Origin of the sequence: Agrobacterium salinitolerans, from assembly GCF_027498475.1 — a bacterium.
Taxonomy (GTDB): Bacteria; Pseudomonadota; Alphaproteobacteria; order Rhizobiales; family Rhizobiaceae; genus Agrobacterium; species Agrobacterium salinitolerans.
Genome location: NZ_JAPZLN010000002.1, coordinates 570386 through 684882, shown reverse-complemented (window position 1 = coordinate 684882; position 114497 = coordinate 570386). Strand labels below are relative to the sequence as shown.

Annotated in this window: 107 protein-coding genes and 4 pseudogenes (2 of these 111 running past the window's edge); 62 read left to right on the top strand and 49 right to left on the bottom strand. The window is 58.8% G+C overall.

Going from position 1 to position 114497, the window contains the following annotated elements:
* The 6 genes from O9X91_RS11890 to O9X91_RS11865 all read left to right on the top strand — a co-directional run.
* Positions 1–1285: the 3' portion of a class I SAM-dependent methyltransferase gene (locus tag O9X91_RS11890; RefSeq protein ID WP_137411247.1), read on the top strand. It extends 8 nt beyond the left edge of the window; only the last 1285 of its 1293 coding nucleotides appear in the window; its start codon lies beyond the left edge, outside the window; it ends in the stop codon at positions 1283–1285.
* Entirely contained in the window at positions 1282–2094 is an 813-nt protein-coding gene (locus O9X91_RS11885) for a glucose-1-phosphate cytidylyltransferase (RefSeq protein ID WP_019566371.1), read from the top strand. Before O9X91_RS11890 ends, O9X91_RS11885 begins: the two co-directional genes overlap by 4 nt.
* The gene (locus O9X91_RS11880) at positions 2091–2744 is read left to right on the top strand and encodes a PIG-L deacetylase family protein (RefSeq protein ID WP_026330955.1); all 654 of its coding nucleotides are present in this window, start codon (positions 2091–2093) and stop codon (positions 2742–2744) included. The genes O9X91_RS11885 and O9X91_RS11880 overlap by 4 nt, the downstream gene beginning before the upstream one ends.
* An 87-nt stretch (positions 2745–2831) precedes the next feature.
* Entirely contained in the window at positions 2832–3536 is a 705-nt protein-coding gene (locus O9X91_RS11875) for a response regulator transcription factor (protein ID WP_137411249.1), read from the top strand.
* 54 nt (positions 3537–3590) lie between these two features.
* Complete coding sequence (locus O9X91_RS11870; RefSeq protein WP_142914174.1) at positions 3591–5753, top strand: GumC family protein; 2163 nt, start codon at positions 3591–3593, stop codon at positions 5751–5753.
* A gap of 3 nt (positions 5754–5756) precedes the next feature.
* Positions 5757–7016: a polysaccharide biosynthesis/export family protein gene (locus O9X91_RS11865; protein WP_142914173.1), complete on the top strand. Its 1260-nt coding sequence runs from the start codon at positions 5757–5759 to the stop codon at positions 7014–7016.
* 152 nt (positions 7017–7168) lie between these two features.
* Here the strand turns inward: O9X91_RS11865 and O9X91_RS11860 are convergent, their stop codons facing one another.
* Positions 7169–8161: a GDP-L-fucose synthase family protein gene (locus O9X91_RS11860; RefSeq protein WP_162520619.1), complete on the bottom strand. Its 993-nt coding sequence runs from the start codon at positions 8159–8161 to the stop codon at positions 7169–7171.
* Positions 8145–9215, bottom strand: a complete 1071-nt coding sequence (gene gmd, locus O9X91_RS11855; RefSeq protein ID WP_269825012.1) for a GDP-mannose 4,6-dehydratase — start codon at positions 9213–9215, stop codon at positions 8145–8147. Before gmd ends, O9X91_RS11860 begins: the two co-directional genes overlap by 17 nt.
* Before the next feature lie 160 nt (positions 9216–9375).
* On the opposite strand from gmd, the gene O9X91_RS11850 reads away from it, so the two are divergent.
* The 4 genes and pseudogenes from O9X91_RS11850 to O9X91_RS11835 all read left to right on the top strand — a co-directional run bounded on the left by O9X91_RS11850 (position 9376) and on the right by O9X91_RS11835 (position 14753).
* Positions 9376–10611 (top strand): class I SAM-dependent methyltransferase, encoded by a 1236-nt coding sequence (locus O9X91_RS11850; protein WP_269834175.1) that lies wholly within the window; start codon positions 9376–9378, stop codon positions 10609–10611.
* A 202-nt stretch (positions 10612–10813) separates the two neighbouring features.
* Positions 10814–11360, top strand: a pseudogene (locus tag O9X91_RS11845) (cupin).
* 276 nt (positions 11361–11636) lie between these two features.
* Entirely contained in the window at positions 11637–12620 is a 984-nt protein-coding gene (locus O9X91_RS11840) for a TAXI family TRAP transporter solute-binding subunit (protein WP_137411073.1), read from the top strand.
* An 84-nt stretch (positions 12621–12704) separates the two neighbouring features.
* The gene (locus tag O9X91_RS11835) at positions 12705–14753 is read left to right on the top strand and encodes a TRAP transporter permease (RefSeq protein WP_142914171.1); all 2049 of its coding nucleotides are present in this window, start codon (positions 12705–12707) and stop codon (positions 14751–14753) included.
* 381 nt (positions 14754–15134) lie between these two features.
* Here O9X91_RS11835 and O9X91_RS23885 read toward each other — a convergent pair whose 3' ends face one another.
* Positions 15135–15296, bottom strand: a complete 162-nt coding sequence (locus O9X91_RS23885) for a hypothetical protein (RefSeq protein ID WP_193559333.1) — start codon at positions 15294–15296, stop codon at positions 15135–15137.
* 193 nt (positions 15297–15489) lie between these two features.
* Between O9X91_RS23885 and O9X91_RS11825 the strand changes: the two genes are divergently transcribed.
* The 3 genes and pseudogenes from O9X91_RS11825 to O9X91_RS11815 form a co-directional block, all read left to right on the top strand.
* Positions 15490–15624 carry a hypothetical protein gene (locus tag O9X91_RS11825; RefSeq protein ID WP_269833171.1) on the top strand — a complete coding sequence of 45 codons (135 nt, stop codon included), beginning with the start codon at positions 15490–15492 and terminating at the stop codon, positions 15622–15624.
* A gap of 368 nt (positions 15625–15992) precedes the next feature.
* Positions 15993–16541 (top strand): P-loop nucleotide/nucleoside kinase family protein, encoded by a 549-nt coding sequence (locus O9X91_RS11820; protein ID WP_142914170.1) that lies wholly within the window; start codon positions 15993–15995, stop codon positions 16539–16541.
* A 35-nt stretch (positions 16542–16576) separates the two neighbouring features.
* Positions 16577–16708 (top strand): annotated as a pseudogene (locus O9X91_RS11815) (phosphoglycerate mutase family protein); the annotation flags it as partial.
* On the opposite strand, the gene O9X91_RS11810 reads toward O9X91_RS11815, so the two are convergent.
* Genes O9X91_RS11810 through O9X91_RS11800 form a run of 3 tightly spaced genes read right to left on the bottom strand, consistent with a single transcriptional unit; the run spans position 16665 to position 17978 of the window.
* Positions 16665–16844 carry a Rossmann-fold NAD(P)-binding domain-containing protein gene (locus O9X91_RS11810; RefSeq protein WP_244614305.1) on the bottom strand — a complete coding sequence of 60 codons (180 nt, stop codon included), beginning with the start codon at positions 16842–16844 and terminating at the stop codon, positions 16665–16667. The pseudogene O9X91_RS11815 and the gene O9X91_RS11810 sit on opposite strands and share 44 nt — an antisense overlap.
* Positions 16845–16863: 19 nt before the next feature.
* Positions 16864–17394 (bottom strand): lipocalin family protein, encoded by a 531-nt coding sequence (locus tag O9X91_RS11805; RefSeq protein WP_269834174.1) that lies wholly within the window; start codon positions 17392–17394, stop codon positions 16864–16866.
* Between the two features lie 26 nt (positions 17395–17420).
* Positions 17421–17978 (bottom strand): hypothetical protein, encoded by a 558-nt coding sequence (locus O9X91_RS11800; RefSeq protein ID WP_142914168.1) that lies wholly within the window; start codon positions 17976–17978, stop codon positions 17421–17423.
* A 247-nt stretch (positions 17979–18225) separates the two neighbouring features.
* On the opposite strand from O9X91_RS11800, the gene O9X91_RS11795 reads away from it, so the two are divergent.
* The 4 genes from O9X91_RS11795 to O9X91_RS11780 all read left to right on the top strand — a co-directional run bounded on the left by O9X91_RS11795 (position 18226) and on the right by O9X91_RS11780 (position 20868).
* On the top strand, positions 18226–19698 hold the full coding sequence (locus tag O9X91_RS11795; RefSeq protein WP_142914167.1) for a PAS domain S-box protein: 1473 nt from the start codon (positions 18226–18228) through the stop codon (positions 19696–19698).
* Between the two features lie 132 nt (positions 19699–19830).
* Positions 19831–20010 carry a CsbD family protein gene (locus O9X91_RS11790; RefSeq protein ID WP_077984902.1) on the top strand — a complete coding sequence of 60 codons (180 nt, stop codon included), beginning with the start codon at positions 19831–19833 and terminating at the stop codon, positions 20008–20010.
* Positions 20011–20017: 7 nt separating this feature from the next.
* Positions 20018–20365 (top strand): BON domain-containing protein, encoded by a 348-nt coding sequence (locus tag O9X91_RS11785; protein ID WP_077984901.1) that lies wholly within the window; start codon positions 20018–20020, stop codon positions 20363–20365.
* Positions 20362–20868 (top strand): DUF992 domain-containing protein, encoded by a 507-nt coding sequence (locus O9X91_RS11780; protein ID WP_077984900.1) that lies wholly within the window; start codon positions 20362–20364, stop codon positions 20866–20868. Before O9X91_RS11785 ends, O9X91_RS11780 begins: the two co-directional genes overlap by 4 nt.
* A gap of 302 nt (positions 20869–21170) precedes the next feature.
* Here the strand turns inward: O9X91_RS11780 and O9X91_RS11775 are convergent.
* The 3 genes and pseudogenes from O9X91_RS11775 to gnd all read right to left on the bottom strand — a co-directional run.
* Positions 21171–21383 (bottom strand): annotated as a pseudogene (locus O9X91_RS11775) (FAD-dependent oxidoreductase); the annotation flags it as partial.
* A gap of 12 nt (positions 21384–21395) precedes the next feature.
* Positions 21396–21788 (bottom strand): annotated as a pseudogene (locus O9X91_RS11770) (ABC transporter permease); the annotation flags it as partial.
* A gap of 51 nt (positions 21789–21839) precedes the next feature.
* The gene (gene gnd / locus O9X91_RS11765; RefSeq protein ID WP_269825414.1) at positions 21840–22844 is read right to left on the bottom strand and encodes a phosphogluconate dehydrogenase (NAD(+)-dependent, decarboxylating); all 1005 of its coding nucleotides are present in this window, start codon (positions 22842–22844) and stop codon (positions 21840–21842) included.
* A gap of 418 nt (positions 22845–23262) precedes the next feature.
* Between gnd and O9X91_RS11760 the strand changes: the two genes are divergently transcribed.
* Both O9X91_RS11760 and O9X91_RS11755 read left to right on the top strand, forming a co-directional pair.
* Positions 23263–25032 (top strand): diguanylate cyclase, encoded by a 1770-nt coding sequence (locus tag O9X91_RS11760; RefSeq protein ID WP_142914165.1) that lies wholly within the window; start codon positions 23263–23265, stop codon positions 25030–25032.
* A gap of 537 nt (positions 25033–25569) precedes the next feature.
* Positions 25570–26778 (top strand): MFS transporter, encoded by a 1209-nt coding sequence (locus tag O9X91_RS11755; RefSeq protein ID WP_269824036.1) that lies wholly within the window; start codon positions 25570–25572, stop codon positions 26776–26778.
* A 99-nt stretch (positions 26779–26877) separates the two neighbouring features.
* Here O9X91_RS11755 and O9X91_RS11750 read toward each other — a convergent pair whose 3' ends face one another.
* Positions 26878–27966 (bottom strand): hypothetical protein, encoded by a 1089-nt coding sequence (locus O9X91_RS11750; RefSeq protein ID WP_269834309.1) that lies wholly within the window; start codon positions 27964–27966, stop codon positions 26878–26880.
* Positions 27967–28316: 350 nt separating this feature from the next.
* Here O9X91_RS11750 and O9X91_RS11745 point away from each other — a divergent pair, with 350 nt between their 5' ends.
* The 10 genes from O9X91_RS11745 (at position 28317) to O9X91_RS11700 (ending at position 39337) form a co-directional block, all read left to right on the top strand.
* Complete coding sequence (locus O9X91_RS11745; RefSeq protein WP_142913902.1) at positions 28317–28754, top strand: hypothetical protein; 438 nt, start codon at positions 28317–28319, stop codon at positions 28752–28754.
* 129 nt (positions 28755–28883) lie between these two features.
* Positions 28884–29393 carry a cytochrome P460 family protein gene (locus O9X91_RS11740; protein ID WP_142913903.1) on the top strand — a complete coding sequence of 170 codons (510 nt, stop codon included), beginning with the start codon at positions 28884–28886 and terminating at the stop codon, positions 29391–29393.
* Between the two features lie 178 nt (positions 29394–29571).
* Positions 29572–31317 carry a cytochrome c biogenesis protein DipZ gene (locus tag O9X91_RS11735; RefSeq protein WP_162854304.1) on the top strand — a complete coding sequence of 582 codons (1746 nt, stop codon included), beginning with the start codon at positions 29572–29574 and terminating at the stop codon, positions 31315–31317.
* A gap of 45 nt (positions 31318–31362) precedes the next feature.
* A complete protein-coding gene (locus O9X91_RS11730; RefSeq protein ID WP_142913905.1) occupies positions 31363–32121 on the top strand; it encodes an alpha/beta fold hydrolase in 759 nt (252 codons plus the stop codon).
* Between the two features lie 202 nt (positions 32122–32323).
* Positions 32324–33370 carry an alpha/beta fold hydrolase gene (locus O9X91_RS11725; RefSeq protein ID WP_142913906.1) on the top strand — a complete coding sequence of 349 codons (1047 nt, stop codon included), beginning with the start codon at positions 32324–32326 and terminating at the stop codon, positions 33368–33370.
* Positions 33371–33465: 95 nt separating this feature from the next.
* Positions 33466–34206 (top strand): response regulator, encoded by a 741-nt coding sequence (locus O9X91_RS11720; RefSeq protein WP_026372362.1) that lies wholly within the window; start codon positions 33466–33468, stop codon positions 34204–34206.
* The gene (locus O9X91_RS11715) at positions 34203–35519 is read left to right on the top strand and encodes an ATP-binding protein (RefSeq protein WP_142913907.1); all 1317 of its coding nucleotides are present in this window, start codon (positions 34203–34205) and stop codon (positions 35517–35519) included. Before O9X91_RS11720 ends, O9X91_RS11715 begins: the two co-directional genes overlap by 4 nt.
* A 152-nt stretch (positions 35520–35671) precedes the next feature.
* Positions 35672–36088 (top strand): organic hydroperoxide resistance protein, encoded by a 417-nt coding sequence (locus O9X91_RS11710; RefSeq protein WP_142913908.1) that lies wholly within the window; start codon positions 35672–35674, stop codon positions 36086–36088.
* A gap of 310 nt (positions 36089–36398) precedes the next feature.
* A complete protein-coding gene (locus O9X91_RS11705; RefSeq protein WP_269833945.1) occupies positions 36399–37817 on the top strand; it encodes an aldehyde dehydrogenase family protein in 1419 nt (472 codons plus the stop codon).
* 197 nt (positions 37818–38014) lie between these two features.
* Positions 38015–39337 (top strand): epoxide hydrolase family protein, encoded by a 1323-nt coding sequence (locus tag O9X91_RS11700; RefSeq protein ID WP_173990459.1) that lies wholly within the window; start codon positions 38015–38017, stop codon positions 39335–39337.
* A 152-nt stretch (positions 39338–39489) separates the two neighbouring features.
* Here the strand turns inward: O9X91_RS11700 and O9X91_RS11695 are convergent, their stop codons facing one another.
* The 4 genes from O9X91_RS11695 to O9X91_RS11680 form a co-directional block, all read right to left on the bottom strand.
* Entirely contained in the window at positions 39490–39693 is a 204-nt protein-coding gene (locus O9X91_RS11695) for a hypothetical protein (protein WP_142913911.1), read from the bottom strand.
* Positions 39694–39843: 150 nt separating this feature from the next.
* A complete protein-coding gene (locus O9X91_RS11690; RefSeq protein WP_173990461.1) occupies positions 39844–40014 on the bottom strand; it encodes a hypothetical protein in 171 nt (56 codons plus the stop codon).
* A 67-nt stretch (positions 40015–40081) separates the two neighbouring features.
* Positions 40082–41062, bottom strand: a complete 981-nt coding sequence (locus tag O9X91_RS11685) for an alpha/beta fold hydrolase (protein ID WP_173990463.1) — start codon at positions 41060–41062, stop codon at positions 40082–40084.
* Between the two features lie 19 nt (positions 41063–41081).
* Positions 41082–41600 (bottom strand): Dps family protein, encoded by a 519-nt coding sequence (locus tag O9X91_RS11680; protein ID WP_173990465.1) that lies wholly within the window; start codon positions 41598–41600, stop codon positions 41082–41084.
* 415 nt (positions 41601–42015) lie between these two features.
* On the opposite strand from O9X91_RS11680, the gene O9X91_RS11675 reads away from it, so the two are divergent.
* From O9X91_RS11675 to O9X91_RS11645, 7 genes are all read left to right on the top strand, one after another.
* Positions 42016–44508: an FdhF/YdeP family oxidoreductase gene (locus O9X91_RS11675; protein WP_269833944.1), complete on the top strand. Its 2493-nt coding sequence runs from the start codon at positions 42016–42018 to the stop codon at positions 44506–44508.
* 54 nt (positions 44509–44562) lie between these two features.
* A complete protein-coding gene (locus O9X91_RS11670) occupies positions 44563–46143 on the top strand; it encodes a PAS domain-containing sensor histidine kinase (protein WP_142913915.1) in 1581 nt (526 codons plus the stop codon).
* A complete protein-coding gene (locus O9X91_RS11665) occupies positions 46136–46792 on the top strand; it encodes a response regulator transcription factor (RefSeq protein WP_142913916.1) in 657 nt (218 codons plus the stop codon). The genes O9X91_RS11670 and O9X91_RS11665 overlap by 8 nt, the downstream gene beginning before the upstream one ends.
* Positions 46793–46858: 66 nt before the next feature.
* Positions 46859–47233 carry a response regulator transcription factor gene (locus O9X91_RS11660; RefSeq protein ID WP_142913917.1) on the top strand — a complete coding sequence of 125 codons (375 nt, stop codon included), beginning with the start codon at positions 46859–46861 and terminating at the stop codon, positions 47231–47233.
* Between the two features lie 308 nt (positions 47234–47541).
* Positions 47542–48009, top strand: coding sequence for a hypothetical protein (locus O9X91_RS11655; RefSeq protein ID WP_142913918.1), 468 nt, complete (start codon positions 47542–47544; stop codon positions 48007–48009).
* Position 48010: 1 nt separating this feature from the next.
* Positions 48011–49258 carry an oxalate decarboxylase family bicupin gene (locus O9X91_RS11650; RefSeq protein WP_142913919.1) on the top strand — a complete coding sequence of 416 codons (1248 nt, stop codon included), beginning with the start codon at positions 48011–48013 and terminating at the stop codon, positions 49256–49258.
* Positions 49259–49362: 104 nt separating this feature from the next.
* Positions 49363–50475 (top strand): FAD binding domain-containing protein, encoded by a 1113-nt coding sequence (locus O9X91_RS11645; RefSeq protein WP_142913920.1) that lies wholly within the window; start codon positions 49363–49365, stop codon positions 50473–50475.
* 63 nt (positions 50476–50538) lie between these two features.
* Here the strand turns inward: O9X91_RS11645 and O9X91_RS11640 are convergent, their stop codons facing one another.
* A complete protein-coding gene (locus tag O9X91_RS11640) occupies positions 50539–51636 on the bottom strand; it encodes a citrate synthase/methylcitrate synthase (RefSeq protein WP_269833943.1) in 1098 nt (365 codons plus the stop codon).
* A 116-nt stretch (positions 51637–51752) separates the two neighbouring features.
* Between O9X91_RS11640 and O9X91_RS11635 the strand changes: the two genes are divergently transcribed.
* Positions 51753–52913, top strand: a complete 1161-nt coding sequence (locus O9X91_RS11635) for a citrate synthase (protein WP_269834308.1) — start codon at positions 51753–51755, stop codon at positions 52911–52913.
* A gap of 221 nt (positions 52914–53134) precedes the next feature.
* Here the strand turns inward: O9X91_RS11635 and O9X91_RS11630 are convergent, their stop codons facing one another.
* On the bottom strand, positions 53135–53953 hold the full coding sequence (locus tag O9X91_RS11630; protein WP_137412101.1) for a helix-turn-helix transcriptional regulator: 819 nt from the start codon (positions 53951–53953) through the stop codon (positions 53135–53137).
* A gap of 106 nt (positions 53954–54059) precedes the next feature.
* On the opposite strand from O9X91_RS11630, the gene O9X91_RS11625 reads away from it, so the two are divergent.
* The gene (locus O9X91_RS11625; RefSeq protein ID WP_269833941.1) at positions 54060–54953 is read left to right on the top strand and encodes an SDR family oxidoreductase; all 894 of its coding nucleotides are present in this window, start codon (positions 54060–54062) and stop codon (positions 54951–54953) included.
* Between the two features lie 130 nt (positions 54954–55083).
* Here O9X91_RS11625 and O9X91_RS11620 read toward each other — a convergent pair whose 3' ends face one another.
* Complete coding sequence (locus O9X91_RS11620) at positions 55084–56406, bottom strand: solute carrier family 23 protein (RefSeq protein ID WP_077984157.1); 1323 nt, start codon at positions 56404–56406, stop codon at positions 55084–55086.
* Positions 56407–56653: 247 nt separating this feature from the next.
* Positions 56654–57811 carry a class C beta-lactamase gene (gene ampC / locus O9X91_RS11615; RefSeq protein ID WP_269833940.1) on the bottom strand — a complete coding sequence of 386 codons (1158 nt, stop codon included), beginning with the start codon at positions 57809–57811 and terminating at the stop codon, positions 56654–56656.
* 133 nt (positions 57812–57944) lie between these two features.
* Here ampC and O9X91_RS11610 point away from each other — a divergent pair, with 133 nt between their 5' ends.
* The gene (locus tag O9X91_RS11610; RefSeq protein ID WP_142913926.1) at positions 57945–58826 is read left to right on the top strand and encodes a LysR family transcriptional regulator; all 882 of its coding nucleotides are present in this window, start codon (positions 57945–57947) and stop codon (positions 58824–58826) included.
* A 3-nt stretch (positions 58827–58829) separates the two neighbouring features.
* Here O9X91_RS11610 and chrA read toward each other — a convergent pair whose 3' ends face one another.
* The 6 genes from chrA to O9X91_RS11580 all read right to left on the bottom strand — a co-directional run bounded on the left by chrA (position 58830) and on the right by O9X91_RS11580 (position 65235).
* On the bottom strand, positions 58830–60059 hold the full coding sequence (gene chrA / locus O9X91_RS11605; protein ID WP_142913927.1) for a chromate efflux transporter: 1230 nt from the start codon (positions 60057–60059) through the stop codon (positions 58830–58832).
* 165 nt (positions 60060–60224) lie between these two features.
* A complete protein-coding gene (locus O9X91_RS11600; protein WP_142913928.1) occupies positions 60225–60710 on the bottom strand; it encodes a hypothetical protein in 486 nt (161 codons plus the stop codon).
* A gap of 130 nt (positions 60711–60840) precedes the next feature.
* On the bottom strand, positions 60841–61383 hold the full coding sequence (locus O9X91_RS11595; protein ID WP_142913929.1) for a hypothetical protein: 543 nt from the start codon (positions 61381–61383) through the stop codon (positions 60841–60843).
* A gap of 219 nt (positions 61384–61602) precedes the next feature.
* Positions 61603–63471 carry a tyrosyl-tRNA deacylase gene (locus O9X91_RS11590; protein WP_142913930.1) on the bottom strand — a complete coding sequence of 623 codons (1869 nt, stop codon included), beginning with the start codon at positions 63469–63471 and terminating at the stop codon, positions 61603–61605.
* A 51-nt stretch (positions 63472–63522) separates the two neighbouring features.
* A complete protein-coding gene (locus O9X91_RS11585; RefSeq protein ID WP_142913931.1) occupies positions 63523–64425 on the bottom strand; it encodes a hypothetical protein in 903 nt (300 codons plus the stop codon).
* Between the two features lie 594 nt (positions 64426–65019).
* Positions 65020–65235 (bottom strand): hypothetical protein, encoded by a 216-nt coding sequence (locus O9X91_RS11580; RefSeq protein ID WP_142913932.1) that lies wholly within the window; start codon positions 65233–65235, stop codon positions 65020–65022.
* A gap of 30 nt (positions 65236–65265) precedes the next feature.
* Here O9X91_RS11580 and O9X91_RS11575 point away from each other — a divergent pair, with 30 nt between their 5' ends.
* Complete coding sequence (locus O9X91_RS11575; RefSeq protein ID WP_142913933.1) at positions 65266–65892, top strand: hypothetical protein; 627 nt, start codon at positions 65266–65268, stop codon at positions 65890–65892.
* Here the strand turns inward: O9X91_RS11575 and O9X91_RS11570 are convergent.
* From O9X91_RS11570 to O9X91_RS11535, 8 genes are all read right to left on the bottom strand, one after another.
* On the bottom strand, positions 65784–66587 hold the full coding sequence (locus O9X91_RS11570) for an aspartate/glutamate racemase family protein (protein WP_142913934.1): 804 nt from the start codon (positions 66585–66587) through the stop codon (positions 65784–65786). The genes O9X91_RS11575 and O9X91_RS11570 overlap by 109 nt on opposite strands.
* An 11-nt stretch (positions 66588–66598) precedes the next feature.
* Complete coding sequence (locus tag O9X91_RS11565) at positions 66599–67417, bottom strand: ABC transporter permease (protein ID WP_142913935.1); 819 nt, start codon at positions 67415–67417, stop codon at positions 66599–66601.
* 4 nt (positions 67418–67421) lie between these two features.
* Positions 67422–68333 carry an ABC transporter permease gene (locus O9X91_RS11560; protein ID WP_077984166.1) on the bottom strand — a complete coding sequence of 304 codons (912 nt, stop codon included), beginning with the start codon at positions 68331–68333 and terminating at the stop codon, positions 67422–67424.
* Between the two features lie 236 nt (positions 68334–68569).
* Complete coding sequence (locus tag O9X91_RS11555; RefSeq protein WP_080796270.1) at positions 68570–69859, bottom strand: ABC transporter substrate-binding protein; 1290 nt, start codon at positions 69857–69859, stop codon at positions 68570–68572.
* Between the two features lie 30 nt (positions 69860–69889).
* Positions 69890–70975 (bottom strand): ABC transporter ATP-binding protein, encoded by a 1086-nt coding sequence (locus O9X91_RS11550; RefSeq protein ID WP_142913936.1) that lies wholly within the window; start codon positions 70973–70975, stop codon positions 69890–69892.
* Between the two features lie 182 nt (positions 70976–71157).
* Complete coding sequence (locus O9X91_RS11545) at positions 71158–72138, bottom strand: 3'-5' exonuclease (protein ID WP_142913937.1); 981 nt, start codon at positions 72136–72138, stop codon at positions 71158–71160.
* Positions 72139–72464: 326 nt separating this feature from the next.
* Positions 72465–73358 (bottom strand): lytic transglycosylase domain-containing protein, encoded by an 894-nt coding sequence (locus O9X91_RS11540; protein ID WP_269826817.1) that lies wholly within the window; start codon positions 73356–73358, stop codon positions 72465–72467.
* Positions 73359–73679: 321 nt separating this feature from the next.
* The gene (locus O9X91_RS11535) at positions 73680–75464 is read right to left on the bottom strand and encodes a methyl-accepting chemotaxis protein (protein ID WP_269833939.1); all 1785 of its coding nucleotides are present in this window, start codon (positions 75462–75464) and stop codon (positions 73680–73682) included.
* 275 nt (positions 75465–75739) lie between these two features.
* On the opposite strand from O9X91_RS11535, the gene O9X91_RS11530 reads away from it, so the two are divergent.
* From O9X91_RS11530 to O9X91_RS11510, 5 genes are all read left to right on the top strand, one after another.
* Positions 75740–76213 (top strand): VOC family protein, encoded by a 474-nt coding sequence (locus tag O9X91_RS11530; protein WP_142913940.1) that lies wholly within the window; start codon positions 75740–75742, stop codon positions 76211–76213.
* A 259-nt stretch (positions 76214–76472) separates the two neighbouring features.
* The gene (locus O9X91_RS11525) at positions 76473–77816 is read left to right on the top strand and encodes an extracellular solute-binding protein (RefSeq protein ID WP_269833938.1); all 1344 of its coding nucleotides are present in this window, start codon (positions 76473–76475) and stop codon (positions 77814–77816) included.
* Between the two features lie 81 nt (positions 77817–77897).
* Complete coding sequence (locus O9X91_RS11520) at positions 77898–78788, top strand: carbohydrate ABC transporter permease (protein ID WP_077984174.1); 891 nt, start codon at positions 77898–77900, stop codon at positions 78786–78788.
* A 7-nt stretch (positions 78789–78795) separates the two neighbouring features.
* Positions 78796–79680 (top strand): ABC transporter permease subunit, encoded by an 885-nt coding sequence (locus tag O9X91_RS11515; protein WP_077984175.1) that lies wholly within the window; start codon positions 78796–78798, stop codon positions 79678–79680.
* A gap of 31 nt (positions 79681–79711) precedes the next feature.
* The gene (locus O9X91_RS11510; protein WP_137412082.1) at positions 79712–80833 is read left to right on the top strand and encodes a sn-glycerol-3-phosphate import ATP-binding protein UgpC; all 1122 of its coding nucleotides are present in this window, start codon (positions 79712–79714) and stop codon (positions 80831–80833) included.
* Positions 80834–80947: 114 nt separating this feature from the next.
* Here the strand turns inward: O9X91_RS11510 and O9X91_RS11505 are convergent, their stop codons facing one another.
* The 7 genes from O9X91_RS11505 to O9X91_RS11475 form a co-directional block, all read right to left on the bottom strand.
* Positions 80948–81775, bottom strand: a complete 828-nt coding sequence (locus tag O9X91_RS11505) for a carbohydrate ABC transporter permease (protein WP_063949887.1) — start codon at positions 81773–81775, stop codon at positions 80948–80950.
* A complete protein-coding gene (locus O9X91_RS11500; RefSeq protein ID WP_162520600.1) occupies positions 81772–82656 on the bottom strand; it encodes a carbohydrate ABC transporter permease in 885 nt (294 codons plus the stop codon). The genes O9X91_RS11505 and O9X91_RS11500 overlap by 4 nt, the downstream gene beginning before the upstream one ends.
* Before the next feature lie 67 nt (positions 82657–82723).
* Positions 82724–83998, bottom strand: a complete 1275-nt coding sequence (locus O9X91_RS11495; protein WP_269834307.1) for an extracellular solute-binding protein — start codon at positions 83996–83998, stop codon at positions 82724–82726.
* 75 nt (positions 83999–84073) lie between these two features.
* A complete protein-coding gene (locus O9X91_RS11490; protein ID WP_269833937.1) occupies positions 84074–85147 on the bottom strand; it encodes an ABC transporter ATP-binding protein in 1074 nt (357 codons plus the stop codon).
* A gap of 7 nt (positions 85148–85154) precedes the next feature.
* Complete coding sequence (gene arfA / locus O9X91_RS11485) at positions 85155–86666, bottom strand: arabinosylfuranosidase ArfA (RefSeq protein ID WP_080796248.1); 1512 nt, start codon at positions 86664–86666, stop codon at positions 85155–85157.
* Between the two features lie 121 nt (positions 86667–86787).
* Positions 86788–87717 carry an ArsR/SmtB family transcription factor gene (locus O9X91_RS11480; RefSeq protein WP_142913943.1) on the bottom strand — a complete coding sequence of 310 codons (930 nt, stop codon included), beginning with the start codon at positions 87715–87717 and terminating at the stop codon, positions 86788–86790.
* Between the two features lie 182 nt (positions 87718–87899).
* Positions 87900–89192, bottom strand: a complete 1293-nt coding sequence (locus tag O9X91_RS11475; protein ID WP_142913944.1) for an ABC transporter substrate-binding protein — start codon at positions 89190–89192, stop codon at positions 87900–87902.
* 112 nt (positions 89193–89304) lie between these two features.
* Here O9X91_RS11475 and O9X91_RS11470 point away from each other — a divergent pair, with 112 nt between their 5' ends.
* Genes O9X91_RS11470 through O9X91_RS11455 form a run of 4 tightly spaced genes read left to right on the top strand, consistent with a single transcriptional unit; the run spans position 89305 to position 94025 of the window.
* Positions 89305–90369, top strand: coding sequence for a LacI family DNA-binding transcriptional regulator (locus tag O9X91_RS11470; protein WP_142913945.1), 1065 nt, complete (start codon positions 89305–89307; stop codon positions 90367–90369).
* A complete protein-coding gene (locus tag O9X91_RS11465; protein WP_269833936.1) occupies positions 90362–92239 on the top strand; it encodes a DUF2264 domain-containing protein in 1878 nt (625 codons plus the stop codon). Before O9X91_RS11470 ends, O9X91_RS11465 begins: the two co-directional genes overlap by 8 nt.
* Positions 92236–93252: a hydroxyacid dehydrogenase gene (locus tag O9X91_RS11460; protein WP_269833935.1), complete on the top strand. Its 1017-nt coding sequence runs from the start codon at positions 92236–92238 to the stop codon at positions 93250–93252. Before O9X91_RS11465 ends, O9X91_RS11460 begins: the two co-directional genes overlap by 4 nt.
* Positions 93249–94025: a sugar phosphate isomerase/epimerase family protein gene (locus tag O9X91_RS11455; RefSeq protein WP_269833934.1), complete on the top strand. Its 777-nt coding sequence runs from the start codon at positions 93249–93251 to the stop codon at positions 94023–94025. The genes O9X91_RS11460 and O9X91_RS11455 overlap by 4 nt, the downstream gene beginning before the upstream one ends.
* 309 nt (positions 94026–94334) lie before the next feature.
* Here O9X91_RS11455 and O9X91_RS11450 read toward each other — a convergent pair whose 3' ends face one another.
* From O9X91_RS11450 to O9X91_RS11430, 5 genes are all read right to left on the bottom strand, one after another.
* Positions 94335–94706: a hypothetical protein gene (locus O9X91_RS11450; RefSeq protein WP_269833933.1), complete on the bottom strand. Its 372-nt coding sequence runs from the start codon at positions 94704–94706 to the stop codon at positions 94335–94337.
* 253 nt (positions 94707–94959) lie between these two features.
* Positions 94960–96036 (bottom strand): ABC transporter ATP-binding protein, encoded by a 1077-nt coding sequence (locus O9X91_RS11445; protein WP_077984188.1) that lies wholly within the window; start codon positions 96034–96036, stop codon positions 94960–94962.
* 77 nt (positions 96037–96113) lie between these two features.
* Positions 96114–96989, bottom strand: coding sequence for a carbohydrate ABC transporter permease (locus O9X91_RS11440; RefSeq protein WP_269833932.1), 876 nt, complete (start codon positions 96987–96989; stop codon positions 96114–96116).
* Entirely contained in the window at positions 96982–97935 is a 954-nt protein-coding gene (locus O9X91_RS11435) for a carbohydrate ABC transporter permease (protein WP_162520601.1), read from the bottom strand. Before O9X91_RS11435 ends, O9X91_RS11440 begins: the two co-directional genes overlap by 8 nt.
* Positions 97936–97941: 6 nt before the next feature.
* Entirely contained in the window at positions 97942–99231 is a 1290-nt protein-coding gene (locus O9X91_RS11430; RefSeq protein ID WP_269833931.1) for an ABC transporter substrate-binding protein, read from the bottom strand.
* A 117-nt stretch (positions 99232–99348) separates the two neighbouring features.
* Between O9X91_RS11430 and O9X91_RS11425 the strand changes: the two genes are divergently transcribed.
* From O9X91_RS11425 to O9X91_RS11370, 12 genes are all read left to right on the top strand, one after another.
* Positions 99349–100059: a TetR/AcrR family transcriptional regulator gene (locus O9X91_RS11425; protein WP_137412069.1), complete on the top strand. Its 711-nt coding sequence runs from the start codon at positions 99349–99351 to the stop codon at positions 100057–100059.
* Positions 100060–100305: 246 nt separating this feature from the next.
* Positions 100306–101448 carry a Gfo/Idh/MocA family protein gene (locus O9X91_RS11420; protein ID WP_065116516.1) on the top strand — a complete coding sequence of 381 codons (1143 nt, stop codon included), beginning with the start codon at positions 100306–100308 and terminating at the stop codon, positions 101446–101448.
* A gap of 10 nt (positions 101449–101458) precedes the next feature.
* Complete coding sequence (locus tag O9X91_RS11415; RefSeq protein ID WP_142913952.1) at positions 101459–102622, top strand: dihydrodipicolinate synthase family protein; 1164 nt, start codon at positions 101459–101461, stop codon at positions 102620–102622.
* 24 nt (positions 102623–102646) lie between these two features.
* Positions 102647–103468: a sugar phosphate isomerase/epimerase family protein gene (locus O9X91_RS11410; RefSeq protein WP_077984192.1), complete on the top strand. Its 822-nt coding sequence runs from the start codon at positions 102647–102649 to the stop codon at positions 103466–103468.
* A 19-nt stretch (positions 103469–103487) separates the two neighbouring features.
* On the top strand, positions 103488–104723 hold the full coding sequence (locus tag O9X91_RS11405) for a Gfo/Idh/MocA family protein (RefSeq protein WP_077984193.1): 1236 nt from the start codon (positions 103488–103490) through the stop codon (positions 104721–104723).
* A gap of 336 nt (positions 104724–105059) precedes the next feature.
* The gene (locus O9X91_RS11400) at positions 105060–105230 is read left to right on the top strand and encodes a hypothetical protein (protein WP_162854306.1); all 171 of its coding nucleotides are present in this window, start codon (positions 105060–105062) and stop codon (positions 105228–105230) included.
* A gap of 281 nt (positions 105231–105511) precedes the next feature.
* Complete coding sequence (locus O9X91_RS11395; protein WP_003508146.1) at positions 105512–105721, top strand: cold-shock protein; 210 nt, start codon at positions 105512–105514, stop codon at positions 105719–105721.
* A 109-nt stretch (positions 105722–105830) separates the two neighbouring features.
* Positions 105831–106121, top strand: coding sequence for a cold-shock protein (locus O9X91_RS11390; RefSeq protein WP_077984194.1), 291 nt, complete (start codon positions 105831–105833; stop codon positions 106119–106121).
* A 27-nt stretch (positions 106122–106148) separates the two neighbouring features.
* Complete coding sequence (gene rpsU / locus O9X91_RS11385; RefSeq protein ID WP_077984195.1) at positions 106149–106385, top strand: 30S ribosomal protein S21; 237 nt, start codon at positions 106149–106151, stop codon at positions 106383–106385.
* A 38-nt stretch (positions 106386–106423) separates the two neighbouring features.
* The gene (locus tag O9X91_RS11380; protein ID WP_077984196.1) at positions 106424–106639 is read left to right on the top strand and encodes a hypothetical protein; all 216 of its coding nucleotides are present in this window, start codon (positions 106424–106426) and stop codon (positions 106637–106639) included.
* Positions 106640–106735: 96 nt separating this feature from the next.
* Complete coding sequence (locus O9X91_RS11375) at positions 106736–106873, top strand: hypothetical protein (RefSeq protein ID WP_162854307.1); 138 nt, start codon at positions 106736–106738, stop codon at positions 106871–106873.
* Positions 106874–107419: 546 nt separating this feature from the next.
* On the top strand, positions 107420–107707 hold the full coding sequence (locus O9X91_RS11370; RefSeq protein WP_142913953.1) for a hypothetical protein: 288 nt from the start codon (positions 107420–107422) through the stop codon (positions 107705–107707).
* Between the two features lie 367 nt (positions 107708–108074).
* Here O9X91_RS11370 and O9X91_RS11365 read toward each other — a convergent pair whose 3' ends face one another.
* Positions 108075–109172, bottom strand: a complete 1098-nt coding sequence (locus O9X91_RS11365; protein ID WP_142913954.1) for an acyltransferase family protein — start codon at positions 109170–109172, stop codon at positions 108075–108077.
* A gap of 304 nt (positions 109173–109476) precedes the next feature.
* On the opposite strand from O9X91_RS11365, the gene O9X91_RS11360 reads away from it, so the two are divergent.
* On the top strand, positions 109477–109713 hold the full coding sequence (locus tag O9X91_RS11360) for an acyl carrier protein (protein WP_026372446.1): 237 nt from the start codon (positions 109477–109479) through the stop codon (positions 109711–109713).
* A gap of 13 nt (positions 109714–109726) precedes the next feature.
* On the opposite strand, the gene O9X91_RS11355 is transcribed toward O9X91_RS11360, so the two are convergent.
* The 4 genes from O9X91_RS11355 to O9X91_RS11340 form a co-directional block, all read right to left on the bottom strand.
* Positions 109727–110863, bottom strand: a complete 1137-nt coding sequence (locus O9X91_RS11355) for a glycoside hydrolase family 88/105 protein (protein ID WP_142913955.1) — start codon at positions 110861–110863, stop codon at positions 109727–109729.
* Between the two features lie 8 nt (positions 110864–110871).
* Positions 110872–112425: a polygalacturonase PglA gene (gene pglA / locus O9X91_RS11350; protein ID WP_269834306.1), complete on the bottom strand. Its 1554-nt coding sequence runs from the start codon at positions 112423–112425 to the stop codon at positions 110872–110874.
* 111 nt (positions 112426–112536) lie between these two features.
* Positions 112537–113805: an ABC transporter substrate-binding protein gene (locus O9X91_RS11345; protein ID WP_142913957.1), complete on the bottom strand. Its 1269-nt coding sequence runs from the start codon at positions 113803–113805 to the stop codon at positions 112537–112539.
* 43 nt (positions 113806–113848) lie between these two features.
* On the bottom strand, positions 113849–114497 hold the 3' portion of the coding sequence (locus O9X91_RS11340; RefSeq protein WP_142913958.1) for an ABC transporter ATP-binding protein. Its footprint extends 452 nt past the window's final position; the window shows 649 of its 1101 coding nt (coding positions 453–1101); the start codon falls outside the window, past its right edge; the stop codon is at positions 113849–113851.

Genomic DNA, 114497 nt, shown 5'->3' with positions numbered 1-114497 from the left:
TGAGGCGGTTTTTTCTGCACGATTAAACAAGACGCATAACATCAGGCTTTGCCGTCTTTGCAGCTCGCCATTAGTGCATACCTTTGTCGATCTTGGAATGTCTCCTCCCTGCGAAAGCTTCGTCGCAGCCGATGCAGCCAACGACCTGGAGCCATTTTATCCGCTTCACGCATTCGTTTGCGACGAATGCTTGCTCGTTCAGCTTCAGGAATATGTCGCACCCGAGAATATTTTCACGGAGTACGCGTATTTCTCCTCGTTCTCGGACAGTTGGGTCGCCCACGCAAAGCGGTATTGCGACATGGTCATCGAGCGCTTCGCGCTCGATGACTCCAGTTTCGTTGTCGAGCTTGCCAGCAACGACGGTTACCTGTTGCAGCATTTCATGACCAGCAACATCCCGATGCTCGGAATTGAACCGGCGATCAACGTCGCAAAGGTGGCAATCGGGAAAGGTATTCCGACACTGACGGAATTTTTCAACGAGGCTCTGGCGACCGATATGGCGACCAGGGGACAAAAAGCCGATCTCATCATCGGTAACAATGTCCTTGCCCAGGTGCCTGATATCAACGATTTCGTTGCCGGCATGAAAGTCCTGCTCAAGCCTGAAGGCGTAATCACCCTCGAATTCCCGCATATCGAAAAACTTATCGCGGAAAACCAGTTCGACACCATCTATCACGAGCACTTTTCCTACTTCTCACTGCTGACAATAGAAAAAATGGCCCGCCGTCACGGGCTCAGGGTATTCGATGTCGAAGAGATCCCCACACATGGCGGTTCGCTGCGAGTCTTTTTCTCGCACGAGGACAGCAAGTTTCCGCGTGAAGCCCGCGTGGATAGCCTTTTGGAACGAGAGCTGAATGCCGGGCTCGACAGAATAGAGACCTATACGGCCTTCGCCGAAGCCGTGCGCCAGACCAAGCGGAACCTCCTGTCTTTCCTCATCCGCCTCAAGGAGCTGCGCAAATCCATCTGCGCCTATGGCGCACCGGGAAAGGGCAACACGCTGCTGAACTATTGTGGCATCGGCACCGATTTCATCGATTTTGCAGTCGATCGCAATCCTTACAAACATGGCCGTCTCACGCCGGGAATGCATATCCCAATCCGGCCCGTCAGCGAAATCGAGCGCATGAAGCCGGATTACGTCCTCATTCTTCCCTGGAACCTGAAGAATGAGATCGTTGCGCAAATGAACGATATCAAAAACTGGGGCGGGAAATTCATCGTTCCAATTCCCGACATATCCATCATTGATCCGAAGGAGTTGGCACAATGAAGGTCGTCTTGTTCTGCGGCGGCAGGGGAACCCGCATAAGGGAATATTCCGAAAGCGTCCCGAAACCGCTGATCCCGCTCGGGTCTCAACCGATCATGCGGCATGTCATGCAATATTACGCCCGTTTCGGGCATGAGGACTTCATCCTCTGCCTCGGCTATAAGGCGCACGTCATAAAAGAATTCTTCCTGAACAGTCGGCCGGAAAGCTATGCCGATTGCGTCATATCAAGCCCCGGACGCGTGGAGTTGCTCGAAGAACTGCCGAGGGACTGGCGGGTATCCCTGATCGATACGGGGATATGGCGCAATATAGGCGAGCGCCTCTGGGCCGTACGTCATCATCTCAAGGGCGAGAAGATGTTCCTTGCCAATTATAGCGACGGCCTGACCGACGTCGATCTCGACGACATGATCGCCCAGTTCGAAAAGAGCGACAAGCTCGCCTGCTTTCTGGCTGTCAGACCGCCCCTCACCTACCACCTTGCGGAAATAGACGAGAGCGGAAGGGTCCGGGAATTTCGGTCGTCGGAGACATCCGACATGTGGATCAATGGCGGCTACTTCCTGATGCGGCCGGAAATTTTCGACTACATGCGCGAGGGTGAGGAACTCGTGCTGGAACCGTTCTCCAGGTTGATTTCTGAAGACAAATTGATGGCCTACAAACACGAGGGTTTCTGGAGGTCAATGGATACGCTGCGCGACTGGCAGACGTTGGAGGCGATGGTCGAGCGTGGCGACATGCCATGGATTGGCGACGATGCGTCAATGGCACGCAAATCGTCAAACACGAAGCTGCTGCCATGAAAAACATGTCCCTCGCCTCCGCCGGTGATCGGCTGTCGATCCTTTGTCTGGGAGCTCACTCCGACGACATTGAGATCGGCGTCGGAGGCACGGTCCTCAGCCTGCTTTCAAAGGGCGTATTGCTTGATGTCTATTGGTGCGTCCTCAGTGCCGGCAACGAGCGGGCCCTGGAGGCACGCAGTTCCGCCGAAGCTTTTCTGGCAAAAGCAGCATCCTACTCGATTGAGCTGGCATCGTTTCAGGACAGCTACTTTCCCTCGCAGAGCCGCGAGATCAAGTCATGGCTGCTGACATTGCGCGACAAAGTCAGCCCCGACGTCATATTCACGCATAGCCGCGAGGATGCGCATCAGGATCACCGCGAAATCAACAGGCTCACATCCAACATCTTCAGAAATCACCTGATCATGGAATACGAAATCCCGAAATGGGACGGCGATTTCGGTAGAAGAAACGCCTACGTGCCGTTGAGCGAAGACGCGATGAACATGAAGGTCGAGCTTCTTCTGCAACACTTTGGAACACAGAGATCGAAGGACTGGTTCGATGCGGATACCTTTCGTGGCCTTGCGCGGCTGCGGGGAATGGAATGCCGTGCGCCTACACGTTTTGCGGAAGCCTTTACCGTCAGAAAGCTGACGTTCGCCTGAAACAGGCGAACGCCTTTTTGACGGTACGAAATCGGCGTTGTTCGGAAATTAAAAGAAACGAAAAACAATACAGGGGGCATTTTCGTCATGATCCATAACCACATCTCCGATAACCCGCCGGAAGGCGCGCCGCAGGCGACAGCCGATGCCGCCGGCTATATCGGCATCATAGATCGTCGCATGCTCGAGCGGGAATGCCTCGCCCATAGTCTCAACTATCAATATGCGGACAGGCGCATCCTGACTTTCTCCAACCTCGGCGAATGGCAGCAGGCACGTGCGGAAATCGGCATGCCTGCGGCGGTTCTGGTCAGCGTCTTACCCGGTCAATCGGCGGAAACAAACCGCGAGCTTGCAGAGATTGTCGCTGCGGTCTCCCCGGCCGCCGTCGTCGTGCTTTCCGACGATCAGGATATCAATACCATCCTCGATACGATTGCTCTTGGCGTGCGCGGCTATATATCGAGTTCCGTCAGCGTCGACGTTTGCGGCCAAGCGATCAGTCTTGCAATCGCGGGCGGCCGTTTCATACCGGCAAGCAGCGTCATGAACATGAAAAGTCTGTTTGGCCTTACGGCGCACGCATCCGTTCCACCGACGAAATTTACAAGCCGTCAGTCGGCTATTGCGGAAGCCTTGCGGTGTGGCAAGGCGAACAAGGATATCGCTCTGGAGTTGAACCTGTGTGAAAGCACAATCAAGGTGCATATCCGCAATATCATGAAGAAGCTTGGAGCAACAAACCGCACGGAAGTTGCCTGCAAGATTGGTGACATGGCGTACGACCGCTAAGCACACGCCATCCACCGACCGTTACCGAACGCCCCGCTTACAGCAGGAACCGTCATGATCCAGTCGTCATCATCTCCGGTTGAGCAGGAAGGTATTTCACGCTTCATAACCATCCTGCGGGAGCGGCGCAGAGCCGTCTTCATCTGCTTTCTCGCCAGTTTCGCAATCGCGGCAATTGGCTATGTGCGAACCCCCATCCGTTACAAGGCCGAGGCGACCCTCGCGCTTAATGTCCGAAAGCTTCAGGCGCTCCCCACCGAATCCGTGGTCTCTCCGCTGCCTCAGGAAAGCCCGGTGCTTCGAACCGAACTTGATATCATCGGCTCGAGGTCGATGGCCGAACGGGTTCTCGTCATCCTGCAAAAAGATCGACTGCTCGAAGGGCGGCAAACCAAATCCGACCGGGCTGACGCCAACGCGATCGTGCTTGGCAACGACGCCGAGACATCGAAAATGATCGATGACCTCATGACCAACGTTCGTGTGATGAACGATGGCCGGTCGTATACGATTTACATCTCCTATTATGCCGGTGATCCGGCGCTTGCCGCGAAAGTCGCCAATGCTTTCGGGGAAGCCTATATCGACTATCAGATCGACCTCCAGACAACAGCAACCCGGCGTGTGAGCACATGGCTCGGGGAGCGGCTGGTCAGTCTGCGGACTGCACTTGAGGAGTCCGAACGCCAGGCGTCTCAATTTCGCGAGAAATCCGGATTGATAGATACGGGTGGTCTTCCGCTGCAGTCGCAGCGTCTTTCAAGTCTGAATGTCGAGCTGACGACGCTACAGGCCAAGCTGGCGGGGTCAAGGGCGCGCTTGGCCACAGCGCTCGAACTTCAGAAAAGCGGCGATGGGCTCGGGATCACCGAAGTTCTGTCCTCACCATCGATCCAGCTTTTAAGGGCCGAGCAGGCAAGGGTCATCAGAGCCATTGCCCAGATCGATGAAAGCGGCGCCGTCATGAGCGCGGAGCGGCCGCAATTATCCTCCCAGCTCAGTTCACTCAACAAGCAGATCGATTCAGAGATCGCGCAGATCATCGCTGCCTTGCGCAATGAGATCGAGGTCAACGAAAAACAGCGGCAGGAAGTCGAGTCCAGCCTCAATGACGTGCAACGCGCCATTTCAACGACTGACATGGCAATGGTTCAATCCGGGCAACTTGACCGGGAAGCGGCGGCAAACCGCTCGATCTACGAGACGTACCTCGCACGCTACAAGCAGACCATCGAACAGGACGGTATCGCAACCGCCGAGGCGCGGATCATATCGAGCGCCATGCCGTCGCGTAAACCGACCAGTCCTGACGAGCGTCTGTGGGGCCTGGTTGCGCTTCTTCTCGGTTGCAGCACCGGTTTGGCGGCAGCTTTTATCCTGAATTACACCGACCGGTCCGTTGGCTCCATCACGTCTCTTCAGCAGAAAACCGGCCTCAACGTTATTGGGCGCATTCCGCGCATTTCCTTCAGAGAGTTCCAGAACACGCCCGGGAAATTCAGCAGCGGCGCTGCGGATTTCTACAGCGCGTTTGCCGACCTTCAGACCCACATACAATTGACCGAGAGCAAGGCAAACGTGATCGCCTTCACCTCTTCGGCCGATGGGGAAGGCAAGACGTTCGTAATTGCCAACCTTGCCAGATCTCTTGCGATGAGTGGCGTGAGACTGCTGCTGATCGACGCCAATCTGCGCAACCCGGCTCTCGGGGCGGAATTCGATGTCGGATTGACGTCGCATGTCGCCCAGGCGGTCAACCGTGAGGTGTCCCTGGACGACGTCATCCAACGCGATCAGGCCTCCGGGGTCGATATCATCGTCGCCGAGAAAAGCGACCTGCCGCCAAATCTTGTTCTTGGCAGCAAGCGCTTCGCCGGCCTGATTGCAGAGGCAAGACAGCGATATGAACTGGTATTGATCGAGGCCCCATCCGTTGCCCATGACCTCGACCTGTTGCGGATCGCCAGTCTGTCGGACGCCGTATCCTTCGTGGTCCGACAGGACGTCGCCGATGGCACGGGCATGAAAAACGCCGTCATCAAGCTGCGGGTCGCGGGTCGGTCGATCACGGGCATCATCCTCAACGGAATACGGCGCCCGAGAAAGCGTCAGCCCCCGGTCTGGCCGAGGATTTTCCGGGACTGGAACCCTCATTTCAAGCTGCGGAAACGGGCAACCAGTCTACGCCCCCCGGCTGTCGTCCATAACGAGAGGTGAAACATGCGCTTCGTGACAGGGTCCAGGGGTTTTTCCCTGATGATTGCCAGCACCACTTTCCTGTCTCTGACCGTTTGCCAGTTGCCGGCCGCGGCAGATGGCACCGAGTACAAGGTCGCTACCGGCGACGTCCTGACGATCTCCGTCTATGGCGACCCGGGCCTGACCGGCCTCTTCCCTGTCAGTGCAGATGGAACGATCGGTTATCCGCTTCTTGGCAACGTCAACGTGATCGACCAGACGGTGAACGAAATCGGTGCGCGGATCAGCCGCGATCTGGCAAGGCATGTGGCAAACCGCTCCGTTGCCGTCGCGGTCAAGGAATATGCTCCGATCTTCGTTGTCGGCGACGTCCAGAAGCCGGGAAAATATGAATATCGTCCCGGCATGATCGTGCTTGAACTCTTCGCACTCGGTGGGGGATTGCGCGAGTCGAATACACAGAGGGATACCTCGGGCATACAGTTGATCGCTGCCCAGCAGGAATATGAAGACATGTCGATGCAGCTCCTGTCGCAGGACATCCGGCGCGTCCGGCTGGAAGCGGAACTGAACGACACAGAATTCGAATATAAGGGGGACGAAATCGGACTTGTGCGGGATCGCGCCGCGCTGGAGAAGATCGTCGCATCTGAAACAAGTCTGTTTCGCCTTCGCCTGTCGGCGCAGCAGGACGAAAAAACCAATCTCGAAGTCCAAAGACAGAACTTCATCCAGGAAATAGACACGCTTCAGAAAAGCAACGTCATGCGCAGCCAGCAACTTGAGTTGCTCGACATGGACGTCAACGCCTCGAAGGAACTTGTCACGCGCGGTGCGGCTTCGGAATCTGCCCTGAGAGAGCGCAAGCGCGAACTGCTGTCCATGAACCAGCAGGTGCTGGAATCGACATCGTTTCTGGCGCGCGCGCAACAAAACAAAAGCGAGGTGGAGCGACGTATTCTGGAACTGAAGAGCAAAAGGCACAATGACGCCGCAACCGAATTGCGGGAGACCTCCCTGGACATCATGCGCCTGAAGAAAAAACTGGCCTTCAGCCTTCAATCCATGGCCGAGATTGGCTCGACGGCGCGGCGGGTTTCCAGCCTCGAGGACATGATCCAGACCAAATTCTTCATCGTGCGTCAGGTTGCAGGCACATACAGCGAAATCGCTGCCGACGAGCATACGCAGGTCCGCGCGGGAGACGTCGTCCGCGTCCGCCTGTCGGTATCCGGCAGAGATCCGGTTTCGGCAGCGGTCGTCACAGGAAGTGTCAACTAGAAGCGAGCGTATCTGTTGGGTTCCCGCACCGACTGTCAGATTGAACCGATCCGATACACGCAGATTTTAAGACCGCCCCTTGATACCTTAGAGCGTCTTCGGTCACTCGCAGGGCTCAACCGGACCCGGGTTCTTCTGCCCTTGAAGCCTTATCAAATGGCTTGTCGTAACAAATCCGATTGCAACGACTTCGGTTGTCGCCACCACTCATATAAATCCTGAATTCCGTATCTGAGTTCGACTGTCGAGGTCCAGCCAAGCGCGTTGAGCCGCGAGCAGTCAAGCAGCTTTCTGGGGGCGCCATCCGGTTTGCTGGTATCAAAAACGATCTGCCCCTCGTAGCCGACGATACCTGCAATCAGATGGGCGAGATTGCGGATGGATATCTCCCGTCCCGAGCCGATATTGATCAGTGGAAAATGCGCCGATGATTTCATGAGGAAACAACAGGCATCCGCCAGATCGTCCACATGGAGAAACTCACGCAGAGGACTGCCCGTGCCCCATAGCATAATCTTGTTCTGACCGCTGATTTTCGCTTCATGCATTCTCCTGATCATCGCAGGAATAACGTGCGAGCTTTGCGGATCGAAATTGTCGTTCAGTCCGTAAAGATTGGTCGGCATGACAGAGACGCAATTCAGGCCGTACTGACTGGAATAGAATTGGGAAAGCTTGAGCGCCGCGATCTTCGCAATCGCGTAGGCCTCGTTGGTCGGCTCCAGCGGACCTGTCAGAAGCGCATTTTCCGTGATCGGTTGTGCCGCGAATTTCGGATAGATGCAGCTAGACCCCATCCAGAGAAGCTTTTCGACACCGATATCGGCAGCCGATTTCATGATGTTCATCGCAATGAGCGTGTTGGTGTAAAGAAAGTCCGCCGGATAGGCCGCATTTGCTGCGATGCCTCCAACCTTGGCGGCAGCAACAAAAATGACCTCCGGTCTTGCCGCCGCCATCCACTGTTCGGTCTCGTATTGTCGGGTCAGATCAAGCTCGCTGCGAGAAACTTTCAGGATTTCGCAATTCTCGCGCTGGAGACGTCGAACGAGTGCCGAGCCGACCATTCCGGTATGGCCGGCAACCCAGACGCGCTTGCCATTCAAGCGGAACGGGATTTCTTTCGATTTATGCGACGAATTCATTTCTTCCCTCTTCCAACATCACGAGGCGAAGATCCGCTTCGACCATTTCCTGAACGAGGTCGCCAAAGGAAGTCGAGTGGCTCCAGTTGAGCTTCCTGCGCGCCTTGCTGGGGTCGCCAAGAAGAAAATCCACTTCCGCCGGACGAAAATATCTGGGATCGATTTCGATGATCGTATTGCCGGTTTTGGCGTCGTATCCCACCTCGTCACGGCCATCGCCATGCCACTCGATGGTCCTGCCGACCACGCCAAAAGCAAGCTCGACGAATTCCCGCACCGTATGTGCCTCGCCGGTTGCGAGCACGTAGTCCTCGGGTATTTCCTGCTGCACGATGCGCCACATGCCTTCAACATAATCGCGCGCATGCCCCCAGTCCCTCTTTGCGTCGAGATTGCCAAGACGCAGTTTGCTCATGAGACCGCGCTCGATGGCCGCAACGCCACGCGTGATCTTCCGGGTGACGAATGTCTCGCCGCGAATGGGGCTCTCATGGTTGAAGAGAATACCGTTGGATGCGTGAAAGCCGTAACTTTCCCGGTAATTGACCGTCATCCAGTATGCGTAGAGTTTTGCCGCAGCATAGGGGCTTCTCGGATAGAACGGCGTACCCTCGTGCTGAGCGACCGTGCCCATCCCCCCGAACAGTTCCGATGTAGACGCCTGGTAAAACCGGCAGCGGTCGCCAAGGTTCAAGATGCGCATGGCTTCCAGCAGCCTCAGCGTGCCAAGCGCATCCGCATTTGCCGTATATTCCGGCGTCTCGAAGCTGACCTGGACATGGCTCTGGGCGCCGAGATTGTAGATCTCGTCAGGCTGCACCTCCTGAATGACCCGGCACAGGTTCGTGGCGTCCGTGAGGTCACCGAAGTGAAGACGAAAGCGAAGGTTTTCCTCGAAGGGGTCTTGATAAAGATGATCGATCCGGCCGGTATTGAATGAGGAAGACCGCCTTTTCAGGCCATGCACGATATACCCCTTGGCAAGCAGCAATTCGCTGAGATAAGCGCCGTCCTGCCCGGTTACGCCGATAATCAAGGCTCTCTTGTCTACCATCCACCACATCTCCCAGCGGTTCCGGCCCCGGATGGCGCCTCCTTGAAAGGTATAACGAGGCCCTGCGCATCGGCAGCATACCAAAAGGGAGAGGACAGCTGGTCAGGACTGGCTGATTCACCGTCCACCACGTCGATTACTGCCTTTAAGAGGAAGCAGGGTGGGGTATCCCCGCTACCGACTTAAGCCTTTTGGTCGGGTTGCAGGTCGCGCAGGCCGTGCCAGACTTCAAAAATGCAACGCCGGGTCGCGCACGATCTTTCCAATTGCAGGCAGCGCGAGACGACATCATCTAGAGTTCATGGAGGCGGATTGGATGGGTACGTTCGCGACGACTTACGAGAAAACGCAGAACTTCAACTGGCTGACGCGCTTTCTGCATGCAGGCCGCTATCGAAAGCTGCTTGAGGTCCTCGAAACAGTGCAGAAGGACGTCGGCAATCGGAAGGTCAGAATACTGGATATTGGCTGCGGCCCCGGAACCGCGGTCGGACATATCCTGGAAAAATTCGACGTTGATTACGTCGGTATAGACTACGATCCAATCTTCATCGAGGCCGCGCGCAATCGCTACAGCAATCACGAAAACTGCCGTTTCATCGTCGGCGACGCCACCGACGAGAGTCTTTACGAAACGATCCAGGCCGATATCGTCATTGCGTTGGAAACGCTCGAACATATCCACCTCAACCGCACGGTCCGTGTCATCGAGCATGTGTGCACGATCGTCCGTCCCCGGATTTTCCTGGTGACAGTGCCGGTCGAAGTTGGGCCAGCGGTATGGATCAAGAACTGGGGTTCCGCCCTGATGGGCTACAACCGGCAATCCGGCAACCTGAAAGAGACTTTTTGGGCAGGCTTATACCGGCTGGACCGGGTGCCCGCGCACCACACGTCACATCAGGGCTTCGACTGGCGGTGTCTGGCGCAGCTTATTCGCGTCAACGCTCCCTTGCGCGAAATCCGCAGCCTGCCTTTCTCTTTCGTTCCGCGCCTGCTCAGCCCGAACGTGGCGCTGATCGCCGAGCCGGTAAAATCGACGATCGATCTGGCCAACGATGACCCCGAGGCATGGAAGATCAATCACTCTCAAACCGCCTTTCAGCGTGTGCATATTGTCGATGAGACCGATGCCGCCCGCCACGCCAAATCCTCGGAAACATGGTCGATGCGTCTTAAAGGATTTTTGGGAATGACACTCGCCATCATGCCATTTGCCTGGCATCGCTGGTCTTACATTTCCATTTCGCCCGGTGAACAGCAGTCATCCCATTTCCTACTGACGATCGACAAACACCTGCTGCCACCTCATCAATCCATTGCAGGCGACACGATCGTCCTTGCGGCGCAGGCAATTGTTCAACGCGCATCCGACGCCAGCTATCTGCTGACCTAGGGTGGGGATTTCCAAGCCGAAGCGAGGGCATGGATAGGTCATCCAACCTACAGCGTCACGAGGCGATATTGTTTGAAGCGGCAAAAAAACGGCCCCTACGGCCCGCTTTTCGATATTGGGAAAGCTGCACGCGTCTCTTAGATGCGTAATGGGCCGGCGTCTAGGCATGGGCGTCGCCGGCTCGTGCCGATGTCGCGATAAAATGTCCCTCGGCGCCAGGCAAGCGACACAACGAGACAGGCATGGGAACCGAAATATCCTCCCAGAGGCCGGTGATCAGATACCCAATAACCAGACATTTGCCGTGATCATCTATCGACAGGTCGATCCGCAACCGGACACCGGGTCGTTTGAAGCCATGTTTTCTCGGAAGGGCTGGACAGGAATCTGGCGAAACGGCGTGTTCGACTATCACCACTACCACAGCGGCGCGCGTGAGGTTCTCGGCATCGGGCGTGGTCTAGCAACATTGCAGATCGGCGGCCCCACGGTCAGCGGGCACCGGCCACAAAAGGCTCAAATCGTCCGCGGATTCTCAGGTCGTGAGCGCATATCCTGCCGGGCAGCAGGCTGACATGCAGAGCACAACGCCAACGCCAGAAATGTGCGCAAGAATAAGGTCGTTACCCAAGCCGAACACCGATCCAGTAACCGGTGCGTCAGGCGGTCTGGCCAAAATTTTGGTAGCCTCTTGTCTGGCGTTGAACGAACCCCGACGGGCAAAGTGCCCGATCGAGGCAGATTCGTAGAATGCAAGACACCTAGAGCGCGTCCACTTTACTCGTGGTCATATCCGCACGATTTGAAGTAGTTGGTGTATTCTTGCGGCTCGACCAAAGTGACGATCTGGCCACCCGAAAAGCTTTTGATCCCAAGGACACTCAATCTGACGTCACAGAGCCTCACCTCTTAACGACTGCGGTAAATCCCCTGCAGGCAACAGGCAACTGCTGCGGGTCATACTCACGGTTGACAATGGACAGGCACTTTCTCATGCTGGTTAAAACAGGAGAAAGGGAACATCCATGAGCATCCGCAAACGTTTTCTGTCGATAGGCGCGGTCGTCGGCGCAATTGCTCTCGGCGTCAGCTTGGCAGGGGCCCAGGCGCCAGTATTTTTCAGGATTGGTACCGGCGGCACAGCTGGGACGTATTATCCGATTGGCGGGCTGATCGCCAATGCCATTTCGGGCGCCGGCGACAAAGGTGTCACTGGACTGGTGTCCACTGCAGTCGCCTCGAATGGATCGGTTGCCAATATCAACGCCATCCAGGGCGGCTCTATGGAGTCCGGCTTCACCCAGTCGGATGTCGCCTTTTGGGCTCATAGCGGCACAGGTCTCTACGAAGGCAAAGGCAAGGTCGAGGATCTTCGACTGATTGCCACCCTCTATCCAGAAACAATTCATCTGGTCGCCCGGAAAGATGCCGGGATCAAATCGGTGGCGGACCTTAAGGGCAAGCGGGTTTCTGTTGATGAGCCCGGTTCCGGCACCATCGTCGACGCCCGGATTGTTCTGGGGGCCTACGGTTTGAAGGAAAGCGACATCAAAGCCGAATACCTCAAGCCTGGCCCCGCTGGCGACCGCTTGCGGGACGGTGGACTGGACGCCTATTTCTTTGTCGGTGGCTATCCGACCGGTGCAATCTCGGAACTCGCGACGTCAAGCGGCATCTCACTGGTCCCGATCAGCGGTCCGGAAGTCGACAAGCTGATAAGTGATTACACGTTCTTTTCGAAGGATACGGTTCCGGCCAACACCTACAAAGATGTTGCGGAGACACCGACGATTTCCGTGGCAGCTCAATGGGTAACGAGTGCCAAGCAGCCGGACGATCTGGTCTACAAGATCACTAAGGTCATGTGGAACGACGCCACCCGCGCAGCCCTCGATGCAGGGCATGCCAAGGGCAAGATGATTACACTCAAGAACGCGACAACCAGTCTTGGTATCCCGCTCCATCCCGGTGCGGAGAAATTCTATAAGGAAGCCGGCGTCCTCAAATAAACGTTGGAAACCCGATTTGCGATGCGGGGACAGGCTGAGGCCGGTCTCCGTATTGGCCATCTATACAAATGCAAGGATTTCCGCATGGGCGACGATACGGCCGGCAAGGCCTCTCCGATGGAGCTGGATGAAGCACGGGCGCGCGAGCTTGAGGAGCAGTTCGATGCGGAAATCCGATTCCGGCGGTTGGCGCCACTCGCTGCCCGCTTGGTCGGAGCGCTGCTGATCGCATTGTCGATCTTTCATTATTACACTGCGGGTTTTGGCCTTTTGTCGGAGGTTATGCATCGCGGCATCCACCTGTCCTTTGTCCTCGGTCTGATTTTTCTCGTTTTCCCCGTATCACGACGTGGTTACGGCGAAGTGGCGGCCTCCACTGTGCTGCGGCCTCTGGGCATATCGCTTTTCGACTGGGCGCTGGCAATCGGTGCCGTAGTCGCCGTGATGCACGTGCCGTTCATCCCGCTTGACGACCTTGCCTTCCGTGTTGGAAATCCCACGAACACAGACGTCGTCCTGGGCGGCCTGCTGGTACTGGTTCTTCTTGAGGCGACCCGCCGTTCGGTCGGCTGGCCCCTGCCGATCATCGCCGTCCTGTTCATGGCCTACTCCCTGTACGGGCCATCGATGCCTGGCATCCTGGTACATCCCGGCGCGACCTTCTCGCAGCTGATCAATCACCTCTATCTCACCAGCCAAGGCATATATGGCATCGCACTCGGTGTCGTCGCCACCTATGTTTTCCATTTTGTACTGTTCGGGGTTTTTGCCACACGCATCGGGCTCGGTCAGTTGTTCCTGGATTGTGCCGCGTGGGTCGCGGGGCGGTATGCTGGTGGTCCGGCCAAAATATCGATTTTCGGATCGGCGTTGTTCGGCATGATCTCCGGCTCGTCCGTTGCCAATACGGTCACAGTTGGCTCGCTCACAATACCAGCGATGATCCGGCTCGGCTACAAGCGCACCTTCGCCGCGGCAGTCGAATCCGCATCGTCCACCGGTGGCCAGATCACGCCGCCGATCATGGGTGCGGCAGCGTTCCTGATGATCGAGTTCCTCAATCTCCCCTACACTACGATCATCCTGGCAGCGCTCGTTCCGGCATTCATGCACTTCTTCGGAGTTTTGGTTCAGGTTCACTTCGAAGCAAAACGCGAAGGTCTTCGTGGCATGACCGACGACGAAATGCCGGATCTCAAGGAGGCCTTCAAGCGCGACTGGCCGACCGTTATCCCCCTCGTCGTGCTGATCGGTATCCTGCTCTCGGGTTTCACACCATACCTCGCGGCATTCTGGGGAATAACGCTCTGCATCGCGGTCGGCCTCATCAATCCGCGCCGACGCATGTCGTTGACGGAGGTCTTCGAGGGACTGAGGGATGGCGCCAAGTACGCGCTTGCCGTTGGCGCAGCGGCAGCCACCGTTGGCATCATCGTCGGGGTCGTCACGTTGACCGGCGTCGGCTTTAAGATTTCCTACATCGTCACCACGACTGCAGCAGAAATAGCCGGCTGGATCGGTACGATGGTTCCGGCTGCCTGGTTCGGACCGCAGACACTGACGCTGTTGTTCACGCTGATTATGACTGGCGTCGTCTGCATCCTGATGGGCTGCGGTATTCCGACGACCGCCAACTACATTATTATGGCGACCATCGCCGCCCCGACGCTCGGTATGCTTGGCGTGGAACCTATCGTCGCGCATTTCTTTGTCTTCTATTACGGTGTGCTTGCCGACATCACGCCTCCAGTCGCGCTCGCCGCCTATGCGGCGGCAGGCATGGCAGGAGCCGACCCATTCAAGACCGGAAATACAGCGTTCCGCCTTGGCTTGGGAAAAGTCCTCGTCCCGTTTGTTTTCGTGTTCTCGCCGTCGCTGCTGCTGGTGACAACCAACTTCTCTTGGGGTGATTTTACAGTTGCCTTCGTTGGCTGCGTGCTGGGCATTACATTTCTCGGGTCCGCCCTCTCCGGTTTCCTGCTTGTCAGAACCTTTTGGTGGGAGAGAACAATGCTGATCTTGGCGGCGATCCTGTTAGTCGTTCCCGAACTCGTGTCGTCGCTCATAGGACTGCTTTTGGTCGCTCCTGTATTAGGGCGGCAATTCACCGCCGCCAGACAGATGAAGGTGTGAGAATTGACCGTCATCGCTTCTCTGCGATCCCCCGATCGAAGAATTTGCCTGTGACGATCCCAACAATACCCTGCCGCCACCACGTTCTTTGGCGTCAAACTTTGAATGAGAATGGAAATCCCAATCAGGAACGTCATTATCGAGACGAGGACTTTTGGGTTCGAGCGAATAACGTTCCCGGTAGTTGTGCCTGAGAGGCTGACTCGAAAAAGAACTCAATAAACGTAGGGTGCCAGCCAACGGCTGGCTATCTTCAATACATGGATGGCGGCCACAAAATCGGCACGGAATACAAGCCGCTCCCACCATGCCCAATCTTGCATCGTGCTGGAGGAGCAAGCAAAGCTGCGGCACGCCTCTCTCAAAGGCCAGCGCCGTCGTCTACTGGTCGACAGCGACGAGGAACTGGAGGTTCTGGCCGAAATTGAGGGGTTGACCAGCGCCCGGTTGCTCGCCGAGCGCGGCCGCAATCCGCATCTCGATCCGCGAGAGCTTGCCTGGCGGCGGCGCAACCGTGATCTCAGGATCTACGGCGACACGCATGTCAATGCGGCCTTCACCTATACGCGGACAGGAGGCAATCGCTTCAACTCCGAAGATCGCGGAGCCTGGTATCGCGACCGGATGTCACGCTGGCAAATGCATCTGGCGCCCGACAGTCAGTTGGACCATGAACCACACTCTCACCGATCCCTGCTCCTGACCCGACTTTTAGCAACCTCGCGAGTTCCCGCTCGTGACCAAAACGGCGGAGATCAGCATCACGGCCCTTAGGCATCACGCATGGAAGGTGCCCCGCATGTCGATCCGCGACCTGCATATCGTCCTCGACAGCAAAACCGACATCAGCATCGTCACGCCAACTCGCTAATCCTCGGCCCATCTTCAGACGGCCAAATGGCAAATCATACCGACAACATTCAGCCTGCAACCATTAGGATTCCATTAACCATACCGGACCACCCTTCCCTTACAGCAACGATGAAGGTTGGCTATGGCTTACGACTGGGACCGCAATGAACGCGACGGCCGGTTCGATGAACTGGCGGCAGGATTGATATTCTTCACAATTGTCACCCTGCTTCTGGCATCAGCATATTTCGTGATAGGCTTTGCCAGATAGGGGCGCTTCATTTGCCTCCCTGCGAGCCAAGATAGGAAACACCGGGGTGGCAACGTCGAGAGACGAATGATTTCATCATCAGTCGCTTTATGCCTACCAGAGGTCAGTGAAGGAACATGACGGGCGATCTTGGCGGCAATATCCTGATTCTCTCCGGCCACCCCGGATCCGGCAAGTCCACAATCGCCGAAACGCTTGCGAACCTTCCCGGCGTTCCAAAGGTGCATTTTCACAGCGATGATCTGTGGGGATATATCAAGCACGGCCGCATCGATCCATGGCTACCGCAATCGCATCAACAAAACCGCATGATCATGCAGATCGCCGCCGATGTTGCCGGTCATTACGCCAAAGAGGGCTACTTCGTCATCCTAGACGGCGTCGTGCGACCGGACTGGCTGCCGGCCTTTTCGGCGCTTTCTCGGACACTACATTACATTGTGCTGCGCACGACAGCTGCTGAGGCGATCGAACGCTGTCTGGCCCGGGGTGGCGACAGCCTCAGCGATCCGCTGGTCGTCGCTGATCTTCACTCGCAGTTTACCGATCTTGGCGCCTTTGAGCACCATGTCCTACCAGTGTCAGGCAAGGACAAGGATCAGACTTTGCAGTCGGTCATCAATGCGCTGCAATCGGGACGTTTCGGTATTGATGCTTCCGAGTGAAGCAAACGATAACGAACGTGCAGGATGAAACAAGCGTGGCTCGGCCGACCATTTACCTCCTTCGTCACGGCGAAACCGTCTGGAACTCTCTTGGCCGGTTTCAGTGGCAACTGGATTCACCGCTTACGCAACGTGGCATTGAACAGGCGGATCATGTAGCTCACTTGCGTCGCGGCTGCGAGACAGAGGCAGGGCGAGCGCACACCGCGGATCGGCCTTGAGGCGCGCAAGCAGTGCCGCGCCAATACCGCCGGACGCACCGATGACGATGGCTCTATAGCCGCTTTCAAACGAGGCTATCATGAACGCGCTCCGTCAGCGTTTATCTCTGGGCGGGAAATTCGAGCTTTTTGACATCGTAACCCAGCTCGCGCACTTTCATCATCATCCTCTCGAGCTTCGCCTTGGAGGGAACGTTGCGGGCGTAAACCCAGACATCGTCTGTGGATGGATTGGCGCTGATGAACCAGGACTTGTCAGGTGATTTATAGAGCACCCAGTAATTGAACGTAATCAGGAGTGGGTAACGGACCCTCATCTTCGCCTTGGTAGACGCGAAGTCCAAGATCTTTCCAACACCGTTGATGGTTTTCAACTTGCCCTGCGGCGTGCCTTCGCGGCAGCCATCTTCGACCAGCACTTCATCGGCTGACTTCCCCTGCCGGTAGGTGGAATAGCCGGCGACGCATCCGTCAGTCAGAAGCATCGGCATGCGACCGATTTCCAGCCATGTGCCCCGATAGTGACCGGCATCAACGGCAACAGGCTTGGGGGCAGCAGTAGCGAGCGAGCCCGAGAATAGAAGTAGCGAGACTGTCAGCGCACCCACGACGCGCTTGCGATTTTTCTGCATAAACTCCTCCTGTCGATCAATCGGGTTCAGGTTTCAGTTCGCCGTGACATGCCGGCATATCGAAGCGCGATAAAGGCCATGAGACCGGCAGCGGAGAACGCATTCAGATTGAGAAGCGTTGCAAGATCATCTGCCGACCAGGATTGCAGCCCCGCGCCCAGAAATGTGCGCGAGCAGAAGAAGGCGATGAAGACAAGAATTGCCATCGCATATTGCCAGAGTTTCTCATTCGCACGGAACGAGATGGCCGCCAGCATAATGCATGCCGCAAAGAAAAATTCCGTGCCGGATGCGTGGCCGAATATCGCTGTTTCAAACAGGGTATCAAGCGTTCCCACAAGAGGAAGCGCCAGGCGCGCAGCCAGATGGGATTTCTTTGCCAGAAACGGGATAGCAAGGAAAAACGGCAGCGATAGCAGCGTAACGAGCGATGCCTCAGCAGCGCCGGCATCGACCAGATACCAGACATAAAGCGGATAAAACGGCTTGTTGAGAATGATGACCCAGGCAACGCTCAGGGTTGCCTTCGTCAGGTCATCGGTTACGGCCAGGCCCGTCCGCCTATCGTCTCTTCCAAGCTCCATCAGGCCGTCTTCTCCGTTAGCGCCTAGTTGGCCGCTGGCATAGATACGAAGAAGAGGCCCGTTTGGTTTCAGTGGCGGGACAAAAGTGCGATGGCGATTCCGGAAATCGACACGCAAAACGGATGTAGCGCTCGTCTATCCCTCATTTTTCGTTTTCTGGCCAAGTGGCGTCCTGCAACACTTAACGTCGCTTGGCGTTAGAGACGACACAAACTACCAGAAGCCACAGGGCTAGAAGGATGACACCGTGAACCTGCCGAAGATCAACCGCCTCGTGTTACAGAACCTGATCGCAGGCCTCAGCGATGGGCTGATATTGCTGGAAACCGAAGGAACGATCGCATGGGCCAACAAGGCAGCACTGGAGATGCACCGCATAGAGACCGTGTCGGAGCTTGGCGCCGACGCCGAAAGCTACAGGCGCAATTTCACGCTTCGCTATCGCAACAATCATCTTCTCGACGAAGGTCAGTATCCGCTTGAGCGGCTACTTGCCGGAGAGACATTCGAAGATGTGACAGTGGAGATATCGCCAAGTGACAATGCGGCTGAATGCTGGGTCCATACCTTGCGTGGCCTTATTCTTGAAGATGACGGCGCAAAACCCGATGTGCTGGTGCTGATCATTCGCGACGAGACACCGCGCTTCGAGGCCGAAGCGCGATTCGAGAGCGCCTTTAACGCCAATCCGGCGCCGGGTCTGATCTGCCGGCTGGAAGACGAGCGTTTCATTCGCGTCAATCAGGGTTTTCTGGAAATGACCGGCTTCAACCGCGAGGAGATCATCGGTATCAGCGTCAAGGAACTCGGGTTGTTTTCCGAGTGCGAAACCGGTGAGGATGCGCTGAAGCGTCTGCATGAAGGCCGGGTCATTCGCCATCGCGAGGCGCTCATTCCCATTCCGGGCGGTGACAGGCTGGTGATCGTGGCAGGGGAAACAATCGCGGTTGCCGAAGAGCCCTGCATGCTGTTCACCTTCGCGGATCTCGACGGGCGCCGGAAGGCACAGAACGCGCTTCGCCAAAGCGAAGAAAGATTCTTCAAGTCCTTCCGTCTGTCGCCCGCGCCGGCGGCAATTTCCAGGCTGAGCGACTTCGTGCTGACGGAGGTCAATGATGCCTTTCTGACGCTTTGCGGTCACATGGAAGCCGAGGTGATCGGCAAAACCGCAAGCGAGTTGCGATTGTGGGACGATGTCGCAGCACGACGCGAAATCGAGAAACGGCTGAAGGACAATATCCCTATCCGGAATGAAAATTTGCGCATGAACCTCGCTGATGGCGGCGTAGCTGAGTGCATCGTTTCGGCAGAACGCGCAGAGATCAATGACCAGCTTTGCGTCATCTGGGCGATACAGGACGTTACGGAACGGCGAAGATCCGAAAACGAGCTGATCGAAGCCATCGAAAGTGTCATGGCCGACACCTCCTGGTTCAGCCGTACCGTTGTTGAGCGGCTCGCGGGGCTGCGGCAAAATTCGCGCGGCGCCACATCGACCGCATCGCTGAAGGATCTCACGGATCGGGAGGAGCAGATACTATCGCTAATCTGTGACGGTTGCAGCGACAAGGAAATGAGCGATCGGCTGAACCTCTCCAAACACACGATCCGCAACCATATCGCGTCTCTTTACGGCAAGATCGGTGTCAACCGCCGAACCGCGGCGGTAATCTGGGCGCGGGAGCGTGGATTTGTCGGCAGTAAAAAAAATAGCGGCTGAACCCGCAAATTAGGTCAGTTTGTACCAGTCGAACTAGTAGCTATTGCTCTGCCAGCGGCGATTTTGCCGGCCTATCTTTCCATCATGCCGTTACCAACAGCGGCACCCTCAAAACGATGGAAGGAACTCGTCATGGACAACAACCGTATCGAAGGTATCGCCCGTCAGGCAAAGGGCAGCATCAAGGAAGCGGCTGGAAAGATCACCGGCAACGACAAGCTGCAGGCGGAAGGCAAAGCCGAAAAACTGGCGGGCCAGGCGCAGGAGAAGCTCGGCCAGACCAAGGACGCCGTCAAAAAGGCATTCAAGTGAACCGCTGATGTTCAAGGTAGGAGGTTTCACCATGATGCTTGCTTGTGAACTGACCCCGGCCACAAACTGCCTCCCCCAGGACGTCAGCCTGTGTGCCGCCTTGCAAGCCGTGCTCGCCTATGCCGATGGACAGGAAGACAGCTCGATCTCCGTCACATCCGTCGAGGGCAGGATCGTGCTCTCGGGCGAAGTGGAAACACTCTCTGCCTTCGAACGGGCGGTCATCATCGCAGAATGTTTCGCATCGCGGCCGATAATCGCCGATCTGGCGATCCGGCAGCGCCCCCATACCTATCTGGATGCCTCTGCCCCACGCATCCAACTTGTAAAGAATAACAGGAGTGACAAACAATGAAGAAACTCGTTCTTGCAACTGCAATCGCAACTCTGGCCATCGCCCCACTCGCTTCCGCCGAAACGAAGCACAGCGGCAAGCGTGCAACAGAAACCGCGCAGAAGGAACGCGTCGGCACCCTGTCCTGTGAAATCGCCGGTGGCGTCGGCCTCGTCGTCGGCTCCAGCAAGGCGGTGAGCTGCGAGTTCCGTCAGCGCTCCGGCAAGACGGAACGCTACACCGGCACAATCGGCAAGCTTGGCCTCGACATCGGCGTGACCGGCAAGACCTATATGAGCTGGATCGTGCTCAATACGGCGGCAAGCCGCGTTGGCGACGGCGCGCTGAGCGGTGATTATGTTGGCGCATCTGCCGGCGCCTCGGTCGGTGTGGGCGTGGGCGCCAACGCGCTGATCGGCGGTAACGCAAAGAACTTCGCGCTGCAGCCGATCAGTGCCGAAGTTGGTACCGGCGTGAACTTGGCTGCTGGCGTGTCCCACCTCCAGCTGAAGCGAGCGGGTTAATCCGTTCGTCTCCGCGGTCGCACGGGGTCGTCAACGGCAAGCGCGTCGCGTTCATCGCGGCGCGCTTTTTTAGAAGCGTGTGGCAGCCTGGAAAAATGCTTTTTGCCTCGGCCGTTCAAACCCTCCGTCGGGCTTTGAGGAATAACCCTCCGAGCGCGTGCCGCCTGCGAATAGATCGCCTCGCCCTCAACCACCATAAAAGTTTCCTCAAGTTCGCGGCCGGGGTAGTTGTAGGTGCCGGGCTCCGTCTTCCAGACGGCGACGATCGTACCGTTTTCGATGTCGTCCTGCCATATCGGACGGCGGCCGGAACCTCCAAAACCAATTTCCTGCCGCTCCAGAAGAATGACGTCAACGCCTGCCCTGGCCAGTTCGAGCGCGCTGGTCAGCCCGATATAACAGGCACCGACAATGCAAATATCTGCCTGGATAAGACCGGAGAGTGGTTCCGAAACCGGTGCGGAAGCGCCCGTCGTACACCAGAGCGTGGCGCCAAAGGGCGAGAAAGAAGACATCAGCCCGCACTCTCAATTCAAATCGCTGAGGGCATCGAGCGCGTCGCGAAGTCCGTCGCCAATGAAGTTGTAACTCGTGACGTCGAGCGTGATGGCGACACCAGGTACGATGGCGAGCCAGAGCGCCCTGTCGAGATATTGCTCGGCACCGTTCAACATGTTGCCCCAGCTTGGCAGCGGCAGCTGAATGCCGTAACCCAGAAAACTGATGTAGGCCTCAAGAAGAATGGCGCGCGCCACCGTCAACGTCGCCGCGACGATGGTGGGCCTGGCAGCATTTGGCAGTAATTCCCGAAACAAGATCCAACCATTGAGCAGACCAAGCATGTGGGCTGCCATCACGACGTCTCGCTCACGCACGGAACGGACCTCTGCCTCGACCAAGCTTGCAATCTCCATCCAGGACTTATGCCTGAAGCCGGCCCGTCCGATCGTAACTGTCCGCTGCCTGCGCGCTTATTTTGCCTTTTCCAGATGACCACCAAAGGCATTGCGCATTGCCGAGAGCACTTTGCCGGCAAATTCGGCCTCACCACGTGACGAGAAGCGCTCGAACAGCGCCGATGCCAGCACGGGAGCCGGTACGCCCGTTTCGACAGCCGCCTGCAGCGTCCAGCGCCCCTCGCCGGAGTCCGAAACCCGGCCACCATACTGGTCTAGATCAGGGTCCTGCTTCAGGGCCTCGGCCGTCAGATCGAGCAGCCATGAGCCGATGACAGACCCGTGCCGCCAGACCTCCGTCACGGCAGGAAGATCGATATCGAACTGGTAATATTCCGGATGGGCGAGAGGGGCCGTTTCCGCATCCGCCGCGCGGTTCTGCATACCGGCATTGGCAGCCTTCAATATGTTCAGACCTTCGGCGTAGGCCGCCATGACACCGTACTCGATGCCATTATGAACCATCTTGACAAAATGTCCCGCCCCTGACGGTCCGCAATGCAGATATCCCATCGGCGCCGTGCCGGTAACGGGATCGGCTACAATGCCCTGGCCAGCTCCGGGGGCGAGCGACGCAAAAATCGGATCGAGCCGTTGCACGGCAGCCACCGGGCCGCCAATCATCAACGAAAAGCCGCGCTCCAGCCCCCAGACGCCGCCGGACGTGCCAGTATCGATGAAATCGACACCATGGGTGGCAAACTCCGCCGCCAGATCAATAGCATCACGATAAAACGAATTGCCGCCATCGATGATTGTATCGCCCGCAGAAAGTTTCACTGCAAAGTCACGGGCGATTTTCGGCGTAATCGCAGCGGGAAGCATCAGCCAGACTGCACGCGGCGGTGAAAGCTTCGCAACGAGATCGTCCGGCGAGGTGGCACCGGTCGCACCTTGCCTCACCAGCGCAGCGACATTTTCGGGATTGACATCGAAAACCACGCAATCATGACCATGTTTCAAAAGGCGGCGCACCATATTTGCGCCCATCCGTCCAAGCCCAACCATTCCGATCTGCATGCTGAAACTCCTTCTTTCCTATGCGCTATGGGCGCTTCATTCACCGAGACGAACGGTAAAAGCCCCGTTTTACCAAACTCCCGCGTTCACCCAAAAGCAGGTGAAGACGATCTGGCTGCACGCTATGTCCTGCATGGGCCAGTCAAAAGTACGAGCGCAGAATGCAGTACCACGACGCATCATCATGCGGCGCATGTCCACATCGGATGCGGCCTTACCGGTAAGCTAGGTACTGGCGAAATGGCGCACAACTAAAGATTTGGTAATTTAATCCACACAGCACGTTGGACATTTTGGACTGCGGGACTAAGACGTAGCCATAGGGGATCAGACAGACCTGGCGAAATGATTGGTCAAACCCACAAATTGGACCCGCCGCACCCGGTCGTGATACCGTGCGGCAAGATTTGGCATCACCATGCGACTTGGCACCATCACAAACCTGGCTTATGCCGTAACGCTGATACTGACGACAGTATCAGCCACCACATTCATTTTGTCGGCAAGAAGCGCCTCCCAAGAGCGCGCGGCAATCGAGTCTCATCTCGAATTAAACGATCTTGCCGAGGAACTGGTGATCATCGCGGACGAGCGCGCCGAGGAGGCGCGTCTTTACGTTATGCGAGGCGACGAGCAACATCTGGCAAAGTTCTATGTCGACGAAGATCAGGAAAATCACCTCGAAGAAGCCTTGGATAAACTGTCTGCGCGCGGTGCCTTGCCGCAGGAAGAAGGATTGTTTCAGGATATACGCAAGAGCGCTGACACTCTGGACGCGATGGAACGAGAGGCCATCGCTTCTTATCGCGCCGGGCGCCAGAACGAAGCGCAACAGGTCCTGTTCGGTGACGAGTATTATCAACTGCATACAAGTCTGCTGAATACCGTTGCAAATGTGAGAGAGACGGTTGCGGCACGCACGCAGGCAACAGTTGGCCAGGCCAAAAGCCGAAGTGATTTCTACGGGTCTATCGCCAAGGTGATGCTTGCCCTGACCGCACTGATGTTTTTGGCCGTATTGTACTTTGTCCTCAGCAGACGGGTTGCCGCGCCCCTTATCAGAATGAGCAATATCGTCATGCGCCTTGCCCGGCAGGACTACAGTATAGAGGTACCAGACGAAGGGCGACGTGACGAAATCGGAGAAATGAACCAAGCCATTCGCATCTTCCGCAGCAACGGGCTGGAACGGGAACGGCTTGATGCAGAGCACCGCAGGAACCAACGCATCAAGGACCTAATCCTGCAAATGATGCATCGAATTCAGGCGTGCCAGAATCAGGATGAATTGTCCGACGTCGTTGCGAAATTCATGCCGCAGATTTTTCCCGCTATCGCGGGCCGGCTGCTTGTGCTCAAGGAAAACAGTACACTTCTCCAATCGACCGGAAAATGGTCCGACCCTTCGTTTTCCGCGTCTGATTTTTTGATCGATGATTGCTGGGCTCTGCGTCGCGGACGTCCCCACACCAACAATCCCGACGGGGACGACGTCGTCTGCCATCACCTCCAGGGAATTTTCGGAACCGGTCTCTGTATACCGCTGACCGCCTTGGGGGACACCGTCGGCCTGTTGTACCTCGAAATTCCCGCAAGAAATGAAGCGCTGGAGACAGAGCGACTTTATCTGGAACTCCTCGCCGAGAATATTGGTCTTGCCGTCGCAAACCTCCAACTGCGGCAGCGGCTGGTTGGCATGGCCAGACACGATGCCTTGACCGGTCTCCTGAACCGTCGGTCTCTTGATGAGGCGCTGAACAAGCATATTGAGAAGCCAGACGATTCACTGGCCTGTCTCATGCTGGATATCGACCATTTCAAGCGCTTCAACGACCGCTTTGGCCACGATGCCGGTGACGCGGTGATGCAATATGTTGCCCAGGTCCTTTCCGAAGCCGTCGGCGAACTGGGTGAACTATTCCGTTTCGGCGGCGAGGAATTTACTGTGTTGATGCCGGCTGCGGGTATTGAAGATGCCATCAAGGTTGCGGAGAGACTCCGGCATGCGGTTGAACGCGCGCCGTTCAACTATCGTGGTCGCCTGCTTGACCCGGTTACCGTATCTGTCGGTATTGCAACCGCACCGGCGGGAGGGACAGTGAGTAGCGTGCTGGAACGAGCAGACGCCGCACTCTTGAACGCCAAACAGAACGGTCGCAACAAATGGGTATCGTCCGACGCGATGTGAGCGAGGGGCTTGGCACCCCCAGTCCGTCAATAAACCGCCTCACGCCATGGGCATCGACGGCTCCTGCCAGCACCCGTTAGAAATCAAAATTGCACGCCTGTCCGACCGACGGCAGGCCATGATCTGGAAGGCTAAATGCCAAGGACAGCGAAAACGTGTCGTTCGCTCGTCTGGGCCGTGCCGTATGATGGCTTAACCACCATAACAGGCTCCGTGAACCGAAAGAATCGAGATCAACGGCAATTACCATGAGGCCCGTATCCACACGCGCGCCGAACGCCTCCATAATCCCGGAAACATTATCTGGAATGTCGCTCTATCAATTTACCGGCGTGATGCACGGCATTCGCCTCAACCACATGGCCCGCATTCGCTTGAGAGTCAGACTATGAACCGAAGACAAGCGGCCACGCACATTCACATCCGAACATTGTGCAACGCACAAAGTTCGGAGGAATAGGCATGAAATTCGGATTTTTAGATACATATCATCCGAAAAAATTCGTCTAAAACTCTCTCAACTCAAGGAGAGAGACCATGACGGACACGACATCAGATTTTGATGGGTCAACAATTGCCCTGGAGGCCACAAAAGAACCCGCATGGACAGCTGCGACCTGGTTCGCGGTTCTTTCGATGGCGGCCACCAGTTTTGCGCTGGTTTCGGCCGAGTTCCTGCCAGCGGGATTGTTGACGCCCATGGCGCGCGATCTCGGCATTACCGAAGGTACAGCCGGACAGGTTGTGACGGCGACAGCTTCCGTGGGCGCCGTGACGGCTTTGCTGAGCAATGTTCTCATCGGCAAACTGAACCGCAAGACCGTGCTTGTCGGTCTTAGTGCGCTGGCGATCGGCTCCAACATTCTCGCATCGGTTGCTGCCGATTTCTGGCTATTGCTGCTGGGCCGGGCCGGGCTGGGGATTGCGCTCAGCGGTTTCTGGGCGCTTTCGGTTGCGGTCGTGGCACGGCTCGTCGGCGCAAATTCGACCGGGCGCGGCATGGCTATCGTCACCCTCGGCGTTTCGCTCGCCACCATTGCGGCTCCCTCCATGGGCGCCTTGATCAGCGACTGGGTGGGATGGCGCGTAGCCATGTCGATGACGGCGGGGCTTGCCATCATTGCCATGCTGCTGCAGATATTCAGCCTGCCATCGCTGCCGGCAAGTACGAGCAACAGTCTTTCCGATGTTTTCCGGCTGACGCGGCGGCGCAGCGTTCAACTGGGGATGCTGGCAATCCTGTTGCTGATGACAGGGCATTTTGCCGGCTCGGTCTATGTGCGTCCCTTCCTCGAACAGGTGACGCTGCTTGACACCACGCCGATTGCCCTCGCCCTGCTCGGCTTTGGCGTTGCTTCCGTGATCGGCAATGTGCTGGGGGGCCGGATGGCTGACACCAGCATCCGCCTCGCACTCATCGTTACCGCCGCCCTGATGGCATTTGCGACGATTGCCCTCGTTGTCTGGGGTGTTCACAGCGGCGCCGCATTCGCGCTCGTCGCGCTTTGGGGCCTTGCCTTCGGCATGGCGCCCGTGGTGCTGCCGACCAATCTTTCCCGCGGTGCACCCGATGCGCTGGAAGCAGCAGGCAGCCTGATGGTCGTTTCCTTTCAGGTGGCCATCAGTATCGGTGCGGTCTTCGGCGGCTATATCGTCGATTCCTACGGCGCCACTGCGCCGCTGGCGCTGACCGCGATACTGGCCGCATCCACGGTCGCTCTGGCCTTGCTGCAACGTCGTGATTGATCCTGTCCGTGACGCCAGATGCCTAAAACGTAAGTCCTGCCCGGAATGTGGTCCGGGCAGGATTTTTTTGAACAGCCGATTTTCTTGCCGTCGCTCTGGTTACTTGCGGTAGGCTAGCCCACCCCAGATGCGGCCTTCGTCTCTGTGGCGACCGCCGTGTACTGCGCCGATATAGGCAGCCGCAGCGGAAACGAGCGCGGAAGCGGCCAGCAGGAATGCTGTCAGAATACCAGCGACGCGTGCTTTTTCTGCGGCATCCGCAGCCTTGGTCTTGGCATCGTCCAATGCCTTCTGCGCCTCAGCCTTCACGGTCTCGAGCTGCTTCTGCGCTTCATCGACCTTCTTCTGCGCTTCCGCCCTGACGGCCTGCACACGTTCAACCGTCTGGTTCACGCGCGTTTGCGCATCGGTCTGGCTGATGCTTGTGCGGGCAGCGACCTGATTGGCGAGCCATGTTTTGTCGGCATCAGATATCTCGCCTGTTGCCATCAGATTGCCGAGAATGCCGCTAATCTGGCGCTGATAGTCACTGGCGCTCTGTTCACCCGTCACAGGGGTGGCGGGCGTATCGGTCCTCAGTAGCGTATCCGTGAAATAGTCGATCGGGTTAGTTCTCAGGCCCTGCGGAAGCATCTGCTCAATGCTGGGTGCTGCAGCCTGACCGGCTCCTTGCGCCAGACCACCGGCCGCACTGCCAGCGCCGGAAATGATGCCGCCCACCATTTGGCCAGCCCCCTGAACGGCGCCGCCGACTGCGGAACCCGTGGCCTCGACGGCGGTCTGCGCCACGCTGCCAACAGCTTTGGCGCCACCGGACAGTACGCCGAGCGCGAGAAATGCCGAGACGACCGTTCCGAGCCCCCATACGACCAGCCCATTCACACCATCGCGGACCGTCAGTTCGTTCCTGTCGGCAGCGCCGGCAGGCCGACGCATGCGGCCGGCAATATAACCACCCAGCATGTAGGAGCCGACCATAGAAATGATGACGAAGAGCGCGGTTATGATGAGCCAGACTGTGCTGATGTCGCCGCCATCGTCGGCCGATATCGAGCTCAGGCCTAGGCCGCCCGCAAATGCGGTGAGGACTGCCATGGCGCCCGAAGAGATGACGGCACCGGCGAAGATCGCTGGCCAGTCCACATAGCTGCGGTTTGGATTCGTTTCGATACCCGTTGGATCAACCATCAGCGTAGCCCCAGCAGTGAGAGAATGAACAGGACAACGACGACGAGTCCAACTAGATAGATGATGGAATTCATGCGGTATCTCCTCCGAAAGGACGATCAATCCTCCGCGTAGCGGTGATTATATGCAGTGAGACATGCGAGCTGATTGCTCGTTCACCAAACTCGCCGCGCTCCAAAAAGTTTCACGACTTCCCGTTGCTTCGGAACGATTTTGCGCAATTTTGCCGGCGAGGTGACGAAAGAAATGTGCCCGCGCCCGGCAATCGTATGTCTTCTCAACGCAGGCAACGAGGATGATCAGCCAGAGGCAAGCCAACCGAACGAGATTGCGACCGAAGGAGATATACAATGTCTGCAATCGATCGAATTGGCCCTGCCGCTCTGCTTTATCCACGCACGCGGCCGCAGGACGTTTCCCAGTCCGTGCCCAATCCCACACCCGAACGGTCGGCACCGTTGATCTTCGGGAGCACCGCGCCTTCGCTTTCCTCCAATCTTGCCAACGCACTCTGGGCGCTACGGGGGCAAGAGGGCGGAGTGGAAGAGACGCCGCTTGAGAACGGCGGCACAAGCTCGGATGAGGCCGAGCTCAGCCGCTGGGCCAATATGAGCCTTGGCGAGAAAATCCGGGCGCAATATCTGGAGGCGCGGGGATTGTCCGAAGGCGACCTTGCCGCCATGCCGCCCGACGAAAGAAAGGCCATTGAGGACGAGATCCAGAAAGCGATAAGGGTCGCGATGGAGGCTCCAAAAGACGATGACGTGGGCGTGCTCGCCGGCCTTTGAGCGTGACATGCCTTCAAGGGCACTGCACAGTTCTACGATTTGATACATAAATGCGGGTTTCAGGAAACATGCCTGATACCTGCAGGGCAGATCATTGCCTGATCTATTTCGGATCAGGCAGGATTTTCCATGAAGAGGCATATTTTCTTCGCCGTCTCCCTATCGGTTGCGGCAGCAGGTTTTGGAACCGTTTACTCGAGCTCAGCGGACACGCCGCCGGGACTTGCCTCTCCCATCTACGGTGTCGCGCTTCCCAAAGGATATCGTGACTGGAAGTTCATCGCGCCCGCGCAGGAAGCGCCTCCGTTGGACGAGCTTCGCGCTGTTTTGGCAAATAATGTCGCCGTCAATGCCTATAAGAGCGGAAACCTGCCCTTTCCTGACGGTTCGATACTGGTGAAACTTGCCTATAAGCGTCAGCAATCCGCTGAGTTTCCGCCAGCCACGGTGCCGGGAGCGGCAACCACGGTGCAGGTGATGGTGAAAGACTCCAAGAAATATGCCGGCAGCCACGGCTGGGGTTTCGGGCGGTTTGTCAACGGCAAGCCGGTGGACGCCGCCCAGCATGAGACCTGTCTCTCCTGCCACGAGGGCAACGTTAAAGACCATGATTTCGTCTTCACGCGCTATGCGCCGTGACGAATGACGGGGCATGCGGTTTGGCTTTTGCGCCCGTGCGCCGGAGGCAGCTTCTACACTCGAATACAAATCACCGAAGCCCTGACACATCAGGGATACGTGAGGCCGGGAAATTGGCGCTATCGCCGGGTCGCCTTTGCAAACCGGAGCCCGAACTCCTGCCTGAAAGGAAAAGATGATGACGTTTCTGGTCGTTGCCTATCTTGGAGGGGCGCTGACAATTCTCAGCCCCTGTATCCTGCCCATCCTTCCCTTCGTTTTTGCGCGGGCTGGGCAACCGTTTTTGCGCAGCACGCTGCCCCTGCTCGCGGGAATGGCGGCGACCTTTTGCGCCGTCGCGACACTGGCCGCGGTGGGCGGCAGCTGGGCAATCAGCGCCAATGAATATGGCCGGCTTGCGGCTCTTGCACTGCTTGCGGTCTTCGGCGTGGGGCTGGTCTCGCCCCGTGCGGCCAGCATCGTCACGCGCCCGGTCGTCGAACTCGGCAACCGGCTTGCCAATGCCGCCGGCAAGCCCGGGGCAATGCCGACGGTCGCGGGTTCACTGTTACTCGGCATCGCCACCGGCCTTTTATGGGCGCCCTGCGCCGGACCAATCCTCGGGCTTGTGCTGACGGGTGCGGCCCTGAAGGGGGCTAATCTGGAAACCAGCCTGCTGCTTGCCGCTTATGCCGCCGGGGCCGCGACCTCCCTTGCCGTCGCCATCCTCGTCGGCGGAAGAGTATTTGCGGCCATGAAGCGGTCTTTGGGTTTCAGCGAGCGGATCCGCCAGGCGCTTGGCGCGGCGGTGCTTGCCGGCGTCGCGGTCATCGCGCTCGGGCTGGATACGGGTTTCCTGTCGCAGATTTCCTATGCGAGCACGGCATCCTTCGAACAGCAGGTGCTCGACCGGCTCCACACTGCCAAAGCGCCTGAAGTGGCGGCGGCGGGCGTCAGCGCTGCTGCGACCCGGCTGGAACTGCCGGTTGAGGGCAAGGCCCCATCCCTCGACGGCGCCGTCGAGTGGCTCAATTCCCCGCCGCTCACGCGCGAGCAATTGCGTGGCAAGGTCGTCCTCATCGACTTCTGGACCTATTCCTGCATCAACTGCATCCGCACCATTCCCTATGTGCGGGCCTGGGCGGATAAATACCGGGATCAGGGCCTCGTCGTCATCGGCGTTCACGCCCCCGAATTCGCCTTTGAAAAGAAGATCGACAATGTCCGCCAGGCCGTCACCGGCTTCAAGATCGACTACCCCGTGGCGATCGACAACGACTACAGGATCTGGCGCGCCTTCGATAACAGCTATTGGCCGGCGCATTACCTGATCGACGCCAATGGCCAGATCCGCTACCACCATTTCGGCGAGGGCAACTACCGGCAGACCGAAGAGGCGATCCAGGACCTGTTGCGCGAGGCCGGCAGCAGCGCCTCCGCCAGCGCACCGGTGGCACCGGAGGCGACGGGAGCCGAAGCAGGTGCGGATATCGGGCACATGCTGTCTGGCGAAACCTATATAGGCTATCGGCAGGCTCGAAGCTTCGCATCGAACGAGGCGATGCGTGCAGACGTGCCGCGCGACTATTCCGTTACGACCCCTTCCCTCAACGAATGGGCACTTTCCGGCACCTGGACGGTTGGCGCGGAGGCGGCGGCGCTCGATGCGGCTGATGGCGGCATCACCTATCGCTTCAGCGCCCGCGACCTTCATCTGGTCCTTGGGCCCGACGCTGCCGGAAAACCGGTTCGTTTCCAGATCACCATCGACGGTCATCCGCCGGGTGCGGATCATGGCGCCGACACCGATGCCGAGGGCAATGGCGTCGTCACCTCAACCCGTCTTTACCAGCTCGTCCGCCAGTCCGGCACCGTCGAAGCGAAAACCTTTGCCATCCGCTTCCTCGATCCCGGCGTGCAGGCATATGCCTTCACTTTCGGCTGATCCTGATTTTCAACCCGTTTCCATCAAAACCAAAGGAGAAATATGATGCATGGTCGTCTCATGCCCAAATTCGCGCTTGCCGTCGCAACCGCCCTGATTGCTTTTGCCGCACATGCGGCAGAGGTGAAGAATATCGTCATCGTCCACGGCGCGCTGGCCGACGGTTCGGCCTGGCGCAGGGCGACTGACATCCTCGAAAGCCGTGGTTTCAACGTCACGATCGTGCAGGAGCCCATCACCTCACTTGCCGATGACGTGGCGGCCACCAACCGTGTCCTCGATCTCCAGCAGGGGCCGAGCCTGCTTGTCGGGCACAGCTACAGCGGCATGGTGATTTCGGAAGCGGGCAACCGGCCGGATGTGGCAGGGCTGGTCTATGTCGCCGCCTTCCAACCGGAAAAGGGTGAGAGCCTTCTCGACCTCGCCGGCTCGAAACCGCCGGCCGGCAACGGCATCAAGGCGACGAAGGATGGCGCCTTCCTCTATCTTGACCCGACCGTCTTTGGACAAGATTTCGCTGGCGATCTGCCGCGTGAAGACGCGGCCTTCATGGCAAGAAGTCAGGTCTTCGCCGCCAAGGCCGCCTTTGCCGCCAAGGCCGGCGAACCGGCCTGGAAAACCAGGAAAAGCTGGTCGATTGTCGCAACGCAGGACCGGTCGATCAATCCCGATCTCGAGCGCGACATGGCGAGACGCGCTGGCAGTGTGGTGACCGAGATCGCAGCAAGCCATGCGGTCTTCGCCTCCCAGCCCGAAAAGGTCGCAGACGTCATCGAACAGGCGGCCCGGCAATCCGCGAAATAAACCGCGCCCGCCTCAAAGTCCAACACAGCCGCCCCAGACGCCGGGGCGGCTGATTGCGTCCGGAGGCCAAGCCAAATGTATCACTCTGTATCCGGCATGCACCCTGCTACAAAACCATTCACATTCGTCCCCCTCGGGACACATCGAGGATACACGCACCGCGTTACCTGCCCGGCATCCAACATGGACAGGAGAGACAGCAATGAATTCCGAAATCAATTTCCAGCGCCGCCGCTTCTTCGGCATTGCCGCAATGACGGTCGCCGCCGTCGAATTCGGGGCCGCAGGCCTTGCTCATGCCAAGGGCGAAGCGCCTTCGCTTCAGCCGTCAACCGGACGCGACGAAGCCACCTCCTTCGGCTCCCTGAAGCAGGTCGAAGCGGGCGTACTCAGCGTCGGTTACGCAGAAGTCGGTCCTTCAGACGGCCCTGTCGTGCTGCTGCTGCACGGATGGCCCTATGACATCTACAGCTATGTCGATGTCGCGCCCATCCTTACATCGGCTGGATATCGGGTACTCATCCCTTATCTGCGCGGATATGGCACGACCCGTTTTCTCTCGGACGACACGGCACGCAACGGACAGCAGGCAGCGCTTGCGGTCGACATGATCGCCTTTCTCGACGCACTCGGCGTCAAGCAGGCGGTCGTTGCCGGTTACGACTGGGGCGCTCGCACCGCCGACATCATGGCCGCACTCTGGCCCGAGCGTTGCCCGGGGCTCGTGTCGGTCAGCGGCTATCTTATCGGCAGCCAGGAGATCAACAGGAAGCCGCTGCCGCCCAAGGCGGAACTCTCCTGGTGGTACCAGTTCTATTTCGCCACCGAACGCGGCCGTGCAGGCTATGCCGCAAACACCCGCGAGTTTGCGCGTCTGATCTGGCAGACGGCATCTCCAACCTGGAAATTCAGCGACGAGACCTTCAATCGTTCGGCCACCGCATTCGACAATCCCGACCATGTGGCCATCACCATCCATAACTACCGCTGGCGGCTTGCACTGGCAGACGGGGAAGTCAAGTACGACGATTACGAGCGCACGCTTGCGAAACTTCCCGTCATCACCGTGCCGACGATAACGCTGGAAGGCGACGCCAACGGCGCTCCGCATCCGGATCCTTCCGCCTACGCATCGAAGTTTTCCGGCAAGTATCGGCATCGCAACATCAGCGGCGGCATCGGCCACAACCTGCCGCAGGAAGCGCCCGAGGCTTTTGCGAGTGCTGTTCTGGACGTCGCAAAGCTTTAAACTTGCCGAAGCCCGCGAACCGTTGTCTTACTGCATGTGACAGCAGGAGACGCGGTAGCGGGCCACTCAAACCGTCCGGACGACGAAGGCATCCGATGGAACATATCGACCATATTCTCGTCGTGGACGACGACAGGGAAATCCGGGAGCTGGTCTCCAGCTACCTCAAGAAGAACGGCCTGCGCACGAGCGTGGCGGCCGATGGACGGCAGATGAGAAGTTTTCTCGACGGCAATACCGTCGATCTCATCGTGCTCGACGTGATGATGCCTGGCGATGACGGGCTGGTCCTGTGCCGTGAGCTGCGGGCGGGGAAACATAAAGCCACGCCAGTCTTGATGCTGACCGCCCGCGACGACGAGATGGATCGCATTATCGGGCTCGAAATGGGCGCCGACGACTATCTGTCGAAGCCCTTCGCTGCCCGCGAGCTTCTTGCGCGGATCAAGGCCATCCTGCGCCGAACGCGGATGCTGCCTCCCAATCTGCAGATCAGCGAGGCCGGGCAGCTCCTGACCTTTGGTGACTGGCGCCTCGACACGGTGGGCCGTCACCTGCTCGACAGGGAGGGCACGACCGTTGCTTTGAGCGGGGCTGAATACCGGCTTCTCAGGGTCTTCATCGATCATCCCCAGCGTGTCCTCAACCGGGACCAGCTGTTAAATCTCACCCAAGGACGCGACGCCGAGCTTTTCGACCGGTCGATCGATCTTCTCGTAAGCCGGGTGCGCCAGCGGCTGGGGGATGACGCGCGCGAACCCATCTATATCAAGACCGTGCGGGCGGAAGGTTATGTCTTTGCGGTGCCCGTGGAGATTTCGGAGCCGAGGATATGAACGGCTCGCGCCTGCTCACCGGCTGGTGGCCGCGCTCACTGCGGTCCAGACTTTTCCTCATCCTGTTTGCCGGTCTCGCCATCGCCTACAGCCTGTCGTTCAGCATCCTCTTTGCCGAACGATACATGTCGGCAAAGGCGGTCATGCTCGGCACTCTGGAGCAGGATCTGGCGGTATCGATCGCCATCATCGACCGCCTGCCTGCGGAAGAGCGGGCGCAATGGGTCCATCGCCTGAGCCGCAGCAATTATCAACTCGTCCTCGGCCCCGGTCTTCCCGGCGTTTCCGACATGACCGGCCGCGGCGCTGAAATTGCGCAGAGGATCGAGGAGGCCGCGGGACACCGTTTTCCCGTCAAAGTCGAATCCATTCCCGGCGACGGCAAGCGGCTTCAGGCGCATTTGACGTTATCGGACGGCTCGCCGTTGACAATCGACGTGACACCGCGCGGCGTGATGCCCCTGGCGGAGTGGCTGCCATATGTCTTCGCCGCGCAGATGGCGCTTCTTCTCCTCTGCACCTGGTTTGCAGTGCGACAGACGACCAGACCGCTCAGCGCGCTTGCTGCGGCAGCCGAAGCGCTGGATCCGGGGCAAAAGGGGTTGCCGATGAGTGAGAGCGGGCCAAGCGAAGTTGCCCACGCCGCCCGCGCGTTCAACGCCATGCGTGATCGCGTCGCGCAATATCTTGAGGAGCGCGTCCAGATTCTCGCGGCGATCTCGCACGACCTGCAGACGCCCATCACCCGAATGCGCTTGCGGGCTGATATGACAGACGATACGCCGGAAAAGGAAAAGCTGGTCAGCGACCTGCGTGAAATCGAACGTCTGGTGCAGGATGGGATCGCTTACGCACGCAGCGCTCACGGCAATGGCGAGAAATCCTCCCGTATCGACCTGGCCTCTTTTATCGACAGCATCGCCTACGACTATCAGGATACCGGGAAAGCCGTAACGGTTGCCGGCATGGTACGTGGCACAGCCTCGACAAAGCCACATGCATTGCGAAGAATCCTGACGAACTTCATAGATAACGCCCTCAAATTCGCCGGCAGCGCCGAAATTAAAGTGGGCCGGCGTGCCGAAGGCACCGTGATCATCACGGTGCTCGACCGGGGGCCGGGCATCCCTGACGAGATGCTGCAAAATGCCATGCAGCCCTTTTTCCGGATTGAAACATCGAGAAACCGCGACACGGGCGGAACAGGCCTCGGACTGGCGATCGCGCAGCAGCTCGCCGGAACGATCGGCGGCTCGATTCGCCTCTACAACAGGCAGGGCGGCGGGCTTGCGGCCGAAGTGGCCTTTCCCTGACAGGGATGCGGGTTGGCGATAACCGGTGCCAAAGCGGCGCCGATACGTTTCGATACAGTTTCGCAAGTTCCGGAAACATGCCGGATACGCTGATCCATCACAAAGCTCCTATCAGGAAACGCCGTAGCAGCGGCAGATGAAAGGAGCCTCTCATGACCAAGATCGAGACTGTTCTTTATACCGGCAAGACCCACACGACCGGCGGGCGCGACGGATCGGCCCAAAGCGATGATGGCGCGCTTGGCATCAAGCTCTCGCCTCCAGGCAGCGGAAAGCCGGGCACGAATCCCGAACAGCTTTTTGCGGCCGGCTGGTCGGCATGTTTCATCGGCGCCATGACAAAGGCGGCAGCGAAACGCCAGCTCCGGCTTCCAGCCGACACCGCCGTCGATGCGGAAGTCGACCTCGGCACGACGGGCGGCGACTTCTTCCTCCAGGCTCGCCTCTCAGTCAGCCTGCCCGGTATAGATCGTCCCGTAGCACAGGCGATCATCGAGGATGCTCACCAGATCTGCCCCTATTCAAAGGCAACCCGGGGGAACATCGATGTTACGCTCAAGCTCGCTTAAGCCGATTGTTTCCGTCCGTGCGGTTGTCATCGCCATCGTGTTTGCGGCGATATTCGCAGTACCGTGCGTATACGATGTGACATCCGACGAGCCCTCGGCGCTTGCAGGACTTCTGGGCGCAGTTTCATCGATGTGACCACAAGGGAACGGCTCGGCGCCCACCGCAGCCGTTCTCGCGTTTCCACTTCTTCCTGCCATCCCTCTGATCAACTCAAGGAAGCCTGCCTGCGCCCCATGCGGCGCGCTTCCAGCGCGTGCCACGCCGGTCAGACGAGCGGGATTTCCAACCATCTTAAACGAGGCCAGATCAATGCGATCAATTGAAAACATCTATGTCGACGGTGAATTTGTGGCACCAGACGGCAATGAACGGCTGGACCTTTTCAATCCGGCAACGGAAGAAAAAATCGGCGATGTCAGGCTTGGCAACGCTGATGATGCAAGGGCCGCAGTGGCAGCCGCGAAACGCGCTTTTCCCGCCATGGCAACATCCAGCAAGGCGCAACGTATCGATATGCTGCGCAGCCTTCGTGATGCGATCGCGGAGCGGCCGGATGAACTCACGCAGGCCATGACCGAAGAATACGGCGCGCCCGCTTATTTCACGGCTTTCTCCGTTCAAAACGCAGCATCGATTTTTGATGTTATGGCTGAGACCGTAACGAACTACGACTTTGACCGGGTCGTGGGTAAAAGCACGGTCACGATGCTGCCGCGCGGCGTTCTCGGCGCCATCACGCCCTGGAACAGCAATTTCGGTTTTATCGCCACCAAGCTTGCGCATGCAATCGGTTCCGGCTCGTCCCTCGTCATCAAGCCGGCCGAACAGAGCGCGTTTCAGACGGATATTCTCGTGCGAAGACTGCATCAGGCCGGCCTGCCGGCAGGGGTTTTCAACGTTGTCAACGGCACGGGTCCGGTGGTCGGCGCGGCACTGACGCAGGATCCCGACGTTGCGACCATCAGTTTCACCGGCTCCACTCAGGCCGCAAGGATCATTCAACGCGCGGCGATAGACGGCATGAAAAGAGTAGTTCTGGAGCTGGGAGGCAAAGCACCTACCATTATCCTGCCGGATGCCGACCTCGACAAAGCGATACCAGTCGCTCTGATGTCGGGCTTTGCAAACAGCGGTCAGGCCTGCGTCGCGGGTACCCGCATCCTCGCTCCGCGGTCCCGTCTCCCCGAGATTGCCGAGCGGCTGAGGATGGCGACTGAAAAATTCAAAGTTGGCGATCCCCTTGATCCGGAGGTTCGGGTAGGCCCTCTCGCCAGTCTTGCCCAGTGGGAGAGGATCCAGACTTACATCCGGCTTGGTGTCGAAGAAGGAGCAACCCTGCTGACAGGCGGAACCGGACGGCCGGACGGGATTAAAAAAGGATGGTTCGCCCGCCCGACAATTTTCGCAAATGTTACGAACGAAATGCGCATCGCCCGCGAAGAAATCTTTGGTCCCGTCCTGTGTCTTCTCGCCTATGAGGACGAAGATGAGGCCGTCGAAATCGCCAATGATAGCGACTACGGATTGCAGGCCTATGTGCTTGGATCCGACCTCAAACGTGCCGAACACATAGCGGCAAGGCTGATGGCCGGCCGCGTCGTCATCAACGGCGCACCGCACGATCCTCGCGCCCCCTTCGGCGGTTTCAAGCAGTCCGGTATCGGCAGGGAGATCGGTGCCTTCGGGCTCGACGGCATGCTCGAACCGCGCGCCATTCTCACCCCGTAACGCAAGAAGTTTGCAACGCCGGTCCCGGCGTGCGCTCCGTTCTGCTTCAGCCCGACTTTGTATCCGTAAGTGTCAGCCGTGCGAAAGCCGACGTTTGGTGACGCAACAGCAGGTCGAAAGAAATAGCCGGGATACGACCAACATCTACCTGTTTCGGACGCGAAATGCTCGCGGAACACATCGATATGGAGAGAAATATGACCGACGTCCTCCACCCGGAAAAAGGCGGGCACGGCACCGCGATTGTCCTTGGGTCCGCAATGGCCGTGTTGATGGCCTTCACCCCTGCCTTGGCAGTTGAGGCTGTCAAACCACGCCAATCCGAAACCGCCTCTGCCGACGACAGCATCCGGCCGTTCCAGGCTCATGTCGATCAGTCACAGATTGACGACCTCAAGGCAAGAATCAGGAATGCGCGCTGGCCGGATAAGGAAACCGTTGGCGATATCTCCCAGGGCATCCAGCTGGCGCGGGTTCAGGATCTCGTTCGATACTGGGGCAGCGACTATGACTGGCGAAATGCAGAAAGAGAACTCAACGCCTTGCCGCAGTTCATCACCACGATCGACGGCGTCGACATCCACTTCATTCATGTCCGCTCACGCCATCCCAACGCCTTGCCTGTCGTCCTCACTCACGGCTGGCCGGGTTCAATCTTCGAGTTCATAAAAGTCATCGGCCCGTTGACGGACCCGACCGCTTATGGCGGCAAAGCCGAAGACGCGTTCGACGTAATCATTCCCTCCATCCCCGGTTATGGTTTTTCAGGCCATCCGACCGATCTGGGGTGGGGACCAGACCGTGTTGCACGCGCCTGGGACACCCTTGTGAAGCGCCTCGGCTACACGCGCTATGTTTCCCAAGGCGGCGATCATGGTTCGGTCATTTCCGATGCCCTTGCCCGACAGGCGCCAAAGGGTCTGCTCGGCATTCATCTCAATATGCCGGCCACCGTTCCCGGTGCGCTCATGAAGGGCATCAACAGCGGTGATCCGGCCCCTGCGGACCTGTCTGCGCCGGAACGAAATGCCTATGACTCGCTAAAAGAGTTTTTCGGCAGGAACGCTGCCTATGGCGCAATGATGGTCACAAGACCCCAGACGATCGGCTATTCCCTGTCGGATTCACCTGTCGGTCTCGCGTCCTTCATCTACGAGAAATTTGCGCAATGGAGCGACAGCAATGGCGAGCCCGAAAACGTGCTTTCCAGGGATGAAATGCTCAACGACATCACTCTCTATTGGTTGACGAACAGCGGCGCGTCCGGCGCGCGCTTCTATTGGGAAAACAACAACAACAACTTCAGCGCGGACGCCCAGAAAACCAGGGACATCAAAATCCCCGTCGGCATCACCGTTTTTCCCAAGGAAATCTATCAGGCGCCTGAGAGCTGGAGCAGGCAGGCCTATCCATCGCTGACCTATTATCATCAGGTCGATCATGGCGGACATTTCGCCGCCTGGGAGCAACCCAGGATTTTCTCAAGGGAGCTTCGTGACGCTTTCAGAAAGCTGCGCTGAGAGACCTCATTGTGGAAGCGCGGTTCCCGTACCGCGCTTCCTCACATCCTCGTCTTGCTGTCCGATTTAACGCTTGGGCATTTCTGTAACGAAAAGCCGCTCCTCGACGCCTGTCGAGCAACGGCTTTTTCTGTATCTGAGGCCGGGAGATTTCAGGCCGCAACCGGGACGCGTTCCGCCATCCACTGATCCAGCGCAGATCGCAGCATTGATCCGGACACGGCCTCCGTGGAGGCGATCCTCATCAGGTATTTTGCGGCGTCGACGGCTGTCGAGCAGCCGATCGGCAGGCAGTTCTCTTCGCAGAACTCATTCAAAACCCTGCGGATCGACAGAAGCGACACTGCGTTGGTCATCTCGGATTTCCATCATGAATACGATATTGCGCCACTTGATGGAGAAGTGTTGTGTCGAGAGTTTTCCACCGAAACCGAAAACGGTACCTCGATGTAGCCTGACTAGTTCCTGATACAATAAGCTACCGTCAAGGACGGCGATCGCATCGATCAGTCCTGAAATCTCGTACCGTCACTCGACTTATCCTGGCCTGCATCAATCTGGTCTTCCGCCTCGGCCTGTCGAGACAGAGGAAGCTCCAGCTGAATATCCTCCATCTCCGGCAGGCTCGCGATGCCGTCACGAAGGGCAAGGTCATCATAGGATGGTTTGAACGGCATCGGAATCTCCTTCCGCGCGAAAATTTGGCCGCCATCCGCTTTTTCCGGCGGCGGCCGTTTCAGATGATCAGCTCTTCACAAAGGCCAGCAGATCCGGATTGATGACATCGGCATGGGTAGTCAGCATGCCATGCGGATAACCCTTATACACTTTCAGCGTACCATTTTTCAGCAGTTTGACCGACAATTCGGCGGAATCCGCGATCGGTACGACCTGATCGTCATCGCCGTGGAGAACGAGCGTCGGCACCGTGATCGCCTTCAGGTCTTCCGTCTGATCGGTTTCCGAGAAGGCCTTGACGCCGTCATAATGGGCCTTGGCGCTACCCATCATGCCCTGACGCCACCAGTTCTGGATGACACCGGGATAGACTTTGGCATCGGGCCGGTTGAAACCATAGAAAGGACCGGTCGGCACGTCGAGGAAGAACTGGGCGCGGTTTTCTGCCACGCCCTTGCGGAAGCTGTCAAAGACTTCGATCGGCAGGCCGCCGGGATTGGAAGGCGTCTTCAGCATCAGCGGCGGAACGGCGGAGACGAGCACGGCCTTGGCAACGCGGCCATGCGGCTCGCCAAATTTGGCGACGTACCGCGCGACCTCGCCGCCGCCGGTCGAGTGGCCGATGTGAACCGCGTTCCTCAGATCGAGATGTTCGGCAACGGCGGATGCATCGGCGGCATAATGGTCCATGTCGTGGCCGTCGCTCACCTGCTGGGAACGGCCGTGGCCGCGACGGTCATGGGCCACGACGCGGTAACCGTTCTTTACGAAGAACAGCATTTGCACGTCCCAGTCATCGGACGACAAAGGCCAACCGTGATGGAACACGATAGGTTGGGCATCCTTCGGACCCCAGTCCTTGAAATAGATATCGACGTCGTCCTTGGTTTTTACGAATGACTCGGTCATTGGAAATGCTCCTTCGTTGCGGGATGGGATGGATTTTGAAAAGGCGAGCGACGGCATGGCCATCGCGGTGGAAAGAGCGGCGCCGGCCAGCAGAACATGCCGTCTGGAAAGCGCCAGCTCGATAGGATTGTCAGTCATTTCGGTTTCCTGCCTGGTTTCAGCGGGCGCGGCGGGTGGTTTCGAACAGAAACCAGGTGCGGCGCTCGGTCTCGTCGATCCAGTTTTCGATCAGGCTTGTGGTGGCGTGGTCGTTAAGGTCGGAGGTGAGGCTGTGGGTTTGCCGCAGGATGGCGGTGAGCTGCCTGTTGTCCTCACGCAGTTCGGCGAGCATGTCCTCCGGCGTGACGAAATCGGCGTCATTATCAAGGAGACGCTGGAGGCGGACGATATGGCCGATGGAGCGGATGGTCGTGCCGCCGATCTTGCGCGCCCTTTCAGCAATGTCGTCGGTCATCGCGAATATCTGCGCGCCCTGTTCGTCCAGCAGTGTGTGATAATCGCGGAAATGCGGACCGGAAACATGCCAGTGGAAGTTCTTGGTCTTGATGTAAAGCGTGAAGACATCCGCCAGCAGGGCGGTCAGCGCGGCGGCGATGTCGCGGCTCGCTTCAGCACCGAGGTCGGTCGGCGTTGCGAGTGGAAGCTTGCGGTTTTTGGCGGCTGTGATCGTGTCCATGATCGTTCTCCTTTTGCAATCGACCGCCCGGTGTTGAGCGCCCCTGTTGCGGCTGTCTGATCGGCGTCGAGGATAGAAAGAAGGAGGGCTCGGGAGAAATCGGCTGCTGGTACAGTCCACCCGATACCTAAGTGTAGTTTCGGCAATTTCGGGCCCGGGCTACATTTCACCTGTCGCCCCGCCCCAGGGCGATTGGCTCGCAGAAGCCATCGTCTCCGGTGTCCCCCTCCCCCGGAGCCGCGGATCTCCTCCCGATCCGCCAAGGCCGCCCCCCGCCGCAGGAGGCGGCCTTTTTTCCTTTCGGCCTCAGCCGTGAAGGCAACCTATGCCTGAGTATGATGTTTACTCTTTCGCCGTTGCGTTAACCTCAGCGGGCGCAACAATCGTCAATCTGCGAAATCGAAGGGATTTTGACATGGCGGAAGAACGGCCGGAAGGTATTGAAAGATACGATCACCCAGCTGGCGGCTGGGATGCATTGAAAGCTGTCGCTAAAACGCTCGCCCACCAGCAGATCGTCGCACAGGGCACGATGACGCTGCTCAAGGCAAATCAGCCCGAGGGTTTCGACTGTCCCGGCTGCGCCTGGCCCGATCCCAAACACACATCATCCTTCGAGTTCTGCGAAAACGGCGCCAAGGCCATCACCTGGGAATCGACGGCGAAACGGTCCGGACCCGAATTTTTCGCCCAGCATACGGTTTCCGAACTGTGGCAATGGACGGATCACAAGCTTGAGGATACCGGCCGGCTGACCCTTCCCCTGCACTACAATACCGAGAGCGATCGCTATGAGCCAATCGCATGGGACGACGCCTTCAATCTGATCGCGCAGGAACTCAACAAGCTCGACGACCCCGACAAGGCGGAATTTTATACATCCGGTCGTGCGTCCAACGAGGCCGCCTTTCTCTATCAGCTTTTCGTGCGCGCCTATGGGACGAACAATTTCCCTGATTGTTCCAACATGTGCCACGAGGCCACCAGCGTCGGCCTTCCGAAATCAATCGGCGTCGGCAAAGGCACGGTGACGCTGGAAGATTTCGATCATGCCGATGCGATCTTCAGCTTCGGCCACAATCCCGGCACCAACCATCCCCGGATGATGACAACGCTGCACAACGCCGCAAAACGTGGCGTCCCGATCGTGGTCTTCAATCCGCTGAAGGAACGGGCGCTGGAACGCTTCGCCGCGCCGCAAGACCCGATCGAAATGGCGACGCTCTCCTCGACGCCCATCGCCTCGGCCTACCATCAGCTGCGCACCGGCGGCGATCTCGCAGCCCTCAAGGGCATCATGAAGGCGGTGTTCGAACTGGATGCGCAGAACCAGAAGGCGGGTGGCGCCGGTGTGCTCGACCGGGCCTTCATCGAGGAACACACAGCCGGTCTCGACGCACTGCGCGCTGACATCGACGCTACCTCCTGGGACACCATCTGTTCCGTCAGCGGACTGACAAAGGAGGCGATAGAGAGTGTTGCGAGGATTTATGTGAACGCCTCGAACGTCATCATCTGTTACGGCATGGGCATCACGCAGCACGCCAAGGGTACGGGCAATGTGCAGCAGATCGCAAATCTCCTGCTGCTGCGCGGCAATATGGGTCGCCCCGGCGCGGGGATCGCGCCCATTCGTGGCCACTCCAATGTGCAGGGCGACCGCACCGTCGGCATCACTGAAATCCCCAACAAGGCGCTGCTGGACGGCATGGAGCGCGCTTTCGGTTTCCGCCCGTCTGCGGAGAAGGGGCACAACGCCATAGAGGCCGTCGAGGCGATCATCGCCGGAAAATCCCGGGCACTTATCTGTCTTGGCGGAAACCTCGCCGTCGCCATGTCGGATACCGGCGCGACCTTCAAGGGTATGCGCAACCTCGATCTTGCCGTTCACATCGCGACGAAGCTAAACCGCTCGCACCTTCTGACAGCCAGGACATCGCTGATCCTGCCCTGCCTTGGACGTACTGATCTGGATACCCAGGCACTAGGCCCGCAGGCCGTGACAGTCGAGGATTCGATGTCCATGGTGCATGCCTCGCGCGGTTTCCTCAACCCGCCCGGGGAGCTGGTCAAGTCGGAGCCGGCCATCATTGCCGGCATTGCCAGGGCGACGATCGGCAACCGCCATGAAATAGACTGGGATTGGCTGATTGCCGATTACGACCGAATCCGTGACAAGATCGAAGAGGTCTTTCCCGATTTTACGGATTTCAACAGCCGGGTTCGGGTAAAAGGCGGTTTTCGCCTTGATGTCGCGGCCTCCTTCCGCCGCTGGAACACGCAGAGCGGCAAGGCCAATTTCCTTGTCGCCACAGGACTTGAAGAAGACCCGCTCATCTCCAATCCGGAAGCCCTCGTGCTGACCACGATCCGCAGTCACGATCAGTACAATACGACGATCTATGGCATGGATGACCGTTATCGCGGCGTCTTTGGCCGAAGGGACATCATCTTCATGAACCGGCACGACCTTGCCGCGCGCGGCCTGAAGGATGGCGATCGCATCGATATTCATGGCATCGGCCCAGAAAATGAGGACCGACACCTCGTACAGGGTTTCACCGCCGTCGAATACAATATCCCGAAGGGGTCGGCCGCAGGCTATTATCCGGAGATGAATGCGGTGGTGGCGCTCGGCCATTATGACCGTCTTTCCGGAACGCCCTCCTACAAGGGTGTTCCGATCACGGTGAGCCCGGCAGCCGCCTGGCGGGCGAAGGCCCTGCGCGCGACGCGCCGGTCGTTGCGCGCTCTTTTCCCAACGTTTGGGTTGGACGTCACCTCGGGCCGCCATCAGGCATGGCCTGTGGATGACCGGCCATATATGCGGATTTTTCGATATAGCGCCGTGCCGTTTTACCGCTATCCTGATGTTTCGACGACGGTGGCAACCAAGACCTATGTATAGGTCAGGCTGTGCTGAAAAAACCGTATTATTGGCAAAAATCGCATCGGGGGAACAATGTCGATTGCGTCAAGGATGTTTCGCGCGCGCGAGCCGGAAGGTGGAGCGCACCATCTGGCTTTTGGCCTTGGGGCGCTGGCGCTGGCGGCCGCGGTATTTTACGTCGATACCTATACCGACATAGAAGGCGCGATCGCGGTACTTTATGTCATCACAGTCCTTTTGGCCGCGCAGACTGTAAGCTGGTCGGGACTGATCGCGATCTCCTGCGCCTGCGCCATTCTTTCCCTCCTATCCTATGCAGCGACTCACGCGCAGGATGCGGATTTCCAGTCGGCGCTTCGGTTGGTCGTCGCCCTTGCGGCACTTGCCGTCACGACCATGCTGCTTTTGAAAACGGAGACCGCCCGGCTGGCGATGTTGTCCGTCAATGCGGCGCTGAAGGAAAGCGAGGAGCGTTATCGCTCCATTTTCGACCGTACGCGCGTCGCACTCTGGGAACGCGACTATTCAAAGCTTCACGCCCTGCTGATGGGCCTCAAACAACGGGGCATCACCGACATGCGGGCCCATGCGCGCGCCAATCCGGGTTTTACGCAGCAATGCATCGATCTCATCACGGTCGTTGCATCGAATGAAGCCGGAAAGGAAATGCTGGGTTACGATTCCTCTATCCGCGGCACCCTCCAGCAATCGGTCGTTTCTTCGTCCGGCAAGTTCGTCGATGTCCTGCAGGCGATCATCGACAACCGGCGTGTCTTCGAAGACAAGGTGGTGGTGCGCACCGACACCGGCGAAGACAAGCTGGTGCTTCTTTCCATCAGTTTCCCTGCGGAGGCCGCCTCCTTCAACCGTGTGGTGGTCAGCATGGTCGATATTACCCAGCGCGAAATGGCGTTGAAGGCTCTGGCCGAGGCGCAGGCGGAGCTGACGAAGGCCTCAAAGGCGGCAGCCGTCGGCGCCATGTCCGCATCGCTCTCCCACGAACTGAACCAGCCGCTTGGCGCCATCATCGTCAATGCGCAGACATTGCTGCGGTGGCTCGATCGCGATCCGCCGGATCTTGCCGCCGCCCGCCGCTCGGCCGAACGCATGATCCGTGACGGGCAGCGCGCCAGTGACATCATCCAGAATACGCGCAGCCTGCTCGCCCATACGAGGGGCAAGATGGAAACCTTCGACCTCAGTGAGTTCATCGATGAAACGCTCAGCCTTCTCGAACACGAGCTGGAACGCAGCGGCACAACGGTGCATGTGGAAAAAGCGGTCACACCGCCGATAACGGCCGTCAGGATCGAACTGCAGCAGGTCCTTATCAATCTTCTCACCAACGCCATTCAGGCCATGGAAGAGGCCGGCACCGGCAATCGCACCATTACGGTTCGGAAGGAGCGCGAAGACAGCGAAAATATTCATATTGCCGTTCACGACAATGGGCCAGGTTTCCCCGCGCAGATGAAGGAAAATTTGTTTTCGCCGTTTTTCACGACCAAGGAGACGGGAATGGGTATGGGGCTTTCTATCTGCCGTACGACGCTGGAAGCACGTGGCGGTAGGCTTACCGGTGACAATCATCCTCTCGGCGGGGCGGTCTTCACGATTTCCATGCCCATCAGCCAGGAGATGGAACATGCCTGAGCCGCGCAAGACGACAAAGGAGCCGCCGTCACCTATCGTGTTCATCGTCGACGACGATGTGTCGATGCGCGAGGCTCTCACCGATCTTTTTTGCTCCATGAAGTTCGATGCCGAAGCTTTCGACAGCGCCGCCGCGTTTCTCGAAAAAGCGGATCTGAGCCGGCCCGGCTGTCTGCTGCTTGATGTGCGGCTTCCCGGCATAAGCGGCCTTGATTTCCAGATGCAGCTGGAACGCGTCGGCAACAGGATGCCGATTATTTTCATGACCGGCTTCGGCGATATCCCGATGAGCGTGCGGGCGATGAAGGCGGGCGCCGTCGATTTTCTGACCAAGCCCTTCAAGGAACAGGACATTCTGGACGCTGTCGCGGCCGCGATGGAACGGGATGCGTCGCGACGCCGCGAAAGCGCCCAGAACGAGGCCGTCACGTCTCTAGCTGAGCAACTGACGCCAAGGGAACGCGAGGTCATGGGCGCCGTTGTCCGCGGTCTGATGAACAAACAGATCGCCTACGAGCTCGGCATCAGCGAAGTCACCGTGAAACTACACCGGGGCAATGTCATGCGCAAAATGGAAGCGAGATCGGTCGCCGATCTCGTGCGGAAGGCGGAGCTGATCGGCGAGAAGCTCCGGCCACCTGTATTTTAGTATGGTATCTTTGAGAGCGGCATGGGCGCATAGAGGAAGAAAGAAAAACAGAAAAGGTCGCTTTCATTGCCCCCCGTTCCCGTCATTGCCGTCGTCGACGACGATCCCGCCATTCGCGAAGCCATGGATGATCTCATCATGTCCTTCGGTTACGAATGCCGCCTGTTTGCTTCTGCCGAACAATTCCTGGAATCGAAGCAGCAGGCGGACATCGACTGCATCGTCGTGGATGTCAAAATGCCCGGTCTTTCCGGCATCGAGCTGCAGAGAGAGTTGAACCGGCGCGGCAACCATCCGCCGATGATCTTCGTCACCTCCTATCAGGATGAGCGCACCCGAAATGCGGCCTTGAACGGCGGAGCTTTGGCCTTTCTCGGCAAACCGGTCAATATCGTCAGTCTGATCGGATGCCTGGAATCCGTTCTCGCCCGGCCGTCCTGACGGCTGACGCTTTGCCACAGGGCGAGTGAGCCAGCCTATCCGCTCGCAGACAAGCTTCCATCGCTCTGACTGCATCTCTTCCAAGTGAAATCCGTCGTTATTCCATGCCCCGACGCCCTGCCGTCAGGGCAGGCATTGCCGTTGAGCGGATGTCTCAGCGCTTATCCCGCCGCCAACACCTTCCGCTATACGAACTAGACCTCCGTATAGATGCCGGCTCCGCTTCTCCGCCGTAGCCTTTGCTCCAGTCAAGCGCTTCCCCTCCGAACGTTCCTGACGACACCACCACCCCTTTTTAGGAGCAGGGCATGACCTCCATCAGCAAGAATGCGGACGAGCAAAGACCCCATCGCCTTAAAGTCGCAGCGGTGTTGGCATTGGGTGCGATTATCGTGCTCGGTGGCAATGCTTTCCTGGTCAGGAATGGCGAACCGGCGCTTGCGGGCTCCGAAGACCTCGCGTCAGCGGGCGCCTTCCACCTCCTCACACCACAGACGACCGACAGGCTGGGCGGACTTTCCGCTCCCGTGCCGGCGCTTAGTGAAACGTCCGAAGGCGCGCAGGCTGTTCCGGCACTGAACACGACATCTTGCGTCGCCACCCGCGCCGCCCAGAAAACGGACCGGCACGACACGCTCGATCCAAAAGCCTTCTGCCAGCTGCAGCACCGCCTCTTCAATGCCGAGCTGATCGACCGCATCGCCATTCTCCGGCTCGCATCACAAACCCGCTCTATCGACACGTCCTCCCAACTCGCCATGAACAAGGAGTTTTGAAATGGAAACATTGACCAGACGCGCAGTCCTCGCAATCGGCGCCGTCGGCGGTACCGCCCTTGCCGCCAGCACGGCCGGGGCAGCATCTTTCGGCAATCCCGACCAGCCCGCCGAGGGAGCAATCAATGCCAATGCCGAGGGTCTCAGCGATCCCGGCCCGAAGAACCCTGCGATCAACGACCAGTTTCCTTCCTTCCAGAGCCCGCCGGCGACCGATGTGGGTGACATGCAGCTCTTCTGGGGCTCGTTCAACAACGCCGCCAAGCGTATCCAGGACGGCGGATGGGCACGTCAGGTGACCAAGTCGGACTTTGCGATTTCGGATGCCGTGTCCGGCGTCAACATGCGGCTGGGACCGGGCGGCGTTCGTGAGATGCACTGGCACCGTGCCGCAGAATGGGCGATCATGACCAATGGCCGTTGCCGCATCACCGTGCTCGATACGCAGGGCCGCGCCTACGTGCAGGATGTTGAGGCCGGCGATCTCTGGTATTTTCCAGCCGGCTACCCGCATTCGCTGCAGGGACTTGGCCCTGAAGGGTGCGAATTCGTCATCGTGTTCGATGAAGGCGACCAGTCCGAATATGGCACGCTGCTTCTCACCGACTGGCTGGCGCATACCTCACCCGAACTACTGGCTAAGAATTTCGGCGTCGCGCAGGACGTGTTCCGGAACATTCCGCTGCAGAACCTCTGGATCTTCCAGGGCAAGGAGCCGGGACCGCTCTCCAGGGATCAAGAAGCCGTTGCCGGCGCGGGACTTCCCCCATTCCCGTTCACCTATAAGCTCGCTGCATCAAAACCATTGAAGGAAAATGCCGCCGGCGTCATTCGCCTTGCCGACAGCAGCGCCTTTACCGTGTCCAAAACCATCGCCGCCGCCATCGAAACGATCAAGCCCGGCGGTGTGCGCGAAATGCACTGGCATCCCAATGCGGACGAATGGCAATACTGGATCAGGGGTGAAGGCCGGATGACCGTGTTCGATGCAGGGCCACGCAGTCAGACCGCCGATTTCCGTGCCGGCGACATCGGTTATGTGAAAAGAAGTCAGGGCCATATCATCGAAAATACCGGCAAGACCGACCTGCAATTCGTCGCGGTCTTCAAGACCGCCGAATACCAGGAGGTCAGCCTGTCGTCCTGGCTGACGCACACACCGCCGGCGCTGGTGGCCCAGCACCTGAATGTCAGCATCGAGGATGTGGCGAAATTTCCTGCAAACCAGCCGGCGATCATGCCGGGCTAAACCTCCTGTCCGTACTTTGACCGGCGTTTCGACATGTCGACCCACCGGTCTTTGAAGACAGGACGAAACGCCGCAAAAAGCAATATTGAAAGACAGAGGCCGCCATGAAACCATTGACAATCCGCATCGCCGGAGGCTCGCTTGCCGGTCTTTTCACGGCGATATTGCTTCAGCAGGACGGGCACGATGTGAAAGTCTACGAACGATCGTCATCCGGCCTCGGCGGGCGTGGTGCAGGGCTGGTGCCACAGCAGGACCTGTTCGAGGTTCTGCAGCAGATAGGCTGTGAAGACGTCGCCCATGTCGGTGTGGTTGCGAAGGAGCGCATCTACCTCGATGCCAGTGGCCGGGTGGCCCAGCGCCAGACGACGCCGCAAATGCAGATTTCATGGGACTATCTCTTTGAGCGCGTGTCCTCCCGTCTCCTTGCCGACACCTATCGTCTCGGACACCATATCGACGCTGTTCGGGAAGGCTCTGATGGAGTGACGCTCTCTTTTACCGATGGCACGGAAGAGCGAACTGATCTGGTGATCGGCGCGGATGGTTTGGGGTCGGTTATCCGAAAGGCGGTCAATCGCCATTCGGAAAACGCCTTTGCAGGATATGTCGCCTGGCGCGGGCTGATACCCGAAAGCCGATTGCCGGCCGCTGCGTCGCTGCTACTCGACCGCTTCGCGTTTTACATAGCACCCGGAATCCATGTTCTGGGTTACCTCGTGCCGGGCCCGCTGGGTGAGACACAACAGGGGCAGCGGCGCTACAACTGGGTATGGTACCGCCCGACGGCGGCTGATGAGCTTCCCCGCATCTTCACCGGCCGAGACGGCAGGCATTTCGAGCATTCGCTCCCCCGTGGCGAACTCGCTGACCAGCGTCGCGAGCAATTGGGCAGGGACGCATTTTCCCTTCTGCCGCCGGTATTGGACATTGCAGTGGAAGCGGAGGAAACCCCATCGATCCAGGGGATTTTCGACTACGAGGCTGAACAGATGGTGTCACCGCGCATCGCGCTGGTCGGAGATGCCGCCTTTGTGGTTCGCCCACACACCGCGATGGGCGTTTCCAAGGCTGCGGGCGACGCAATGGCACTACGCGACGCCCTGCGGCAGACGGACGACCTTCCCGCCGCCCTGTCAAGATATCAGAGAACCCGCCTGCCGGTGGGTAAGTCAATTGCCGCCTATGGGCGGCGGCTTGCCGAAACCGCCATGTGAGCACGGGTGAAAGATCAGGCGATGTTCCGCCTTTCGCCACTCAATCTTTGCTGACGCAAGGCCTCACTCGGGCGATGGACCGACATAGCGGGACTGCGGACGAATGAGCCGCCCTGTCCGTTGCTGCTCCAGCACATGCGCCGTCCATCCTGCCATGCGACCTGCGGCAAAGACATTGGTAAAGCTGTCGCGTGGAAAACCCAACGCCTCCAGCACCAGCGCCGTGTAGAACTCTACATTTGTCTGCAATGGCCGAAGCGGCTTCTTTTCCTTGAGGAGCGCCAGCGCCGCCGCCTCCACTTTGCCGGCAAAGGCAATGCGGCTGGATCCATCCTTGAGAGCCGACACCGCGCCTTTCAGCACGTCGGCGCGAGGGTCACGGACACGATAGATCCGATGGCCAAAGCCCATGAGGCGCTCCCCGCGCGAAAGCGCATCCTCCAGCCACGTTTGAATGTCAGCCTCACTGCCAATCGCATCCAGCATATCAAGCACCGGACCCGGCGCCCCACCATGAAGAGGCCCCTTTAACGCACACAGCGCACCAACCACTGCTGAGAACATTCCGGCGTCTGTCGAAGCAATAATTCGGGCCGTAAAGGTCGAGGCGTTCAGTCCATGATCGGAAACCGTCGTGAGGTAAGTATCGAGTGCGCGCACCTTCTCCGGCGAAGGGTGAAGATCGGAAATCATTCGCAGAAAATCCGCTGAATGGCCGAGCGTGATATCGGGTGCAATCGGCGGAAGCCCTTGCCTGTCGCGGATGATGACCGCGGCAAAGACCGGCACCGCCGCAACGGCCATGATGTGGTGCGCAGTCGTTTCATCATCAGGCAACGCGGACAGCAAGAAGCGCAAGCCCTCTATGGAAGAAAGATGTGACAGGTCAGGAAGCGGCTGGATCAGCTGGAAAGCCCGCTGCCGGGCAGAACCCAGCTGAGAACGAATGTCCTGCGCCGTCGCATGCTGGGGGACTTGCTCTGCCCATAGAAGCTCCAGAACCTGTTCAAAAGACCAGCCCGCCAGGCTTGAAAGATGGTGCCCGCGAATAATCAGTTCACCAGCCGTCCCGTCCACATGGCTGAGAATGGTTTCGGCTGCGACGACATCATCGAGGCCGATCACCGACCTATTGTCACTCAAGGCTGCTATCGCGGACATGTAATTTTCCTCAATCTGAATACGAATGCGCTTGAGGATGCGGCATCGTATATATATGGTCAATATTGATTAATATAATCAATATGAGATATGGAATGCAGCCTTACGACAAGTACATGAGCGCTGACCGCGCGGCTTCCGAGGTCGGCATCAGCCGAGCAACGCTTTATGCCTATGTCAGCCGTGGCTTGATCCAGACGAGCGCAGCCGAAAGTGACCCGCGTCGCAAGCTCTACAGCACCCATGATGTCGAGGCGCTGAAGAAAAGGAAAACCGTTGGGCGACGCCCCGGACAGGTTGCCGCTTCCGCGCTTGACTGGGGGCTGCCGGTTCTCGAATCCTCTATTACGCAGATAGCGGAAGGACGCCTGCGCTATCGGGGGCATGATGCGCTTGTGCTTTCACAAACCGCGACCCTGGAGGATGTGGCCTGTCTGCTGTGGGATTGCGGTGAGACTAACCCTTTCGATGACATGAAGGCCGCACCTGCCCCATGGCCACAGCCGATCCTTGATTATGTCAGCACCCTGCCGCTGACGGAGCGGTGTCAAACACTTCTCCCTCTCGTTGAAGCAGGCCGCCTAACTGCGTGGAGGCGCGAAAACAATCGTCTCTGGTCCGGCGCCGCCGTTCTACTGCGAGCTGTCGCCAGCGCCTGCAGCCTCGGCCAGCCGGGCACGCAGCCGGTTCACCTGTTTCTCGCTGACGTCTGGAGGACGGATGCGGCAGGCGCTGATCTCATCCGCCGCGCTCTCGTGCTTCAGGCCGATCATGAGTTGAATGCCTCCGCATTCGCTGCGCGCGTTGTCGCCTCCACAGGCGCCTCGCTCGGTGCTTGTCTCAATGCAGGCCTTTCGGCGCTGAGCGGACCCATGCATGGCGGCATGACAAGTCTCGTCGAGCTCCTGTTCGATGAGCTGGAGCGGCGTGATGATGTGGAACGGGTGATTGATGAACGGCTTCGACGCGGCGAAGCCATACCGGGCTTTCACCATCCGCTTTACCCGGACGGTGATCCACGGGCAGCGGGCCTCCTGCCCCATCTTCCATCGGATGCGAAGCGAGCTGAGCTTCTGCGAGTGATGAACGACACCACAGGGCAGTTGCCGACCTGCGATGTAGCGCTGGTGAGCCTGCGTCGCAATCTCGGGCTGCCGCGTGGCTCGGCCCTGGCGCTCTTCGCCATCGCACGGACCACCGGCTGGATTGCCCATGCTCTGGAACAGAAGCTGGACGATAAACTCATCCGGCCCCGCGCGCGCTATGTGGGGCAATAGGCATTGTGATTTCACAGCATGGCCGGCATTCACCTCCGGGCCTGAACGTGCAACGACTTTGGCACATGCCGTGCTGCTTGATTTCGATGTGCGGCCAATGCACGGAAATATCGCGCGGCGCTGGCCTGAACCGCTAGACTATGTTGCGGTGGATGCCGAAAACCGAATGGGTGTGAGCGCATTTGAACCGCCCCGATGGCGAATAGAACGGCGAGACGGGATCAATGAGATTTTGCAATGAACGAGCGAAACCGGTCGCTCATTTCCGGGTTGGCAGGATTATAGACCATCATGTTGAGATCCCCGCGCCCCTCCACCGCAAAGCTTGAAAACTCCAATTCAATCGTTCCGAGAACGGGATGGTGAAGGCGCTTGAGCCCTTCATGCATGCTTGTGACCTCGTTGTCGTCCCACATGGCCTTGAATTCGGCGCTGGCCGCCGAGAGCTCATCGACCAGTTGCCGGACGTCGGCGCCAGCGCCAGCGCGCGCGGCGTCCGCCCGGAATGCGCCGACGACATAACGGGCAACATTGCGCCAGTCCTCCTGCGCGGTGCGCACCCGGTCATTTGAGAAGATCAAGCGCAGAATATTGCGGTTCTCCCTCGCCAGTTTGCTGTAATCGGTAAGGATGAGGGCGGCGGCCCGGTTCCACGCCAGAACGTCCCATGTCGCCGTTCTGATGATGGCGGGGCTGAAGGGCATGGCGTCAAGCACACCCTGCAGCCGGGGCGTTATGGTCTCGGGTTGACGGTAACGCGGCTCGGGCGGATGGCCGAAGGCCAGTATATGCAGGTGGTCGCGTTCGGGCTCGGTCAGCATCAATCCCTTGGCGATGCGATCCAGCACATCCGCCGAGGGCGAACCGCCCCGGCCCTGCTCCAGCCAGGTATACCAGGTCGGGCTTATATTAGCGCGCTGAGCGACCTCTTCCCGACGCAGGCCCGGTGTGCGGCGGCGGCCGGTGGCAAAACCGAACGTCGCGGGATCAAGCCGCATACGGCGATCACGCAGGAAGGCACTGAGCGCATTGTCTGTCATCGCATTCCCCGGCACAGCCTGTTGAGAATTATACCATGATAAGGTCACTACTTTAACAGGACAATTCTTCATGAGATCACCTCTCCCGTCAACGCGGGAGATTTTTATGCGTGTTTTTCTGACAGGTGCAACCGGCTTCATCGGCTCGCGGATTCTTCGTGAACTGTTGGCGGACGGCCATGAGGTGGTCGGCCTCACCCGCTCGGAGGCCGGTGCAAGAGCGCTAGAGGCCGCCGGCGCCACCGCACATATTGCAACGCTCGAAGATGCGGCAGGGCTAGCGCAGGGTGCGGAAACTGCCGATGCGGTGATCCACACGGCATTCGATCATGATTTTGCGAATTTCGCCGCCAATTGCGAAAAGGATCGCCGGGTGATCGCTGCGATCGGTACCGTATTGGCTGGCTCCGACCGGCCAATGCTCATCACCTCAGCGGTCGGCATGGGCGATCCCGGCAATGGCGAACCTGCGCGGGAAGATGTGTTCGATACACATCATTTCAACCCGCGCATCGCCTCTGAACTCGCGGGACAGGAGCAATTGCAGGCTGGCGTCAATCTCGGCATCATCAGACTTCCGCAGGTGCATGACACGGTAAAGCAGGGCCTCATCTCGCCCTATATCGAGATGTCGCGAGACAAAGGCATCGTCGCCTATGTCGAGGACGGCGGCAATCGCTGGTCGGCCGGTCATGTCGATGATGTGGCGAAACTCTATGTGATGGCGCTCGCTCGAGGCGAACGCGGTGCTCGATATAATGCCGTGGCGGAAGAAGGCGTTGTGGTTCGCGATGTTGCCGGGATCGTTGCAGAGGGGCTGGGGCTACCACTGCTATCAATAGGCAAAGAAGAGGCTGCCGGCCATTTCGGCTGGTTTGCCCTGTTTGCCTCCATGGACCTCAGGGCTTCCAGCGCCCTCACACGGGAAAAGCTGGGCTGGGCGCCGAAAGGTCCGGGCCTGCTCGATGATCTCAGAGCCATGGATTATTCGGCGATCTAGGCATTGGCCGACCGGCGGCCACTAAAGTGGACGCCGGCCCCCTTGATAGGGAATGGCGAAGACAGGCAGCATGGCAGCAACGGAAAACCAATGCTGACTTTATGAATGGAAAACGTTCAGGTGACGGACATCATTTGCCCGATTCCGGTCTGCCAAGGCCAAGCAGGTGGTAAAAGGCAATCGCTCCGATTGTCGCCGTGCCGATACCATCCAGCGTGAAGCCGGCGACATTGAGCTTGAAGTTGCCAGCGCCCAGCACCAGAGCGATACCCACGGTAATGAGGTTGCGGGGTTCGGAGAAATCCACCTTGTTTTCCACCCAGATGCGCCCTGCGGTCGCCGCGATCAGACCGAAGACGACGACAGACAGGCCGCCGATGACGGGTCCCGGTATGGTCTGAATGAGCGCACCGAATTTCGGCGAGAAGCCGAGAATGATGGCGACCAGTGCAGCAACGATGAAGACGAGTGTCGAGAAAATGCGGGTTATCGCCATGACGCCCATGTTTTCGGCATAGGTCGTCATGCCGGTGCCGCCGAAAGCGCCTGAAAACATCGTCGCGATGCCGTCACCGATAAAGGCGCGGCCGAGATAACGATCGAGGTTCTGCCCGGTCATCGCGCCTATCGCCTTGATATGCCCAAGATTTTCCGCCACGAGAATGACTACGACCGGCGCGATCAGCGCAATCGCCGATCCTGAAAACACCGGTGCGGTGAATGTCGGTAATCCGAACCACGATGCGGCCGCCACGCCGGAGAAATCGACGGGCTTGCCGAGGCCAAAGCCGTTGGCAAGCACGAGATAGGCGAGATAGGCAATCGCACCGCCGAGAAGAATGGGAAGACGGCGCGCCATGCCGGGCGCATAGACCGCAATCGCACCGACCGATGTGACCGTCAGGATTGCAATCCAACGCGACAGCTGGTCGCCATCGGGGTTGCCCGGGCCCGAGCCAGAGGCGCTTGCGATCGCAATTGGTGCGAGGACAAGACCGATCGCCGCAACGATCGCGCCCGTCAGCACTGGCGGCATCAGCTTTTCGATCCAGTTATGACCGGCGATCATGACGATGACGCCGATCAACGCATAAAGCACCCCGGCAGCGATGATACCGCCGAGCGCCAGCGCGATATTGGGACTGACTGCCCCGGCGGCTGCCCCCGTTGCCACGAGCACCGGCCCGATGAACGCAAAGGACGAGCCGAGATAGCTTGGCACACGTCCGCCAACGGCGATGAAGAAGATCAGTGTCGAGATGCCTGAAAACAGGATCGAGACGTTCGGATCGAACCCCATGATCAGCGGAGCAAGAACCGTGGAACCGAACATCGCAACGACATGCTGAAGACCGAGCACCGCGGTCTGTCCCGCAGGCAGACGCTCATCGGGCAGGATGCGTCCTTCTGTTTTCAGTCTCCAGCGCGGAAAGTAACCACCGGTATCGCTCATATCGCCCCCCTGGCAAACAGCCGGCACGCGCCTCCCGGGGCCTTCCCGTTTCAGTTCGCAGCCGCGCAAGAAAATTTGCTTTTTATGATTTGCGCCCACCGTCCGAGATCGAATCGGCAGCCGGCGCATCTTTTTCTCCGTTAACGCGATTGCCTGTCCCTGTCATCGGCTATGGGATGTTTCCCACTGTTGCTTCCGGCGCGGAAACAATCAGCTCCCGCGCCGGTAAAAGATCGGGTGGACGGCGTTATTGCGCTTTTTCAAGCGCCGTCAGGATTTCATAGGCCGCAGAAACCCGCTCCTCATTGGGGTAGTTTTTATTGGCCAGAATGACGATGCCCAATTTCTGCTTTGGTATGAACGCCACATAAGCGCCGAAACCATTAGTGGAGCCGGTCTTGTTGATGAAGACATCCTGACGCGGTTTCATAGGCGGCGAGATTTCAGAGACCGGAACAGTCTTGAGCAGGGCGCCGGAATTCAACTCTCGCAATGTCTCCAGCTGCGCGGGATGGGCATATTGTTCCCAGACCATATCCTGCGTCATGGCGCCGACGCCGAAATATCCCGTATGGGTGTTGATGAGCGCCTGCTGGATTTTTCCGTCCAGCTTTTCCAGTCCCATATTCGCATTGACGAAGCGGATCATGTCTGCCGCTGTCGATTTGACGCCGTAGGCTTCCGAAGAGAGAACGGCGGGTGTCACGCGGGCGGGCTCGCCCGTTCGCTTATAGCCCTGCGCGTAATCGGCCATCTTTGCCTCGGGCACCACGGTGAAGGTGTTCTTCAGGCCCAGAGCGGGAAAGAGCGTATCTTTCATGGCGTCATCGAAGCTTTGGCCCATGGCCTTTGCCGTGATGTATCCGAGCATTCCGATGCTGGGATTGGCGTAGGTTCTGTGCGTTCCTGGCTTGTATGAGGGTTTCCAGGCCTTGAGATAGGCCAGCAACTGCTGTTCCGTCTTGACGTTATCCGGCACCTGCAACGGAAAGCCGCCGGCAGTGTGGGTGCCGAGTTGCATAAGCGTTACATCGCCGAAGGGCTTGCCCTTCATGGACGGAAGATAATCTTCGACCTTGCCGGAGAGTGAGAGCTGGGCATTCGTTTCGGCATAGGCGCTAAGGGTGACCGTGAAAGTTTTGGAAATGGAGCCGAGTTCGAAAAGCGTCTGCGCCGTCACCGGCTTGCCCGAGCTTTTGGACATGACGCCATAGGTGAAGATGTGGCTTTCACCATCGACACTGATACCAACGGCAAGGCCCGGAATGCCGTTTTTCTCCATGATCGGCTTGATCGCGGCATCCGTTATCGCTTTCAGCTTTGCCTCATCGGCGGCAAAAGCCTGTGTTAACAGGCTCGTCGAGAGCAAGGCCGCCAGTGCGACATGTCTGCTGTTGAGTTTCATCTTTCGCGTTCTCCAAAACCTAGAGTGGATTTTAGGCGTGTTTGCCATCCCCAGCGAAAGACGTTTAACCGGCCTACATTGCACGAACAAATCATGATATCTCGGAGGAGGCACAAGAAAATCTAGGTCTTGAATGGTTCGGCAATTTCTCCCCCTGAACGGCCTACGGGCCTTCGAGGCGTCCGCCCGGCACCTGAGCTTCACCCGCGCGGCCATCGAATTGTGTGTGACGCAGGCGGCTGTGAGCCAGCAGGTGAAAGGGCTGGAAAAGCGGCTTGGCGTTTCGCTTTTTCAGCGGCTTCCGCGCGGCCTGAAGATTACCGCCGAAGGCGAGGCCCTGCTGCCGACGGTAACCAGCTCCTTCGACCAGATGGCGACGACACTTGACCGGATCGAGGCCGGGCAGGTGCGCGAATTGCTGTTTCTGGGTGTTGTGGGAACCTTTGCCGTGGGCTGGCTGCTGCCCCGGCTGAAGGCGTTTCAAAAGCAGCATCCCTTCATCGATGTCAGGGTTTCCACCAATAATAACCGGGTTGATATGGCGGCTGAAGGGCTGGATTTTGCCATTCGTTTCGGCCAGGGCTCCTGGCATGGCACGGATGCCTTCCGATTGTTCGAGGCGCCACTTTCACCGCTTTGCACGCCGAAACTGGCGGAGACACTGAAAAAGCCGGCCGATCTGATGGAAGCGACGCTGTTGCGCAGCTACCGAGCAGATGAATGGAGCAACTGGTTTGCGGCGGCCGGCGTCATACCTGCGGCACAGGTGAATGCCGGTATCGTCTTCGACACGTCTCTGGGCATGATGGAGGCCGCGCTTCAGGGGCTGGGCGTGGCGCTGGCGCCGCCATCGATGTTTTCGCGGCATCTGGCCTCCGGCGCGATCATACAGCCTTTTCCGGTTACCATTTCGCTCGGGAGCTACTGGCTGACCCGGCTGCAATCGAAACCGCCTACACCCGCCATGCAGGCCTTTTCCGACTGGATGTTCGACAGCATAGGCGCTGAGGGATAAGGCTTATGCCAGGGCGAGCAGAACGCCGCCGGCCGCGCAGAAAATCACCACGGCCCATGGCGGGGTTTTCCAGATCGTCAACAGGATGAAGCCGGTGAGCGCAAGGGTAAAATCCTTCGGCGTGAAGATCGCGCTTGTCCACACCGGATCGTAAAGTGCCGCACCGAGAATGCCGACGACGGCGGCATTTGCGCCGCGCATGGCGGCCTGCGCCAGAAGGTGTTTGCGGAACCCTTCCCAGAAGGGCAGCGCGCCGACGAGCAGCAACATGCCGGGCAGGAAGATCGCAACAAGGGCGATCGCCGCGCCTGTAACACCGTTGGGCTGCGACCCCACCACCGCACCGAGATAGGCAGCGAAGGTGAAGAGCGGACCGGGCACGGCCTGGGTTGCGCCATAACCGGCGATGAAGGCATTTTCCGTAACCCAGCCCGTGGCGACGACTTCCGATTGCAGCAGCGGCAGCACCACATGGCCGCCGCCGAAAACCAGCGCGCCGGCGCGATAAAAGGCATCGAACAAGGAGAGGCCTTGTGAAGCCGCGACGGCCGCAAAGAGCGGCAGGAGGCCAAGAAGCAGGGCAAAGGTGGCGAGCGCAATGTATCCCGCACTTTTCGGCACCCGGAAGGCGAGATGGGTGGCCTGACGCGCGGCATCGGCACGACAGAAGACAAGCCCGGCGAGCGCGCCGACGGCAAGCGCCAGGATCTGCCCAAAGGCGCCGGCGACAAACACGACGCAGACGATGCCGGCAAGCGCGATGCTGGCCCGCTCACGATCCGGCGCAAGGCTTTTTGCCATGCCCCAGACCGCCTGCGCCACGACGGCAACGGCGACGATTTTCAGCCCATGCAGGAGGCCGGTGCCGACCGGCCCTTCGATGGAGGCGGCGACCATGGCGAAGAAAAACAGAAAAATGGCGGATGGCAGGGTAAAAGCCGTCCAGGCCGCCAGCGCACCGAGCGGACCTGCCCGCAGCAGCCCGAGCGCAAACCCCACCTGGCTGGAGGCGGGACCGGGAAGAAACTGGCAGAGCGCCACGAGATCGGCATAACCGGCCTCATCGATCCATTTGCGCCGCACGACGAGCTCATCGCGAAAGTAACCGAGATGGGCGATGGGGCCGCCGAAGGAGGTGACGCCGAGCTTCAGGAATGCCGCGAAAACCTCGCCGGGCGTGCCGTGTCTCTGGCCGTGCACTTCGGTCTCTATGCTTCGCGTTGACGATTTCACCAAAGAACTCCCTGTGTGCAACGGCTAGTCGTCAACACATATCAGCCTCAAAACGGTTTCGGTATCAGATACCATTATGACAGGGATATGAAGGGGCTGGCCGCATCGACGCCGGAACGTTGAGATAACGTTCCGGCGTCGTTTGGCGATTATCCGGCGAAGGGCCTATCGCTCGGTCGGCAACAGGTCGGCGAAGTGCGAAATCCAGCCATTTTCATCGGTGCCGCCGGAAAAGCCAGTCGCATCCCAGATGATGTGATGCCGGTTGCTGCCGTTATGAATAGTCACCGCGGCGGCGATGGGGGTCGGGGATCGCCACGAAAAGTTGCGGTTCGCCCCGGGCTCGAGATGGCTGAGGGATTCGAGCTGGACATCGTCGAGAAAAAGCACCGTGCTCATCTGCGTCTCATAGAGATATTCCCATCGCGCCTGCGCCAGCGCATTCGCTGCCGCAACGAGAAGATTGCTCTCGCCGACGGGATCGGCCAGGGCCGCCAGGCGCCATGCGGCGAAGATATTGGCGATATCCCCTGTGCCGAGCCCAAGGCTTGAGAAGAATTCGATGGTCTGCGCATTGTTGCTGAAAGTATCATAGCCCGCTTCGCCGAAGGGCCGAATATGCTTGACGACGAAATTGCTGAGAATTGGCATGTGTATCTCCTTTTTGGACATGGGCCACCTGTTCCCGGACGTCGACGTGCAGGAGCGCATGGTGGGATTTTGTGTTATTGGGGCGCCGGATATCTCCGGCAATCGAGGGAAATGCAGTCGGCTTGCCGGCCTAACCGAAGGCGATGGCGACGCGGGCCGGCATTGCCAGAAATTCCTGCAGGCCGATGCGGGTTCTGGCGCCGCCTCGCCCTGCCGGCCATGGATCTAGAATATGAAGTTCGAGATTCTTGCCGTTCACGGTGTAGCCGTAGACGAGGTAATAGTGGTATTCCGTTCCGATCACGAAGACGCGGTTGTTATCGATCTCGTGTCTGACGGTATCGGCTGTCAGGCCATTGACGAAGTGGCCGCCCGTCGTGGTGTGATCGAAGGCGTTCCACTGGCTGGAAACCAGCTTGACGACATTGCTGTTTGCATTGGCACCGCCCTGCTCATCGATGCCGGCGGATTGATCCAGAACCTGCGCCAGCTCCCAGCGCTCCTGAACCTGCGGATCGACGCTCGCAAGCGCCTCGGTGTTGCGCCTTGCAATCTCGTATTGGGTGGCGGCGGGAAGCCCGTAATAGGCCCGCACCATCTGCTCGACGGCGGCAAAGCACCAGGCGGGGGTGTCCTGAGGCACCAAAACGGGAGGGTTATTGACTGTAGGCATGGTCTTCTCCTTTCTGAAAATGACGTGGCATGGAACGCTTCGATGGCGGCCGGATGCCTGTCGTTGATTTGGTGAATGTCGAAGTTTCGGCGGCCGTCCTGCCGGCATCTGCGCCGGCAGGACATTGCCCATGATCCCATGCCCGAGGGGGACGATTCCGGCTGAGATCATGGATGCGTTTCTGCCGAGCCGGAAAAGGAACGGCAGGGTCTCAAGGGATCAGGCGGTCTTGCTCAGATCTTGACGATAGGCCTGCAGCGACGCGATTTTTGCGTCCGCGGCGGCCTCGCGTTCGGCGACGATGGCCGAGAGCTTCTCCGCGACACCCGCCAGATAGGCCGGCAGATCGTCACTTTTGATATATCCGCCCTGCAACTTGTTCAGCTTCGACCATCCTTCGGCAAAGCTGCGATTGAAGCGGTCGGAGACGATCACCACCGCGTGCCACTGGGCGGTTTGCCTGACGAAGAACTCGTCGACGGAGCGGATGAGCTGCGCGAAGCGGTTCTTTCGCAGCGTCTCCTGCCCGGCGACATTTTCAATGCCGGTGATCTGATGCTGGGCATCATCTGCGACCGCTTGCATGAAATCGGCGAAGCCCTTGAAGAAGAAGGCGATTTCTTCAACGATTTCCTTCATGCGTTTCAGCGCCGAAATGCTGACATTGAGCGATTGCACCGCAAGCTTGATCTTGTCATCCTCTGCCTGCTTTCCCTTCAGGAGGGCGTTGATCCTGATGAGTTCTGCCGCCTGGGTACGGCGCTCCTTCTCATAGGCCTCCGCCTTGTCGATCATCTGCATCTGGATTTCGCGCAGGCTGGCAGCCTGCTGCTGCTGCTCTTCGGAAAGCTTGCCCAGCCCCTTGTCCAAAGCATCGAGCGAGGCCTGCAGACTGGAAATAACCGTTTGCTGAGCGGCGATCTTTTCTTCCTGCGCCTTGAGTTCCGCGGCGCGTGCAGCCAGACGTTTATCGAGTTCGGCAAGCTCGATGGCCTTGCTCGATTTGGGGTCGGCGCTTTCCGCGTCGTCCGCAAGCTTCGCCTTGGCGTCCTCGAGCGACTTGACATCTCCCTTCAGAGCGTCGCGTTTTTCCTCGCTCTTGCGAAGCTCGGCTTTCTTTTCGGAAAGCTCGCTCTGCTTGGCGGCCGCATCGGCCTTGCTTCCGCCGCCTGACGGGGTGCGGGAGCCGCCACCCTGGCCCTGCCCGTCCGCATCCTGTCCGGCCTTGGATTGTCCTGAAAGCGCGCCGCCAACCGACGAGGCCAGCATTGAGGCGGGACCGCCTGCCACCATGGCAATGGCGGGAATTGCGCTTGAAATCATCTGCGCGCCGACCCGGACAATCGACATGACAAAAGCACGCTGCTCCGCCGTATTGGCCCGCTGCTCATATTCCCGGGCCTTCTTTTCGAATGCCGCAACCTGTTCCTTGAGATCGTTGACAAGCGATTCAAGCTGTTCCCGTCGTGCGTCCGCCTCCCGGATTTCCCGTTCCATCACCGCTTTATCGGCGAGGCGTTTGCTCAAGGCCGTTTCGCTCATATCCGTGGTTTGCGCCGTGTCCCTGATGATGGCGTCGTAGGTCGCAGCAAGGGCCAGAAGCTCGTCTCGAACGCTGAGCGCCCTATCCCGGATGCCCGTTGCGAGCTTTATCAGATCGTTGGAGACGAATGCCTTGATTTCGGCCTGATCGTTTTCTTCCCTGACATCGAGCCAGTCCGGGAAAAGATCGGCGATGGACAGGCCGATACGGGTCGCCGCCGCCATCGCGTTCTTCATGACTATTTCGCTTTTCTGCTGCGACGTGATCAGCCTGTTCATGATAGCGCTGATGCGGACGCGAATATCGCCGTTTTCCTGCGGCGTGGTGTTATAGGCGATGTAAAGCAGATCGATCGCATTGTCGGTGTCGCGCTTGGCGCGCTCGACATCATAGGTTCCCTGGATCTTATCGACATAGGACCGGACAAGCGCCGTATCAGACTTGGGAAGGCTGAAATTCGGTTGCGAAACGATCGCATCGACGCCGGCGTCGATTGCGCTGTTGATCTGGGCGGTCCGGCTCTCGAAAGTCACGACATTGTTCATTTTCATGCTCCTGTTGATGGGTGGTTGCGGAGAGTCATTGGGGGTGATCGTTCACGATCCGCATTGTTTCTTCGCGTCGTCAGGCAGCCCGGCCTCGGTGGAGGAAATGAACTGCGGCACGTCTTTGGTCAGGCCGTCGATCTCGGTCGACAGCCGCGTAACCTGACGTATTTTCGCGTCGTCAGGATTGACCTCGCTCGCTTCCTTCAGAGCACTGGTGAAGTTGGCGACCTGAATGTTGAAGTCCTGAACCTTGACGTTGATGGTGGAGATCGCCGCCTTGAGCCTGGTGATCTGCTCTTCCAGAGTTTTCACCGCTTTCTGGTTTTCCGCGTGGCTCTGCTGTGCCGCCGCAAGCTGGCGGCGATTGTTTTCGAGCTGGTTGCGAACGCCTTCAAGAGCCGCCCGGGCATTGTCCAGACGCGGCCGCGCGGTGCGGTATTCCCTCTCCGCATCATTCATCCAGCCCAGCGCCTTGACCGCCGCGTCACCGGCCTGGCAAATTCCCGGCAGGAAGAAGAGGACGCCGCTGCATATTTTTACTCGCTTGGCCTGCTCGTCCATTTCCTTCCGGGCTTTTTCGAAGGTGGCCTGACGCGCCCTGACGTTCTCGCTCTCGGACTGGACCAGCTCCTCGTAGCCCTTCACGCTGGTTTCGGACTGCACCACCTGCCGCTCCAGTTCGATCTGCAGGTACATGGCCTGCCCCAGCGCCTTCTCGCGGTCAGCGCTGAGCTGCTGTTGCGCCGTCAGATGTTCCATCAGGCACGCGGATCGACGGCCGAGCAGCTCGCGGCTCGCTTCCGCCTGTTCCAGTTTCGACTGGAAAGCCGCCGTCTGCTCGGCGGTGAGGGTCGCCGCGTTCGCAAGGGTCGGCTGGCCCATGGACGGGATATCGAAATTCATTGCGAAGGCCGCAAGGCCTGCAAAAACAACATGCTTAAGTTGAATCATTTCAACCTCCTCTGAAGATTCGGGGATGAATAAAGGGCATGAAGGGCTCTACGCGCCGCCCGGCATCGCTGCCGAACGCGCCAGAGACCTGGCAGTAACATTCGGGTGTCATGTGGTTTCGGATGCATCTTTCGCGATGTCGTCAACGCCTAAAAAGCAACCATCAAAGATTGTATTCACGGCAAATAGACAAAAGATTTTGCATCCACGACTTCATTAATTTATGCAATAAAAACAGTCGATAACTTCATTTTCAGCGTCACCCTCGCAAACCGTCTCAAAAGGGAACACATTTTAACGCGCTCCTTAACATTCAATTTATGAGAGTATTTCTTAATACCCCGCAACAGAGCCTCGGGGGAGTGCAACAAAATGCACGCATCTTCCGGAGCGGAACCTTTCGGCTGCCACCCCCGCCCCAAGCGGCCGTTGTCAGCGAACAGAACTCACGCTTTCGAATTCGCCATAAAGTAGCGAATAACAAAAAACCACGGGAGAAAGGTATCCGGAAAAGCAGGCGCCCCAACTTCAAAGACGCACCCGAAAAGGGACTTCGCCCGACCTCGGCCGGACATGCTTCGAGAGAGGCTGGGCTTACTTGCGAACCGAATCCTGAACGACGATGCCTTCGGTGATGCCGTCGCCCATCTTTGCAGCCACATATCGACCGCCTTCAAACAGGAGCAGCGCCTCGTCCGCGCGCTTGGAGATTTCGGCGCATTCGCCACTGTCATGTGCGCGGTGGGCATCGCATCGGTCCATGGCGGGCAATTTACGCTGGCGGCGGTGCAGGCAGTCGTCGTTCCGCACGGTTGGGCTTCCAGCCGCAGGACACGGGCGTTGATCGACTGGCTGGAGCTGGAAAATACCGCGCAGCGTCACCCGCCCGGCGACGATAACCGCGAGCGGCCATGGTCGCTAAACGGCTGGATTATTTCGGCCATCGAGACGCTTGCAAGCACCTATCGCGTCGCGGCCTCGCCGTGGCAAACCCTCCCGGCAACGGAAACGCCTGCGGAGGAAGCCATCGGAACCGGCGTGCTTGTCGACGGTGTGAGCTGGCTTCTGCGGCACGCGCAGGATTTGCCTTTTCTCTCAGAGGAAGTACGGATGTTTCTTGGGCATGCGCCGGGTTTCCTGATCTTGCTGGACCTGCTGTCCGCCGCGAAAGCGGACGCGTGCGATGCGACAGGTTGCGTGTTCTCCCGCAAGGCGACGGCGCGCGCCTATGGGGTCAGCCGCGCTCATGTCACGGCCATACTCGCCAGGGCCGAACGGTTGAAAATCTTGAAAAGAAACGGACCCAGAATAGTTCTGAGCGACCTGGCATTGCAGAACGTCCAGCGCGATCTGGCCTATCAGCTCGCCTTCGTCGTTTTATGGACGGAGGCAGTGAGAACGTCTCCACTGTCCGCGGATGCCCCCGAGAGCCTGTCCGGCTGGAATGCCTCCAGCAAGCCGCGATAGGGCTTGGCGAGCGGCGTGGCATAAGCGCCGCGCTTGGCGGTGGACAACCCCATCGACACCAGCGATTCCGCCTGCTTGACGGCCGCCGCAACGCCATCGACAACCGGCACGCCGAACTCATCGCGGAGTTCGGCGACAAGATCCGCCATGCCGGCGCAGCCGAGCACGATCGCCTCCGCCCTGTCCTCTTTCAGGGCCAGCGCGATTTCCGCGCGCAGCCTTTCACGGGCGTTCGAGGCGGGATCTTCCAGCGACAGGACAGGAATATCGGCGGCGCGCACATTGCAGCGGGCGGACATGCCATAACGATGGACGAGATGTTCCAGCGGCAGCCGCGAGCGCTCCATCGTCGTAACGATGGTGAATTTCTGCGCGATGAAGGCGGTAGCGGAGACCGCCGCCTCGCAGATGCCGATAACCGGAATATCGGCGAGCGCGCGGGCCGCATCGAGCCCGGTATCGTCGAAACAGGCGATGATCGCGGCGTCGGCTCCAAGCGTCGGCGCCTTTGCCAGCTCCAGCAACAGGCCGGGCACGGCGAAAACCTCGTCGTAATAACCTTCGATGGAGACAGGCCCCATGGAGGAGGTGACGGCCAATATGTCCGTATCGCGGCCGGCTATACGCATCGCGGCGTCGGCAATGGTCGCGGTCATGGATTGCGTGGTGTTGGGATTGATGACGAGAATGCGCATTTGACGTTTCTTTATCCGCGTGAACGGCGGCGATTGAGCGTGACGATCAGGCCGAGCGTGGCCGCGATCACCAGGAAAGAAAACAGGGTTGTGACAGCACCGAGCGCGTAAAGCACCGGCGTTGTGACATTGGTGGTCATGCCGTAGATTTCCAGCGGCAGCGTGTTGTAGGTGCCTGACGTCATCAATGTGCGGGCGAACTCGTCATAAGAAAGCGTGAAGCCGAAAAGGCCGACACCGATCAGGCTCGGCGCGATCATCGGCAGCACCACATGGGCAAAGGTTTGCCAGGAGGACGCGCCGAGATCGCGGGCCGCCTCCTCATAGGACGGCGAGAAACGGTTGAAGACGGCGAGCATGATGAGAACGCCGAAGGGCAGCGTCCAGGTGAGATGCGCGCCGAAAGCTGATGTATACCATGAAGGTTCCAGCCCAAGCTGCTGGAATAGAACACCAATACCAAGCGATATGATGATCGACGGCACCACGAGGCTTGCGACCGACAGATAAAATAGCGGCGTCGCGCCGATGAATTTGCGCCGGAAGGCAAGGCCCGCCAGCAGCGAGACCAGCACGGTAACGGCCATGACCATCAGGCCAAGTGCGAATGAGCGCCGGAAGGAGCCGCCGAAATCTCCGACGGCCTGCTGTTCGAAGAGATTGCCGAACCAGTGCAGCGAAACGCCGTTCAGCGGGAAAGTCAGGCCGCCATTCGGCCCCTGAAAGGCGAGGATGAGGATGGCCGACAGCGGGCCGTATAGAAACAGCACGAAGAGGACGAAAAAGAAGGCGAGGATGTAGAATTCGCGGCCGCGTTTTTCCTGATGCATGGGATCAAAGCTCCTTGCGGATATCGACGATGCGCAGGATGCCCGCGACCATCAGAAGAACGAGGATGAGCAGGATGACGGCATTGGCCGCAGCGGCCGGATATTGCAGCAGCGACATCTGGTTCTTCATCATCAGCGCCACCGAGGCGCTCTGTCCGCCGGACATGACTTGAACCGTGGAGAAATCCGCCATGACCAGGGTCACGACGAAGATGCTGCCGATGGCCATACCGGGTTTGGCAAGAGGAATGATGACATTGGTGAGCGTCTGCCAGCCGGTCGCGCCCGCATCACGCGCCGCCTCGATCAGCGATTTATCGATACGCATCAGCGTGTTGAAAATCGGCGTGACCATGAACAGCGTATAAAGATGCACCATGGCCAGCACCACGGCGAAATCCGAATAAAGCAGCCATTCGATCGGCTCGGGAATGATGCCGGAACCCACCAATGCGCTGTTAACAAGACCGTTTCGCCCGAGAACGGGAATCCATGAAATCATGCGGATGATGTTCGAAGTCAGGAACGGCACGGTGCAGACAAGGAACAACACCATCTGCATGGTGGTGGTGCGAATGTGGAAGGCGAGGAAGTACGCCACCCAGAAACCGCAGAAAAGCGTGATCGCCCAGACCATGGCGGCATATTTCAGGGTATTGAGATAGGTTTGCCAGGTGACCCAGGACCCTAACGTTTCGCTATAATTGAAGGTGACGAAGTCGGGATACATCTGGGCGAAGTCGTAGTCCCAGAAGCTGACGATGGCGATCATCAGGATCGGCAGAGCCAGGAAAAAGCCGAGGATCAGCAAAAGTGGCAGGGACTGAATATAGGACACAAGCTTCTGCGGCAGGGCAAAGCTGCGGGGCGGCTTGTCCTTTTTTTCACTGACGCCAATGAGTCTGACCGTCACCATTGTGAAGCCTTTCGCTGTATTTGCAGAAGTACCGGCGGCTTTCGCACCGGGTAGTGTGTCAGGCAAAGTTCTCTTCAAACGCGACGTCATCCTCGGGCTTGTCCCGAGGATCCAACCACGTTTGATGTGGTGGGTCGTTAGATCCTCGGGTCAAGCCCGAGGATGACGTCGCGTTTAGAGGCTCTGTTGCTGTCAAGACCGGCGGCCAACGCCACCGATCTTGTCTGTTTCGGGTACTAGGCAGCGATAAACTCGTTCCAGCGACGGACCATGTAGCGGTCTTCGTCCATGACGGAGTTCCAGCACGCCACCTTGCCCATGCGCTCCTCGAAAGAGCCGCCGTCGCGCACTGCACCGGCCTTTTCCATGACCTTGCCGTCAGGCGCGATGATGTCGCCCTCAGCCGGCTTGCCTTCGACCCAGTAACCCCACTCGTCGGCGGTCATGTGCTCCTTGGCCGTTTCCATGGCGGCGGAGTAATAACCCTGGCGGTTGAGATAAGCGCCGACCCAGCCGGAGGTGTACCAGTTGATATATTCATAGGCTGCGTCGAGCTTCGCGCCGGACAGGTGCTTGGCGAGACCCAGACCTCCGCCCCAGGAACGATAGCCCTCCTTCAGCGGCTGGTATTTGCAGGCGATACCCTTGGAGCGGACGGCGGCAACGGCCGGCGACCACATGGACTGGATGATGACTTCGCCCGAGGCCATGAGGTTGACGCTTTCGTCGAAGCTCTTCCAGAAGGCGCGGAACTGGCCGTCCTTCTTGGCCTTGATGAGGAAATCGATGGTCTTGTCGATCTCTTCCTTGGTCATGTTGCCCTTGTCGGCATATTTGATGTTGCCCATGGCTTCCATGATCATCGCCGCATCCATGATGCCGATGGAGGGGATGTTGAGAATGGAGGTCTTGCCCTTGAACTTCGGGTCCATGATATCGGCCCAGCTGGTGATATCGCGACCGACAAGATCGGGACGGATGCCGAGCGTATCGGCATTGTAGATGGTGGGAACCATGGTGAAATAATCGGTCTCGCCCTTCGCGAATGTCTTGTCGCCGGGCTTTTCAACGAAACCGACCGTGTGCGGCGCGGTACCCTGCGCGACCACGCTGTCCGGCTTCAGCTTGCCGTTTTTGAACAGCGGCACGATCTTGTCGTAATATTTCAGCTTCTTGATTTCCATCGGCTGAATGACGCCGGCCGGATAGACCTTCTTGAGGATCCAGTATTCGATATCGGCGATATCGTAGGAGTTCGGCTGGGTGACGGCGCGCTGGGCGGCGGCGTCGGAATCCGTCGCCGTCATTTCGAGCGTGATGCCGAGGTCTGCCTTGCATTTCTCGGCAATGGCATTGAGGTTGGAGACGCCGGTGCCGAACTGGCGGATAGTAATCGGGTTCTGTGCCCAGATGGTCGGGAAGCCGGTGATGAGGCCGGAGCCGATCGCCGCACCCGTGGCGGCCGCGCCCGCCTTCAGGAGGCCGCGGCGGGACAGGCCCTTCTTGCTGTTGGTGGTATCGGTCATTTCAAAGTTCTCCTCTGGTTATTTTTGGGGTCACTTCTCTACCCGGCCGAGCACGATGGCATCGGCCGCATTCCATGAAAGCGGTATGGCGTCGCCGGTCCTAACCGGATTTTCGAAGAAGGCGGCATCGCTAAGGATGACGTTGAAATCCTCGATGCCTGCGCCGGTCACGGCGATCTTGACGCTTGCGCCGCGATATTCGACGTTCGAGACGATGCCGGTGAAACCGAGGCCCGGCTGTTGCGACTCACCCACGCGCACGCGGTCGGTGCGCACGGCGATATCGACCGCGCCCTCATCCGAGGCGACGCCGCCTGCCGTGAAAGTACCGCCGCCCGCCACTTCGAGCGTGACGAGGTCTCCCGATTTTTCCCGGTAGCGCCCGGAAATGACGTTGTGGTCGCCCATGAAGCGGGCGACGAAGGCGGTGGCCGGACGCTCGAACACCTCGCGCGGCGTGGCCGCCTGTTCGATGCGGCCGTCATTCATGACGACGACGATATCGGCAAGCGCCATGGCCTCTTCCTGGCTGTGGGTGACATGCACGAAGGTGATGCCGAGCGAGGTCTGCAGTTTCTTCAGCTCGGCGCGCATACGGATCTTGAGGAACGGGTCCAGCGCCGAAAGCGGCTCGTCCAGAAGCAGCGCCTCGGGATCGGTAATCAACGCACGCGCCAGCGCCACCCGCTGCTGCTGCCCGCCGGAAAGCTGGGCCGGACGGCGGCTGGCATAGGGTTCGAGCTGCATCAGCCGCAGCATATCGAGCGCCTTGGCCCGTCGGGTTTCCTTGTCCACACCCTTCATCTTGAGGCTGAAAGCGACATTGTCGACGAGATCGAGATGCGGAAACAGCGCGTAGGACTGGAACATCATGGCCGTACCGCGCCGGGCGGGCGGCAGATCGGTGACGACCGCATTGCCGAGCCTGATGTCACCGCTGGAGATGCTTTCGTGGCCGGCGATCATTCTGAGCGTCGAGGTCTTGCCGCAGCCCGACGGCCCGAGCAGGCAGCAATAGCTCCCGGCCGGTATTTTGAGGCTTATCGCATGCACGGCGGTGGTGTTGCCGTAAATCTTGGATACGGACGCGATGTCGATTGCTGCGGCTTTGCTCATAAACACTCTCCTGCGACGTCTTTGTCATGCAGGAGGCGTGCCAATCGGCTTAGCCTTTGATGTAAAATGATATTCTTCTGCGCTCCGGAAAGCTTTGCCCGGACTTGCCCAATTTTACGTCGATTGTTTTCGATTCATTGCAGAAATTGTATGCAATCCAAAAATCCGAAACGCCCCGCGCTTCACCCGGCCTTGAACCGGTCGAAAGCGGTGAGATATTTGACCGTGGGATCGGCATCCCAGCGGTAAATTTCGGTCCGCAGGAAATGCAGTTCCTCTTCGAGCTTTTCCTCCGGCAGTTCGACCCACCAGGATTTCGGCCGTCCATCGGAACCGTCGGACCAGCGATAGCCCCGTTTTTTCAGATGATCCTTCATGTCGAACGGGCTGTTTTCCGCGTAGAGGCGCACCCTTGAGCGCAGGCTCGCCTCATGGAGTTCTGCAAACGGCGTTCTACTCTGGCCAGGGCGCGTCTGCTCCAGCACTTCCAGCAGGGCGAAACAATCGTCCACCGCACGATGGCCGTCGTGGAAATAGCCGGATTGCCCGATCAGATAACCGAGTTTGTTGCCTTCGAAACCACGCGCGCGCCAGTCAATTTCCGAAACGGAGCAGGCCCATGCCTTGTCGCGGAAGATCGGCGAGAAGGCCTCGCAAAAGGGGCGGTCGAAACCGGCATTGTGGGCGATGATCAGATCGGCATGGGCAATGAGGGAGGTCAGCCGGCCCATGTCTATCGACTGCCCCGCGACCATCTCGTCGGTGATCCCGGTCAGACGGGTGATTTCTTCGGGAATGGCGATACCAGGCTGCCGCAACCCGCCATAGATGCCTGTGACATCGCCGATTGTGCCGTTATCGTCGAATGTGAAGGTGATGACGCCGATTTCGATGATCTCGTCGGTGCGATGGTCGAGGCCCGTCGTTTCCGTATCGAGGATCACGCCCTGACGGGCGAATTCCGGCCTTGGCCGATCGATGACCGCGCGCGGCTGCAACCGGCGCAGGATACGATAATTACCGGTGGATTCAAGATAAGCAGCAAGGGCCTCATCGTCCGTAGCGGTCTTTTGGGTCGTTTCGCGACCACCCGCTTTTCGCCCTCTTTCAGCCTGCGGAAGCCGCGCTGCCGCGGGAGAGAAAAAATCCAACTGGGAGGTCATAATGCGCCTGTCCGCCTTGCCCGGAAATCAAGATTGAGTATTCCAACATATGCGCACGGGCTCACAGTAACAACCGCACTGAGCCTCATCCACAGAAACGGGATAGGCAGACAGTCGCGATTTCGCTTTGAGATATCTGGCGACCGGGACGGCTATAACGGCCCGCCTCACGACGCCGGACGATTGAGACTATCCGCGCAATTGCCGCAATTGCCGATGATCTCGGTCGTCCTGGTGCTGAAGCCGGCATAGGTCTGAAGCCGATCAACTTGTTATGATCAGCCCCTTCGCGGGAAGCCGATCTACCGGTCCGGCGCGCGCAGTTTTTACCTGTTGCGGAACACGGTGCAGGGAACGCCCGCCCGCCGGATATCGCCACAAAGCGCGTTGGCTTCAGCTCTGGTTTCCCGGCCGATGCGGGCGGCATAACGCGGCCGCGAACCGAAATTGCCGCCCCGCTGCCGCACGATCAAAGCCCGCTCGGCATTCAGCGGCTCCGAAAGCTGCAGGATCGCCCGGGTGAAAAGCCGGTTCGCCACGGCCGGATTATAATGCGCCGCAAGCTGCACGCCCCAGGGCGCCCAGTCGGCCGATGCAATGAGAATGGGATCTTTCATGGTGCGGGTGTCGGCGAGATGCACGCAGGCATCGAGAAAGGAACGGTTGTCATCCAGCGCCGGTGCAGCCTTTTCCGGCGGATTGTCCTTCCATGTCTCCACCGGATAACCGGTGATCGCGAACACATAATCGCGGGTTTCGGTGGGCAGGCGGCCGTTGGCGATGAAATTCCGCAAGCCCGCCTCCCCCGCATTGTAAGCTGCGGCGGCAAGGCCGAAATTGCCGAACTGCACGTTCAATTCGGAGAGATATCGGGAAGATGCCTCAAGCGCGGCGATGATGTTGAAACTGTCTTCGAGACCGCGCAACCGCGCCGTTCCCGGCATGAACTGGGCAATGCCCTCCGCCCCCTTCGGGCTGACCGCACTCGCCCGGAACAGGCTTTCTCGCCAGATCAGCCGGGCGAAATAATCCGGCGGAACGGCATGGCGGACGGCGAGAACCTCAATGGCATGGCAAAGATCGTTATTGTAACTGTCGGCATTGATGCACAAATCCGGCGCGACATCATGGGTATAAGCGCAGGCAGTTTTTTCCCTGGCGGGCTCTTCGGCTTGCGCCGCCCCAAAGGCTGCGGTCAGCAGACACAGGGCAAGAGCCATGCGGCTTGTCGATATCCCTGCCAAGCGAAAGTCCCCGAAAACTCCAGACACGATGTGCCGATTATCGGCCAATCCGGAAGATATGCCCAGCTTTGCGGCTTGTCATCACGTATCGAACATCGAACGGACTGGCGCGATCGGACGGGACGAGGACGGCGGGCAGCCACTTTCAAGTCAGTAATGGACCGTCAATATTCTCTCGACGTCATCATCGGCCCTGTGCCACTGCCATCAGGAATTTAAACCGGATGGCAGTGGCACAGGACCGATGACGAGAGAATATGGGCTCACCACCGGCTTCACAGGAACTGAGGCCTCACTCTAAAAGTCCTGCCACTCCTCATGCTTGACGGCAACCGCAGCGGAACCGCGCGCTGCAAGCGGGCGGGATGCGCTGCGATGCGAGCTCGCCGGCGCAGATTGCTGCTCGAAGCCGCTGCGCGCAGAGGCGGAGGAGCGCGGAGTGTCATCGAACCGGAATTGCCCGAGAAGTTCGAACAGGGCCGCCGCTTCCCGCGCAAGGCTGTGGCTTGCGGCGGTCTGCTCCTCGACCATGGCGGCGTTCTGCTGGGTGCCCTGATCCACAGTGTTGACCGCCTGATTGATTTCCGCAAGCGCCGTGGACTGTTCGCGCGCGGCATCGACAATCGCGACGACATTGGTGTTGATGTCATGCACCTGCTCGGCGATCTCCTGCAGGGCCGAGCCGGCCCTTGTGACAAGGCCGACACCGTTCTCCACCTGCGCCCCGGAGGCATTGATCAGGCTCTTGATTTCCTTGGCAGCCGTTGCCGAACGCTGTGCGAGTTCGCGAACCTCCTGCGCAACCACGGCAAAACCCTTGCCCGCCTCGCCGGCACGGGCGGCTTCAACACCTGCATTCAATGCCAGAAGATTGGTCTGGAAGGCGATTTCGTCGATCACGCCGATAATATTGGAAATCTCTCGCGATGATTTTTCGATCTGGTCCATGGCGCCGATCGCATCGCGCACCACCTGGCCCGAATGTTCCGCGTGGTCACGGGCGCGGGCAACGATCTTGCCAGCCTCTTCGGCACGGCGGCTGGAATCGTTGACGGCGGTGGTGATTTCCTCCAGTGCAGCTGCCGTTTCTTCGATGGAGGCGGCCTGCTGCTCCGTGCGTCTGGCGAGATCGTCGGCAGCAGACCTGATCTCGTTGGAACCGGAAGAAATGGCGCCTGCATTTTCAGACACCAGCGTCATGGCCCTTTTCAGCTTTTCCGAAGCCGCGTTGAAATCCGTGCGCAATCTATCAAGCGAGGGGATGAAGGGCTTGTCGATGTTCTGGGCAAGATCGCCCTCGGCCAGATCGGTGAGGCACTGCGCCAGCTTTTCGACATTCTCGACGCGGCCGGTCACGTCAGTCGCGAATTTGACGACCTTGAACACCTTGCCGTTGAGATCGAAGATCGGGTTATAGGACGCCTGAATGAAGACCTTGCGGCCGCCCTTGCCAAGCCGCATGAACTCGTCCGCCACGAGATCGCCGCCGGCCAGCCTTTCCCAGAACTGCTTATATTGCGGCGACTGCGTATAGGCCGGTTCGCAGAACATGGAATGGTGCCTGCCCTGCACCTCCGCCAGCGAATAACCGAGCGCGGCCAGAAAATTCTCGTTTGCGGTCAAAACCTCGCCGTTCGGGGAGAATTCAATGATGGCTTGCGCCCGAGACAGGGCGTCGATCTTGCCCGCGTCTTCCGCCGCCTTCAGTTTGCGGTCGGTAATATCGGTGGCGATCTTGACCACTTTCACCGGCTTGCCGCGACGAAACACCGGATTGTAGGACGCCTCGATCCAGACTTCCCGGCCGCCCTTGCCGATGCGCTTATATTGCCGCTGATCGAACTGACCGGCCGAAAGCTTGGACCAGAAGGCCCTGTAATCCTCAGAAGACACAACCGCAGGTTCCACGAACATGCTGTGGTGCCTGCCGAGGATTTCCGAAAGCTCGTAACCGAGCGCCCGACAGAAATTCTCGTTGGCGTTGAGAATTTTTCCCGAAAGGTCGAATTCAATGATGGCCTGGGATTTGGAAAGCGCGGCAAGAACCGCAAAAGCATTGGCACCACGATCAAGAATACTCACGCGCAGTCCTCCATTAGAAAGGGATGATTTCTATTCAAAATCATTAGTGAATATTATGATTGCATTCTTAAATAATATTTAAGGATAAAGTTGATGTTCGTCATCTGCGGTTGCGGAAACCGTGGCAGAGTGGTGTCTATCGATGTTCCCTTGCCGCCGTTCTTTTTTGGAACGTTCAAGACTTGGCCGCATTCTATACCGAATGGGGAACCGGCAATTGCCGGCGCATTTACGTGCCGGCACGAGGGCGATTCCAACTTGGGAGGAACACACAGATGGAAAAGAACACGATCTGTATCTGGTACGACAAGGATGCCGAGGCCGCGGCCAGATTTTACGCCGAAACCTTTCCGGATAGCGCGGTAACCGGTGTTCACCATGCGCCGAGCGACTTTCCCTCCGGTAAGAAGGGAGACGTGCTGACGGTGCAGTTCACCGTTGCAGGCATCCCCTGCATCGGCCTCAATGGCGGACCGGTCTTCAAGCAGAGCGAGGCGTTCTCCTTCCAGATATCGACCGAAGACCAGGAAGAAACCGACCGTTACTGGAACGCCATCGTCGGCAATGGCGGTGAGGAAAGCGCCTGCGGCTGGTGCAAGGATAGATGGGGCGTTTCCTGGCAGATCACGCCGCGCGTGCTGATGGAGGCCATGGCCGCCGGCGGCGCGGAGGCCAAACGCGCCTTCGACGCGATGATGGACATGAAGAAAATCGACGTCGCCGCCATCGAGGCTGCACGTCGCGGTTGACTGGAAAAAGCTGTTCAGCAGTAAGTAGCGACGCAATCCGGAAACAGTAAGTGCTTGATAAACAAGGTTACATTCCGATTTTCCGCATTTGTCGCACTTTTTTCGCCGCGCAGAATACGCTGCGCGGCCAGTCATCATAAAACGTTCAACAAAATGTAAGCGATCCGTTAAATACGACTGTTAGCAGAGCCCGTGGCTACGTGCCGGGGACATGAGGTCCTTGCCGAGCAGGCCATCATTCCATCAACGGGGCTAACTCATGAAATCTTCCGCTCTGACTTCCTTCGTGGCCGGCGTCGCCATCGCCGCCGCCTTCGGCGCCACGGCCGCCCAGGCAGAAAAGACCAAGTTCGAATTCTGGTACGGTCTTTCCGGCGATCTCGGCGACCGCGTGCAGGAAACCTGCAAGAAGTTCAACGAATCCCAGACCGAATTCGAGATCGTCTGCACCTCGCAAAACGATTACGAATCCACCCTGCAGAACACCATTGCCGCGTATCGTGCCAAGAAGCAGCCCGCCATCACCCAGATTTATGACGCCGGCACGCTGGACATGATGCTGTCCAAGGCTTTCGTTCCAGCCAAGAAGCTGATGGCTGACAATGGTTACAAGATCGACTGGGACAATTACTTCCCCGGCATCGCCAATTATTACGCCACGGCCGCAGGCGAGCTGAATTCCTTCCCCTATAATTCTTCGACCGCGATGTTCTATTACAACGTCGACGCTTTCGAAAAAGCCGGCGTCACTTTCAAGCCCGACACCTGGGAACAGGTCGAAGAGGCTTCGAAAAAGCTGAAAGCCGCCGGCTTCGAATGCCCGCTCGCCTTCAATTTCGACACATGGATGCTGATGGAGCAGTTCTCCGCCATCCACAACCAGCCGATCGCCACCAGGGCGAATGGTTATCAGGGCCTCGACGCGGAACTTGCGATCAACAAGACCAAGTTCGTCGACCATGTGAAATTCTTCAAGAAGATGCAGGACGAGAAGCTGTTCGTCGTCAAGACCAAGCAGCTCGGCATGGATATCCTGCCGGCCTTCACCTCCCAGACCTGCCAGATGTTCATGACCTCCATCGCCAACCACGGCACCGTTGGCAAATCCATGCCGGAAGGCGTGAAGTGGGACGTCGCCATGCTGCCGATCTGGAAGGGCACGGAGCGTCACAACTCGCTGGTGGGCGGCGCTTCGCTATGGGTCATGGCCGGTCGTCCGGACGCCGAATACAAGGGTGCGGCCGCATTCCTGAACTTCATCGCCCAGCCTGATATGGTTGAATGGTGGTCGACGGTCACCGGTTACATTCCGGTCACCAAGACCGGCTTCGACGCCATGAAGGCCAACGGTTTTTACGACAAGGCTCCCTATAAGGGCCGCGAAAAGGCCATCGAAAGCCTGACGTTCACGCCGCCGTCCGACTATACCCGCGGCATCCGCCTCGGCGGTTTCACGCAGATCCGCAAGGAAGTCGCCACCTCGCTCGAAGCCATCTTCATGCAGAACGCGGATATCCAGGCTGAACTCGACAAGGCCGTCGAGCGCGCCAATACCGGCCTGCGCCGCTTCGAAAAGACCTATGAAAGCGCCAAGCTGAACTAAGCCCGCTTTCATCGCCGTCAAAGGCCTGTCCGGACATGGTTCGGGCAGGCCCGCCGAATTCTCGAACCCTGCCGGTTTCCAATGGAAAAGCGTACCGTCTTCAAAAGCACATGGCTGCCTGTGCTCTTCGCCCTGCCGCAGTTCCTGCTCATCCTCTTGTTCTTCTATTGGCCGGTTGCGGCGGTGCTGAACTGGGCATTCACCCTGGAGCCGCCTTTCGGCGGCCAGGCGGAATTCGTCGGTTTAGCCAATTTCATCGAAACCTTCGGCGATCCGCTTTATTGGCAATCGATCCTCACCAGCCTGATATTTGCGGTGGCCGGGCCGTTTTTCGCGATCCTCATCGGCCTTGTGCTCGCCCTTGCGGTCGATCGCCAGCTTCCCGGCTCCGGCTTTTTCCGGGTGCTTTATATCCTGCCCTACGCGATTGCCGGTCCCGCCGCCGGCATGGCCTTCCGTTTCATCCTGTCGCCTGAACGCGGCATCGCCGCATCGCTGAATTCCTGGTGGCCCGATATCTGGAACCCTGCAAAATACGGCGAGCACGCGCTCATCCTTGTCATCGTCATCTTCATCTGGAAATGGGCGGGCTACACCTTCATCTTCCTGTTCGCCGGCCTGCAATCCGTGCCGCGTTCGCTGACGGAGGCCGCCGCCATGGACGGCTCCGGGCCCGTTCGCCGCGCCATCGACATTCAGGTGCCGCTGCTGGCCCCGACCCTGTTCTTTCTCACCGTCATCATGATGACCGAAGGTTTCGTTGGCGCCGATACGTTCGGCATCGTCGCCTCCACCACGGAGGGCGGCCCCAACCACGCCACCGAAGTGATGGTCTACCGCATCGTCAGCGAGGCCTTCGAGGGACTGAACTATTCCGGCGCCTCGGCGCAGAGCCTCGTCCTCATCGGCCTCATCATGGTCTTCACCTTCATCCAGTTCCGCTTCGTCGAGCGGCAAGTCCATTACAAGTGAGGCGGCGATGATCCAGCGCACACCCTATGCCGACGCCCTGACCTATGCGATCATGGTGGCCGGTTTCTTCCTGCTCATCGGCCCCTTCATCGTCGTCATTTCCGGCGCCAGCCAGTCGGTCCAGCAGGTCAACAGCGTCCCCTTCAACTTCATGCCGCAGGGCGAATTCTTCACAAATGCACAGGCGGCATGGCAACGCGCCAATCTCGGCAATGCCCTCCTCAACAGCATGATCATGGCGACGCTGGTGACCATCGGCAAGGTGGCCCTTTCGGCCTTCACCGCCTTTGCCATCGTATTCTTCCGCTCGCCGCTCAGGCATCTGTTCTTCTGGACGGTGTTCATCACCCTTATGCTGCCGCTCGAAGTGCGCGTGGTGCCAACCTATTCGGTCGCCGCCGATGTTTTCCAGCCGTTCCGCTCGGTCCTCGGCCTGTTCGGCATCGAGATCACCCTCGAATGGAACCTGCTGAACTCCTATGCCGGCCTCACTCTTCCGTTGATCGCCACCGCCACCGGCACCTTTCTTTACCGGCAGTTCTTCATGACGATCCCAGACGAACTGGCGGAAGCCGCGCGCATGGACGGTTCGGGTGCGGCACGTTTCTTTGTGGATATGCTGCTGCCACTGTCGCGCACCAACATGCTGGCGCTCACCACCATCATGTTCGTTTATGCCTGGAACCAGTATCTGTGGCCGCTGCTGATGATCACCGACCCGTCCTACAAGACGGTGATGATGTCGCTGCGCGCGCTTCTGCCCGCCGATGACGGCACGCCGGACTGGAACGTCACGCTGGCCGGTTCCCTCATCATCATCCTGCCGCCGCTCCTCGTCGTGGCCTTCCTGCAACGCTGGTTCGTCCGCGGTCTCGTCTCGTCCGACAAGTGACAGCGCGGCTTTCAACAAAGGTTTTATAATCATGGCTCAGATCGATATCCGTCAGGTCCGCAAATCCTATGGCAAGACGCCCACCCTGCACGGCGTGGACCTCTCTTTCGGTTCCGGCGAATTCGTCGTCATCCTCGGCCCCTCGGGCTGCGGCAAATCCACGCTTCTGCGCATGATCGCCGGTCTGGAGGATATCACCTCCGGCGAGATCGCCATTGGCGGGCGTGTGGTCAACATGCTGGAACCGCGTGAGCGCGGCTGCGCCATGGTGTTTCAGAACTACGCGCTTTATCCGCATATGTCAGTTGCCGGTAATATCGGTTATGCGCTGAAAGTCGCCGGCGTTGCGAAAGCCGAACGCCAGCGCCGCGTTGAGGAGACAGCAAAGATCGTCGGCCTTTCCGATTATCTGGAGCGCAAGCCGGCAGCCCTTTCCGGCGGCCAGCGCCAGCGCGTCGCCATGGCCCGCGCCATCATCCGCGAACCTGCGGTGTTTCTATTCGACGAGCCGCTCTCCAACCTCGACGCCAAGCTGCGCGTGACCATGCGCGCGGAGATCCGCAAGCTGCACCAGCGCCTCTCCGCCACCTCCATCTTCGTCACTCATGATCAGGTGGAGGCCATGACGCTGGCCGACCGGCTGGTCGTGATGAACAAGGGCAATGTCGAGCAGGTCGGCCATCCGCTGGATATCTATCACCGCCCGGCCAGCACCTTCGTGGCGTCCTTCATCGGCTCGCCGGCCATGAACCTGTTCAGCACAAGGGTGGAGGTGGAATCCCCCGCCGTGATGCTGAATGGCGCGCCGGTGAAACTATTCCCCGAAATCGCGCTGGAACTGCGCGGTCGCGACGTTACGGTCGGTATCCGCCCGGAGCAGTGCGTGGTCAGCACGGATGGCGCCGGCGTACCGGCGGTTGTTGATTTCGTCGAAGAATTGGGCTCGGGCCGCATCGTGCATGCCGATATCGCAGGCGAGACCTTTTCCGCCGCCATCGGTGAGGACCTTTCCGTAAAACCCGGCCAGCGCATCCATCTCGATCTTCCACCCGCCCATCTTCATTTTTTCGATCCGGCCACCGGCAAACGGATCGAAGCGGAAGGTATGGCGGAGACACCCAGAAGCATAAACGAGAAGCTGCTCGCGGTTTGACCCTTCTGCGAGACATGTCCGGCACGGTTTGGAATATTCTCTCTCCGCGCCGGACCCGCAATTAAGATCAAGCCTGTTTGGCAGGCGCGTCGCATCATGCGACGGGTGCGGCCGTCACCCTTTTACGCCTGACGAAATCATGATCGCTTCCGTTACACGCCGCTGGAAGATGACATAGGCGATGATGACCGGCAGCGCCGCCAGCATGGCGATGGCCATCAGCCGCGCATAGGCGACCCCGAAAGTGTCGTTGACCTGGGTGATGCCAACAGGGATGGTCATCATGTTTTCCGAGGTGACGACGAGGAAGGGCCAGAAGAAGGCGTTCCACACCGTGATGAACGTCACAATCGCCATAGCGGTGGTGATGCCCCAGTTAAGCGGCAGATAGACCTTAAAAAGAATGGTATATTCGCCGCCGCCATCCAGAACTACCGCCTCGCGCATCTCCTTCGGCACGCTGTCGAAGAACTGCTTGTAGACAATGATGACGATGGGCGTGATGAGCTGCGGCAGGATGATGCCCGCCCAGGTGTTGATAAGGTTAAGGTTCTTCATCAGGATGAATTGCGTGACGACCAGCGTCTGCGCCGGCACCATGAAACTGGCCAGCACGATGCCATAAAGCAGCCGCCGGCCCGGAAAACGTATCTGCGACAGGGCATAAGCACATAACATCGAGATCAGCAGCACCGACACGGTGACGATGGCCGCCGTGCCAACGGAGTTGATGTACCAGTTCATCAATTTCGTGTTGAAGATGGCGCTGACATAAGCGCTCAGCCGGAATTCATCGGGGATCAATGATGTGTTGCCGGCAACATTCTCATCCGAACGGATGGACGTCACGAACGTCCAGTAGAGCGGGAAAATCCAGACCAGTGCGGCCGAAAAGGTCAGCACGGTCAGGATAATGTTTTCTAGTCTTCTTGTGAGGCTCATGAGTTCCTCCGGATGCGCAGCAGCTGGAACTGGAGAATGGAAACGATCATGATCAGCAGGAACAGCACGGTAGCGACAGCGGAGGCGTAACCGCCATTGTTGAGCTGGAAGGCTTCACGATAGACTTTGAGAAGCAGCACGAAGCTGGAATTGAAGGGTCCGCCGCCGCTGAGCAGATAAATCTGGTCGAATATCTTCAGTTGCAGGATCAGTTGCAGAGTGAGCACGAGAGCTGTCACCGGCCATAACAGCGGCCAGGTGACGCGCCAGAAGCGTTGCCACGTCGTTGCACCGTCCAGCGAGGCAGCCTCATAAAGCTCAGCCGGAATATTGCGAAGGCCCGCGATGAACAGCAACACGTTGAAGCCATTCGTCCACCAGATGGTGACGACGGCGACCATGGGCATCACCCAATATGGGTTCTTGAATACCGCGACCGGCTTTCCGGCAATCAGCGAAATCACCGGTTGGAGAATACCGAACTGCAGATCGAGCATCCATGCCCAGATTTCAGTGACGACAGACACCGGCAGCACATAGGGCAGGAAGAACAGGCTCATTGCGATCGTCTGCTTGACACCCGACAGGCGGCTGACGGCAAGAGCAATCATCAGGGCGATGACTGTTGTCGGCACGACAGTCAGAAGCACGAAATAGCCGTTATTCTTGAGGGAGGTGACGAAAAGCTTGTCACTCAGCAACTTGGTGTAGTTGGCCAGCCCTACCCAGTCACCGTCGCCAATCAGCGGCGCATTGGTAAAACTGATGCGCACCATCTCGATCAAAGGATAAAGGAAGAAGGTGACGAAGACCACGATGAACGGCGTCACCATCGACAGCGCGATCAGCGATTTCTTGCGCCGGTTTTCAATCATAGCCATGGGATATCTCCGGGACCTCATGCATTGCAGGCACCCTCCGGCCATAGACCGGAGGGCTGGTTTCCTGTCACTTCAGCTTGCTTTGCAGCTCTTCCTTGATCTGTGCCACCGCATCCGTGCCACTCATGAAGCCCTGAATGGCCGGCGCGATGACGTTGAGCGCCGCATCATAAGCGGGTGAGGCAACGCCGGTGATCGTCGTTTTCGGATCGAACACAGCTGCTTCCGCAAGCGACGCATAGGTCGCATTCGGCTGCATCGCCTTGTAGTCGCTGCCTTCGGTGATCGATTTATAGGCCGGGATATGGCCGGCATCGGCCCAGCTGATGGCGTGTTTTTCCATCCAGCCGATCACTTTCATGACGGCTGCGCGCTTCTCACCCGAAACGGTCTTGTCGCCCTGGTTGGGGATGGCAAAGGCGTGTGAATCCGCCCAGGTGGCGCGTTTGCCCATGAAGGGTGGAACCTCGAACGCGCTCCATTTGAAGCCCAGCTTGTTGTTCTTCTCCAGATCCTTGTAGGTCGGCACTTCCCAGACGCCATTCAACTGGAAGGCGGATTTCCCGGCAGAGAAAAGCGCGACGGAAGCAGGATATTCCGCCTGCTCGGGCGCCCAGCCGTTTTCACGCCATTTCGACATGGTGTCGATTGCCTTGGCGGCCTTTTCGGCATTGTCGCCAGCCAGAACCTCGCCATTGGTGACGAGTTCGCCGCCCTGTTGCGAGAACAACGTATAGAAGACACGCCAGACCCCGGCTTCTCCGCCGGACTGATAGGTCACCGGTGTCTCGACGCCTTTCTCCTTCGCCCAGGCCAACGCCTTCTCAAAGTCATCCATCGTCTTGATGCCGGTCAGCTTGCCCTCGGCATCGATATAGGGCGAGCCTTTGAGAAGATCGGCATTGTAGTAAAGAATAAGCGCGTGAATATCGAAAGGCACGGCATAAAGCTTGCCGTCATGGGTCGCCGCCTCAAGCGGGGCGCTGAAGAAATCGTCTTTCTTCAGTCCCGCATCTTCAAGGTCCTTGTCGGTGATTTCGCTCAGCACCTTTTCCTGCAGCGCCAGGGGCGCGCGGGACAGATGATAGGTCATGACGTCAGGGCCCTCGCCGACGGCTGAGGCGGTTCGCACCTTGGTATAAAAGGGCACGCCCCACTCCAGTGTCGTTCCCTTGACCTGAATATCCGGGTGCTCCTTGTTGAAAGCATCGATCAACGCCTTCATGCGCACGCCGTCGCCGCCGGACAGAAAGTCCCACCAGACGATATCCTGTTTGGCCAGCGCCGGCAGGGCAGTCAAACCCAGAACCGTGCCAACAAGCAATGTCTTGATCAGTCGCATCGTTCACTCCTCCCGTTTATGTGGAAACACCCCTTGAAGAGGCGGTCTGCTCAATCGAAAGGCGCCTCCTCGCGCCTATCGCAATCTCTTGCCGTCGCTGTCGAACACCAGAATGTGTTCGGGCGAAGCGCTGAGCGACACGGACCGGCCATCCAGACTCTCGCGTGAGCCCTGCCGCTGCACGATGATTTCCTTGCCCGAGGGCGCGCGGGTGTAGAGATAGGAAACATCCCCCAGCTCCTCCGCCACCTCGACATTGACGGGCAAGGCGCCCTCCTGCGTTATCGTCAGATGCTCGGGCCGAACGCCGATCTCGACCCGCTGGCCGGCGGAAACAGGCTGCGAAAGCCGTGCTTCGAGATGTCTTTCGCCGCCATCGAGCGAAAGCGTCACGACGCCGTTTCGCTGTTCGACAATCTGCGCCTGCAGGAAGTTCATCGCTGGTGAGCCGATGAAGCCCGCGACGAACCGGTTGTCCGGATCGTCATAAAGGGTGAGCGGCGCACCCGCCTGCTGCACGACGCCGCCCTTCAGCACGAAAATCCTGTCCGCAAGCGTCATGGCCTCCACCTGGTCATGCGTGACATAGATCATCGTCGCGCCCAGCCTGCGGTGAAGCCGGGTCAGTTCCAGCCGCATCTGCACACGCAGTTCGGCGTCCAGATTGGACAGCGGTTCATCGAACAGGAATACCTTCGGCTGCCGGACAATGGCGCGGCCGATGGCCACGCGCTGCCTCTGCCCGCCGGAAAGCTGCGAGGGCCGTTTGTGCAGATGCTCCTCGAGCTGGAGGACGCGCGCGGCCTCGCCCACCCTCTCCGTCACCTCCGCCTTCGGCCGGCGCGCAAGACGCAGGCTGAACGCCATGTTCTCGAACACCGTCAGATGCGGATAGAGCGCATAGTTCTGGAACACCATCGCAACGCCGCGATCCGCCGGTTCGACTGCGGTGACATCACGCTCATCGATGGCGATGCGCCCGCCGCTGGTTTCCTCTAGGCCTGCGATCATGCGCAACAGGGTCGATTTTCCGCAGCCGGAAGGCCCCACGAAGACCGCAAAGCTGCCGGCTGGAATTTCCATCGAAACATCCCGGATCGCCGCGAAGGATCCGAAGGACTTGGCGACATTGTTGAGACGGACACCCATGGTCGCCTCACTGAACCTTCAGCCGAAGCACGTGATAGGACAGCGCTGGCACCGAACCCTTCAATGCCCCGTCCTCCACGGCGACGCCACTGCCCGGCACCGGCACGACGCGATCCGGCTGGTCCGGCCCGTTGCCGACACGCAAATCGTATCCCGCCATGGCCAGATGCAGGCTGAGCGTGGCGGATGAATAGCCGGTGAAGCTGACATCGATCTCCGCCGCTTCTGTCAGATGTCGGTTGAGCACGAACAGCGTCACCACACCTTCCGCTTCGTCATAAACCCCGGCAACATCGAGATATTTGACGTCATCGGCCGCGTTGCAATCGTAAGTCGGGCAATCGACGGCGATGTTCAGCGCGACACCACGGCCATAAAGCGAGGCGAACTGATAGGGATAATAGATCGTCTGCCGCCAGGCCGGGCCGTTCTTTTCCGCCCGGATGGGGGCGATGACATTGACGAGCTGGGCGATGCAGGCGATGCGCACCCGGTCCGAACGGCGGATGAACTCGTTGAGCAGACCGGCGACGAACAGCGCATCCTCGAAGTTGTAAGTTTCCTCCAGAAGTGCGGGCGCTTCCGGCCAGTCCCAGCTCTTGATGCGTTTGCCGTCTTCTTCGCGGATGTGATACCAGACGTTCCATTCATCGAAGCAGATGGAAACATCGTTCTTGGCGCGTTTCTTCGCCTTCACGTAATCGATGACCCCGGCAATCGTCTGGATATAGCGCCCGGTTTCCTCGATCTTGCCGAAATAGTTCAGCGTGTCGCGGCTGCTATTGCCGAAATATTTGTGCAGCGAGATATGATCGACATTCTCGTAGCACTCCTCCAGCACCTCGCGCTCCCATTCGGGATAGGTCGGCATGCCGTCATTGGAACTGCCGCAGACAATCGCTTCAATCGTCGGGTCGAAGCCCTTGAAGGCCTTGGCGGTTTCATTGGCGAGGCGGCCATATTCCACAGCCGTCTTGTGGCCGATCTGCCAGGGGCCGTCCATCTCGTTGCCGAGGCACCACATTTTCACACCGTGGGGCTTTTCAGTGCCGTGGCTGCGGCGCAGATCGCTGAGAGCCGTGCCTCCTGGAAAGTTCACATATTCGAGGAAGTTGCGGGCATCGTCCAGCCCACGGGAACCGAGATTGACGGCGAGCATCATCTCGATGCCTGCCATCTGCGCCCAGTCGGCAAATTCATTGATGCCGATCTGGTTGGTTTCCTTCGAACGCCAAGCAAGGTCGAGACGGATGGGGCGCTGATCGCGCGGGCCGATGCCGTCTTCCCAGCGATAAGCTGACACGAAGTTGCCGCCGGGATAGCGGATCGCGGGAATTTTCAGGTCCTGCACGAATTTCAGGACGTCTTTGCGAAAGCCATTCGCATCCGCCTGCGGATGGCCGGGCTCATAAATCCCACCATAGATCGCACGCCCCATATGCTCGATGAAGGCGGAATAAAGACGATCGTCGATACGCCCAATCCGGAAGTCCCGGTGGACTGAAACCCGCGCTTTCATAAGGCTCTCCTCCCTGCGCATTTATATCTTAAAATATGATATGAACCATATTTGATAATATAGTTGCCGAGGGAATCCGCGCCTGTCAACCGCGAAAATCATACTTTTGAAAATTGAGGGTTCAGCCCGCGGTACGCAGGCGCAGGATGATGTCCTGATCGTAATTGCCAAAACCGCGGCCGAATATATTCAACCCGCCCGGATGTTTTGCATCGGCCTTGACCTCGATGCGCAAGCGGATGGAACGGTGGCTGGTCAGATCGATATCCGTCAGTGTCACATCCGAAATCCGGGTTCCGTCGACATAGGTTCCCTGTTCGGTGATGCGCCAGGTCTTGAGCATGCCATATTGGGAACCGGAGAGCTTCCACCAGTCCGGTGTAAACGTGCCGCGCTTGTCGCCGAAGTCGCCGGGTGAGGTCCACACCCCGATTTCCCGGCCGTTGACGGATAGCGTAATATCGGACGGCCAGTTGCTGTGCGTTCCGGGCACTTCGGAGCTGACCTCCATCGAAAACTCGATTTCCTCGACTTCCCGCCCCTGGATCTTGGCATTATTGGGGAATTGATATTCCACGAAGCCGGAGGTCAACCACAGAAGCGCCGTCTTCATGCGGTCCGGATCCATGAATGTATCGGGCACATCAAGCAGCCCGATAATTCCCTCTGGCGAGCAGATGCCGCAGGGCGCGGTGACCGAACTTTGGGTGTAAAGACCGAGCGGCATGGCGACCGCGATGTAATTTGATGTGACAGGCGCCTCGGGTTTTCGGAACGAAACGATGAGTTCGTCGCAGGTGGCGAAGCAGATTTTCTGACTTCCCTTGCGCGCCTTGCGCGTTTCGGTTCGCAGAAGCCCCGCCTCCTCGAGAACGGCCACGCCGGCGGAAACGGTGGACTGGGGGAGTTCCAGTCTCTGTGCAATTTCGTTGACGTTGAGGCCGCTCGCCTCATGCAGCAGCTTTAATATTTGCACGCGGATCAGCGACGCCGCCGCCTTCAGGACATCGAATTCTTTTTCAGCATCAACGAGGAGAAAATTGGGCGCCATATTCTAATCTTCAGATTTATCGATCCAGATCAGAATTTCTGGCTTAAATGCCATGCACTTGTCCAGTGCTGTTTGTCATACAGGCGCCTTTGAAAGGCATGAAGCGCCATTCAGCCCGGGCGCTTCACAAAAAAGAGCACCGCCACATGGCTCGACACCGTGTGGCGGCGCCCGTTTCGTCGTCAGCCGCGCTTGCGCAGGGTCCGCGTGCCGGTGTCGACGAGATTTTGCGCCGCTTCATCCACGCTGGCGCGGCCGAAGGCGAGCGAATCGGCGATGGGGCGCATCACGCCACGGTCGAACTCGTTGGCGCCGATCGGGGCGGGTTCCGGATAGGCATCGGTCTTTCCGGACAGGCTTTCGATATAATCCACCGTCTTGCGCTCGGTCTCATTGAGCGTCGGCAACAGGGCCTCGCGCACGGCCTTGGCTGGCGGCACGCCACGTTCGACGCCGAGCGCCTTGCCGGCTTCCAGATTGTTGACAAAGAAGTTGATGAACTTCGCCGCCGCTTCCGCATTGGTCGAGGTGGACGAAATGGACCAGATGAGCCCCGGCCGGTAATAATGACCTGTCGGTTTGCCCGGCCCCTCGCCCGGCAGCATGCCGATGGACAGCGTTTGTTTATTGAGCTTCTGATAACCGACAAGCTGGTTGGAATAGGCAAAGCCGATAGCCGAATTGCCGAGCGTCAGGGCGTTGGATTCGATGGTATTGTCGTCACGCGTCTGAATGTCGGCGGAAACGCAAAGCTTGTTCTCGCGCAAATCCTCCCAATAGGCGAACCATTCCTTGGCGTCTTCCTTGTTGAAGCCGATGGTGCCGTCCTGAAACAGCAGCTTGCCGCGCTGGCGCAGCCAGACATCGAAAACATAATGATAACGCGCGCCATAGGGCACGGCCCAGTAGTTCCGTTTTGCCGGACCGTTCTTCTTGAAATCGCGCGCCAGTTCCGAAAGCGCCTTCCAGGTGATCTGGTCCTGCGGCACGGAAACGCCGGCTTCCTTCAGCGTGTCGGCGTCATACATCATGCAGAAGGAATTCAGCCCGAGGCCGACGCCGTAAAGCTTGCCGTCGATGCGGCAGAGATCGACCTCGCTTTTGCCGAAGGTGGAAAGATCGAGCGACTTGCCGACGAACTGGTCCAGCTCCATGCAGGCGCCACGGCCGGAATAATCGGCAATGGTGGAAGGTTCGAGCTGGAAGATATCGGCAACGTTGCGCCCCGCCATCGATGTCGCAAGCTTGGTCCAGTAATCGGAACCGGCGATCATTTCGCCGCTGATCTCCGTTTGCGGGTTTGCCTTCTGGTAAAGGGCGATCACGTCGTTGGTGCGCTTGCTTCGGTCGGCAGATCCCCACCATACGCAGCGAAGCCGGGTTTCGGCCGCGGCCGCGCGAAAACCGCCCGCCGCCACGCCGAGACCGGCCAGCGCCGCCGTCACCAAAAATCCACGTCTGTCGATAGTTTGCATCTGCTCCTCCCGCGTTTTGCAAATTTTTCATTGACCACTTAAATTCTTGCAAATTTTCTCAGTTTGCAATATTTGCATCATATTAGATTTTTTTGCAAGCGCAGGAGACGATATGAACGATACGCCCGACATCAGCCGCCCGCGCCAGTCGGATATCGCCCAGCGCGCCGGGGTTTCCATCAGCACCGTCTCGCGCGTTCTTGCAGGGGAAAAGGGTATCAGCGCGTCGATCCAGACCAAGGTTCTGGGGGTGGCGGCGGAACTTGGTTATCCATTGCGGCCGGTCACAACCCAGACCGGCGGCGTGCCGCTGGAGGGCAAGAAAATCCTCGCCCTCATGTCCGCCGAAAGGGCGACCGGCGATATCGGCGCTTTTTATCACGATATTTTCGACATGCTGCGCAGCCTTGCCCAGACGGACGGTTTCGAACTCGACATCCGGCTTTTGCACCAGAAACAGGTGGATGATGCGCTGACCCAGCGGGTCTGCGAGGTGGACGGTCTTCTCGCCATCGGTCTCGATCCCGAGGATGAAATCATCCACCGCATCACGCAGGGTGTGCTGCAACCGGTTCTGGTCAACAGCGCCGATCCCTCGATGATGCTGGACTGCGTTTCGCCTTCCAATTTTTACGGTGGGGCGCTGGCGGCGCGGCGGCTTCTGGAACTCGGGCACCGCAAGGTCGCCTATATCGGCCCGCATCATCGCCACACCATAAGGGAGCGTATGCGCGGCTTCCGCCACACGATTCTTGAGGGAGAGGGAACGACCTATGAGGAGTTTCTGCTTTCGACGGCGGATAGCGGCTTCGGACAGGCAGGCGATGCAGTTCGCCAGCTATTGGCCAAAAACCCTGAACTCACCGGCATTTTCTGCATGAATGACGCGATTGCGCTCGGGGCGCTCGGGGCAGCGCAGGAGCTTGGCCTCGCCGTGCCGGACGATCTTTCCATCATCGGCTTCGACGACCTGCCCTTTGCAGAACTTTCCACGCCCCGTCTCAGCACCATCCGCGTCGACCGTCGAGAAATCGCCCGTGAGGCGGTGGAACTGATGCGCCGCCGGCTGACGGAACCCTCCGCCAATGCCCGTCAGGTGCAGCTTGGCGTGCAGCTGGTGGAAGGACAGACGGCCGGAAAGGCGAAAAAGACGGGAAAGGCAGCACGCGATGCATGACACCATGAGTAAGCCCACCATGGCCAGATTCAATCCGCTGCATGGCAATCCGCTCAAAAGCCGCGCCGATGTCCGACGGGCGCTGGATGACAGTTTCGCGCCGCTTCTTCCCTATTTTTCGCCGGGCGGCGCAAGAGTGACGCTCAGCGGAGCCGCCGCGCATTTCGACCGGGCGGCGGCCGATCTGGAAGGTTTCGCCCGGCCGCTCTGGGGCATCGCACCGCTTGCGCTGAGCGGCGACCAATTCGACCATTGGCCGCTTTTGGCACAGGGAATTGCCAAGGGCACCGATCCTTCCCATCCCGAATATTGGGGCGATGTGCGCCAGAAAGACCAGCGGCTGGTGGAGCTTGCAGCAATCGGGTTTGCGCTGCGGCTTGCGCCGCAGCACCTGTGGGAACCGCTTTCCGACGCGCAGAAAGACAATGTGCGGCGTTATCTGCTGGCGGCGCGCGAGCGCAATTACGCCGATAATAACTGGAAGTTCTTCCGGGTGATGGTCGATATGGCGCTTGATCATCTCGGCATCGAATTCGACCGCAGCCTGACCGAAACATTCCAGAAGGAACTGGACGAGTTCTATATTGCCGACGGCTGGTATCGTGACGGTAATTATCGCCGCATCGACCATTACATCGCCTTCGCCATGCATTTTTACGGCCTGATCTACTCGAAACTCAGCAAGCCTGACGACGCCTACGCCGCACGTTACCGGGAGCGGGCGCGCCTCTTCGCCGGCGATTTCGCCAGCTGGTTCGATGAGGATGGCGGCACGCTCGCCTTCGGCCGCTCCATGACCTATCGCTTCGCCTGCGGCGGCTTCTGGGCCGGCCTTGCCTTTGCCGATGAGGAGGCGCTGCCCTGGGGCGAAATCAAGGGGCTTTATCTGCAACATCTGCGCTGGTGGGCGAAAAAGCCGATTGCCGACCGCGACGGCGTGCTCTCCATCGGCTACGCCTATCCGCAGCTCACCATGTCCGAAAGCTATAATTCGGCGGGCTCGCCCTACTGGGCCTTCAAGGCCTTTCTGCCGCTGGCCCTGCCGGAAAGCCACCCCTTCTGGCTGGCGGAGGAAAAACAGCCTGAAACATCCGCAAATCCAAAGCCGCTCGCTCATCCCGGCATGGTGCTGATGCGGGCCGCTGGCAATGTCACGGCACTTTCCAGCGGCCAGGAAAACCTTTCCATGCGTGGCGGGCCGGAGAAATATGCCAAATTCGCCTATTCCTCGCGTTACGGTTTCGGCGTGGAAGTGGACGAGCGTGGTTTCAAGACCAATGGTTTCGACAACATGCTGGCCTTTTCCGAAGACGGCCTGCACTACCGCGTGCGCGAGACCAACGAAAAGGTTCTGCTGGCCGGGGAAAGCCTGCGGGCGACATGGAAGCCGTTCCCGGATGTGGCGGTTGAAACGACGCTGGTTGCGGCTGGCGACTGGCATATAAGGCTGCACCGGATCACCTCCGCCCGTCCCCTTTCGGTGACCGAAGGCGGCTTCGCTATCAACTGCAACGACGGCGACCGCGACGCCGTGCGCGAAGAGGCGGGCCGGGCGACTGCCGATTGCGGCACGGACATATCCGACATTGTCGATCTCGGCTCCAGCATAACCCGCCGCGGCGTGGCGCTGAAGGCGCTGCCCAACACCAATCTCGTCAACGCCAAGACCACGGTGCCGCAATTGCGGGGCGAGATTCCGGCGGGCGAAACCCTACTTGCCTGCGCGGTCTTTGCGGGGATGGCCGGGCCAGAAAGCGAAAAAGCGCTGGCGACGCCACCTGTCTTTCCGGATATGGAGGCGCTCGACAGGCTGTTTGCCGAACGGGGCGTTTCGGTCAGCAGCATGGCGGCAACGGGAGAGCCGCAATGACGAGCCCGCTTCCGCGTCTCAGCCTTGCCATGGACCCGGAGCGAACCCAGCATGTGCTGACACCGCAGGCGCTCGACAGGCTGTCGCAGAACGTCGAGATTCTCGATACGAGGCGGATCTGCGATTTCCACGATCCCGCAGTTAAAGAGCAACTGGCACGGACGGATATTCTTCTGACCGGCTGGGGCTGTCCGGATATCGGCGCGCGGGAGCTGGCGCTGATGCCGTGCCTCAGGCTGATTTCCCATGCCGCCGGCACGGTCAAATATTTCCTGTCGCAGGCGGTGTTCGATCGTGGCGTTACCGTGTGCAGTGCGGCGGAGGCGAATGCGCAGCCGGTCGCCGAATTTTCGCTGGCGATGATCCTGCTCGCCGGCAAGCGCACCTTCGGCTTCCGGCGTCTCTATCTGGAGCACCGAGATCGCGCCCCTGTCGAAGGATTGCAGGCGCAGGCCATCGGCAATCTCGGCCTCACGGTCGGCATTGTCGGCGCCTCACGCATCGGACGTCGTGTCATCAATCTGTTGCAGCCCTTCGATCTCAACCTTATCCTTTTCGACCCGCTTCTAAGCGTTGCGGAGGCGGAAAAGCTCGGTGTACGTCTCGTTTCGCTTGAGGAGCTGGTGGCGGTGAGCGACGTCATTTCCCTGCATGCGCCTTCCCTGCCGGAGACACAGCATATGATCGGCGCGGCAGCGCTTGCCCGCATGAAGGACGGCGCGACCCTGATCAATACGGCGCGCGGCGCGCTGGTGGATGAAGACGCGCTTCTGGCCGAACTGAAAACCGGACGCATCGAAGCCGTCATCGACGTGACCGACCCGGAAGTGCCGCCGCCGGATTCACCCTTCTACAGCCTGCCCAACGTGTTCCTGACGCCGCATATCGCCGGCGCCACCGGCCTTGAACGCGCAAGGCTCGGTGACATGGCGATTGCCGAAATCGAACGCTTCTGCCGCGCGGCACCCCTGCAACAGCAGGTGCGGCCGGAACATCTGGAACTGATCGCATGAGATTTTTTGAGCCGGGCCTCTGCTCCGTCACCTTCCGCTCCCTGTCGCCACAGGCCGTCATCAACCTTGCCGCCGCAAACGGCATCAAGGCAATCGAATGGGGTGCGGATATCCATGTACCGCCCGGCGATCTCGAAAATGCAAGGGATGTGGCGGCGCGGACGGCAGAGGCCGGCCTCTCCGTCTCGTCCTACGGCTCCTATATCTTTGCGCCGGATTCTACGCCGGAAGATGTGGCTGCCGTGCTCGAAACCGCAAAGGCCCTCGGTGCCGGCCATATCCGTATCTGGCCCGGCAGCCGCAAACGCCCGTCTGCCGATTACTCGCCTGGCGAACGCCGCGCGGCGGCGGAAGCACTGGCGACAATCGCCCGCCGGGCGCACGACGATCGCATCACAATCGGCCTCGAATATCACCCCAACTCACTGACGGACACCCTGCCCTCGGCCCTGCAACTCATGCAGGACTTGCCGATGCCCAACCTCTTCTTTTACTGGCAACCCGCCCCCGGACTGCCGCTGGAGGACGCACTCACGGAAATATCCGCACTCGGCTCCCGCATCTGCCATCTGCATGTCTTTGCCTGGCTCGCCGATGCCAGCCGCCTGCCGCTTGGCGAGCGCGCGGATTATTGGCGCGCGTGCATCGCTGCATTGCCGGAAAGCGGCTGGACGAAGACGGCTTATGCGATGCTGGAATTCGTCAAGGGTGACGACGTCGGTCAGTTTGTGGAAGATGCAGTGATACTTGGAGAAATTTTTGATAAGTCATAATCTCGACCAATCAATGTCTGCTCTTACCGGCTAACGGAAAAAGGTCATGCTGCCACGCCTCAAAAGCATTACAGCGAAACCGCATGGCGTGCTCACTGTTGAATGGGCAGACGGCGGCCAGTCGTCTGCTGATCTGACAGGGTGGATCGCCACCTGAGGAGAATTACTGGCTCCATTACTATCTGAGGACATTTGGAAAACCGCAACAATTGCAGATTTTGATGCGAGCGTGGAATGGGATGGCCAGCATCTGGAAATAGATGCCGACCATCTTTGCCAAATCACCGAGAACCAGCATGCACGCAGACGTTAAACTGATTTTGCCCTATAGGCGTCAATTGCATGCATCAAGACTTGTTCCTTTTTCCTAGCTGCCTCAGATCGACCCGACATCAGACCTGCCACAATTCCTTGCCAGCTGAAAAACCAAGGCGCCGCCAAAACAATCGCTAGAAGTAGGGGAAGACCAGTGATCAGCAAGAAAATTGTTGCAGCACTCTTGGAGTAAGCTTGCAATATTATATGCGGCAGTATCACTGGCGTTGCCATAACAAACCACCAAAATGAGACCACCAACGAGATTGGAAAGCCTGCTACGCGCGGCGTCTGCTGCGCCTTGTCAAGCGCCCAAAGCTCACTACGATGACGATAATATGTAATGCGCTGCCATAATCTCAGCATTCGTCTCTCCAGCCTTAGCTTTCACACTGGACAGATTTTCCTCGTTACGCAATCGGACTTTGCCGCGCGTACACCTTTGTTCTTCACGGTCATCATCGACGCACTGTACCTTCGGCTCGGGATACCGAAGTCTTTGGTCGCGAAAGAACCTCTTCATCGCGGAAGCACGCAATCGCTCGAAAAGGCCTGTAAAGCCAATGTGACTCAAGGGAGCTTTTCTCTTGTCATCGACTTTAGACGCTAAATACAAGTGTCATATCCGCCGCCCATCCGCCCCGAACAGATGCGTCTTCGCCAAATCAAACGCAAAGGGAATGGTCTCGCCGATGCGGATATGGCGCTGGCCGTCCAGCAGCACGGTGGCGGGCTGGCCGTCGGGGGTCGCGGTGTAGACCACCGTTGAGCCGCCGAGATGTTCGACGAGCTGGATGGAAGCCTCACCCAGCGAGGCGGACTGCTCCTGCGGGTTCACATGTTCCGGGCGCACGCCGAAGGTGAGCGGTTCGCCCTGTTGCGCGGCGACCGGTTTTTCCAGCACGATGCGCTGACCGGCCACCTCTATGGTGCGGTTGGAACTGTCGCCAGAAGCCACCTTGGCGGAGAGGAAATTCATCTTCGGCGAGCCGATGAAACCGGCGACGAACTGGTTTGCCGGGTTGTTGTAAAGATCGAGCGGGCGGCCGACCTGCATGATGCGGCCTTCGCGCAGCACGACGATCTTGTCGGCCATGGTCATGGCTTCCACCTGGTCATGCGTCACATAGATCATGGTGCTGCCGAGCGTCTGGTGCAGCTTGGCGATTTCGACGCGCATCTGCACGCGCAGTTCCGCATCGAGGTTGGAAAGCGGCTCGTCGAACAGGAATATCTTCGGTTCGCGCACAATGGCGCGGCCGATGGCGACACGCTGGCGCTGACCGCCCGAAAGCGCCTTCGGCTTGCGCTGCAACAGGGGCCCGATCTGCAGGATGTCGGCGGCCTTCTGCACCCGCGCCTGGACTTCCGGTTTCTTGTAGCCTGCCGTCTCAAGACCGAAAGCGAGGTTCTTGTAGACGCTCATATGCGGATAGAGCGCATAGGACTGGAAGACCATGGCGATTCCGCGCTTGGAGGCGGCGGTTTCGTTGACCCTTTCGCCATCGATGCGAAGATCGCCCTCGGAGATTTCTTCCAGTCCGGCGATCATGCGTAAAAGCGTGGACTTTCCGCAGCCCGAGGGGCCGACGAAAACTGTGAATTCGCCCGGTTCGATCTTAAGATCGATGCCGTGGATGACCGGAAAAGCGCCGAACCGCTTGACGATTTTTTCCAGAGTAATGCTGCTTGCCATGCTGTTTCTCCCGACTGTCGCGCCGCGCAAAGGGCAGCCGCGACAGTGTTGATGGTCTTATAAAATGTTCTCTCGGTTCAGCGTTTCATTCCCGTCGTCGCGATGCCTTCGATCAGCAGCCGCTGGAAAAACAGGAAGAACAGGAAGACCGGCACCAGCGACAAGTTGGACATGGCGAAAAGCGAGGTCCAGTCCGAGCTGCCGGTGGAATCCACGAAGGATCTGAGACCGAGCTGCACGGTGTAGGTGTTGATGTCGTTCAGATAGATCAGCGGACCGAAGAAATCGTCCCATGTCCAGATGAAGGAAAAGATCGCGGCCGTCGCCAGAACCGGCAGCGACAGGGGCAGCATAATCTTCCAGTAGATGCGGAAGGGCGAGCAGCCATCCATGACCGCCGCCTCGTCCAGTTCACGCGGGATACCGCGGAAGAACTGCACCATCAGGAAGATGAAGAAGGCATCCGTCGCGAGGTATTTCGGCACGATCAGCGGCAGCGACGTGTTCACCCAGCCCATTTCCAGAAACAGGATATATTGCGGGATGAGCACGACGTGATAGGGCAGCATGAGCGTGCCAAGCATCAGCGCAAACCAGAAATTGCGCCCGCCGAACCGAAGCCTTGCAAAAGCAAAGGCGGTGAGCGAGCAGCCGACCACATTCCCTATGGTAGCGAGCACCGAGATGAAGAAGGAGTTCCAGAAGAACTGCCCGAAACTCACCTGCAGCCCCGTCCAGCCACGGATATAACCGCCAAAATCGACTGCCGAGGGAATGAGCGAGGAAGAGCCGAACAGCTCATCCTGCGGCCGGAAAGAGCCCGATATCATCCACAGGATCGGATAGAGCATCGCGAAGGACGCGATGATCAACACCGTGTGGAGCATCACCGATTTCAGCGGCGAGCGTTGCGGGCCTTGTCCCGGCCGGGGGGCGGTAACAGCGTCAGTCATCGTAATGCACCCAGTATTTTGCGCTGAGGAACGAGAAGGCCGTGAACAGCGAGATGATGATCACCAAAATCCAGGCCAGCGCCGAGGCATAACCCATGCGGAAGAAACCGAAGGCTTCCTGATAGAGGTAGAGCGTGTAGAACAGCGTCGAGTTGATCGGCCCGCCGGAGCCTTCGGAAATGATGAAGGCGGGCGTGAAGGCCTTGAAGGCGTCGATCGTCTGGATGACGGCGTTGAAGAAGATCACCGGCGTCAAAAGCGGCAGGGTAATGCGGAAGAACTGCCGCACCTTGCTCGCGCCGTCGATATCGGCGGCCTCATACATGTCCTGCGGGATTTGTCTCAGACCCGCAAGGAAGATGATCATCGGCGAACCGAACTGCCAGACGGACAGGATGACCAGCGTGTATATCGAATAATCAGGATTGGAAATCCAGCTTGGGCCTTCATAACCGAAAGCCTGCCAGAGCAGCATGTTGACGAGGCCATCGGACGCGAAAAGCTGGCGCCAGAGAACGGCGATCGCGACGCTGGAACCCAGCAGCGACGGTAGATAGAAGATCGCGCGGTAGAGCGTTAGCGCCTTTATGCCGCGATTGAAGGCGAGCGCCACCAGCAGCGCGAAGATGAGCTTCAGCGGCACCGACAGCAGCACATAGGTAAACGTCACCTGCATGGCTGCTGCAAATTTTGGGTCATCGGTTGCGATGCGCACATAGTTCGCCGCACCCACCCAATCCGGCGACTGCAACAGATCGTAATTGGTGAAGGACAGATAAAGCGACGCCAGCGCCGGGCCAAGCGTGAGGCCAAAAAAGCCGATCAGCCAGGGCAGCAGAAACAGGTAGGCGTGAATGTTGCGGTCGAAAACCCGCTTCAGGCCGCCCCGTTTCGGGAGAGCCGCGCCACGGCTCTCCTCCACAAGAGTTTCAGATCGAAAGGCCATAAACCATCACTTCCGTTTGATAACGGTTTCGGATTCCTTGACGAGGCGGTCACCGCCCTCTTCCGGCGTGATCTTGCCGAAGCCAACTTCTTCTGCCGTGCGTTTCAAAACGAAGGCGAACTCGCCCGCGCCCGGAGGCGGCGCCGGCGGCAGATCGCCGACGCCGGGGGTAATCTCGGCAATATAGTCCACCATCGTCTTGCTGACCTCGTCGAGCTTACTGCTCAACTGGCTGCGCATGGATTCCGACGCCGGAACGCCACGCTCGACGCCGAGAATGTCGACGCCCTGCGGTTCAGCCACGAGGAAGTTGATGAACCCAATCGCCTGCTCGATGCCGGCACTGCCATTGGCGACGCTGATGAGCATGGAGGGTTTCAGATAATGGCCAGAAGGGCCATCCTTCGTGCTCTTCGGATAGGAGCTTATGGCAAGCTTGGACTTGTTCAGCTTCTGATACCCGACGAACTGGTTGGAATGGGCGAATGCCGTTGCCGCCTTGCCCGTCGTCAAAGGGTTCGTTTCGATGTTGAGCTGGTCGAGCGCCTGCACATCGGCCGGCACACAGGCGCCGCTTTTGCGCAGATCAGCCCACAGGGTGAACCACTTGGTGGCATCGGTCGGATCGAAGCCGATCCCGCCATCCTGCGTGTAGAGCGATTTGCCGTTCTGGCGCAGCCAGTTTTCAAAGCTCGGCTCCACGCCGCTGGCGTCGGCCGTTGCGTAATAACCGGGCTTCGGCTTGTTCTTGCTGAGCTTGGCGGCGTTTTCGGCAAACTCCTCCCAGGTCTGGCCGATCGCCGGCGGCGTCGCACCGGATTTTTCCCAGGCCGCCTTGTCGAAGAAGACGGCGCTGGAATTGACACCGAGATTGATGCCGTAAAGCTTGCCATCGACCCGGCCGGAATCGATGTTCATCTTGCCGAAATCTTCGATCTTCAGGCCCTTGCCGATAAATTCATCGAGCGGAGCAAGTGCGCCGCGCCGGCCATATTCGAAGATGTAGCGATAATCCATCTGGATCAGGTCAGGCGCATTGCGGCCGGCAACCTGCGTGGCAAGGCGTGGCCAATAATCGCTCCAGCCTGCGAATTCACCGGCAATGTCGAGATCCGGCTTGACCTGCTTATAGGCTGCTATCGCCTTGTTGGTGCGGTCGGCGCGCTCCTGCGAACCCCACCACAACATGCGAAGGCGCGCGGCCTGGGCCTGCGCTGAACCACCTCCCAGTGCTGCAAGCGACAGGGCGCCGAGCCCCGCTGAAAGCACACCTCTCCTGTGAAGCATCATGGGCATTGGCAACTCCTCCCTATTGACTGCCAATTGATGATGAACGTAAACGACGCTTGCCGTTTTATAACTAATTGGTTACATGGGAACACTGATCGCAAACATTGTCAAGCGGGTGCTGAAATGGAAAAAACGACAACAAACCAGCCGTCCGATCCGGCCCCCGATGCCGCCATGGAGAAAACGCCGTCGCCCAAGCGCAAACGCGCGACGGCACAGGTGCGAAACCCGGAAAGGACCCGCGCCGCCATTCTTGAAGCCGCCCGCCGTGAGGTGGCCGCCAAGGGGCTGGCGGGGGCTCGGATAGATGTCGTCGCCCGGCGCGCCGGCACCAACAAGCGGATGATCTACCATTATTTCGGTGACAAGGATGCGCTTTATCTCGCCGTTCTCGAAGACGCTTACCGCCATATCCGCCACACCGAGAGACGGCTTGACCTGGCCCGAAAGGCCCCGTCGGAGGGCCTGCGGGAACTTGCGCTTTTTACCTGGCACTACTTCCTCGACCACCCCGAATTCCTGAGCATCCTCGCCACGGAAAACCTCAATAAAGCCCGCTATCTCAGGCAATCCCCGACGATTACGGCGATGCATTCGAATTTCATTTCAGAGCTGGAAGACGTGCTGCGACGGGGCAGCGACGCCGGCGAATTCCGTGACGGTCTCGATCCGATCGACGTCTATCTGACCATTGCTTCGCTCGGCGCCTTTTATCTTTCGAACCGGTTCACGCTGTCGACCATCTTCCAGCGCGACCTGACCGACCCTGCCGAACTGGAACGCTGGGGCCAACATATCGTCGATACCCTGCTTGCTGCAGTGCGGCCGGCCTGAACCGGCCGAACCGATTTTCTCTTTAACAACAGCGACGACGCGCCATTCGCATCCGCGAAGCGCGCCGTTTTCTTTTTGCGACGCGGCGGAGACCCTTAAGTTCAGCGATCCTCACCTCATGAATTTTTCCTGTCAAAAACACCTTGACAGATCGCACCTTTCACGAACACAAATAACCAAATGGTTACAAATTACCATGTTTGACGGAAGCGGCTTTCGGGAAAAGGCCGCCTTGGGAGGAAATTCATGAAACGTATCGGCGTCATCATGCACGGCATCACCGGCCGCATGGGTTACAACCAGCATCTCGTGCGCTCCGTTCTCGCCATTCGCGATCAGGGCGGCGTGCTGTTGAAGAACGGCGAAAGGGTCATGCTCGACCCCATTTTGGTCGGGCGAAACGGCGCGAAGATTGAGGAAATCGCGAAAAAACATAATGTCGCCCGCTGGACCACCGATATCGATGCGGCGCTTGCAAACCCTGATGACACGCTGTTCTTCGATGCCGGCACGACGCAGATGCGCGGCAGCCTTTTGGAAAAAGCCATCAAGGCCGGCAAGAACGTCTATTGCGAAAAGCCGATTTCCGACACGATGGAAGAGGCGCTGGCCATTGCACGGCTGGCCGAAAGCGCCGGCATCAAACACGGCGTGGTGCAGGACAAGCTGTTCCTGCCGGGCTTGCGCAAGCTCGCCATGCTGCGCGACAGCGGCTTTTTCGGAAAAATCCTCTCGGTCCGCGGCGAGTTCGGTTACTGGGTTTTTGAAGGCGACTGGCAACCGGCGCAACGCCCCTCCTGGAATTACCGCCTGAAGGATGGCGGCGGCATCATTCTCGATATGCTGTGCCACTGGCGTTATGTGCTCGACAATCTGTTCGGACCGGTAAAATCGGTAAGCTGCCTCGGCGCGACCCATATTCCGGAACGTTTTGACGAACAGGGCAAAGCCTATAAGGCGGATGCGGATGACGCGGCCTATGCCACTTTCGAACTTGAAGGCGGCGCCATTGCCCATATCAACTCCTCATGGGCGGTGCGGGTGCGTCGCGACGACCTCGTGACCTTCCAGGTCGATGGCACCCATGGCTCGGCGGTGGCGGGCCTGACCAAATGCTTTACCCAGCACCGCACCAACACACCTAAGCCGGTTTGGAACCCCGACCAGCCGCAGACCATCGATTTCTACAAGACCTGGCAGGAAGTGCCGGACAATGTCGTCTACGATAACGGGTTCAAGGCGCAGTGGGAAATGTTCGTGCGCCACCTCGTCGACAACGACCCTTGGCCCTATGGGCTGATGGAAGGCGTGAAGGGCGTGCAGCTTGCCGAACTGGGTCTTAGATCGTGGAAGGAACGCCGCTGGCTCGACGTTCCCGCCATTTCCTAAGGAGGCAGACGTGAGTGAACTCAAGCTTCCGAAGGACGACCGCAGCATCGAGGTCTACAGGCTGTCCGGCACGCCGGTCGCCGTTGAAAAACGAAGCGCTACGGATTTCAACCGCATCGCTTTCGCCGCCGCCCATGTGGTGGCCGATCCGCTTACCGAGAACGACCCGTGGCTGACGCCCGCCATCGACTGGGAGGCGACCTTGCGCTTTCGTCACCGCCTGTGGGACCTCGGTCTTGGTGTTGCCGAAGCCATGGACACGGCGCAGCGTGGCATGGGACTGGCATGGCCGCAGGCGCAGGAACTGATCTCCCGTTCGCTGAAGGAAGCAGCCAGCCGCAAGGATGCTCTGATTGCCTGCGGCGTCGGCACCGACCATCTGAATGGCGGCGGTTACGACCTGAACCAGATTATCGACTCTTATCTCGAACAGCTTGATTTCGTTCAGGGAGAAGGTGGACGTGTGATCTTGATGGCGAGCCGCGCGCTGGCCGCGACCGCCCGCTCGCCGGATGATTATCTCAAGGCCTATGCGCGGGTTCTCTCCCGCGCCGAGCAGAAAGTGGTGATCCACTGGCTGGGCGAAATGTTCGACCCCGCGCTTGAGGGCTATTGGGGTGCCAATGACCATATGGCGGCAATGGAAACATGCCTTGCCATGATCGAGGAGAATGCCGACAGGATCGACGGCATCAAGATTTCGCTTCTCTCCAAGGAAAAGGAAATCGTCATGCGCCGCCGTCTGCCGGCAGGCGTGCGCATGTATACCGGCGACGATTTCAACTACGCCGAACTGATCGCCGGTGACGAACAGGGCCATTCGGACGCGCTGCTCGGTATTTTCGACGCCATCGCGCCGGCGGCTTCGAAAGCGCTGGCCTGCCTGAAGCACGGGGCGGACAATGAATTCTTCGATATTCTGGAGCCGACGGTGGCGCTCTCGCGCCACATCTTCAAGGCTCCCACCCGCTTCTACAAAACCGGTGTGGTGTTCCTCGCCTATCTCAACGGGTTGCAGGATCATTTCACTATGATCGGCGGGCAGGAAAGCACCCGCTCCACGCAGCATTTCGCCGAGCTTTTCCGACTTGCGGACAAGGCCAATGTGCTGACCGAGCCTGATCTGGCCACGCACCGCATGAAGGCGTTTCTAGCCGTCCGCGGCATCGGGTGAAGCAAAACGAGGGGAGATACCGAGATGAGCCTTGAAGGCCTTTCCATCAATTTCGCCACCGTGCGTCAGGGCGGAGATTTTGGCGCAATCGTCGATGCTTGCCTCGCCCATGGCATCACCGCCATTTCGCCCTGGCGCGAACAGGTACACGGCGTCGGTCTTACTGAAGCCGCACGCATCGTTGAGCAGAATGGGCTGCGCCTCAGCGGCCATTGCCGTGGCGGCTTTTTCCCTGCTCCTACCGAGGAAGGCCGTCGGCTCGCCATTGAGGACAATAAACGCGCGGTCGATGAGGCCGCCGCCATGAAAGCTGATTGCCTCGTACTTGTCGTGGGCGGGCTGCCCGCCGGCTCGCGTGATTTAAAGGGTGCGCGGCAGATGGTGGAGGACGGCATGAGCGAACTTCTTCCCTATGCGCGGGCCGCCGGCGTGCCACTGGCCATCGAGCCGCTTCACCCCTTTTACGCCGCCGAGCGCGCCTGCTTCAACACATTGAAACAGTCGCTCGATCTCTGCGACCGGCTGGGTGCCGGCACCGGTGTGGCCATCGACGTCTACCATGTCTGGTGGGATCCGGAGCTGGAGGAACAGGTGGCGCGGGCTGGCCGGAACGGGCAAATCCTTGCCCATCACATCTGCGACTGGCTGGTGCCGACCACGGATCCGCTCAATGATCGCGGCATGATGGGCGACGGCGTGATAGACCTCAAGGCATTTCGCGCCATGATCGAGGCCGCCGGCTTCCACGGCCCGCAGGAAGTTGAGATTTTCTCGCATCGCTGGCAGGCACGCCCGATGGATGAGGTCCTCGCCACCGTGGTTGAGCGCTTCAAGACTGTTTGTTGAGATATCCGGGAGAGAGGCAATGCCTGAAAAGGTGAAACGCAAACGTTACGCGCTGGTCGGCACCGGCAATCGCGGTACCACCATGTGGGGCCGCGAATTGCTGGCCGGCTGGAGCGACTATGTCGAGCTGGTTGGCATTTGCGACCTGAACCTGATGCGCGCCGAGCGCGCCCGCGCAATGATGGGATCGAACGCGCCGCTTTACGACGACTTCGACCGGATGATGCTGGAGCAACGCCCGGAACTGGTGATCGTCTGCACACCGGACGACACCCATGACGACATCATCATCCGTGCGCTTGAGGGCGGGGCTGATGTCATCAGCGAAAAACCCATGACCACCACCCCGGAAAAGATCGACCGCATTCGCGCAGCCGAAGCCAAAAGCGGCCGACGTGTCGATGTGTCCTTCAACTATCGTTTTTCGCCCACGGCCGCTCGCATAAAGGAACTGATCGATGACGGCGCCATCGGCACGGTTACCTCGGTCGATTTCCATTGGTATCTCGATAATCACCACGGCGCGGATTACTTCCGCCGCTGGCATGCCTTCACCGAACATTCCGGCAGCCTGTTCGTGCACAAGGCCACCCACCATTTCGATCTCCTGAACTGGTATCTCGATTCCGATCCCGTGGAAGTGAAGGGGTTCGGACAATTGCTGCATTATGGCAAGAACGGTCCGTTCCGGGGAACGCGCTGTCGCACCTGTCCGCACAAAAGCGAGTGCGATTATTTCATGGATCTGGGCGCCGATCCTTTTCTAGATGCGCTATATGAAGATCCTTCGACGGTGGACGGTTATGTGCGCGATGCCTGCGTCTTCCGCGAGGAAATCGACATTCCCGACACCATGAGCGCCTCGATCCGTTATGCCAGCGGCGTGCAGGTTTCCTATTCACTCAATACCTATATGCCGATCGAGGGCCACCATATCGCCTTCAACGGTCATAAGGGGCGCATCGAGATGCGCCAGTATGAAAAGCAGCCCTGGACGGAACCGCCGGCCGATGAAATCCTGCTGGTGAAAAGTTTTGGCGGCGGCGTGGAACGTATCTGGGTGCCGCATGAGCCGGGCGGCCACTATGGCGGCGACAACCGCATGCGCGACATGATCTTCAAGCCTGGCTCCAACGACCGGCTGCGGCAGCGGGCGGGGTCGCGCGCCGGCGCCATGTCCGTTCTGACCGGCGTGGCGGCGCTGAAAAGCGCCCGTGAAGGCGGGACGGCAACGGTGAAATCGTTGCCCGTTTAACAGCTGTCGTCTGCGACCTCATCGGCAGCTGGGCCGCAGACGGCAATCGCCAAAAAAGAACCGACGATATTCCGCAGATTACGCTCTTCTTTCAGGCCGGTAAAATGGCCGCCGGGGGAAGAAAGAGTGAGTCATGTCCAGTTTTGAATCCTTCGTTCCGCTCATCATCATCGGCGCCAGCCTCGTTGTGTTCTTCAAATGGGTCGGACGAGATATGAACCGAGAAGAGAAAAAGCCGCGTTCCCGCCGCTGACGGCGGAAAAGCGCGCCCGCGCGGTGTGGAAACGGAACCCGCGCCTTTTCCCTGGCGTTTTCCTGCTAAAAGGAGGACGCGACATGACGAAGAAAACGAAGCCGAAAACTGTCGACAAAGGGCCTTCCAGCCCGAACGACATTCCCCCGGCCGGCCCGCACGCCAAACCTTCCCTCACTGACTGCGACAAGACGCCGGGCGCAGGCAGTCTGCCGGATGACGATGCGAAAGACGTGTCTCCCGGTGGAGGTTGATGCGCGTGAGACCAAAGGCAGCGCCAGACCGGGGTTAACATTGGGTCATCGGGAAATAACGCCGTAAAACAGACACTTAGCGGATCAAGCGTTGCTCGCCGGCGCTTTTTCCTTCAGGGCCCATTGCAAAATCAAAAATTGCGCCTATATTTTCTTCATCGACCATTGCTTGTGACGTCGTTCTGGAACAGACTGTTCCCCGTCGGATTTCCTCTCAAATAATCGATCTTATCCCGCAAGGTATCGCGGGAACCACAACGATTCTACGAAAGGAAATCGTTATGAACACTGGTACTGTAAAGTGGTTCAACGCCACCAAGGGCTTCGGCTTCATTCAGCCTGACAATGGCGGCACGGACGTTTTCGTTCACATCTCCGCAGTTGAGCGCGCCGGCATGCGTTCGCTGAACGATGGCCAGAAGATCAGCTACGAGATCGTCCAGGACCGTCGGTCCGGCAAGAGCTCGGCTGATAACCTTCAGGCAGCTTGATATTCGTCATCTCCAACTCGCAGACCACGGATGTACTGGCTGCAGGTTAGGATGACTGTGAGAGGTCGGGTCAAAGCCCGGCCTTTTGTTTTTGGGCCATGGAGGTCCTATGCGTAAAAATTCCTACAAGTGCGGCGACACGGTTTTTCTGAAGCCCGGTGTCATCGGCAACAACCAGCCCAAGGGTCCTGCGCGCGTGATGTCCGTGATGCCGGAGGGACAGGGCGTCGTTCGTCTCAGGGTGCGCTTCCAGCATGAAAATTTCGAACGCAGTATTGCGATCGACGAAATAGATTTGTCAGCGTCCACCACACCGACGCCACGCGTCAGCGAAAACACTTCGGTGCGCGAAGCGGGATCCAGCTGGGTCAACCTGAGTTCCATTAAAGTCAGAAAGTAGCAGCATGGGCTGCTGAAGGAGAATTTCTTGCAAGTACTCGTCCGCGACAACAATGTAGACCAAGCCCTTCGTGTTCTGAAAAAGAGAATGCAGCGCGAAGGCATCTTCCGCGAAATGCGCGCGCGGGAATCCTATGAGAAGCCCTCGGAAAAGCGTGTCCGCGAACAGGCCGAAGCCGTACGCCGCCATCGCAAGATGGAAAAGAAGAAGATGCAACGCGAAGGCTTGCTGCCGGGCCCAAAGAAGGCCGCCCGCACCCGCTAAGCCCTTTGATACTGCTCTCTTACGTCAAGGAGAATGACATGGCCGCGACTAAAGAAGCTTTCTTCAAGCCCGGCAAGCTATCCGCACAGGACAAAGCATCACTGACGGATAACGCCGCAAAACAGATCATAAATACCGAGGCCGACCAGCGCGCCCGCAAAACAGAGCGCCTTCGCCAGCTTCGTGAGGCACAGGAAGCGTCATTTATCGCTGACGCGCCCGCATCCGCAAAGAAACGATCCGGCAAGAAATAGCCGGACGGGATTTCCAGAACCGCCCCGTCAAACGGGTCTTGAGGGGATGATCAATACCCGCTCGAGACCTCATGAATTCAGCAGGAGGAGGACACCATGGCCAAGGGTCAATTGCGCAGCAACAAGGAAATCCGCAAACCTAAAAAAGACAAGACGAAAACGCCAGCAGCAGCCCCGCCAGGCTCGCAGGTTAAGTTTGCCAATGCAACCACCGGGGATGGCAAGAAGACATGACGCCACCTGTGGCTGGGAAATCAGAACGAATAAATGCATCGCCATGAATGCAGGTCTTGATTTAGCCACATTGCCAAACTAAATGTCTTCCATAGCAACTGCTGGTGAGCGCGAATGAAATCGATGTTCGCAGTTGCTCCAGTCGCTTTTAGACTTTTGACCACGGATGTACTGGCACTGGTGTTGAGAGCGATATGAGGAAGGTCGGTGCAATATTGCCCCGGCCTTTTTTGTTGCCTGCGTCAGCGGCTATACCTCCCACCGTGTTTAGCGGAATTAACTTGCCTATTCCCCTTAAACGGCGCAGGCTCCGTGATAGTTAACTAAGCGGCGTTGCCACCGTCTGGTCTGTTGCGCCCTCAGCCCTGTCCCGCCTGTTGCCGGCGGTAACGATCCGCAATTCACGCGACATGGATGACAGCACGCGCCGGAAACGGTTTATCTGACGCGTCCGCATTTCGAAACGTTGAAGCGTCCCAGCGCCATCTCTGGACGGCAGCGCGACGCTCCGGTTTTTTTCTAACTCCCGCAGGAAAGGACGACCTCATGTCTTCCGCACACGAAAATTGCATCATCACATCGCAGGACCTGAAAATGCTTCAGTCAGTCCTGGAAGGTCTCGGTTACGATAGCCACACCATGGATGACGAAGTCATGCTCTACAACAATGCCGCCCGCAAGGTGATCCAGCTCTTTCAGGATGGCTTGACCGACCCTGCCGATATTTCGAAGGAAATGCTGTTCCTGTTCGGCGTTCACAAACATGAGCGCGTCAAACCGTGGAAACCGCTGCCGCGTTACGCCATTCAGGGCCTGCCGCCTCTTTACCAGTGATGGGCATGCCGCCCTCTTCGTGGCGGCCTTCAAAATCACCGATGAAAATAACGGCTTGGCAAAAGTCGTATATCAGGCAACACTGAAATTGAGCATCCCGCGCGCGATCAGGCGCGTCCGGGAGTTTGGGTATCGAATGTGCATCCGGTGCGTTGCGGGGCCATGACAGGTCTGCGCCAGGTTTCGGTTGTTTCCCATACCGGTAAGTTTTGCGTCTGCGTGGAGGTGAGTATGACGTATGACTGGAGCGGCCGCAAAATGCGCCGCATGCGAGCGGCGAAACTGACGATCATCAGCCTCGTCGCAGCTTTTGTGCTGACAGCCCCGATTTTCGCCCATTATTGAGGTTTTCAGCCGCGAGGCAGGGTCATACCGGCTGGCGGATTTCGCTCCGCTCTCTCAACCGGTTCTTCAGCCATTTCTGAACGGGCTGATCGTAATAGACCGTCAGCAACCATGACAGGCATGTCGTGCCGATGAGAAAAACAAGGCCGGCCGGCAAAGCGAAGTTTTCCCGGTGCACCGCGGGGATAAGAAGCTCCGTCCAGGCCAGAAGCGGAATATGCAGCACATAGACCGCATAGGACGCCGTGCCGAGAAACACCGACACCATTCCCACCCCGCGCCCTGGAACCGTCTTGCTGGCGATAAACAGCAGGAGCGGCCAGACGACAAGGACAACCGCAAGATCGAAGAACGGCCGAAGCTCGCGCGACATCGGCACGGCCAGAATGAAGCAGACCAGCAGAAGGCAAAGCACCGCCTGAAAGGGTTTCAACTGCGGCACGCGATTGCGGAAACGGTAAATAAGCACGCCAGCAAAAAACGAGAAGAACACTCGCCCCATGCCGGCATACATTTCATGCCAGCGAAAACCGGCATGCAAACGGCCAAACTCGGCGGCAGCCACCATCAACACAAGGGCGCTGACCGTGAGCACCGCGGCGGTTTGTTTCGGCGTGGCCCGGACACCGAAGCGGGCGTAAAACGCATTCACCACCAGCTCATTGAAAAGCGACCATGCCGGGCTGACGAGAAACAGCGCACCGTTCAGCGTGAGCGTAAAGGGCGCCGGCAGAAAGAGCAGCCCTGTTACCAAGGCGAAAGCAAGCTCGCCCGGATCGATGAGACGGTGCAGATCGTCGATCGGCGTCGGCAGGCCCAGCACGTAGAGACAGATGAAATAGGCCGCCATCAGCGCCAGCGCCAGCCCATAAAGAGGGTAAAGACGTGCGAAGCGCGCCTTCATGAAAAAGCCTGGCGTAATCGCCCCTTCGGCCAGCCTCCGGCTATAGGCGTGCGCGAGCACGAAACCGCTGAGCGCAAAGAACAGATCCACGGCGAGATAACTCGAAGCCGTGCTTTTCCCGAAGAGATTTTCGGCATGGCGGTGGACGATGAAAAGGGCGGCCACGCCCCTTACGCCGTCGAGCAAGATGAAGCGTTCCGGGGGCGACTGGACCATGTGTGAGGCTCGGCGTGGCTGAGAGATTTAAGGTTCACAGGCAACGAGCTTTACAGCGTCGCGATTAACCACCGCCAGTCACAAACTGTTTAACGTGGCGAACGTCCCATATTATTTTGAAATACGAACGGGTGATCGACACCCTTTCGCGGCTGCGAAAGGCGTGCTACGTCCGGATGTCATCGATCTTCTGAGCCTTTGACTCTGCGGCCTGTCCTTTCGAAACTTCAGTTTGATTTCGCTTGGATATCTTCGGCGCAAATTCAGATGGTTCGGCGACAGGCAACTTTCGCGGAGTCTCACCATGTCCACCATTGCAGAACGTATCAGAAAAATCATCGTGGACCAGCTTGGCGCAGACCCCGCCAATGTGGTGGACAATGCCAATTTTGCTGACGATCTCGGCGCGGATTCTCTGGAGACGGTTCAGATCGTCATGGAAATCGAGGAGGAGTTCGGGGTGGAAATCCCAGATTCCGCCGCAAGCACGATCCTGACCGTCGGCGACGCCATCCGTTTCGTCGAAAAAAACAAGGCGTGACCGACGGGGGAATTTACCCCGCAGATGACGCCGCTGAAACAGCCTGCGCCTGCCGCTTGGCCAGAAGCAGGTTTTCAGCATAGGCCATCATCAACGGCCCGACGCCCTTGGCATCATCAGACACCACCGGCTCGGTCAGATAATATTCCGGCGTTCCATCGCGATAATTGCCCTCGAAGCCGCCAAGGCCCGCGACGTGCACGATGCCCGTGAGGCGCGTCACGCCTTCTTCATCGGCTTTCAGCCGCGTTTCCAGAAGCGCCTCAAGCGCGCGGCGACCCGCCGAAAGGGCGGCATTCGCCTCTTCGCCCTGCACGAGCTTAAGCCGCGCCGCGCGCAGCAAAGCATAGGCGAACATGGCCGAGGCGGATGTTTCCTCATAATTGTCCGCAAGGTCCGGATTGTCGACAACCTGCATCCAGAGGCCGGTCTCGGTCTGCCGGGCGATGATACCGGCCAGAAGCGACTGCGTCTTGTTGCGAAGCGCCACCGTCGCATCGTCATCCGGCAGGGTGGCCAGCGCGTCTACCAGCGCCATGGCGAGCCAGCCCACCGCGCGTGCCCATATAGCGGGAGATTTTCCGCTTTGAGGATCGGCCCAGCGCTGGCTGCGGCTCTCGTCATAACCATGGACATAAAGCCCGCCGCTATCCTTCGTCGCCGCGAGCGCTGCTGAAAACTGCCGCAGCGCATCGTCGATCAGTTCCGTCCGGCCCGTCGCCTGCGCATATTCTATCTGGAAAGGAAGCCCCATATATAGCCCGTCCAGCCAGACCTGATGCGGATAACGCTTCTTGTGCCAGTAATTTCCGGATGCGATGCGTGGATGGCTGCGCAGTTGCCCCGCCAGATGTTCCGCCGCAGCGAGGTAACGCGGATCGCCCGTTTCCGCCGCAAGGGGAAAGAGGATACGGCCGGCAAGGATATGGTCGATATTATATTCGTGCGGATCGTAACCGGCGAGCGTGCCGTCTGGCGCTATCTGCGCATCGGCGAGACGATGCAGATGATCGTTCCAGCGCGCCTCCCCGGTCGCCTCGAACAGCTGTTGCAGGCCGCGATAAACGCATCCATCCTCATAACACCAGCTTCCGCCCTTGTAATGTTTATAAAGACTGGAGAATTGATCAAAATATTCAGTGGCTTTCATCTGTTTTCTCAATTGGAATCTGGCACAATGGAAACGGAAGCATCGCTCAACAGGGCAGGATTATCGCAGACTATATGCGCCTGCTCGAAAACAATCGCCTCATGGCGCATGGGACGCACCCCGTCGGCCATGATCGGCGGCGTTGCGATGGCCGAGGCATCGCGCGAGACGATGGTGAGATTGCGGATGGCAACGTTGCGGATGGGCGCTTCGGCAAGGCCCAGAAAAGCGCCGGCCGCATGGGAGAGATTGCGGATCTCGACGTCCTCCACGCTAATGCCGTCGATAAAAGGCGTGCCGCCATCGACCGGCGCCGAGTTTCGCGATTGCACCCAGTCGTCATGTCCATCGGCATCGCAATGATAATGGGCATTGGCGGAAAGCGCGGTCTGCACGCCATCCAGCAGCACCCGGCGCATGGCAATGTTGCTGACGGTGCCGCCGCGCCCGCGCCGCGTCTTGAGGCGCAGGCCGCGATCCGTGCCGACCATCTCGCAATCCTCAACCGCCACGTCATGCACACCGCCGGACATTTCCGAACCGATCACCAGCCCGCCATGGCCTCGTTCCATCAGGCAATGGCGCACCCGAACGCCCCGCGTTTCCGAAAGATGATCGTTCTCGCCATCAGGACCGCGCTTTCCCGCCTTCACCGCAATGCAATCGTCGCCGACGGAAAAGCGCACGCCTGATATCGTGACGTTGCGGCAGCTTTCCGGGTTGAAACCATCGGTGTTCGGGCTGTCATGGGGCGCGACGATGCTGAGGCCGGCGGCAATCAAGTCTTCGCAGCCCTGCGGATGGATCGTCCAGGAGGCAGCGTTTCGGATCGTGAAACCGAGCAGGTTTGTCTTCCGGCAGGAAACGAGATGCAGGCCGCGCGGCCGGCGCGCGCCATCGCGGGTTTCTTTCGGCCAGCTCCACCAATCGCCTCTGTCGGCCGAACCGTCGAGAACGCCCCTGCCCTCGATGAAGAGATTGTCTGCCTCAATCGCATGAACCGGCGCGGCGAAACAGGCGTCCGGCGAGCCTTCCCAGCTTCCGAGCATACGGCCTGCCTCATCGCGGGCAGGCAGGATCGGCCAGCCCCTGCGGGTGGAGGGCGCGCGCAGCACAGCTCCTTCGGCAAGGTGGAAGGTCATATTGCTTTTGAGGCGTACGGGAAATGCCGTCCAGAGACCGCTCCCGAGACGCAACGTGCCGCCGTGCGGCACCGCGGCCACGGCCCTTTCCAGCGCCTGCGCGTTGGCGCGCACACCTTCTTCATCATCGAGCGCAACATTCGACATCAGGGAAAATGCCGCAGCCTCGACAAGCCCGGCGCAGGAGGCGGTTTTGAACGCCAGCGTCGCGAGCCCCTCCGCCTCGAAGAGATAACGAGTATCCGGGGAGAGATCATCCAGCAGCGTCACCACGGACGCGGTTTCACCGCGCCGTTCGTCGCCATCCGGCGACGTCAGACGCCATTCCGTTTTAGACGGAAGGAAATATCGGGCGCCGGGCGCAGCAAGGCAAAGCGCAGCCATTCGCGCCGAAGACGCGATGATAAGGGGTTTGTTCATGCTCTCTTCTCGTCTTTTTTTGCATAGCCGACCAAACCCTTGGCGGACATGCTTCATATCGTCCGGCGTCCGGATAGAGGGCCCGCCACCGGAGGCGGCGGGCCATTGTCATCAATCGAACTTGGCAAGAACATCGTTGGTCGTATCGATGATCTGCTCGGCGGCCTCTTCCGCCGTCAGCTGGCCATAGGCATATTCCTCAAGCGTATCGATAAAGCCCGATCGGATTTCAGGATGTTCGTTGAAGGGCGAAACCACTGGTCCCGATGCCGCCATGACGATGGCGTTGGCGGCCCGCACTTCCGGCTCGCCCTTACCCCCCAGACGCGCCGCCGCGGCCTTCGATGCGGGCAAACCACGCGAGGTGCCGAGCGCATCGATGCCTTCCGGTTCGTTCAGCAGGCAGTTCAGGATTTGTGCAGCCGCTTCCGGGTTCTTCGAGTTTTTCGAGATCGAAAACACCATGGAAGGCTTGCGATAGACACCCTCTGTCACGGCATCGGCACGCTTCAGCATCGGTACCGGTTTCAGAACCTGCCCTTCCTTCAGGGGGTCGGCATATTTCGAATAGGTCGAATCCCATTCATAGGAGCCGGCGATGCGGCCTACCGACCAGGACGGCTTCTCATAGAGATTGACGTTACCGTCGGCCGCTTCCTCTTTCTGGGAGCGGATGGAACCGGTTTCGACCAACTTACCGACGAAGGAGATGCCCTCTGCCAGTTCCTCCGGCGTCCAGGCCACGCGGTTGGTCTTGGGATCGACCAGATCCTTGCCGGTCTTCTGCACGACAGCCAGCGTCACCAGCAGCTGGGCAGTCTCCTTCACGGCATTGAAGGTGTAATAGTCCTTGCCGAGCTTTTCCTTGATGGTCTTGGTTGCCGCAAAGAACTCGTCCCATGTCTTCGGAATTTCAACACCGGCCTTTTCGAAGGTGGTGACGTTGAAGAAGAAGACGCGGCCGGTGGTGGAAACGGAAAGCCCCTGCAACACGCCGTTCATCGAACCGGCGTCCAGATCGCTCTCGGCCCATTGGGAAAGATCGAGCGGCTTCAACTGGCGCAGATCGGCAAAACCCTCGCCGTTCTTGGAAAACAGCGGCAGCCATGGCCAGTTGACCTGAACAATATCTGCTTCCGTCTTGCCGGCCATCTGCGTGGTCAGCTTTTCCAGATAGCCATCGAAGCCGGTGAACTCGCCCTTCACGGTGTGGCCGTATTTGTCACCGCAGGCGGCAATGGCCTTCTGGGTGGCGACATGGCGGCTTTCACCGCCCCACCACGACATTCGCATTTCGGCAGCGCCGGCGACCGGGGCAGTTGCCATCGCCACATAGGCGGCACCGGCAAGCATCGCCATCATTCTGGTCATCGTCTTCATTGTTCTTCTCCTCCTCGAAAAATCAGGCACGCCCGTTCCCTCCTCACAGCGAGACGTTGCGGCCATCGGCCTTATCGAAAATATGCAGCTTCTCCGGATCCGGTTTGAGCCGCAGGATCTCGTCACGCCCGAGCGCCTCGAATTCGGCCGCACCGACCACGCTCACCAGCTTCTGGCCGCCGAGATCGGCATGCAGATAGACCTCGTGGCCCATGAATTCCGCATTGGTGAGCTTCGCCTGCAGCGCCGGGCCATCGGTCGCCTCCGTCAATGACAGATGTTGCGGGCGGATGCCGATGACCGCATCCGCGGGTCTGGCCGATAGCCGCTGCTCCAGATGCGCGCCGATGGGCAGGCGCTGGCCGGCGATGACGAATTCCGCGCCCTCGATTGCCACATCCACCAGGTTCATTTCCGGCGTGCCGATGAAGCCGGCCACAAACAGATTGGCGGGATGGTTATAAAGCTCCTTCGGTGTGGCAACCTGCATGATGCGGCCCGCCTGCATGACGCAGATACGGTCGCCCATGGTCATGGCTTCCGTCTGGTCATGGGTGACGTAAATCACCGTCGAAGACAGGCCTTCCGCCTTCAACTGACGGTGCAGATCGGTGATGCGCACCCGCATGGAGGCGCGAAGCTTTGCATCGAGATTGGAGAGCGGCTCGTCGAACAGGAACACGCCGGGCTTC

What these genes read in the sequence shown, in the direction of transcription:
- O9X91_RS11425 (WP_137412069.1), top strand. Translation starts at nt 99,349, where the DNA reads ATGGAAAAAACGACAACAAACCAGCCGTCCGATCCGGCCCCCGATGCC.
- O9X91_RS11685 (WP_173990463.1), bottom strand. Translation starts at nt 41,062, where the DNA reads ATGACTGACAATCCTATCGAGCTGGCGCTTTCCAGACGGCATGTTCTG.
- O9X91_RS11610 (WP_142913926.1), top strand. Translation starts at nt 57,945, where the DNA reads ATGGTTCGGCAATTTCTCCCCCTGAACGGCCTACGGGCCTTCGAGGCG.
- O9X91_RS11805 (WP_269834174.1), bottom strand. Translation starts at nt 17,394, where the DNA reads ATGCAGAAAAATCGCAAGCGCGTCGTGGGTGCGCTGACAGTCTCGCTA.
- O9X91_RS11470 (WP_142913945.1), top strand. Translation starts at nt 89,305, where the DNA reads ATGAACGATACGCCCGACATCAGCCGCCCGCGCCAGTCGGATATCGCC.
- O9X91_RS11375 (WP_162854307.1), top strand. Translation starts at nt 106,736, where the DNA reads ATGGCCAAGGGTCAATTGCGCAGCAACAAGGAAATCCGCAAACCTAAA.
- O9X91_RS11800 (WP_142914168.1), bottom strand. Translation starts at nt 17,978, where the DNA reads ATGGAGCTTGGAAGAGACGATAGGCGGACGGGCCTGGCCGTAACCGAT.
- O9X91_RS11885 (WP_019566371.1), top strand. Translation starts at nt 1,282, where the DNA reads ATGAAGGTCGTCTTGTTCTGCGGCGGCAGGGGAACCCGCATAAGGGAA.
- O9X91_RS11700 (WP_173990459.1), top strand. Translation starts at nt 38,015, where the DNA reads ATGACCGACGTCCTCCACCCGGAAAAAGGCGGGCACGGCACCGCGATT.
- O9X91_RS11840 (WP_137411073.1), top strand. Translation starts at nt 11,637, where the DNA reads ATGAGCATCCGCAAACGTTTTCTGTCGATAGGCGCGGTCGTCGGCGCA.
- O9X91_RS11880 (WP_026330955.1), top strand. Translation starts at nt 2,091, where the DNA reads ATGAAAAACATGTCCCTCGCCTCCGCCGGTGATCGGCTGTCGATCCTT.
- O9X91_RS11430 (WP_269833931.1), bottom strand. Translation starts at nt 99,231, where the DNA reads ATGCCCATGATGCTTCACAGGAGAGGTGTGCTTTCAGCGGGGCTCGGC.
- O9X91_RS11525 (WP_269833938.1), top strand. Translation starts at nt 76,473, where the DNA reads ATGAAATCTTCCGCTCTGACTTCCTTCGTGGCCGGCGTCGCCATCGCC.
- O9X91_RS11640 (WP_269833943.1), bottom strand. Translation starts at nt 51,636, where the DNA reads ATGTCCGCGATAGCAGCCTTGAGTGACAATAGGTCGGTGATCGGCCTC.
- O9X91_RS11590 (WP_142913930.1), bottom strand. Translation starts at nt 63,471, where the DNA reads ATGAACAATGTCGTGACTTTCGAGAGCCGGACCGCCCAGATCAACAGC.
- O9X91_RS11560 (WP_077984166.1), bottom strand. Translation starts at nt 68,333, where the DNA reads ATGGTGACGGTCAGACTCATTGGCGTCAGTGAAAAAAAGGACAAGCCG.
- O9X91_RS11585 (WP_142913931.1), bottom strand. Translation starts at nt 64,425, where the DNA reads ATGATTCAACTTAAGCATGTTGTTTTTGCAGGCCTTGCGGCCTTCGCA.
- O9X91_RS11755 (WP_269824036.1), top strand. Translation starts at nt 25,570, where the DNA reads ATGACGGACACGACATCAGATTTTGATGGGTCAACAATTGCCCTGGAG.
- O9X91_RS11500 (WP_162520600.1), bottom strand. Translation starts at nt 82,656, where the DNA reads ATGGCTATGATTGAAAACCGGCGCAAGAAATCGCTGATCGCGCTGTCG.
- O9X91_RS11625 (WP_269833941.1), top strand. Translation starts at nt 54,060, where the DNA reads ATGCGTGTTTTTCTGACAGGTGCAACCGGCTTCATCGGCTCGCGGATT.
- O9X91_RS11760 (WP_142914165.1), top strand. Translation starts at nt 23,263, where the DNA reads ATGCGACTTGGCACCATCACAAACCTGGCTTATGCCGTAACGCTGATA.
- O9X91_RS11670 (WP_142913915.1), top strand. Translation starts at nt 44,563, where the DNA reads ATGTCGATTGCGTCAAGGATGTTTCGCGCGCGCGAGCCGGAAGGTGGA.
- O9X91_RS11440 (WP_269833932.1), bottom strand. Translation starts at nt 96,989, where the DNA reads ATGACTGACGCTGTTACCGCCCCCCGGCCGGGACAAGGCCCGCAACGC.
- O9X91_RS11730 (WP_142913905.1), top strand. Translation starts at nt 31,363, where the DNA reads ATGCATGGTCGTCTCATGCCCAAATTCGCGCTTGCCGTCGCAACCGCC.
- O9X91_RS11410 (WP_077984192.1), top strand. Translation starts at nt 102,647, where the DNA reads ATGAGCCTTGAAGGCCTTTCCATCAATTTCGCCACCGTGCGTCAGGGC.
- O9X91_RS11395 (WP_003508146.1), top strand. Translation starts at nt 105,512, where the DNA reads ATGAACACTGGTACTGTAAAGTGGTTCAACGCCACCAAGGGCTTCGGC.
- O9X91_RS11860 (WP_162520619.1), bottom strand. Translation starts at nt 8,161, where the DNA reads ATGAATTCGTCGCATAAATCGAAAGAAATCCCGTTCCGCTTGAATGGC.
- O9X91_RS11450 (WP_269833933.1), bottom strand. Translation starts at nt 94,706, where the DNA reads ATGCTGAGATTATGGCAGCGCATTACATATTATCGTCATCGTAGTGAG.
- O9X91_RS11725 (WP_142913906.1), top strand. Translation starts at nt 32,324, where the DNA reads ATGAATTCCGAAATCAATTTCCAGCGCCGCCGCTTCTTCGGCATTGCC.
- O9X91_RS11750 (WP_269834309.1), bottom strand. Translation starts at nt 27,966, where the DNA reads ATGGTTGATCCAACGGGTATCGAAACGAATCCAAACCGCAGCTATGTG.
- O9X91_RS11710 (WP_142913908.1), top strand. Translation starts at nt 35,672, where the DNA reads ATGACCAAGATCGAGACTGTTCTTTATACCGGCAAGACCCACACGACC.
- O9X91_RS11480 (WP_142913943.1), bottom strand. Translation starts at nt 87,717, where the DNA reads ATGGCGCCCAATTTTCTCCTCGTTGATGCTGAAAAAGAATTCGATGTC.
- O9X91_RS11810 (WP_244614305.1), bottom strand. Translation starts at nt 16,844, where the DNA reads ATGATAGCCTCGTTTGAAAGCGGCTATAGAGCCATCGTCATCGGTGCG.
- O9X91_RS11520 (WP_077984174.1), top strand. Translation starts at nt 77,898, where the DNA reads ATGGAAAAGCGTACCGTCTTCAAAAGCACATGGCTGCCTGTGCTCTTC.
- O9X91_RS11630 (WP_137412101.1), bottom strand. Translation starts at nt 53,953, where the DNA reads ATGACAGACAATGCGCTCAGTGCCTTCCTGCGTGATCGCCGTATGCGG.
- O9X91_RS11355 (WP_142913955.1), bottom strand. Translation starts at nt 110,863, where the DNA reads ATGAAAGCCACTGAATATTTTGATCAATTCTCCAGTCTTTATAAACAT.
- O9X91_RS11665 (WP_142913916.1), top strand. Translation starts at nt 46,136, where the DNA reads ATGCCTGAGCCGCGCAAGACGACAAAGGAGCCGCCGTCACCTATCGTG.
- O9X91_RS11380 (WP_077984196.1), top strand. Translation starts at nt 106,424, where the DNA reads ATGGCCGCGACTAAAGAAGCTTTCTTCAAGCCCGGCAAGCTATCCGCA.
- O9X91_RS11705 (WP_269833945.1), top strand. Translation starts at nt 36,399, where the DNA reads ATGCGATCAATTGAAAACATCTATGTCGACGGTGAATTTGTGGCACCA.
- O9X91_RS11390 (WP_077984194.1), top strand. Translation starts at nt 105,831, where the DNA reads ATGCGTAAAAATTCCTACAAGTGCGGCGACACGGTTTTTCTGAAGCCC.
- O9X91_RS11780 (WP_077984900.1), top strand. Translation starts at nt 20,362, where the DNA reads ATGAAGAAACTCGTTCTTGCAACTGCAATCGCAACTCTGGCCATCGCC.
- O9X91_RS11675 (WP_269833944.1), top strand. Translation starts at nt 42,016, where the DNA reads ATGGCGGAAGAACGGCCGGAAGGTATTGAAAGATACGATCACCCAGCT.
- O9X91_RS11620 (WP_077984157.1), bottom strand. Translation starts at nt 56,406, where the DNA reads ATGAGCGATACCGGTGGTTACTTTCCGCGCTGGAGACTGAAAACAGAA.
- O9X91_RS11690 (WP_173990461.1), bottom strand. Translation starts at nt 40,014, where the DNA reads ATGCCGTTCAAACCATCCTATGATGACCTTGCCCTTCGTGACGGCATC.
- O9X91_RS11680 (WP_173990465.1), bottom strand. Translation starts at nt 41,600, where the DNA reads ATGGACACGATCACAGCCGCCAAAAACCGCAAGCTTCCACTCGCAACG.
- O9X91_RS11465 (WP_269833936.1), top strand. Translation starts at nt 90,362, where the DNA reads ATGCATGACACCATGAGTAAGCCCACCATGGCCAGATTCAATCCGCTG.
- O9X91_RS11400 (WP_162854306.1), top strand. Translation starts at nt 105,060, where the DNA reads ATGACGAAGAAAACGAAGCCGAAAACTGTCGACAAAGGGCCTTCCAGC.
- O9X91_RS11835 (WP_142914171.1), top strand. Translation starts at nt 12,705, where the DNA reads ATGGGCGACGATACGGCCGGCAAGGCCTCTCCGATGGAGCTGGATGAA.
- O9X91_RS11565 (WP_142913935.1), bottom strand. Translation starts at nt 67,417, where the DNA reads ATGCATCAGGAAAAACGCGGCCGCGAATTCTACATCCTCGCCTTCTTT.
- O9X91_RS11715 (WP_142913907.1), top strand. Translation starts at nt 34,203, where the DNA reads ATGAACGGCTCGCGCCTGCTCACCGGCTGGTGGCCGCGCTCACTGCGG.
- O9X91_RS11865 (WP_142914173.1), top strand. Translation starts at nt 5,757, where the DNA reads ATGCGCTTCGTGACAGGGTCCAGGGGTTTTTCCCTGATGATTGCCAGC.
- ampC (WP_269833940.1), bottom strand. Translation starts at nt 57,811, where the DNA reads ATGAAACTCAACAGCAGACATGTCGCACTGGCGGCCTTGCTCTCGACG.
- O9X91_RS11360 (WP_026372446.1), top strand. Translation starts at nt 109,477, where the DNA reads ATGTCCACCATTGCAGAACGTATCAGAAAAATCATCGTGGACCAGCTT.
- gnd (WP_269825414.1), bottom strand. Translation starts at nt 22,844, where the DNA reads ATGCAGATCGGAATGGTTGGGCTTGGACGGATGGGCGCAAATATGGTG.
- O9X91_RS11365 (WP_142913954.1), bottom strand. Translation starts at nt 109,172, where the DNA reads ATGGTCCAGTCGCCCCCGGAACGCTTCATCTTGCTCGACGGCGTAAGG.
- O9X91_RS11875 (WP_137411249.1), top strand. Translation starts at nt 2,832, where the DNA reads ATGATCCATAACCACATCTCCGATAACCCGCCGGAAGGCGCGCCGCAG.
- O9X91_RS11570 (WP_142913934.1), bottom strand. Translation starts at nt 66,587, where the DNA reads ATGCGCATTCTCGTCATCAATCCCAACACCACGCAATCCATGACCGCG.
- O9X91_RS11635 (WP_269834308.1), top strand. Translation starts at nt 51,753, where the DNA reads ATGAGCGCTGACCGCGCGGCTTCCGAGGTCGGCATCAGCCGAGCAACG.
- pglA (WP_269834306.1), bottom strand. Translation starts at nt 112,425, where the DNA reads ATGAACAAACCCCTTATCATCGCGTCTTCGGCGCGAATGGCTGCGCTT.
- O9X91_RS11820 (WP_142914170.1), top strand. Translation starts at nt 15,993, where the DNA reads ATGACGGGCGATCTTGGCGGCAATATCCTGATTCTCTCCGGCCACCCC.
- O9X91_RS11870 (WP_142914174.1), top strand. Translation starts at nt 3,591, where the DNA reads ATGATCCAGTCGTCATCATCTCCGGTTGAGCAGGAAGGTATTTCACGC.
- O9X91_RS11370 (WP_142913953.1), top strand. Translation starts at nt 107,420, where the DNA reads ATGTCTTCCGCACACGAAAATTGCATCATCACATCGCAGGACCTGAAA.
- O9X91_RS11435 (WP_162520601.1), bottom strand. Translation starts at nt 97,935, where the DNA reads ATGGCCTTTCGATCTGAAACTCTTGTGGAGGAGAGCCGTGGCGCGGCT.
- O9X91_RS11490 (WP_269833937.1), bottom strand. Translation starts at nt 85,147, where the DNA reads ATGGGTGTCCGTCTCAACAATGTCGCCAAGTCCTTCGGATCCTTCGCG.
- arfA (WP_080796248.1), bottom strand. Translation starts at nt 86,666, where the DNA reads ATGAAAGCGCGGGTTTCAGTCCACCGGGACTTCCGGATTGGGCGTATC.
- O9X91_RS11645 (WP_142913920.1), top strand. Translation starts at nt 49,363, where the DNA reads ATGAAACCATTGACAATCCGCATCGCCGGAGGCTCGCTTGCCGGTCTT.
- O9X91_RS11505 (WP_063949887.1), bottom strand. Translation starts at nt 81,775, where the DNA reads ATGAGCCTCACAAGAAGACTAGAAAACATTATCCTGACCGTGCTGACC.
- O9X91_RS11510 (WP_137412082.1), top strand. Translation starts at nt 79,712, where the DNA reads ATGGCTCAGATCGATATCCGTCAGGTCCGCAAATCCTATGGCAAGACG.
- O9X91_RS11735 (WP_162854304.1), top strand. Translation starts at nt 29,572, where the DNA reads ATGACGTTTCTGGTCGTTGCCTATCTTGGAGGGGCGCTGACAATTCTC.
- O9X91_RS11695 (WP_142913911.1), bottom strand. Translation starts at nt 39,693, where the DNA reads ATGACCAACGCAGTGTCGCTTCTGTCGATCCGCAGGGTTTTGAATGAG.
- O9X91_RS11515 (WP_077984175.1), top strand. Translation starts at nt 78,796, where the DNA reads ATGATCCAGCGCACACCCTATGCCGACGCCCTGACCTATGCGATCATG.
- O9X91_RS11455 (WP_269833934.1), top strand. Translation starts at nt 93,249, where the DNA reads ATGAGATTTTTTGAGCCGGGCCTCTGCTCCGTCACCTTCCGCTCCCTG.
- O9X91_RS11445 (WP_077984188.1), bottom strand. Translation starts at nt 96,036, where the DNA reads ATGGCAAGCAGCATTACTCTGGAAAAAATCGTCAAGCGGTTCGGCGCT.
- O9X91_RS11530 (WP_142913940.1), top strand. Translation starts at nt 75,740, where the DNA reads ATGGAAAAGAACACGATCTGTATCTGGTACGACAAGGATGCCGAGGCC.
- O9X91_RS11420 (WP_065116516.1), top strand. Translation starts at nt 100,306, where the DNA reads ATGAAACGTATCGGCGTCATCATGCACGGCATCACCGGCCGCATGGGT.
- O9X91_RS11650 (WP_142913919.1), top strand. Translation starts at nt 48,011, where the DNA reads ATGGAAACATTGACCAGACGCGCAGTCCTCGCAATCGGCGCCGTCGGC.
- O9X91_RS11745 (WP_142913902.1), top strand. Translation starts at nt 28,317, where the DNA reads ATGTCTGCAATCGATCGAATTGGCCCTGCCGCTCTGCTTTATCCACGC.
- O9X91_RS11790 (WP_077984902.1), top strand. Translation starts at nt 19,831, where the DNA reads ATGGACAACAACCGTATCGAAGGTATCGCCCGTCAGGCAAAGGGCAGC.
- O9X91_RS23885 (WP_193559333.1), bottom strand. Translation starts at nt 15,296, where the DNA reads ATGCGTGTCGCCGTAGATCCTGAGATCACGGTTGCGCCGCCGCCAGGC.
- O9X91_RS11550 (WP_142913936.1), bottom strand. Translation starts at nt 70,975, where the DNA reads ATGAGCAAAGCCGCAGCAATCGACATCGCGTCCGTATCCAAGATTTAC.
- O9X91_RS11555 (WP_080796270.1), bottom strand. Translation starts at nt 69,859, where the DNA reads ATGACCGATACCACCAACAGCAAGAAGGGCCTGTCCCGCCGCGGCCTC.
- O9X91_RS11345 (WP_142913957.1), bottom strand. Translation starts at nt 113,805, where the DNA reads ATGAAGACGATGACCAGAATGATGGCGATGCTTGCCGGTGCCGCCTAT.
- O9X91_RS11545 (WP_142913937.1), bottom strand. Translation starts at nt 72,138, where the DNA reads ATGACCTCCCAGTTGGATTTTTTCTCTCCCGCGGCAGCGCGGCTTCCG.
- gmd (WP_269825012.1), bottom strand. Translation starts at nt 9,215, where the DNA reads ATGGTAGACAAGAGAGCCTTGATTATCGGCGTAACCGGGCAGGACGGC.
- O9X91_RS11540 (WP_269826817.1), bottom strand. Translation starts at nt 73,358, where the DNA reads ATGGCTCTTGCCCTGTGTCTGCTGACCGCAGCCTTTGGGGCGGCGCAA.
- O9X91_RS11740 (WP_142913903.1), top strand. Translation starts at nt 28,884, where the DNA reads ATGAAGAGGCATATTTTCTTCGCCGTCTCCCTATCGGTTGCGGCAGCA.
- O9X91_RS11475 (WP_142913944.1), bottom strand. Translation starts at nt 89,192, where the DNA reads ATGCAAACTATCGACAGACGTGGATTTTTGGTGACGGCGGCGCTGGCC.
- O9X91_RS11785 (WP_077984901.1), top strand. Translation starts at nt 20,018, where the DNA reads ATGTTCAAGGTAGGAGGTTTCACCATGATGCTTGCTTGTGAACTGACC.
- O9X91_RS11655 (WP_142913918.1), top strand. Translation starts at nt 47,542, where the DNA reads ATGACCTCCATCAGCAAGAATGCGGACGAGCAAAGACCCCATCGCCTT.
- O9X91_RS11460 (WP_269833935.1), top strand. Translation starts at nt 92,236, where the DNA reads ATGACGAGCCCGCTTCCGCGTCTCAGCCTTGCCATGGACCCGGAGCGA.
- O9X91_RS11720 (WP_026372362.1), top strand. Translation starts at nt 33,466, where the DNA reads ATGGAACATATCGACCATATTCTCGTCGTGGACGACGACAGGGAAATC.
- O9X91_RS11595 (WP_142913929.1), bottom strand. Translation starts at nt 61,383, where the DNA reads ATGCCTACAGTCAATAACCCTCCCGTTTTGGTGCCTCAGGACACCCCC.
- O9X91_RS11405 (WP_077984193.1), top strand. Translation starts at nt 103,488, where the DNA reads ATGCCTGAAAAGGTGAAACGCAAACGTTACGCGCTGGTCGGCACCGGC.
- O9X91_RS11600 (WP_142913928.1), bottom strand. Translation starts at nt 60,710, where the DNA reads ATGCCAATTCTCAGCAATTTCGTCGTCAAGCATATTCGGCCCTTCGGC.
- O9X91_RS11495 (WP_269834307.1), bottom strand. Translation starts at nt 83,998, where the DNA reads ATGCGACTGATCAAGACATTGCTTGTTGGCACGGTTCTGGGTTTGACT.